This is a genomic window from Butyrivibrio sp. CB08, from assembly GCF_003625485.1.
Taxonomy (GTDB): domain Bacteria; phylum Bacillota; class Clostridia; order Lachnospirales; family Lachnospiraceae; genus Butyrivibrio.
Genome location: NZ_RAIR01000005.1, coordinates 1 through 113,725 on the forward strand (window position 1 = coordinate 1; position 113,725 = coordinate 113,725).

128 protein-coding genes (1 of these 128 cut by a window edge) are annotated in these 113,725 nt (G+C 43.1%); 24 read left to right on the plus strand and 104 right to left on the minus strand.

Annotation, left to right across the window (positions count from 1 at the left end):
* Positions 1–179: 179 nt before the first annotated feature.
* Positions 180–338, minus strand: coding sequence for a hypothetical protein (locus D6855_RS16700; protein ID WP_158589503.1), 159 nt, complete (start codon positions 336–338; stop codon positions 180–182).
* A gap of 164 nt (positions 339–502) precedes the next feature.
* Between D6855_RS16700 and D6855_RS09545 the strand changes: the two genes are divergently transcribed.
* Positions 503–1,855, plus strand: a complete 1,353-nt coding sequence (locus tag D6855_RS09545) for a lectin like domain-containing protein (protein ID WP_120740421.1) — start codon at positions 503–505, stop codon at positions 1,853–1,855.
* 17 nt (positions 1,856–1,872) lie between these two features.
* Here the strand turns inward: D6855_RS09545 and D6855_RS09550 are convergent, their stop codons facing one another.
* The 24 genes from D6855_RS09550 to D6855_RS09665 all read right to left on the minus strand — a co-directional run bounded on the left by D6855_RS09550 (position 1,873) and on the right by D6855_RS09665 (position 19,774).
* Positions 1,873–2,262, minus strand: coding sequence for a cupin domain-containing protein (locus tag D6855_RS09550; RefSeq protein WP_199712432.1), 390 nt, complete (start codon positions 2,260–2,262; stop codon positions 1,873–1,875).
* A 47-nt stretch (positions 2,263–2,309) separates the two neighbouring features.
* Positions 2,310–2,918, minus strand: coding sequence for an AraC family transcriptional regulator (locus D6855_RS09555; RefSeq protein ID WP_120740426.1), 609 nt, complete (start codon positions 2,916–2,918; stop codon positions 2,310–2,312).
* Complete coding sequence (locus D6855_RS09560) at positions 2,918–4,003, minus strand: Acg family FMN-binding oxidoreductase (RefSeq protein ID WP_120740428.1); 1,086 nt, start codon at positions 4,001–4,003, stop codon at positions 2,918–2,920. The genes D6855_RS09555 and D6855_RS09560 overlap by 1 nt, the downstream gene beginning before the upstream one ends.
* A gap of 190 nt (positions 4,004–4,193) precedes the next feature.
* Positions 4,194–4,565 carry a YccF domain-containing protein gene (locus tag D6855_RS09565; protein ID WP_120740430.1) on the minus strand — a complete coding sequence of 124 codons (372 nt, stop codon included), beginning with the start codon at positions 4,563–4,565 and terminating at the stop codon, positions 4,194–4,196.
* Positions 4,566–4,576: 11 nt separating this feature from the next.
* Complete coding sequence (locus D6855_RS09570) at positions 4,577–4,762, minus strand: hypothetical protein (protein WP_120740432.1); 186 nt, start codon at positions 4,760–4,762, stop codon at positions 4,577–4,579.
* A 170-nt stretch (positions 4,763–4,932) separates the two neighbouring features.
* The gene (locus D6855_RS09575; RefSeq protein WP_158589504.1) at positions 4,933–5,529 is read right to left on the minus strand and encodes a hypothetical protein; all 597 of its coding nucleotides are present in this window, start codon (positions 5,527–5,529) and stop codon (positions 4,933–4,935) included.
* Positions 5,530–5,588: 59 nt separating this feature from the next.
* A complete protein-coding gene (locus D6855_RS09580) occupies positions 5,589–6,935 on the minus strand; it encodes a serine hydrolase domain-containing protein (protein WP_120740435.1) in 1,347 nt (448 codons plus the stop codon).
* Between the two features lie 24 nt (positions 6,936–6,959).
* On the minus strand, positions 6,960–7,730 hold the full coding sequence (locus D6855_RS09585) for a CPBP family intramembrane glutamic endopeptidase (protein WP_120740437.1): 771 nt from the start codon (positions 7,728–7,730) through the stop codon (positions 6,960–6,962).
* Between the two features lie 120 nt (positions 7,731–7,850).
* A complete protein-coding gene (locus tag D6855_RS09590; protein ID WP_120740439.1) occupies positions 7,851–8,399 on the minus strand; it encodes a hypothetical protein in 549 nt (182 codons plus the stop codon).
* A complete protein-coding gene (locus D6855_RS09595; RefSeq protein WP_026512230.1) occupies positions 8,392–9,135 on the minus strand; it encodes an AAC(3) family N-acetyltransferase in 744 nt (247 codons plus the stop codon). The genes D6855_RS09590 and D6855_RS09595 overlap by 8 nt, the downstream gene beginning before the upstream one ends.
* Positions 9,136–9,228: 93 nt before the next feature.
* Positions 9,229–10,557 (minus strand): sensor histidine kinase, encoded by a 1,329-nt coding sequence (locus tag D6855_RS09600; RefSeq protein ID WP_120740441.1) that lies wholly within the window; start codon positions 10,555–10,557, stop codon positions 9,229–9,231.
* 336 nt (positions 10,558–10,893) lie between these two features.
* Positions 10,894–11,142 (minus strand): DUF6796 family protein, encoded by a 249-nt coding sequence (locus D6855_RS17170; RefSeq protein ID WP_120740443.1) that lies wholly within the window; start codon positions 11,140–11,142, stop codon positions 10,894–10,896.
* 7 nt (positions 11,143–11,149) lie between these two features.
* Positions 11,150–11,401 (minus strand): hypothetical protein, encoded by a 252-nt coding sequence (locus D6855_RS09610; RefSeq protein WP_243111855.1) that lies wholly within the window; start codon positions 11,399–11,401, stop codon positions 11,150–11,152.
* A complete protein-coding gene (locus D6855_RS09615) occupies positions 11,367–12,116 on the minus strand; it encodes a LytR/AlgR family response regulator transcription factor (protein ID WP_120740447.1) in 750 nt (249 codons plus the stop codon). Before D6855_RS09615 ends, D6855_RS09610 begins: the two co-directional genes overlap by 35 nt.
* Positions 12,117–12,223: 107 nt before the next feature.
* Entirely contained in the window at positions 12,224–12,559 is a 336-nt protein-coding gene (locus D6855_RS09620; RefSeq protein WP_120740449.1) for a DUF3795 domain-containing protein, read from the minus strand.
* A 101-nt stretch (positions 12,560–12,660) separates the two neighbouring features.
* Positions 12,661–13,698, minus strand: a complete 1,038-nt coding sequence (locus tag D6855_RS09625; protein WP_120740451.1) for a phosphotransferase enzyme family protein — start codon at positions 13,696–13,698, stop codon at positions 12,661–12,663.
* A 12-nt stretch (positions 13,699–13,710) separates the two neighbouring features.
* Complete coding sequence (locus D6855_RS09630) at positions 13,711–14,529, minus strand: 4Fe-4S binding protein (RefSeq protein ID WP_120740453.1); 819 nt, start codon at positions 14,527–14,529, stop codon at positions 13,711–13,713.
* 177 nt (positions 14,530–14,706) lie between these two features.
* On the minus strand, positions 14,707–15,060 hold the full coding sequence (locus D6855_RS09635) for a RidA family protein (protein WP_120740455.1): 354 nt from the start codon (positions 15,058–15,060) through the stop codon (positions 14,707–14,709).
* 130 nt (positions 15,061–15,190) lie between these two features.
* On the minus strand, positions 15,191–15,784 hold the full coding sequence (locus D6855_RS09640; protein WP_120740457.1) for an ATP-dependent Clp protease proteolytic subunit: 594 nt from the start codon (positions 15,782–15,784) through the stop codon (positions 15,191–15,193).
* Between the two features lie 110 nt (positions 15,785–15,894).
* A complete protein-coding gene (locus D6855_RS09645) occupies positions 15,895–16,581 on the minus strand; it encodes a DUF2461 domain-containing protein (RefSeq protein ID WP_120740459.1) in 687 nt (228 codons plus the stop codon).
* Positions 16,582–16,616: 35 nt separating this feature from the next.
* Positions 16,617–17,402, minus strand: coding sequence for a class I SAM-dependent methyltransferase (locus D6855_RS09650; RefSeq protein WP_120740461.1), 786 nt, complete (start codon positions 17,400–17,402; stop codon positions 16,617–16,619).
* Complete coding sequence (locus D6855_RS09655) at positions 17,395–18,177, minus strand: nitroreductase family protein (RefSeq protein WP_243111856.1); 783 nt, start codon at positions 18,175–18,177, stop codon at positions 17,395–17,397. The genes D6855_RS09650 and D6855_RS09655 overlap by 8 nt, the downstream gene beginning before the upstream one ends.
* Before the next feature lie 239 nt (positions 18,178–18,416).
* Complete coding sequence (locus D6855_RS09660; protein WP_199712433.1) at positions 18,417–18,890, minus strand: hypothetical protein; 474 nt, start codon at positions 18,888–18,890, stop codon at positions 18,417–18,419.
* Positions 18,878–19,774: a class I SAM-dependent methyltransferase gene (locus tag D6855_RS09665; protein ID WP_120740463.1), complete on the minus strand. Its 897-nt coding sequence runs from the start codon at positions 19,772–19,774 to the stop codon at positions 18,878–18,880. Before D6855_RS09665 ends, D6855_RS09660 begins: the two co-directional genes overlap by 13 nt.
* Before the next feature lie 876 nt (positions 19,775–20,650).
* On the opposite strand from D6855_RS09665, the gene D6855_RS09675 reads away from it, so the two are divergent.
* The 3 genes from D6855_RS09675 (at position 20,651) to D6855_RS09685 (ending at position 21,832) form a co-directional block, all read left to right on the plus strand.
* Entirely contained in the window at positions 20,651–21,106 is a 456-nt protein-coding gene (locus D6855_RS09675) for a pyridoxamine 5'-phosphate oxidase family protein (RefSeq protein ID WP_120740467.1), read from the plus strand.
* Complete coding sequence (locus D6855_RS09680; RefSeq protein ID WP_120740469.1) at positions 21,099–21,539, plus strand: MarR family winged helix-turn-helix transcriptional regulator; 441 nt, start codon at positions 21,099–21,101, stop codon at positions 21,537–21,539. Before D6855_RS09675 ends, D6855_RS09680 begins: the two co-directional genes overlap by 8 nt.
* A 92-nt stretch (positions 21,540–21,631) precedes the next feature.
* Positions 21,632–21,832: a hypothetical protein gene (locus tag D6855_RS09685; RefSeq protein ID WP_120740471.1), complete on the plus strand. Its 201-nt coding sequence runs from the start codon at positions 21,632–21,634 to the stop codon at positions 21,830–21,832.
* Between the two features lie 183 nt (positions 21,833–22,015).
* Here the strand turns inward: D6855_RS09685 and D6855_RS09690 are convergent, their stop codons facing one another.
* The 20 genes from D6855_RS09690 to D6855_RS09795 form a co-directional block, all read right to left on the minus strand.
* Positions 22,016–22,579 carry a GNAT family N-acetyltransferase gene (locus D6855_RS09690; RefSeq protein ID WP_120741035.1) on the minus strand — a complete coding sequence of 188 codons (564 nt, stop codon included), beginning with the start codon at positions 22,577–22,579 and terminating at the stop codon, positions 22,016–22,018.
* Between the two features lie 13 nt (positions 22,580–22,592).
* Positions 22,593–23,069, minus strand: a complete 477-nt coding sequence (locus D6855_RS09695) for a TrmO family methyltransferase domain-containing protein (RefSeq protein WP_120740473.1) — start codon at positions 23,067–23,069, stop codon at positions 22,593–22,595.
* 233 nt (positions 23,070–23,302) lie between these two features.
* A complete protein-coding gene (locus D6855_RS09700) occupies positions 23,303–23,605 on the minus strand; it encodes a hypothetical protein (protein ID WP_120740475.1) in 303 nt (100 codons plus the stop codon).
* 479 nt (positions 23,606–24,084) lie between these two features.
* Positions 24,085–24,549, minus strand: a complete 465-nt coding sequence (locus D6855_RS09710) for an Hsp20/alpha crystallin family protein (protein ID WP_120740479.1) — start codon at positions 24,547–24,549, stop codon at positions 24,085–24,087.
* A gap of 395 nt (positions 24,550–24,944) precedes the next feature.
* The gene (locus D6855_RS09715) at positions 24,945–25,679 is read right to left on the minus strand and encodes a GH25 family lysozyme (protein ID WP_120740481.1); all 735 of its coding nucleotides are present in this window, start codon (positions 25,677–25,679) and stop codon (positions 24,945–24,947) included.
* Positions 25,680–25,789: 110 nt separating this feature from the next.
* Positions 25,790–26,401 (minus strand): hypothetical protein, encoded by a 612-nt coding sequence (locus D6855_RS09720; protein ID WP_120740483.1) that lies wholly within the window; start codon positions 26,399–26,401, stop codon positions 25,790–25,792.
* A gap of 110 nt (positions 26,402–26,511) precedes the next feature.
* A complete protein-coding gene (locus tag D6855_RS09725) occupies positions 26,512–27,225 on the minus strand; it encodes a hypothetical protein (RefSeq protein ID WP_120740485.1) in 714 nt (237 codons plus the stop codon).
* Positions 27,226–27,345: 120 nt separating this feature from the next.
* Positions 27,346–27,789: a MarR family winged helix-turn-helix transcriptional regulator gene (locus D6855_RS09730; RefSeq protein WP_120740487.1), complete on the minus strand. Its 444-nt coding sequence runs from the start codon at positions 27,787–27,789 to the stop codon at positions 27,346–27,348.
* Between the two features lie 99 nt (positions 27,790–27,888).
* On the minus strand, positions 27,889–28,467 hold the full coding sequence (locus tag D6855_RS09735; RefSeq protein ID WP_120740489.1) for a xanthine phosphoribosyltransferase: 579 nt from the start codon (positions 28,465–28,467) through the stop codon (positions 27,889–27,891).
* A 24-nt stretch (positions 28,468–28,491) separates the two neighbouring features.
* On the minus strand, positions 28,492–29,130 hold the full coding sequence (locus D6855_RS09740; RefSeq protein ID WP_120740491.1) for an SGNH/GDSL hydrolase family protein: 639 nt from the start codon (positions 29,128–29,130) through the stop codon (positions 28,492–28,494).
* A gap of 11 nt (positions 29,131–29,141) precedes the next feature.
* Positions 29,142–30,050, minus strand: coding sequence for a fructosamine kinase family protein (locus D6855_RS09745; RefSeq protein ID WP_120740493.1), 909 nt, complete (start codon positions 30,048–30,050; stop codon positions 29,142–29,144).
* Positions 30,051–30,080: 30 nt separating this feature from the next.
* Positions 30,081–30,392 carry a hypothetical protein gene (locus D6855_RS09750; protein WP_120740495.1) on the minus strand — a complete coding sequence of 104 codons (312 nt, stop codon included), beginning with the start codon at positions 30,390–30,392 and terminating at the stop codon, positions 30,081–30,083.
* On the minus strand, positions 30,389–30,622 hold the full coding sequence (locus tag D6855_RS09755; RefSeq protein WP_120740497.1) for a purine biosynthesis protein PurH: 234 nt from the start codon (positions 30,620–30,622) through the stop codon (positions 30,389–30,391). The genes D6855_RS09750 and D6855_RS09755 overlap by 4 nt, the downstream gene beginning before the upstream one ends.
* A 3-nt stretch (positions 30,623–30,625) precedes the next feature.
* Positions 30,626–30,967: an arsenate reductase family protein gene (locus D6855_RS09760; protein ID WP_120740499.1), complete on the minus strand. Its 342-nt coding sequence runs from the start codon at positions 30,965–30,967 to the stop codon at positions 30,626–30,628.
* Between the two features lie 102 nt (positions 30,968–31,069).
* On the minus strand, positions 31,070–31,507 hold the full coding sequence (locus D6855_RS09765; protein WP_120740501.1) for a flavodoxin: 438 nt from the start codon (positions 31,505–31,507) through the stop codon (positions 31,070–31,072).
* Between the two features lie 9 nt (positions 31,508–31,516).
* The gene (locus D6855_RS09770) at positions 31,517–32,044 is read right to left on the minus strand and encodes a nitroreductase (RefSeq protein ID WP_120740503.1); all 528 of its coding nucleotides are present in this window, start codon (positions 32,042–32,044) and stop codon (positions 31,517–31,519) included.
* Positions 32,045–32,123: 79 nt separating this feature from the next.
* On the minus strand, positions 32,124–32,534 hold the full coding sequence (locus tag D6855_RS09775) for a peptide deformylase (RefSeq protein WP_120740505.1): 411 nt from the start codon (positions 32,532–32,534) through the stop codon (positions 32,124–32,126).
* 17 nt (positions 32,535–32,551) lie between these two features.
* Positions 32,552–33,163, minus strand: coding sequence for a DUF4298 domain-containing protein (locus D6855_RS17090; RefSeq protein ID WP_330546920.1), 612 nt, complete (start codon positions 33,161–33,163; stop codon positions 32,552–32,554).
* Positions 33,164–33,185: 22 nt separating this feature from the next.
* Positions 33,186–33,383 carry a hypothetical protein gene (locus D6855_RS09790; protein ID WP_120740507.1) on the minus strand — a complete coding sequence of 66 codons (198 nt, stop codon included), beginning with the start codon at positions 33,381–33,383 and terminating at the stop codon, positions 33,186–33,188.
* 21 nt (positions 33,384–33,404) lie between these two features.
* Complete coding sequence (locus D6855_RS09795; RefSeq protein ID WP_243111857.1) at positions 33,405–33,863, minus strand: rhodanese-like domain-containing protein; 459 nt, start codon at positions 33,861–33,863, stop codon at positions 33,405–33,407.
* A gap of 143 nt (positions 33,864–34,006) precedes the next feature.
* On the opposite strand from D6855_RS09795, the gene D6855_RS09800 reads away from it, so the two are divergent.
* Positions 34,007–34,696, plus strand: coding sequence for a hypothetical protein (locus D6855_RS09800; RefSeq protein WP_120740509.1), 690 nt, complete (start codon positions 34,007–34,009; stop codon positions 34,694–34,696).
* An 86-nt stretch (positions 34,697–34,782) separates the two neighbouring features.
* Here D6855_RS09800 and D6855_RS09805 read toward each other — a convergent pair whose 3' ends face one another.
* The 16 genes from D6855_RS09805 to D6855_RS09880 all read right to left on the minus strand — a co-directional run bounded on the left by D6855_RS09805 (position 34,783) and on the right by D6855_RS09880 (position 46,041).
* A complete protein-coding gene (locus D6855_RS09805; RefSeq protein WP_120740511.1) occupies positions 34,783–35,475 on the minus strand; it encodes an AlkZ-related protein in 693 nt (230 codons plus the stop codon).
* A gap of 13 nt (positions 35,476–35,488) precedes the next feature.
* Positions 35,489–35,956 carry a GNAT family N-acetyltransferase gene (locus tag D6855_RS09810; RefSeq protein WP_120740513.1) on the minus strand — a complete coding sequence of 156 codons (468 nt, stop codon included), beginning with the start codon at positions 35,954–35,956 and terminating at the stop codon, positions 35,489–35,491.
* 18 nt (positions 35,957–35,974) lie between these two features.
* Entirely contained in the window at positions 35,975–37,474 is a 1,500-nt protein-coding gene (locus D6855_RS09815; protein WP_120740515.1) for a GGDEF domain-containing protein, read from the minus strand.
* A gap of 15 nt (positions 37,475–37,489) precedes the next feature.
* Positions 37,490–38,050, minus strand: coding sequence for an NAD(P)H-dependent oxidoreductase (locus D6855_RS09820; RefSeq protein WP_120740517.1), 561 nt, complete (start codon positions 38,048–38,050; stop codon positions 37,490–37,492).
* A 36-nt stretch (positions 38,051–38,086) separates the two neighbouring features.
* Positions 38,087–38,938, minus strand: a complete 852-nt coding sequence (locus D6855_RS09825) for an SseB family protein (protein ID WP_120740519.1) — start codon at positions 38,936–38,938, stop codon at positions 38,087–38,089.
* Positions 38,907–39,365 carry a GtrA family protein gene (locus D6855_RS09830; protein ID WP_120740521.1) on the minus strand — a complete coding sequence of 153 codons (459 nt, stop codon included), beginning with the start codon at positions 39,363–39,365 and terminating at the stop codon, positions 38,907–38,909. Before D6855_RS09830 ends, D6855_RS09825 begins: the two co-directional genes overlap by 32 nt.
* 22 nt (positions 39,366–39,387) lie before the next feature.
* Positions 39,388–40,056, minus strand: a complete 669-nt coding sequence (locus tag D6855_RS09835) for a zinc dependent phospholipase C family protein (RefSeq protein WP_120740523.1) — start codon at positions 40,054–40,056, stop codon at positions 39,388–39,390.
* Between the two features lie 108 nt (positions 40,057–40,164).
* On the minus strand, positions 40,165–40,368 hold the full coding sequence (locus D6855_RS09840; protein WP_120740525.1) for a hypothetical protein: 204 nt from the start codon (positions 40,366–40,368) through the stop codon (positions 40,165–40,167).
* The gene (locus tag D6855_RS09845) at positions 40,361–41,107 is read right to left on the minus strand and encodes a hypothetical protein (RefSeq protein ID WP_120740527.1); all 747 of its coding nucleotides are present in this window, start codon (positions 41,105–41,107) and stop codon (positions 40,361–40,363) included. Before D6855_RS09845 ends, D6855_RS09840 begins: the two co-directional genes overlap by 8 nt.
* A 120-nt stretch (positions 41,108–41,227) precedes the next feature.
* Complete coding sequence (locus D6855_RS09850; protein WP_120740529.1) at positions 41,228–42,001, minus strand: class I SAM-dependent methyltransferase; 774 nt, start codon at positions 41,999–42,001, stop codon at positions 41,228–41,230.
* Complete coding sequence (locus D6855_RS09855) at positions 42,001–42,276, minus strand: AAA family ATPase (RefSeq protein WP_243111858.1); 276 nt, start codon at positions 42,274–42,276, stop codon at positions 42,001–42,003. Before D6855_RS09855 ends, D6855_RS09850 begins: the two co-directional genes overlap by 1 nt.
* 138 nt (positions 42,277–42,414) lie before the next feature.
* Positions 42,415–43,047, minus strand: a complete 633-nt coding sequence (locus D6855_RS09860; RefSeq protein WP_120740533.1) for a hypothetical protein — start codon at positions 43,045–43,047, stop codon at positions 42,415–42,417.
* Entirely contained in the window at positions 43,044–43,889 is an 846-nt protein-coding gene (locus tag D6855_RS09865; protein WP_120740535.1) for a metal ABC transporter permease, read from the minus strand. Before D6855_RS09865 ends, D6855_RS09860 begins: the two co-directional genes overlap by 4 nt.
* On the minus strand, positions 43,882–44,604 hold the full coding sequence (locus D6855_RS09870) for a metal ABC transporter ATP-binding protein (RefSeq protein WP_120740537.1): 723 nt from the start codon (positions 44,602–44,604) through the stop codon (positions 43,882–43,884). Before D6855_RS09870 ends, D6855_RS09865 begins: the two co-directional genes overlap by 8 nt.
* Positions 44,605–44,618: 14 nt before the next feature.
* Positions 44,619–45,644: a metal ABC transporter substrate-binding protein gene (locus tag D6855_RS09875; protein ID WP_120740539.1), complete on the minus strand. Its 1,026-nt coding sequence runs from the start codon at positions 45,642–45,644 to the stop codon at positions 44,619–44,621.
* An 85-nt stretch (positions 45,645–45,729) separates the two neighbouring features.
* Positions 45,730–46,041, minus strand: coding sequence for an AraC family transcriptional regulator (locus D6855_RS09880; protein WP_120740541.1), 312 nt, complete (start codon positions 46,039–46,041; stop codon positions 45,730–45,732).
* A 155-nt stretch (positions 46,042–46,196) separates the two neighbouring features.
* On the opposite strand from D6855_RS09880, the gene D6855_RS16705 reads away from it, so the two are divergent.
* A complete protein-coding gene (locus tag D6855_RS16705) occupies positions 46,197–46,373 on the plus strand; it encodes a hypothetical protein (protein WP_158589505.1) in 177 nt (58 codons plus the stop codon).
* 86 nt (positions 46,374–46,459) lie between these two features.
* Here D6855_RS16705 and D6855_RS09885 read toward each other — a convergent pair whose 3' ends face one another.
* The 9 genes from D6855_RS09885 to D6855_RS09925 form a co-directional block, all read right to left on the minus strand.
* Positions 46,460–47,377 (minus strand): DUF7916 family protein, encoded by a 918-nt coding sequence (locus D6855_RS09885; RefSeq protein ID WP_120740543.1) that lies wholly within the window; start codon positions 47,375–47,377, stop codon positions 46,460–46,462.
* 19 nt (positions 47,378–47,396) lie between these two features.
* Positions 47,397–49,469: an HD-GYP domain-containing protein gene (locus tag D6855_RS09890; protein WP_120740545.1), complete on the minus strand. Its 2,073-nt coding sequence runs from the start codon at positions 49,467–49,469 to the stop codon at positions 47,397–47,399.
* Positions 49,470–49,497: 28 nt separating this feature from the next.
* Positions 49,498–50,094, minus strand: a complete 597-nt coding sequence (locus D6855_RS09895) for a 5' nucleotidase, NT5C type (protein WP_120740547.1) — start codon at positions 50,092–50,094, stop codon at positions 49,498–49,500.
* Positions 50,095–50,119: 25 nt separating this feature from the next.
* Positions 50,120–50,872 carry an alpha/beta hydrolase family protein gene (locus tag D6855_RS09900; RefSeq protein WP_120740549.1) on the minus strand — a complete coding sequence of 251 codons (753 nt, stop codon included), beginning with the start codon at positions 50,870–50,872 and terminating at the stop codon, positions 50,120–50,122.
* 48 nt (positions 50,873–50,920) lie between these two features.
* Positions 50,921–52,519, minus strand: a complete 1,599-nt coding sequence (locus tag D6855_RS09905) for a hypothetical protein (protein WP_120740551.1) — start codon at positions 52,517–52,519, stop codon at positions 50,921–50,923.
* Entirely contained in the window at positions 52,520–52,915 is a 396-nt protein-coding gene (locus D6855_RS09910) for a PaaI family thioesterase (protein ID WP_120740553.1), read from the minus strand.
* Between the two features lie 15 nt (positions 52,916–52,930).
* The gene (locus tag D6855_RS09915; RefSeq protein WP_120740554.1) at positions 52,931–55,384 is read right to left on the minus strand and encodes a carbohydrate binding domain-containing protein; all 2,454 of its coding nucleotides are present in this window, start codon (positions 55,382–55,384) and stop codon (positions 52,931–52,933) included.
* Between the two features lie 84 nt (positions 55,385–55,468).
* Positions 55,469–56,674, minus strand: a complete 1,206-nt coding sequence (locus D6855_RS09920) for a BMP family ABC transporter substrate-binding protein (RefSeq protein ID WP_120740556.1) — start codon at positions 56,672–56,674, stop codon at positions 55,469–55,471.
* Positions 56,671–60,375 carry an HD domain-containing phosphohydrolase gene (locus tag D6855_RS09925; RefSeq protein WP_158589506.1) on the minus strand — a complete coding sequence of 1,235 codons (3,705 nt, stop codon included), beginning with the start codon at positions 60,373–60,375 and terminating at the stop codon, positions 56,671–56,673. The genes D6855_RS09920 and D6855_RS09925 overlap by 4 nt, the downstream gene beginning before the upstream one ends.
* A gap of 201 nt (positions 60,376–60,576) precedes the next feature.
* Between D6855_RS09925 and D6855_RS09930 the strand changes: the two genes are divergently transcribed.
* Entirely contained in the window at positions 60,577–61,221 is a 645-nt protein-coding gene (locus D6855_RS09930) for a DUF4867 family protein (RefSeq protein WP_120740560.1), read from the plus strand.
* A 135-nt stretch (positions 61,222–61,356) separates the two neighbouring features.
* Here the strand turns inward: D6855_RS09930 and D6855_RS09935 are convergent, their stop codons facing one another.
* From D6855_RS09935 to D6855_RS09995, 12 genes are all read right to left on the minus strand, one after another.
* A complete protein-coding gene (locus tag D6855_RS09935; RefSeq protein ID WP_147368135.1) occupies positions 61,357–61,686 on the minus strand; it encodes a hypothetical protein in 330 nt (109 codons plus the stop codon).
* Positions 61,687–61,804: 118 nt separating this feature from the next.
* The gene (locus D6855_RS09940; RefSeq protein WP_199712434.1) at positions 61,805–62,266 is read right to left on the minus strand and encodes a GNAT family N-acetyltransferase; all 462 of its coding nucleotides are present in this window, start codon (positions 62,264–62,266) and stop codon (positions 61,805–61,807) included.
* 24 nt (positions 62,267–62,290) lie between these two features.
* Positions 62,291–64,033, minus strand: a complete 1,743-nt coding sequence (ilvD, locus tag D6855_RS09945; RefSeq protein WP_120740564.1) for a dihydroxy-acid dehydratase — start codon at positions 64,031–64,033, stop codon at positions 62,291–62,293.
* Between the two features lie 45 nt (positions 64,034–64,078).
* Positions 64,079–65,839, minus strand: a complete 1,761-nt coding sequence (locus tag D6855_RS09950; protein ID WP_120740566.1) for a sensor domain-containing diguanylate cyclase — start codon at positions 65,837–65,839, stop codon at positions 64,079–64,081.
* 21 nt (positions 65,840–65,860) lie between these two features.
* Positions 65,861–66,814 carry a GTP-binding protein gene (locus tag D6855_RS09955; RefSeq protein WP_120740568.1) on the minus strand — a complete coding sequence of 318 codons (954 nt, stop codon included), beginning with the start codon at positions 66,812–66,814 and terminating at the stop codon, positions 65,861–65,863.
* Positions 66,815–66,881: 67 nt separating this feature from the next.
* Complete coding sequence (locus D6855_RS09960; RefSeq protein ID WP_120740570.1) at positions 66,882–68,171, minus strand: GNAT family N-acetyltransferase; 1,290 nt, start codon at positions 68,169–68,171, stop codon at positions 66,882–66,884.
* Between the two features lie 74 nt (positions 68,172–68,245).
* The gene (locus D6855_RS09965) at positions 68,246–68,530 is read right to left on the minus strand and encodes a hypothetical protein (protein WP_120740572.1); all 285 of its coding nucleotides are present in this window, start codon (positions 68,528–68,530) and stop codon (positions 68,246–68,248) included.
* Positions 68,523–68,864, minus strand: coding sequence for a hypothetical protein (locus D6855_RS09970; RefSeq protein WP_120740574.1), 342 nt, complete (start codon positions 68,862–68,864; stop codon positions 68,523–68,525). Before D6855_RS09970 ends, D6855_RS09965 begins: the two co-directional genes overlap by 8 nt.
* Before the next feature lie 366 nt (positions 68,865–69,230).
* Positions 69,231–69,965, minus strand: a complete 735-nt coding sequence (locus D6855_RS09980; protein ID WP_120740578.1) for a nucleoside/nucleotide kinase family protein — start codon at positions 69,963–69,965, stop codon at positions 69,231–69,233.
* 4 nt (positions 69,966–69,969) lie between these two features.
* Positions 69,970–70,413, minus strand: a complete 444-nt coding sequence (locus tag D6855_RS09985) for an aconitase X swivel domain-containing protein (protein ID WP_120740580.1) — start codon at positions 70,411–70,413, stop codon at positions 69,970–69,972.
* Positions 70,414–70,415: 2 nt separating this feature from the next.
* The gene (locus D6855_RS09990; RefSeq protein ID WP_120740582.1) at positions 70,416–71,693 is read right to left on the minus strand and encodes an aconitase X; all 1,278 of its coding nucleotides are present in this window, start codon (positions 71,691–71,693) and stop codon (positions 70,416–70,418) included.
* Positions 71,694–71,714: 21 nt separating this feature from the next.
* Positions 71,715–72,542 carry a putative ABC transporter permease gene (locus tag D6855_RS09995; protein WP_120740584.1) on the minus strand — a complete coding sequence of 276 codons (828 nt, stop codon included), beginning with the start codon at positions 72,540–72,542 and terminating at the stop codon, positions 71,715–71,717.
* Positions 72,543–72,665: 123 nt separating this feature from the next.
* Here D6855_RS09995 and D6855_RS10000 point away from each other — a divergent pair, with 123 nt between their 5' ends.
* The gene (locus D6855_RS10000) at positions 72,666–74,150 is read left to right on the plus strand and encodes a carboxypeptidase M32 (RefSeq protein WP_120740586.1); all 1,485 of its coding nucleotides are present in this window, start codon (positions 72,666–72,668) and stop codon (positions 74,148–74,150) included.
* Between the two features lie 33 nt (positions 74,151–74,183).
* Here the strand turns inward: D6855_RS10000 and D6855_RS10005 are convergent, their stop codons facing one another.
* The 3 genes from D6855_RS10005 to D6855_RS10015 are packed head-to-tail and all read right to left on the minus strand — an operon-like array spanning position 74,184 to position 77,027.
* Positions 74,184–75,791 carry a TolB family protein gene (locus D6855_RS10005; protein WP_120740588.1) on the minus strand — a complete coding sequence of 536 codons (1,608 nt, stop codon included), beginning with the start codon at positions 75,789–75,791 and terminating at the stop codon, positions 74,184–74,186.
* Between the two features lie 21 nt (positions 75,792–75,812).
* Complete coding sequence (locus D6855_RS10010) at positions 75,813–76,472, minus strand: hypothetical protein (RefSeq protein ID WP_120740590.1); 660 nt, start codon at positions 76,470–76,472, stop codon at positions 75,813–75,815.
* A gap of 12 nt (positions 76,473–76,484) precedes the next feature.
* On the minus strand, positions 76,485–77,027 hold the full coding sequence (locus tag D6855_RS10015; RefSeq protein WP_243111859.1) for a biotin transporter BioY: 543 nt from the start codon (positions 77,025–77,027) through the stop codon (positions 76,485–76,487).
* A 138-nt stretch (positions 77,028–77,165) separates the two neighbouring features.
* On the opposite strand from D6855_RS10015, the gene D6855_RS10020 reads away from it, so the two are divergent.
* Positions 77,166–79,085: an RsiV family protein gene (locus D6855_RS10020; protein ID WP_120740594.1), complete on the plus strand. Its 1,920-nt coding sequence runs from the start codon at positions 77,166–77,168 to the stop codon at positions 79,083–79,085.
* Positions 79,086–79,087: 2 nt separating this feature from the next.
* Here the strand turns inward: D6855_RS10020 and D6855_RS10025 are convergent, their stop codons facing one another.
* Genes D6855_RS10025 through D6855_RS10035 form a run of 3 tightly spaced genes read right to left on the minus strand, consistent with a single transcriptional unit; the run spans position 79,088 to position 81,567 of the window.
* A complete protein-coding gene (locus D6855_RS10025) occupies positions 79,088–80,791 on the minus strand; it encodes a putative bifunctional diguanylate cyclase/phosphodiesterase (RefSeq protein ID WP_120740596.1) in 1,704 nt (567 codons plus the stop codon).
* 13 nt (positions 80,792–80,804) lie between these two features.
* The gene (locus D6855_RS10030; RefSeq protein ID WP_120740598.1) at positions 80,805–81,206 is read right to left on the minus strand and encodes a hypothetical protein; all 402 of its coding nucleotides are present in this window, start codon (positions 81,204–81,206) and stop codon (positions 80,805–80,807) included.
* A 55-nt stretch (positions 81,207–81,261) separates the two neighbouring features.
* Positions 81,262–81,567, minus strand: a complete 306-nt coding sequence (locus D6855_RS10035; protein ID WP_120740600.1) for a hypothetical protein — start codon at positions 81,565–81,567, stop codon at positions 81,262–81,264.
* Positions 81,568–81,967: 400 nt separating this feature from the next.
* Between D6855_RS10035 and feoB the strand changes: the two genes are divergently transcribed.
* On the plus strand, positions 81,968–84,310 hold the full coding sequence (gene feoB / locus D6855_RS10040; protein ID WP_120740602.1) for a ferrous iron transport protein B: 2,343 nt from the start codon (positions 81,968–81,970) through the stop codon (positions 84,308–84,310).
* A 72-nt stretch (positions 84,311–84,382) separates the two neighbouring features.
* Here feoB and D6855_RS10045 read toward each other — a convergent pair whose 3' ends face one another.
* Positions 84,383–84,880: a hypothetical protein gene (locus D6855_RS10045; protein WP_120740604.1), complete on the minus strand. Its 498-nt coding sequence runs from the start codon at positions 84,878–84,880 to the stop codon at positions 84,383–84,385.
* Positions 84,881–84,946: 66 nt separating this feature from the next.
* Between D6855_RS10045 and D6855_RS10050 the strand changes: the two genes are divergently transcribed.
* Positions 84,947–86,365, plus strand: a complete 1,419-nt coding sequence (locus D6855_RS10050) for an MATE family efflux transporter (protein ID WP_120740606.1) — start codon at positions 84,947–84,949, stop codon at positions 86,363–86,365.
* Here D6855_RS10050 and D6855_RS10055 read toward each other — a convergent pair.
* The 4 genes from D6855_RS10055 to D6855_RS10070 all read right to left on the minus strand — a co-directional run bounded on the left by D6855_RS10055 (position 86,360) and on the right by D6855_RS10070 (position 88,638).
* The gene (locus tag D6855_RS10055) at positions 86,360–86,827 is read right to left on the minus strand and encodes a GNAT family N-acetyltransferase (protein WP_120740608.1); all 468 of its coding nucleotides are present in this window, start codon (positions 86,825–86,827) and stop codon (positions 86,360–86,362) included. The two genes, D6855_RS10050 and D6855_RS10055, sit on opposite strands and share 6 nt — an antisense overlap.
* A 31-nt stretch (positions 86,828–86,858) precedes the next feature.
* Positions 86,859–87,845, minus strand: coding sequence for a helix-turn-helix transcriptional regulator (locus tag D6855_RS10060; protein ID WP_120740610.1), 987 nt, complete (start codon positions 87,843–87,845; stop codon positions 86,859–86,861).
* A gap of 21 nt (positions 87,846–87,866) precedes the next feature.
* A complete protein-coding gene (locus tag D6855_RS10065; RefSeq protein ID WP_120740612.1) occupies positions 87,867–88,274 on the minus strand; it encodes an ATP-binding protein in 408 nt (135 codons plus the stop codon).
* A 67-nt stretch (positions 88,275–88,341) separates the two neighbouring features.
* Complete coding sequence (locus D6855_RS10070) at positions 88,342–88,638, minus strand: STAS domain-containing protein (protein WP_120740614.1); 297 nt, start codon at positions 88,636–88,638, stop codon at positions 88,342–88,344.
* A 143-nt stretch (positions 88,639–88,781) separates the two neighbouring features.
* On the opposite strand from D6855_RS10070, the gene D6855_RS10075 reads away from it, so the two are divergent.
* Positions 88,782–89,567, plus strand: a complete 786-nt coding sequence (locus tag D6855_RS10075) for a class B sortase (RefSeq protein ID WP_120740616.1) — start codon at positions 88,782–88,784, stop codon at positions 89,565–89,567.
* A gap of 85 nt (positions 89,568–89,652) precedes the next feature.
* Here the strand turns inward: D6855_RS10075 and D6855_RS10080 are convergent, their stop codons facing one another.
* Positions 89,653–90,057 (minus strand): amino acid-binding protein, encoded by a 405-nt coding sequence (locus D6855_RS10080; RefSeq protein ID WP_120740619.1) that lies wholly within the window; start codon positions 90,055–90,057, stop codon positions 89,653–89,655.
* Between the two features lie 21 nt (positions 90,058–90,078).
* The gene (locus D6855_RS10085; protein ID WP_120740621.1) at positions 90,079–90,441 is read right to left on the minus strand and encodes a response regulator; all 363 of its coding nucleotides are present in this window, start codon (positions 90,439–90,441) and stop codon (positions 90,079–90,081) included.
* A gap of 386 nt (positions 90,442–90,827) precedes the next feature.
* Here D6855_RS10085 and D6855_RS10090 point away from each other — a divergent pair, with 386 nt between their 5' ends.
* Both D6855_RS10090 and D6855_RS10095 read left to right on the plus strand, forming a co-directional pair.
* Positions 90,828–92,177, plus strand: a complete 1,350-nt coding sequence (locus D6855_RS10090) for an MATE family efflux transporter (protein WP_243111861.1) — start codon at positions 90,828–90,830, stop codon at positions 92,175–92,177.
* 176 nt (positions 92,178–92,353) lie between these two features.
* Positions 92,354–92,638, plus strand: a complete 285-nt coding sequence (locus D6855_RS10095; protein ID WP_022766405.1) for an HU family DNA-binding protein — start codon at positions 92,354–92,356, stop codon at positions 92,636–92,638.
* A 115-nt stretch (positions 92,639–92,753) separates the two neighbouring features.
* On the opposite strand, the gene D6855_RS10100 is transcribed toward D6855_RS10095, so the two are convergent.
* A complete protein-coding gene (locus D6855_RS10100; protein WP_120740623.1) occupies positions 92,754–93,302 on the minus strand; it encodes a hypothetical protein in 549 nt (182 codons plus the stop codon).
* Complete coding sequence (locus D6855_RS10105; protein WP_120740624.1) at positions 93,302–94,129, minus strand: ParA family protein; 828 nt, start codon at positions 94,127–94,129, stop codon at positions 93,302–93,304. The genes D6855_RS10100 and D6855_RS10105 overlap by 1 nt, the downstream gene beginning before the upstream one ends.
* Before the next feature lie 2,930 nt (positions 94,130–97,059).
* On the opposite strand from D6855_RS10105, the gene D6855_RS10110 reads away from it, so the two are divergent.
* Positions 97,060–98,235 (plus strand): replication initiation protein, encoded by a 1,176-nt coding sequence (locus tag D6855_RS10110; RefSeq protein ID WP_120740626.1) that lies wholly within the window; start codon positions 97,060–97,062, stop codon positions 98,233–98,235.
* Positions 98,236–98,269: 34 nt separating this feature from the next.
* Entirely contained in the window at positions 98,270–99,580 is a 1,311-nt protein-coding gene (locus tag D6855_RS10115) for an ATP-binding protein (RefSeq protein ID WP_120740628.1), read from the plus strand.
* Positions 99,581–99,627: 47 nt separating this feature from the next.
* Here the strand turns inward: D6855_RS10115 and D6855_RS10120 are convergent, their stop codons facing one another.
* A complete protein-coding gene (locus tag D6855_RS10120) occupies positions 99,628–99,843 on the minus strand; it encodes a hypothetical protein (RefSeq protein WP_120740630.1) in 216 nt (71 codons plus the stop codon).
* Between the two features lie 114 nt (positions 99,844–99,957).
* Between D6855_RS10120 and D6855_RS10125 the strand changes: the two genes are divergently transcribed.
* Together D6855_RS10125 and larC are read left to right on the plus strand one after the other, a co-directional pair.
* Positions 99,958–100,296 (plus strand): hydrogenase maturation nickel metallochaperone HypA/HybF, encoded by a 339-nt coding sequence (locus D6855_RS10125; RefSeq protein ID WP_120740632.1) that lies wholly within the window; start codon positions 99,958–99,960, stop codon positions 100,294–100,296.
* Between the two features lie 14 nt (positions 100,297–100,310).
* Positions 100,311–101,564 carry a nickel pincer cofactor biosynthesis protein LarC gene (larC, locus tag D6855_RS10130; protein ID WP_120740634.1) on the plus strand — a complete coding sequence of 418 codons (1,254 nt, stop codon included), beginning with the start codon at positions 100,311–100,313 and terminating at the stop codon, positions 101,562–101,564.
* A 50-nt stretch (positions 101,565–101,614) separates the two neighbouring features.
* On the opposite strand, the gene D6855_RS10135 is transcribed toward larC, so the two are convergent.
* Positions 101,615–102,850, minus strand: coding sequence for an extracellular solute-binding protein (locus tag D6855_RS10135; protein WP_120740636.1), 1,236 nt, complete (start codon positions 102,848–102,850; stop codon positions 101,615–101,617).
* Between the two features lie 149 nt (positions 102,851–102,999).
* Between D6855_RS10135 and D6855_RS10140 the strand changes: the two genes are divergently transcribed.
* Entirely contained in the window at positions 103,000–104,403 is a 1,404-nt protein-coding gene (locus D6855_RS10140; protein ID WP_120740638.1) for a sensor domain-containing diguanylate cyclase, read from the plus strand.
* A 78-nt stretch (positions 104,404–104,481) separates the two neighbouring features.
* On the opposite strand, the gene pta is transcribed toward D6855_RS10140, so the two are convergent.
* Positions 104,482–105,465, minus strand: a complete 984-nt coding sequence (gene pta, locus D6855_RS10145; RefSeq protein ID WP_120740640.1) for a phosphate acetyltransferase — start codon at positions 105,463–105,465, stop codon at positions 104,482–104,484.
* Positions 105,466–105,631: 166 nt separating this feature from the next.
* On the opposite strand from pta, the gene D6855_RS10150 reads away from it, so the two are divergent.
* Positions 105,632–105,871, plus strand: a complete 240-nt coding sequence (locus tag D6855_RS10150) for a hypothetical protein (RefSeq protein WP_120740642.1) — start codon at positions 105,632–105,634, stop codon at positions 105,869–105,871.
* Here the strand turns inward: D6855_RS10150 and D6855_RS10155 are convergent, their stop codons facing one another.
* The gene (locus D6855_RS10155) at positions 105,872–106,489 is read right to left on the minus strand and encodes a YgjV family protein (RefSeq protein WP_243111864.1); all 618 of its coding nucleotides are present in this window, start codon (positions 106,487–106,489) and stop codon (positions 105,872–105,874) included.
* 132 nt (positions 106,490–106,621) lie between these two features.
* Between D6855_RS10155 and D6855_RS10160 the strand changes: the two genes are divergently transcribed.
* A complete protein-coding gene (locus D6855_RS10160; RefSeq protein WP_120740646.1) occupies positions 106,622–106,855 on the plus strand; it encodes a hypothetical protein in 234 nt (77 codons plus the stop codon).
* A gap of 66 nt (positions 106,856–106,921) precedes the next feature.
* On the opposite strand, the gene D6855_RS10165 is transcribed toward D6855_RS10160, so the two are convergent.
* Positions 106,922–107,104, minus strand: coding sequence for a hypothetical protein (locus D6855_RS10165; RefSeq protein ID WP_120740648.1), 183 nt, complete (start codon positions 107,102–107,104; stop codon positions 106,922–106,924).
* A gap of 244 nt (positions 107,105–107,348) precedes the next feature.
* Here D6855_RS10165 and D6855_RS16940 point away from each other — a divergent pair, with 244 nt between their 5' ends.
* Together D6855_RS16940 and D6855_RS10175 are read left to right on the plus strand one after the other, a co-directional pair.
* Entirely contained in the window at positions 107,349–108,002 is a 654-nt protein-coding gene (locus tag D6855_RS16940; protein WP_120740650.1) for a hypothetical protein, read from the plus strand.
* Positions 107,999–109,732, plus strand: coding sequence for an ABC transporter ATP-binding protein (locus D6855_RS10175; protein WP_120740652.1), 1,734 nt, complete (start codon positions 107,999–108,001; stop codon positions 109,730–109,732). The genes D6855_RS16940 and D6855_RS10175 overlap by 4 nt, the downstream gene beginning before the upstream one ends.
* 28 nt (positions 109,733–109,760) lie before the next feature.
* Here D6855_RS10175 and D6855_RS10180 read toward each other — a convergent pair whose 3' ends face one another.
* Entirely contained in the window at positions 109,761–112,955 is a 3,195-nt protein-coding gene (locus tag D6855_RS10180; RefSeq protein ID WP_199712435.1) for a cellulase family glycosylhydrolase, read from the minus strand.
* 68 nt (positions 112,956–113,023) lie between these two features.
* Between D6855_RS10180 and D6855_RS17015 the strand changes: the two genes are divergently transcribed.
* Entirely contained in the window at positions 113,024–113,152 is a 129-nt protein-coding gene (locus D6855_RS17015; protein ID WP_256372308.1) for a hypothetical protein, read from the plus strand.
* A gap of 12 nt (positions 113,153–113,164) precedes the next feature.
* Here D6855_RS17015 and D6855_RS10185 read toward each other — a convergent pair whose 3' ends face one another.
* Positions 113,165–113,725, minus strand: the 3' portion of a protein-coding gene (locus D6855_RS10185) for an HAD family hydrolase (protein WP_120740654.1). 216 nt of this gene lie beyond the right edge of the window; the window shows 561 of its 777 coding nt (coding positions 217–777); its start codon lies beyond the right edge, outside the window; it ends in the stop codon at positions 113,165–113,167.

Here is a 113,725-nt window from a genome sequence, read left to right on the forward strand (position 1 = left end):
TAGACACTGACTTTCGTTGCATTTAGTTTAAGAAAAATTTTAATTGAAATATGTTGCGTTTACTTTGATTATTTACCAATTTAAAAAACCCTCATTAATCATACCATGAATAATGTACTCAAACGAAATACAAAAAAGGACAGGCACAAACTTGTACCTGTCCAAAACATTAACCTATATCACTCTTCTTCATCTCTGGCAGCCTTAAACGCAACAGCCATAACAAATCCAAGGCTAACGCCGATCGCTACGCTTTTAAGTGCTATTCCGTAAGTAATTCCCCAAATTACCCACATTGCTAATGGGAAGAGCCAGTTTTTAATTCTATTCATCTTCATATCTTCTTCCTCCTTTTTATTCCCGCGTTCTATACTTAGGTACTTTACTGCAAAAATAAAAACAGGCCTCCAATTACACGGATTAAGGTCTGTTTTACACTTCATTTTGTCATTTTTTCGCTTATAATCTATAATTTTCTATAGAATCTCGTGGAGGAAATGGTATGAATAGAACTCGTGCCCTGGCCAAATACATGGCCTTGTTATCAATAACATCTGTTATTCTTTCTGCATGCGGAAACTCTGCGCCCAATACGCCTGCTCCAGCATCACCTGAAGCAGCACCCGTGGCTTCAACCGAGCAACCCGCCGACGCATCCACCTCTTCCTCAACCCAGGAACTCTCCACCAAGAACAACAGTCTCATCAAGCACCATTACACTGAGCATGAATACAACCATGGCTCCGAAGGCTACTATAACCTTGCTGACGACGTGGACTTTGAGCTCACTGCTCAGCTTAGCGGAACCTGCTGGATCTGCGCTTCAGCCAATGCCATGATGACCGCATACCAGCTGGATCACGACGACAAGATCGAGCTGGACCAGCTGGACCTTCTAAACATACTCTACAACGACGATAAGGAAGAAGGCATCTTCCTCACTGAGGGAACAGATAAAGAAAAATACGGCGGTTCAGGCCATTTTGTAGCCTGCGAGCTCTCCAACGGATTTGACGATTACCTTGTGCTGGACCACGCCATATCTGCCAAAAACTGGACCATGGATGAGTATAAAGACGGAATCCGCAAATGCGGCGGTCTCTATATCGGAATCCCAGATCCAGCCAGCAAAAAAGGGACTTACGACGGTTACTTTACAATGAACTGTCCAGCCCCTAGTGATGGTGATTTTGACCATTCCATCGTTGTGCTTGGATGGGATGACTCTTTTCCCAAAGATTACTTCCATGAGAAGGCTACGCAGGACGGCGCCTGGATCACCTTCAACAGCAATTACCCCTTAGGATTTTTCTATATTTCATACGATACGCCCTTCGACCAGGTCTACGATACACCGCTGTTCCTGTCAGTGACCGATGAATATTCGAAGGTTTTGTCCCATGACTGCGGTCCTTATTTTACAGAGCCGGTAAAGACAGGCGATACAACCACCGCCGCCAATGTTTTCAAGGGGAAAGGCTCTCTCTCAGCCGTTGGAACCTTTGTAACCTCTGATGACATTGACCTGACTGTACAGATCCTAACACCAGACTTTTCAAAGTGCCTCTATACTCAAGATGTCCACGCAGACCTTGCAGGCTACCACGTATTCGATCTGGATGAGCCTGTAGATGTTGATGAATACGCCGTTGCTATCACTTACCCCGATGGCGTTCCTGTTGAAGGACAGGACTTCGAGCTTGATACAGCGCTCTACACCCACTTTACAAGTAAGCCCGGCGAATCCTTTATTCAGCTTGGCGATGAGTGGCTCGACCTTAGCGATGAAGCCACCTGGAAACAACTTGGATGCGAGACCAATAATGCCTGCATCAGAGCTCTATACAAAGACTAATCCAGCCCCAAAGTCCATCAGCACAGCGCTGGCATGAACTTAGCAAACAGATACAATCCTTCATCCCCTGCGTGCACCTCGTGATGCACCTTGGTTGGCATGATTGAGATAACTCCAGGCACATACTCGATTTCCTGGCCATCATTGATGCAAACACCCTTACCGGCGATGACTTCGTGAGTCTCAAGCTGTGGATCGTGGATGTGGTCAAGGATACTCTTTCCAGGAGCGATCCTTACCAGGTGGAAGCTATATGCGCCCGCTGTCTCTTTTCCCGTAACGATGTGCTTGAGTTCCACGCCTTCAAAGGTTGGATGCTTGGACCATGGAATCTGGGCAAAAGAGCTTTTGGCTCCGGGAATCTCGAATCTACCATTGTTAAATGCTTCAAATACTGTGTTTTTCATAACGATTGTCCTCTCTTTCTTGTTTATAGGACAACCTTATCAAAATCTCACTGTCCGGCATTGGACAAAATTGCGGAGTTTGCATACTGCTCCGGAGAAATCCCCACCTGCTTCTTAAATACGCGGTCCAAGTGGCTCTGATCGCAAAATCCCACCATCAGCGCAACATCAACGACCTTGTATCCCATCTGCAAAAGCTGCTGGGCCTTGCGGACGCGGCACTGCATCTGAAACTTATGGGGCGTAAGCCCGTTTTCATCAGAAAATTTACGGATCATGTGATAGGAGCTGATGTTGACCTTCTGAGACATCTGATCGATGCTGAGCTCCAGCTCTGGATTACCAATGATCTCTCTTTTTATAACGTCAAGATCTCTTTCCGCCCTGCCGCCTTTTGGTATACAGGTGGTGATCATGGAATATTGCTTCGTTACCGGTGCAATTGAATGCTTAACATCCGGAAGCACGGTAAAATACTGCCCTTCCGCACACTCAAGCTCCTCACCGTCTATCCGAATCACGATCTTACCTCCTGTCACGATCCCGAACACATAGTGCTCCACATGAGTATGTGGCGGATACGTGATCCGCACATCCTCAAGGCTCACAACCTCTATGCCTGTTGATCTGTCCGAAATAAACTTAAGTTTCTCCATTATTTCACCCTGATATAATCTTTCAAATCCCTGCGAATACCGGCATTTGCGCCGTAGTTCTTAACATATCCGACTCTCAGAAGCATCTGAGGGTACTGGGATAAATTTATGGCCTTTGTCAGATGCGCTCTAGTTTCTCTATCTTCAAGCACATAGCTCATAGGCTGCACAGATACTCCCCTTGCAGTCATCTGAAGCCAAAACCTGACAGTCTCTTTTCCGCAATCAATAAGCGCTTCCTCGTCATCTCCAGCTGATACCGTCACGAAACAGTTGCAGCCCTCAAGCTGCCTGTCTGTATTATCAATGCCCTGTTTGGCAAAAGAGTCCCCTTTGGCCGATTCGTGATCGGTAAACAGGTAATATATCGCCTTCTTAATTCCCTTGAGCCCCAGCTGCTCTGCTGGAAGACCATCCTTGTAGTCTATGGCCTCATCTTCAGACAAACGAAGCCACTCCGACAATTCCGAAGCCACCTTCTCGTCATATGCCTGTTTCTCATAGGCCTCTGCAGTGGCTTCCTTGATAGTATCATACTCCTCAGACCCAGCTCTATAATAACAGATATCAGCATCGTCTATGGCAGCCAGCAGGAAATCATCAGGAATAAGCAACGTTCTGTCGAAAGGTGCTTTCTCTGTATGTCTCTTCTTTATCAGCTCAATCTCGTACTCATCCACGGTTTCACTGCTTTTCTTATATGTAACTACCATCTTTTTGTCAAAAGAGTCGTACTCGGTCTTGCACTGATATCCATAAGCCCCAAAAGCCCTGGTCAGTGTCTCTGTATAGCATCCAAGGGATATGTACATCTCTCTGCCCTCAGGATCAACCACCGAAAGCTTGCGCTCAGGATCCACCTGGATCTCCACAATCTCTTTTTCCGGATCAACATCAATGACCCAGCTCTGAATATTGTGAGAGCTTGGCGCCAAAGCCGCCAGGTAAAACACCTCCTGAAGCTCCTCAGAGAGCCCCTCTACAGTTTTATCAGTATTAACGTCTACTTTCCTGCTCCCAAGCCATAATGCGGTAGCAACCGTAGATATGAACAATGCAAGCAATATAATAATTCTTATTTTCATTTCTACATCCTCCGAAGTCTACATTACACCACAATAAAAAAACAGACCTTTCCGTACACGGATAAAGGTCTGTTTTGCACTGTATTTATGAAACGCTATTTATTCATGGTGATACTTTTAAACAGCAAATCTTTACCTTAAAGTTGTCGCCAAAAAAGCGACAATGTGTCGATATATTTTTTCTGGCTCCTTAGAAATGTACTCTCACAACCTTTGTTCCAAAAGGGAAAAGAGCTACTCTAGCTATCTTAAAGAACTGCTTTCCAAATGGTATTCCAACTATGGTAATGCACAGAAAACATCCAATTAGTGCGTTTGCAAGAGCAAGTTCAATTCCGGAAAAGCAGATCCAAAGTATGTTGAGGAGCAAAGATACCGCTCCACCTTCGTCTACAACCTCTTTTCCGAAAGGGTTCAACGAAATGGATGACAGCTTAAAGCACTGGAGCCCTACTGGAATTCCTACAACCGTGCAGCACCAGAGAAGTCCTACAATCCACCATCCGATTGCGCTAAGCAACCCTCCACATATTATCCAAATTATATTTCCTAAAAATCTCATTTTTTATCTCCTTAAAACTCATCATCAAAGTCGTCCGTAATAATATCGTCCTCGTCATTATCAACCCCTGTAGACAGACCATTGTTATCCTCAAAAAATGTGTCGTTTATAAACGCCCACTCCGCGCCACTGATCTTGCCATCTCTATTAAGGTCAAATGCAGAATGTCCAAATAATCTATCCATAGGTCCTTCCATGCCTCAATCCTCCTTAATCATAAATCCTCTCTTTGGGTGAGTTGTGTCGATCTTATATTAATGATAAATCCGGACCCCTTTTGAGAAAATGATAGAAATAGTAAAATAACCGGCTTATTTCGCCATTAGTAAAACCTACTACAAAAGCTCTATTTCTTGCTTCTCTTTAGTTACGTGGAAGCTTTTTTATTTGCACTTGCAGTAAAGATGATTCTTCCTACACACATAGATATAACAGTTATCACATTCCATATCACAAGATACAGCCTAAACTCGTGCGGCGCAGAAATCAAAAGAACTACATATATGATTGTAGTTATTGCACCCACTAACATATTAGGCAAACGAAGCTTTGGCATCCACTCGTTTACTAATTGCATGTCACTTACAAGATATATACTGCCAAAGAATAGATAAGAAACAATCTCGCCAATATGCAATGTCATAAACAGCCAAAATGCCATACTCACATATCCTTTGTCTGCTTTTAAGAGAGTAAGGACTATTCCTGATATTACAGCACATATAGCATTCATCATAATTCCACCATATGAACCCAATACATGCTGTATAGGTTTTTGCTTCTCCCACTTCTCGGCATCTACTGGACCAGGTGTTGAAAAAAAGATATACGGTTTAACCTGAACCTTCCACCAGTTGTTTCTTAATCCAAAACGATAATGCCAAATGGCATGTCCAACTTCATGTAGCCATACTACTGAAAACAAAACCACATATCCCAAAACATATAACAAAACGTATTTCATACTTTCCTCCCCAAATGTCTCTAATAAATAACTAATATCGTCCATAAAACCGAAAGTTATTATATTTTCATCAGACTCCATAGGCTACAACACCAATAAGAGCAGATAGCAAATGCTAATATACTAATGATCATCACTCCAAAGCTATAAGGCATCCAAACAAACATGAACCTGTAGCTGATATGCGAGATTATAGGAATCATGATCAGCACAATCAAAATCAATATCACTCCGCACAGGCATAGCTTCTTTCTTCTGTATTTCAACAGCAACGCGATATACAGGATAAAAAGTATGCCCATGACAAGAAGAAAATCTTGAAATTCATGGTTAGACACACAAAGCCCGATTCTTGCATTCACCCCCATATGCATCCCATATATACCGTCGGCTATTCGTGTGGCGATATCCCCGGCAGAAGCAGATAAAACAAAAACCCCAAGATCACGTTCTCTCGAAATAATGACCTGTGTACTGTAATTAGGGTTGTTTCCTCCATGGTGTACAGTTCCCGGATATATATTCCAGCCTGCATAGTATTTGTTCCTGCGTGGTATCGAAAAAGAGTCAAAATCAATATTACACTTGACATATCTCATCCATTTGACCAGATCAACAGTATCCGACGCAAGGTAACCTGCTGCAGTATTTCCATAATAGGTTGGAGCATCATATTGCCACGTTGCAAAAAAACCGGCTTTGCGCCCCGGAAAGATGCGCTGCCTGTCAGAGTCTGCAATTCTAAAAAATGACTCATTCATTCCTGCATCTTTTAGAACGGTTTCAGTAATATAATCCTCATATTTTTGCCCTGTAACCTTTTCAATAACAAGTGCAAGAACATCATAATTGATTGTTGCATACTCATGAACTTCGCCTGGGGTGTGAGCAAGCTTAACATCAGCAATCTTTCTGACAGTCCCTTCTAAGGTTGTCTCCCCTTCGCTTCCCTCTGGGATAAGTGATATTGTCCACACCGGAATACCACTTGAATGATTCATAAGATGCCTGACTGTGACCAGAGCATCGGAGTCTTTATACTGTGGTCTGAACCAGTCTATATAGTATGTGACAGGCGAATCCAAATCAATCAAACCTTCTTTCTCGAGATTAAGGATTCCGAGCCCTGTAAATGCTTTAGTCGTCGACCCAAGTTCAAACAGCGTATGCTCATTCACAGTTTTCCCATCGATGTCACAGTATTCTAGAAATATGTCTTCATCGCCATCAATTATTCCTACAGCAACAGCCCTGTTATGTGTCATTCTGCAGATTCTGTTTATATATTCCTGTTCATTTTGCAGGGAATATTCTTTTGAATCATAATGCAAAGCAAAGAAGACAGCCGCTGTAATTATCATAATTATTAGGAGTATTCTTCTGAAAATTATTTTGCTAAGTTTCACGACAATGATCCTTTTTTCATAATTCTATTTCACACCCCTTGCTTTACAAATGCCTGCAATTATCACGATGTATACCACTGATAAAATAACATAGAACCATATATCAACTTGCAGGAAGCAGTACAGAAAATTGAAGCAAAAATGTATTACTATGCCATAAATCAGGTTGTCATGCTTTTCCATAAAAAAGTTCATAATAAAGCAAAGTCCTGTCATTACAACAACGTTGGAAATGATGTATGGGATCATTTGAATTCCCATGTAATCTGAATCGACAAACCATAATACAGTATGCCAGAACGCCCAAATTACACCCTGTACAACTGACGATTTAAAAAAACTATATTTCCCGTTTAAATATGGTCTAATATACCCTCGCCATCCTGATTCTTCTCCGGTAGGACCGGTTGTAACAGAGAATAAAAAAGATGCCCAAAATGGATATACTCCAAGACTCCAATATGTTCCAAAGGCTCTGCCCTGGATCAGGGACAGCACAAAAACAGTGATCACAGTTGCTGCTATGGTAATAACCGCAGATGCAAATAACGACAGCAATGACATTCTCACGCCAAAAGCCTTTTTATAGAACCCTGTAATGGTCACTCCGGGACAAAAATACCTAAATCCCTTAAGGAGCACTATGGTCGGTGACCAGGCACATACATTAGACAATATACGCATTACTACGGGCGGACAGTGAAATACCATACTTGCTGTTCCACATATTCCGAGAACCATGCACCAAAACACAAGATAGCTTAAAACTACGTACTTTTTAATTTTCTTTTCCATTTTTTCCTCTCTATCTACCACATATCAAATACGAAATCCAACAATAATTTACAGCAAAATAAAACAGACTCTCCCAGTTACACTGATTTGAGTCTGTTTTTCACTGCATATTACTCCCCATTATACTGTATCTTCCTTAAGAGCTTCTGTGATATTATCATCCTTGATCTTGCTGATACTGAAAGCCATTCTATAACATGGTAGTACTTTTTTCCAGAAAACTAAGCCGTTTATAATAAATAACACCCCAATCATCACTCGGGCTGCCACTTCAGGGCATATGAGCCTGATGCCGTTCATATCCCCGCCTCCTACAAAGCCACATATCACGCTGAGGTAGAGCGGATCCAGGAATAGAAGCGCTATTGTTATGTAGTACATGCATGCAAGTATCAATTTATTTTTTGACCTGCAGATTCTCTTTGCCAAAAGAACCCAAACATATCCCACAAGCAAAGTAGCTATCGCACCTACCAGGCAGAAAATGCCAAGTTCATTATCTGTCATCTTTTCACGATAGACATCTATCTGCATGCCTATCCCTGAAAAGATGATCTGCTTAAATACGCCAAAAGAAGCGGCGCAGATAAGGTGAGCACCCTCATGAACCACATAGTACGTAACTATTGCAACTACTATGCCTATATATTGTCTGAACCGTTTATTCATTTTTCATACCCCATAGACCGTAAGGATCTTGTCTTAATTCATTTTCATATAAAGAAACTACAGACCATATATCAAAAAACATTGCCTTGCAGTCGCCGATAAAGCTTTCTCTGATAAGTCCATTTTCATAAGCCATATCCTGTATTTTGTACCATGCCTTTACAGGTGGATGCCCTGCTTCCATAAACCACTCCCCCGGGGGATATATTCGATTTATCTCCTCATTGGGTTCAAACCTCTTATTGATATCCTCCGGTGTGATACTTTCCACGTAATGCATCGCTGTCAATTTATATATATCAACTCCCAGCAAAAGAGCCTTTCCTCCATTGTGGATTGGATAATCGAGGCCGCTTTCCACCGCCTTTTTTCCGTGCTTTCCCCAACCGGAAGTGCTGATCGTATCTGTTCCCGTATAGGTGTCTGGCATTTTCCTGAATGTATCAGCAATTATTCCCATGGCTGTCCTGTCTGCATCAGCTGGAAGTACTTTTATTTTCACCGTAACACCAAGCTTTTTATCTTCCTCAGATAGCGGCAATTCTGGGCTTAGGCGTAGTGCAGGCATGAAAATACTGCCCTCTGTTGTAACAAGCTCTTTTAACGTATCTATCACTGTTTCTGCACCACCCTCTAGTTCGCCGAAACTGCTTAGGGAAGAATGTACCTCCAAGGTCATCCCATTTTCTATCCCAAGTGCTTTTAGTGATTCTTTTAGTTCCTTCTTCGTAACCATAATCAGTTTCTCCCCTTCACAATACTATTATCCCCCAAAAATAAAACAGACCACCCCAGTTTCACTGATATAGGTCTGTTTTACACTTATTCTTTAATTTATCAGCATCCTGACCTTAAAAGTCTTCTCTTCTGCTATATATCTAATCTCGCTATCCGTCTGATTTATAAAGTTAAGAACACTTCTAGTTCCTATTCCATGCTCTTCCTCAGTATTAAACGGATGTCCTTCCTCATCCAGCTTTACTTCCTCAGCGCATGAGTTCGTGATCTCAAACAGAAGCTGACTTTTATACCTTGCCGTGATGTCAATCCGTCTCTCACTCTCAGGAACTTTTTCGCAAGCATGGATAGCATTCTCTATAAGGTTACTGATCACTATGGCAAGCTGCATCTCATCCACATTCAGATTTGCAGGGATATTAGCAGATATATTTACCTTTATATTCTCTTTTTCGGCCATAGACAGGTAATGTGTGATTGCCGCATTAAGTGTAGTATTCTCGCAATATCTTTTTACAGAGTGGGGTTCCTGTTTGAGCCTCTCATTAAGACAATTCAGGGCTTCCTGCGTCTTGCCATCCTGTAAAAGAGTTTGAAGAAGAGCCTCAAAATGTCTTCTGTCATGACGCATGGCTCTGTCCTGCTGCATGATGCTCTCAGAAATAGCAAGTCGTTCCCTCATGGCTTTGGTTGCAATCTCCATAATAACCGCATCTGATTGAAGCTTTGACTCATTTTGCCTTGCTTCCATCTCCATTTTCATGAGTCTTGTGTGTTTTTCAAGAAATCCAAAGACAAGTATGTTAATAGCTACAAGAACCACCATAAGTTCAGTATATTGGGAAAGGTTATATTCCTCTCCTCTAAGATATCTGTTGCCATCAAGAAACAAAATAATGATAGTAGCGATTGGCAGTACAACATATGGAAGTATTTCCTTATCAAGCCTCTTGTCCTTATCCGTATTTCCGAAAAGACAGATGACTCTGACCACAATAATCTGCAAAGACAAGATAATTCCATAGCTCTGAGGAGTCATAAAGTCATAGTTTATCCTAACCACATCCATACTCTGAACGCCTTGAACATAAATCGTGATGAATACTTCAATTACGCTCTGGGCAGCAATATAGAAAATGAAATATATTATGCCTCGAATATTAATAACTTTATAGCAAATGAATAATGGAATGAGGAATGCCAGGTATGATGCTATCAGATTTATATAAATCACTCCCAGCGTATTGGCGTAAAAGAAAGACAGCACAGTTAATGCATATATCATAAATACGAGAATCCTATGCTTCTTAAAGAATTCTCGCATCACGTAAAAACTCAAATGCATGGTATAGTACAGAAAAAGAGCTACTATATCCCCTAATAGCAGCAATGTATATGGATTGGACAAAAGGTCAGCCATAACTAATCCCCCCTTGATACTATGTATTTCTAAATTATTATAGCATCGTTAATTTCTCCGGTCTTTCAAAATACCATTTCAAGTTCCAGGCAGTCCACTTGTTAAATGCTGTTTATTCGAAGTCCTCTCCGAATTTACCAAGAAGTAAATAAGTGCACTTTTATAGAATTTCCCATTTCCAAAAAATCAGATTCTTTTCCCTCATTTCCTAAACCTCTTCTATCATCTATTACCACTTCGAGTTTCCTGATTATGAATATTGCACCCAATAAAAAACAGACCCTTTATTACACTTATAAGGGTCTGTTTTCACTTATTTTCATTCTTCAATAATCCTCATAAACAAATGAGTGTCAACAGCCCATATGCCGCAAGCCCCAGACTCGCAGCACAGCAGCTTGGTGCATCAATGAAGATCTCAAGCTTCGTTGCTCTAAAACAAAATCCAACAAGTTGAAAGACAAAGGGATTAAGAATCACACACCACAGCGGAGCATGAATATATCCAATAATAATCAGCACTATGACTGCAATCGCAGGTATAATGACAAGCATTGAATACAGTGTAAAAAAATCATTTTTCATTCCCCTCTTAATCAATAATTTTTTTTGGCCATTTGCAGATGCCTACCTCAAGTGCCCTTTCTTCTTTAAGATGAAAATCTGCATATTTACAATACCAGCAGCCTTTTATACTTGGAATAGCATCCTCTCTTGGTGTATATACCGGGCAGATATCCTCCGGCCATACACTGCCATCCGTTTTAGGGATATCATACTTGTTCGCTTTGTTATCCATTTTCAACTCCTCATAGCCTATAATCCATGTACCTGTCCCAAACATCTGAATATCTACTCTTTGTTACAGGTATCTGTTCTCCACCACGAAGCGTTATATCAGTTTTTGTCAGCTTATCAATTGCTGCTATGCTGACAGCTATTGATTCATGGCATCTTATAAAATCTTTACCAGGATGATTCTCAGCAAGATATTCAGCAAAGCCTATCCTTAATGATGGCGTTGATATGACTTCACCTCTATCCATGTGATATGAGATCACATGGTTGCGATATTCAATGTAAAGTATCTCGTCCAGGCGCAGTGTCTGTATGCCACCTTTTATCTTTATGCAAACGGTTTTATCACCCTCAGATTCCACGCGAGAAATAGCCAGGTCCAGCGTTGAAAAAAACTTCTCTTTTTCTATTGGTTTCAATAAATAATTGATAGGATTTACATCAAAAGACTCCAGTGCATAAGAGCTCTCAGAAGTAGCAAATATAATCTGGGCATCCGGCTGATTCCACCTTAGTTCTCTTGCTGCCTGTATTCCGGTAACCATTGGCATAACTATATCCAGAATATAAATGTGAGGTCTATAATGTTCGCACTCTTCTAAGAGTGTATCCGGGTGATCTAATATTTTAACCAGCGCTTTAATGGATTTTCCCTCTAAATACTCCTGAAGAAGTGCATTAACCTTTTCACGATCAGACTTGTCATCATCACATATCGCTATACGTAAACCAAAATCCCCTATCAAGTCCTTATTATCCATAAACCCCCATGTCTTAGCTATATTTCATGATACAAAGTAATTATATCACTCACTATCAGAGTTCTTTTTTCCCATTCCAATGGCCATGCCAAGAAGTATGCCTAACATCATCTTTTCTCAAGTCTACGCTTTGCATCAGGGTTATTACTAATGATTTTAGATACCTTTGAACAATCTTTTATTTCGATACAGTCCCCACAAGTCTCAATATTCTTCCGCAAAGCGCATTGTCTGATCTGACACATTGACTGACAATATGGAGACTTCACCCCAGTGAGCCTGCAACCCACACAATTAATCATGTCAGGAGTTATCTCTGCCCCATAAAACTTTGACCACTCTTCTGCCACCTTTTCTCTCAATTTGTTATCATCAGTAATTGTAGCGATACGAGCCTCACATTGTTCACAATCAAGTCCGCAAAAAGCAATATAATCTGTCATGGTATATCTCCTTTTTCATTTATCAACATTTTTCTTTATTCTATCATTCCGATAATAAAACAAAACCAAATTCACTTATTTGAGTCTGTTTTTCACGTATTCTAATTCTTTACCTCAAAAGGTGATTCGACATCAAAAATATCACTGTAAAAGCCAAACCAGCTAAGACCCTCCACAAGGCACTTCACATTGTAGCTTTCTTCCGTATCGAAATCGAATTCCTTACCGGCAGCCTTCATTATCTCAAAGACGTCAATGATATTTTCCATCAATACTGCATTGACCATCAGATCCAGATGCTTAAGTTCTTCATCGGTTATGGTACACTCGGTCCGGTATCCATTAATAACTGTCTGCATATATTTTTCCATATATGCCCGTCTTTCATTTACGTCATTATTCCAGGCAATCCACCCAAGACCATGAGACCATAAATTGGCGATATCATACAAATACCAGCAAGTACGGCAGTTATCAAAATCAAATACATTGATTCTCCCTGTATCATACTCAATGTTATAGTTTCCATCGCTATAGTCAAAGTGGACCATTCCATAGTTTTCGGAGTTCTGCGGAAGTTTGCGCAGTTCCTCCAGGATTTCATGCAGCCTGTCTTTTACCCGACGCCCCATCTTCATATGTAAACAAAAGAAATCATCAGGTATAAGGCTCTCGAAATATTTTTCATTGTACTTCTCGAAGAAATCAAACCGTTTATGAATCGGTCTGTAGCCCTTTGAAAGAGCGTGTATTTTCCCCAAAGCCTTGCCTGTAAGATAGAAGTACTCATCTATCGGAACTCCATCAATATACTGGTAACCATGATCAGCTATCTGATCACCTTTTGCAGCCTCAAACATGGTCACTGCCATCCCATCGATAATTTCAATGCGATTTTCCTTTTCTGAAGGAATGGAATCTGCCACGCTGGCTCCACCTTCAGAAAGATAATGCACATACTCGATTTCTGCCTCATAATCCTCAATACTTCTATCTGAAAGAGTAGCCACTCTGAGTACAGAATCAGTTCCAATCATAAATACCAGATTCCTGCCTCCTTTATGCCCGGGGACTTCCTTGACAGAAGCAGTATCGAAACCGTAAAGCTGTGCTGCTTTGATTAAAAGATCTTTTCTCATCTTTAAATATCCCTACAATGCTCCTTTGGGACAATTCTTTACGCATTCAAAGCATAAAATGCATTCTGTAGCATTTTTTCTTTTTCTCGAATTATCCGTGATATCTACATCCATTGGGCATACTTTTTTACATCTGCCACAATCAATACACTTGGTCTTATCGCACTTAATTCTAAGAAGTGAAAAGTAGCTCATTGGCTTTAAAAAAACTGTAACCGGACAGATATACTTACAGAAGGCCCTATTATCCTTAAATACATATGCCAGAATAATTCCTACAAGATAATAGGCAATATTACCTATAAGAAAAGCCCAAAACATAATCCTTTCCATGTTTGTTGCTCCCACAAGAAATAGCAACACTACAAATATTAATGAGGCTGCAAAAGTAATATATCTTATCCACCCTATCCTTTTTCTTGGCTGTTGCGTTGTTTTATATGGTAGAAAATCTAAAATCATTGCAGTCCAACATGCAAAACCACACCAGCCTCTGCCAAAAATAAGAGGCCCAAATATTTTCGCCACTGCATAATGAATGGTCGCTGCATCAAATACACCTATAAATAGGTAGTACCAAAAGCCTTCTATCTGCATATTTTCATTGCCAATAAAGCCTATATATATCAGCATATATAGTCCGACCAACAGCTGAGCAACCCTCCTGGCATTTTTATAGTTCTTAATATATAGAAATACTCCTATCGCAACTGAACAGCCAATATAACTAAAATTGAATAGATAAAATATATTATCCATTGCCAGCCAGCACGATATTGCAACAGATTCAAAAACAAACAACAAAAGAGCTGGCAACCAGTACTTTTTCATTCTCTTAAATCTCCTCTTGTCTCCTCAAACTTCGAAATGATGCTTTCCAAAATCATACCAGCCCTCGATCTTGGTTGATGTGAACTTTAGCAGAGTGTAATCAGGATCCGTCTTCCCTAAAGGATAATAAAGCAAGTCCCTTTTTACACATGTGTTTCTATATGTACAAATTTGAATTTATCCTTTATAAGCAATTGCATCAATCTGAAAACGAATTCCTTCACGAATGAAATCGGATGTAAATGCTTTTCTCACAGGATAATTACCCGCAAATCTATCTTTTAGTACTTCCGGTAAATAATTTAAATCATTGATATCTTTAAAAAGGCAATCCATTTTTATAACCGATTCTAAGGTTAAGTCTGCCATCTGTAATCTTTTCTCTAATGTATCAATTGCCCCGTGAATTTGCTCTTCAATTGTTTTACCTTCGTTTCCCATACAATAGCCAATAAATACATAATCCCCAGCTTCAATTATAGTCGAATCTGCCCAAAACTCGTCGGTCTCAATTCTATTAATCGCTGACATTTTCCTCTCCTTTACAAATCGAAATTTGAATTATTCTATCAAGAGCAACACAAATGTAAAAAGGGAGTAAATCAATCACCTTTTTCATAATAATCCCTCCATTTGTATCACACATTAGCAATAAAGCTTCTTAAATACGATGTTCAATAATTTTGTCTATCAATCCAAATTCAAGAGCATCTTCCGATGACATATAGTTGTCGCGCTCTGTTGCATCCACAATTTCTTCAATACTCTTTCCAGTATTTTCAGCTAAAATAGCATTTAGTCTTTTCTTTGTCTTCTGTAATTGTTCTGACACAATCAAAACATCTGTTGCCTGTCCCTGGACTCCATTTCCATGAATCGCCGGCTGATGTATCATTATCTCTGCGTTTTTGAGTGCAATTCTCTTCCCCTTAGTTCCACCAGCTAATAAAAAAGCCCCAAAGCTTGCAGCAAGGCCCACACAGATAGTAGATACATCACATTTTAAATATTTCATGGTGTCATATATTGCAAACCCAGCCGTTATAGAACCTCCAGGACTATTTATATATAACTGAATATCCTTACATGGATCCTGTGATTCTAAAAACAGCATTTGAGCAACGACTAAATTCGCTGTTACATCGTTTACTTCTTCGCCTAAAAAAATAATTCTATCGGACAGCAGCCTTGAATAAATATCGTAGCTACGTTCGCCTCTTCCGGTTTGTTCAATCACGTATGGTATAGTACTCATTCCAATACTCCTCTTATAAGTTCCATGGTCTCTTGTCTGTCAGCATAGAGTGACATCATATCAGTTAGGCAGCTACACCATTGAATGTATGAAACGCTGCAGATCTGCTTCTATTTATGTTTGGGCATTGCAAATCCGTATAGTGCCCTATTCAAGTAATCATTAAACGGCTTCATCTCCATAAATATTCTTACCGCTTCATCAATGAATTCATCAGCATCCAGTACCAATTCATCAAATACCGGGTATTCCAAATACCAGCTTTTATTTTTTAGATACTTGGCACAAGGATGATTTATGTCATATCCCAGTGGAACCTTTTTTAACGCAGTCCCCTTAACAGAAAATAACGAGCAAAAAGTATCTTTTTGTAGTATTTCATTCCACTCTTCTGGATTTGCAGTAATATAATCCCGTATCATTTTCGTTGCATCCTTAAAAATATCTGCAAACAGTCCACCACCAAAAAAGGATTTATTTCCAGGACTTACATACACATAATATCCTACTGGAATAGGCTGTTTTCCACCCGCACTTATATGTGCGCGAAAAGCAGGATTATATGGTGATTTATCATGACTGTACCTTGTATCTCTCACAAGCTTAAAAGTTAAATCCTTTGCCTCATTATGAATAATGCTTGCATCTGCTTTTCCAATTTCATAAATCAATGCTTGAATTACATTTTCAAATTGCTCTGTGGCTGAATGCAGCATATCTTTGTGAGCATGATACCAAGATCTGTCATTGTTCTTCTCAAGTTCAGATAGATACTGCAATATAATCGAATTATTCATCATGTTTTTTCCTTTAGTACCCTTATAATGAGAATTTATGCCTTGAGCTCGTACAGGCGATATATCTTTTTGTAAAGCTTGCCTGTAAACAGTAATTTGAAGACTAACTTTTCAATTGGCGTAAGCTCTTTGACCAGCGCGGCAGGGGTGAAGCTGTGCTCTTTTACAAATCTGATCCGAAGGCCATTAGTCATGCTCTCGATATCATTTATTCCATACAGCTTTGTAACACCAACATCATTTACCGGGTTTTTATATTTTGATGCTTTGGCTCCGAATTCAGTATAGGCATCCATCAGGATATGAAGTTCCCGATACTTTTCGGCAAACGCTTTTAATAAACCACGCATCTGGCTGTTGGTAAGATACATACTAATTCCCTCAAGGACAATAATGGCCATATCGCAATCTGATAGCGTTCCTATCTGCTCAGGTCTTGAAGCATCCAGAGACATCATATGATACGTTGCATTTTCCTGAAAATACTTCTTGCGAATCTCAATAACATCTGGAAGATCGCAATCCACCCATTCTGAGCAGGGAGTTTTTACTCTCATATGCCTGCTGTCAAGTCCACACCCAATATGAATCACTAACGCATCTTTGTTCTGTTTCAGCATGCAGGCTGTCCAGTCGTCAAATACACGGGCTCTCATAGCCATATTGTAAGCCAGCCATTTTGACCTGGACTTTCCACGAATTGGGAAAGCTTCTTCTTTCCATATTTTCTCAGCGAAGGGATCATTCAGAATAATACCTTGTTGACTCACCTTTGATTTTCCATACAGCGGGATATATAATGTTTTATTCACTTCATTCATGCAATTTTTCTCCCTGTAAACTACAAAGTCTGTACTTGGCATTCAGCACCAATTCTTTATCACCACCCGCATCTGAATAAAGTGTTTTCTCAAATTCAACACCGTTATACTCAAGGCAAATATCCATAAAGCAGATGAAAATCCCTATATCGATTCGGTTGTAAAATGAAACCTTATCGGCAGGCATAATCCCTCTTTTTCCGGGTTTCATGTATCTGTAAACCGAAAGCTCACCGTTGTTCTTTACAAGCCACGGTTGAGAATTGCAGGCACTCGGCGCAAACCTGACAATATCACTCACACCCGGAATCTGTTCGCCTTCCCATATTTCCTCAGCGCTCTTTCTTTTGCTCTTAAACATATCCTTACGATATTTAGAGCCATCACTGATTTTACGGACAGAAAACATTATGACGAATTCCATATCCTCAAAGGGTTTTTCTTGTGTTTTGCCTATTCCGAACCAAAGCGCTCCGATATTTCTGGATACCAGATAAAGATCGAGTTGCTCCCCGAGATAACCAATGTTTTGCAGATAGCCGTCTTTCTTTTCACTATAAAGCAAAACGCAGTATTCTCCACCTCGTTTGCAATTAGTCTGCTCTTCAGGAACAATACGAATGGCGGTTTTGATTCCGGGATTCAGAGGAATAAATGCTGTATATGCATTTTGTATATCATCAAGTTCAGCTCCACTGATTGATTCGTTCCCGACATTTCTGAAAATATGAAATGACTTTCTTTTATAGATCATTTCATAAAGTGTTTTGTCCAATAATAATCACCTCCACAAATTCCGGTTTTACTAGACCTCCGTAAATTGGATTTTTGCTTTATAGGAATGCTAAATGATATTGGGCTCATGATTTCTTTTTTGGTAAAATACGAATCCATCCTCAATTTTTATGATACGATAACCTAATCTTTTGTAAAAAGCATTTGTCCGCTCATTCCAGCATGGGGTATCCAGATTAAACTCAGTATCACATGGGAAATCCTTTTCTATGCATTCCATCAAACGAATTCCGTAACCTTTTCTATCTGATTTGCCTCTGCTTTGACAATATACATTAATGGTTTTTGACTAAGCACACGTTCAAGAGGCACCCAGCCCAGGTATTCTGGATGATCTCCAGTCAGAGCTGTCAACTTTTCGATTTCCAGATAGTCATCGATTCGGACTACGTCCCACGCATGAATCACACGGCCGTCCCCTAAACTTATGCCACAATGTCCCCAGTTGACCGGGCCGTTTTCGCCCTGACACAGGCAGTTATAGAAAACAAACGCGCCTCGCTGTGGCACTCCGTCCCGCAACGCGTCCTTGTACAGTTCGCAGGATTCCTTCGCAGAATCTCCTCCGAATATTTCGATATTATTGCTGATTTCAAGTGCGTCCTCGATAAACGCAAGACACCAGCCTGCATACTTTGTGCTGCCAAGTTTGCTTTCAGCCCAATGAATCATATTCTCTGTCAGTTTCTCCATCTAATATTCTCCCCTTGCACAGCAAACACATACTCCACTCCAACAGGTGCAGCCATCGGATGTTCAGACGAGTTTCTGTTATAATCCGCAAAGTACTGCTCTGTCATATCTTCACTTCCAAGATGCTCCGCCACCTTAAATCCGCATTCAGATAAAAGAGCTTCCATTTCCGCAAACGAATACTGTGCTTTCATCTGCTCTCCTGCTCCACTGGCCAAAGTTTTATTCACCTTTGTTTCCTTGCTCTCATCGGTAGATGGGAAATCAAAACATATCGCAGAGTCTGCCGGCATAATACCTGAAACAAGCCGGATCAGCTTTTTCCACTCATCCTTTTCCAGATAATAGCTGATTCCCAAGAGGCTTCCGTATGATTGTTCAGAAGTATTAAAGCCCTTTTCAAGCAGTTTTTCTACCCAGCTTTTATCAGCAAGGTCACATGGTACATACTTCGCTGCCGTCTTTAATCCAGCATTGTCAAGTCGCTTTTTCTTATCATCTAATATGTCTGGCAGATCCAGCTCATATACCTGAACAGCCGCATTTTCATTTCTGAGTGAAAAAGTATCATAGCCCGAGGCAAAGATAATATACTGGCCACATCCTGTTGTAATCTCATCCAAAAGCTTTCTCTCACAATATGCGCTTCTTCCAAGCACGGATGAAGATAATTGCTTATCGACAATAAGCCTAAGCCCTTCTTCTTTCGTTCCTTCAAATCCCGGAAGAAAAAAACTAATTCCCTTCATCATGCTTTCCGCAATCTGATCGAAATCATCTCCCAGAATCGTTTTCGCCATACTATCAGCAAAAATGTGTGTTTTATTGTTCTCAAAGTGGTATGCCCTTGCGAAGCAGCTCACTTTAGCCGTTGTATTGTCCATAACCGACTATCTCCTATATGTAAAACGCCCTCTAACAGCTTTTTCTTCCAGCTCACGCTGAGTCATTTTGTTCTTTCCCCGCAGTTCCTTAATAACCGCGCCTGTTACATATTGGTTTATATTCGTTCTTGACCTCCTGAAACCGATCAAAAGAATCCATGGAAAAATCGGTGAAATTACTTCTGTCTGCCAGTTTGATTTCAATATTGACTTCCAAGTATTGCTTTTCTCCTTTCAGTTTTTCACGAAATAATAAATTAGTAACTTCATGCATTTTATCGCAGAATAAAAAAGCAGCCCCAAATTCACTTATTTGAGCCTGTTTTTCACTTACATTTTCATAATGTTCAAAATTACTGTTTTGGTATTTGTACCACTCTTCATCTATTTTTTGAATCCAACCACTTCAAACATTCGCCTACTCTTCTCATTAAAGGAATAGATATTTGCCTTTACAGTGTCCATTCCTTTTTCTTTCGCAAGTTTAAACATATCTTCAACGAATCGTCTTCAAATATGCTTGTTCTGATACTCTTTACATACCACAATGGCAACTTCGACATTATCCCTAAGTGAAACATCTCCGTGGGGGTCACCGGCACCTTTAAGCCGAGAATTTATGATCGGGTAGAATTTATTGAGCAAAGACTATTCCCGGCGATTTTAAGCTGATGGGTTATCTATACCAAGGTTTTCCTTTTCATAAACAACTATTGCGGCATAATGTTTTACCGCAGACTTATCCGGACATAGTATTTTCGCATAAATGAAGGGGGTCATCATCCCGGAAGCAATTATTTTGTGAATAGCTTGACATGGCAATATTTTTACACTATATTAGTTTGCATACAAACTATATATGAGGAGAAAGAATATATGAATGATGTAATATCAATTATTGAAAAATCGAAAGCGGCATATTTGGCAAGTGTTGATGCAGAAGGAAAGCCGGAAATAAGAGCTCTACTTAATCTGTGCAATCCCCAAAAATACAAGGCTCTTATCGGAAAATCATTGATTCAGGATGGAGAGAAAGTAGAGTTGTATTTTACTACGAATACGTCATCAAATAAGATAACAAGAATTCGCAATAATCCTAATGTTGCAGTGTATTTTGCTGAACCTGAAAAATTCCGTGGGATATGTGTTTCCGGAAAAGCAGAAGAAATTGCTGATCAGAAATTGAAGGAAAGCTTTTGGCAAAGATCCTGGACAATGTATTATCCTCTTGGGAAAAGTGACCCGGATTATGCATTAATAAAAGTGACGTCTACCAAAATTGAGGGCTGGTATAATCTGGAAAAGCATTTATTTGGAGAACAAAATGATTAAGAAAACACGGGGTGGAACACTACTTTCACAGGTTCATCAGGTATGTGGCAGAGTGTGGAATAGATTACTTAGAGATCATGATATGTCAGACTTGGAAGGTGCGAGAGGAAGAGTTATATTTGCACTATGGGAAAATGATAGTGTCCCGATTAAAACCTTGTGTGAAAAGACTTGTCTTGATAAATCAACACTTACCGGAATCCTCAGTCGTCTTTTGAGAGATGGATATATCAACCGTGAAAGTGATGAGACAGATAGAAGGAGTGTTCGCATTTCTCTGACAGGAAAAGAACAGGGTCTTCTGGACAAGATTGAGCTTGTATCCAACGAGATGAACAAGGTCTTTTATAATGGATTTTCTGATGAGGAGATACTACAGTTTGATTCTTTTCTTGAACGAATCCTTATTAATTGCAAAAATGAAGAAAAATAGATACTGTTATACAAATAAGCTCCACCACTTCTATGCATAGAAGTGGTGGAGCTTATTTCTGGCAATGCTGTTTGAATAGGAGGCAGTCGGTTATGGACAATACAACCGCTAAAGTGAGCTGCTTTGTGAGGGCATATCACTATGAGAACAATGAAACACACATTTTTTCTGATAGTATGGCGGCAAGACTTCTGGGAGATGATTTCTATCAGATTGCAGAAAGCATGATACAAGGAATCGGTTTTTTCCTCCGTTTTGATTTTGAGACCATAACAAAAAGGACACTTCCTTAAGATTTCTCTTTAGAAAGTGTCCCTATTTTGCAAAATATTTGATTGACTGCCCTATAGCGAAAATGCATTATCATGCACTATTCTGTACCTGGCATTTGAAAAAGTGTGGTACTTTTGTGGTACCTAAGTCTCTTTACCCTCTCGGAAACCCGTCAACCACGGGCTTCTTTCATTCCGAGGACTTCAGTGTCGGGATTCACAGTGATTATAATCTGAACTAAGAATGCCGTAGATATAATAGTCACACCAGGTATTTACCATTCTGCCTTGTCTGATCATGCCTTCTTTTACATAACCGCATTTTTCCAGAATCCTGCATGAAGCAGAATTCCTTACATCAACTTCAGTCCACAATCGTTTTAGTTCTGTATTTTCAAAGCAAAATCTTGTAATGGCAGATAGGCTCTCCGTCCCATATCCTTGCCCATGAACAAATTTGGATAATCTTACAGCTACCTGAGCCATTCTGTCATGTTCAATCAGATAAATCCAAATATCACCTATTACCTTGTTGTTCCCTTTTTCTGCAATTCCCAGATGAAAGCTCTTTGTTGGTTTTGATTCCTTCTCAAACATGAGTTCCGGATTTTTTTCGGACTTACTGGGGCCTTTACCCCAATATGTATAAATTGATTTATCCGGCATCCATTCATTCAGAGCAGGAACATCACTTGAGGTCATAGGTCGCAAAATCAATCGCTCAGTTTCAATAATCGGCTTATTGTATATATAATCTGCTAGTGTCATACTGTCCCCTTTATCAAAAATTGAATTCTGATTCCCAATCAAAGTCGCCGCTCTCTTCATAAGACTTTGGCCAATGGCTACACCAATTAGGAACCTTCGCATTTTTAACTCTATCAACGCTTGGAACATATGGCTTTAGATCCAATACATTTGTTCCATCAAAAGCATCAATGTAATATAAACCTACAATGCCATTTTTTTCATCTACATAAGATATATTTACATTAGATACCGCTATTGGATTAGGCCTTTCAGGAGAATGTAATGCAAATACGCCCAATTTATCAGGCCCTTTCTTATACGGCTTATCTTCAATCAGAATACTTCTATCTGACTCGTTATCACAGCCATCTGCCCACCAAAGCACCTGTACATGACTATATTCGCTCAGACCTTTCAATCCCTCTGAATATTTTGCATCCAGCTTTATACATACCATTTCATCATTGTTACTTATCTTTCCGATGGAAAAGATTTTAATATCGTTCATCTTCTGAACCTCCATTTTCTTTTTCACCGGGCGCCCGATACGTATTATTCTACAAAGTGTTTTTTATACTTCAACCCCTATTTCCATCGATTGTGAATAGTAACAGTTCGCCCCGCCCTCCGCCTTGTTTTATTTGCTGCTCTTATGATAGCGTTAAGAGCAATAAAAAAGGTCGTATGGCGTGCGACCCTAGAAATAGTGTGTTACATCTTATTATCCATAGCTTTCTTCAGTTAATCCCAATCATATTTGAAATCGAAGCCATCTTCTGGCTCCCCAATCTCATATCCAAGAGACTCTGTCAGTTTTCTCTTTAAACCAAAGTACCAGCTTTCCCATATATTATCTGGCATTTCACCAGCAATTTGAATTCCACTTGGTTCTACAGACGCCCAGAGATCAATGTTATTACCTTTCCAGCATGGGCCATTTTCAGTGCCAGCCCAGTATGGCATTGATTCATATACTTTCCCGACCTTATCCCATACCTGATCCGGTGCTGTGTAGTGGATATTGAGATTTACATCAACATTCATTCTCCTTGTCTCCTTTGGCCTTATAATTCAAAAAGGTATTGTTCACCTCGCCTACTTCTTCAATATTCGCATCTAGTATTCTTCAAATACCTTAGTAATCAATGCATATGTAATAAGTACAGACTGAGGAACATTATTAAATCCTAGGTACTCCAATTCAAATGTTCACTCTTCCATGTCCAAGACAAATTGTATTGTAGCCGTCACTTGAGTATCATGATACATGCAATCTCCTTCAAATTGCACGACATCTTTTCCAGTGTCGCTCACAAAATAGGACCAACTCCTATTTGAAAAGAAACTGCTAAAGGCCTCGTCGTACGTAATGTCAGGATACAGCTCAGGCGTTCCATAAACGATCTCCATTTCCACTTATCATTCTACGCTTATCTGTCCTTCATAGAAACTCGGATCCAAAGAATTAAAAAGGCCCTCCGCTACTATATGAGCAGCGGAGGGCGAAGGAGTGATACTATGTATTAGCCTTCAATGGCTATCAGATTCTTTTCAGGGATCTTATTCTCCATGGCCTTTTTAGGAATCGTCAGATTAAGAACACCGTGTCTGTAGCTGGCATCGACATCTTCTTTTTCGACATTTTCGCCAACATAGAAGCTTCTTGTCATAGATCCTGCATAGCGCTCCTGCCTAAGAAGTTTACCCTTTTTGTTATTGTCATCCTTATCAAGATTCTTAGAAGCATTGATGGTGATGTAGCCGTTATCAAGTTCTACTGTGATGTCCTCTTTCCTGAATCCGGGAAGGTCTACTGAAATCTCGTAGTTATCATCTTTTTCCCGGATATCGGTCTTCATCATCCTTGATGCTTTCCTGCCATAAAGCTTGCGCTCCATGTCATGTTCCATGTTGTCGAATTCCTTCATGTAAGGGAATCCAAACAGATCATCAATGAAATTCTCTTCAAAAATACTAGGTGCTAACATAATGCTTACCTCCTTTGCACAAAAACAATTTGTTAACTGTTATTGAGCATTGGGACGGAGGGTTTGGATCATTGGAACCTCTAAGTCCTAACGGTCTTCTCTGTTCCTTTGTTCTACTTATGGTATAACACCATAATTAGCACTCGTCAACAGAGAGTGCTAATTTGGATAAAAAGATATTGTACTATTCAATACAAAATTAATATAAAAAATGGTCCGGAAATTATAACTAAAAATTTAAGTACAAAACATAAAAACACGTAAGATGTAGATGTATTATGAGTTTATTAGGTTATGTATGTTACTAGAAAATATGCTGGCAGATTAACAGATTAAAAAATAAAACCTCTATCTTATAAGGGATAGAGGTTATTTGCGATTAATTTAGAGCGGCATCAATCATTTAGTCGAATGTTTTTATATTCTGAATCCTTCATAACATCGCGGTCAATGTATATTTCATCACCACAGTATCCATCTATAACGGCTCGGTCTGTGTACTGCCAAATTGCCCATTCTTGGAAAGGACTAAAATAGACGTTTCTAATCCAAATCGGAAAATCCAGTTTTTCGCCATAAAAATATTTAAGATAATAGCTCTGAGTAGTGTACACAACAGGTTTCTGGCCGTATTCTTTTTCGAAGAGCGAGACCATTTGAAAAAGGCTGTTTAATACTTCTTCTTTTTCTGGTGGATTATGTCTCTCGTCACCATACCATTCAATATCTATGGCGGGAATCAAATCCATATGATACTCGCCTGTAGCGGCTTTAAAGTTTTCAAGTTGCGCTTCAGGCGTACTTTCCAAACTCAGGAAATGGTAAAAACCATATTCAAGCCCGGTATTCTGTATACCTTGGTAGTTTTGATTAAGACAAGAATCCACAGAACTACTTCCTTCTGTTGCTTTAATATAAGCAAAAGATATTCCCTGTTTTTCTAACACATTCCAGTCTATATCTCCTTGGAAATGCGAAACATCTACTCCCTGTATAGCGTACTTAAATCCTATGCTAGTTGCTATTTTCTGCGTAAATAATAGTGTAGCTATGATAATTGTCAATAGAGCAATAAACACTATTACAGTTATTCGCCTCTTTATTTTCTTCTCTAATTTAGAATATTTCATATCTTTATTCTCTACAAATTTCAATTATCTTACATGCATTGGGTAATAAATTGGATACAAAAAAGCCGCTTAAATTAACGGGTTTGAGACACTAGGCGGAGGCAACCAATTCACATCTCATAAATCAATAATTCTGCCATTCTACGTCTTGTAAGCCCCTCCTTTTCCCACGATTCAACGAGCTTCTTGTCAGAAGCGGAAAGGTTCTTAGGATCAAGTACCTCTTCTATTTCCTTTTCAGATAATACATATTGGTCTTTGTTGGATGCCTTAATATCTTTATACCCATTTATTTCGTTTAGCTGAGAATACGGATATATTATTGCGCCGTCTATAACTGCTTCCTCATCTTCCACACCCACAACGATGTTAACAGAGAAAAACTCATTATTGTTCGAATCATTAATAGTAACTACGCCCGGTTTCTTATAGCCATCTTTCTTGGAATAAAGGCCTGATCCAATAAGTAGTTTCTCAATATCTTCAACAGTATAATCTTCAATCCCAATAGTAGATATATAGAATGTGATCATGGTAACATGATTTCCTGACCAGCATTCCAGGAAGTATGGGCGACGTCCTAATGAGCCACAATCCCAACCAATGTTTATATCCCCAAGTTGCTCCGTAACTTTTGGCCAGTACTTCCTCTCATGATCTATCATTGGCAGATAAAACTTTATATTGTTTCTATAATGCTCTAAGAATTCGATGGGTTTCACACTACCATCCCCCTTTCAATAACAGCATACCGGTGACATTGAATATGTTCTAGCAAGAGGGGGTTTATATTATGAGATTATTTTCAAGTCACACTTGAGTAATAATAGGGTTAAGCCGCTTTTTCTCTGTGTTTATAACTCTTCCTAGCAAGGAATAATATGATTACCAACTGGATAATAAGCGTAATCGCAGAAATATAAACCATCTCAACCGGAAAACTCATCCCACTTGAAAGAGTGGACGCACTACAGCCGATTGCCCAGTAAATAGGCCAAAGCGTAAATATGTTTTCGCTGATTGCATAAAACACCCCGCAGATAGCCACTGTAAGGCAAAGTTTGCCTATCTCAAGCATGCCAAGTGTACCAATATGATAAATACCGACGCTTAATGCTGTAAGAAGAACCGCAGCAACTTTGCCAAACGCCCTCTTGTATCTTGTAAACAGCCAGCCAAAGATAAACATCACTTCCCAGATTGAAAAGGCATTAAAGAGTATAGTGTTGATCACATCTGGACCATTTAGATATTCTCTAATCCCTATAAAACGCCAGGCTCCAAGTACTACAGAAAACAGCAATGCAAGCCCCAACTTCTTAGTTGTAACGCCAAGGCCCTGCAGACCTTCTTTTGTAACTCTTGTAACCCATATCACTGGAAGAAGAGTACACAGTCCAATGATGATCATAAGCAACGAAACAAGCAGAGTATAAATCATATTGTCTTTAAACAGGTTATTATCTCCATAATACCCAATCCACATCAGAAGCAGCGACGCCACAGCTGCTACTATTTCCTTATTATTTTTACCATTAGTATTCATAGTTCAGACTCCTTTCATTTAGTCCATGTATTGATTTGTTTGCTTTCCATACTGTTTGGTCTCCATACTCTTTTCCCAAAAAGAAGGCCATGCCCAAGGCATAGCTCTTTTCCCTGATAATCAATCTAAAGATTCTTCAAGTTTCTCAATGATCTTCACAAAATCCTCAACCGATTGTTTCGGCAACTTAGACATATATTGATAAAGTGGCTGTACTTTCTGTTTATGATATTCATCATGAAGCCTGTTTGCTTCCTGTCCTGCCTTAGTAAGAAAAATACTGATCTGAGCATCTGAATGCGGAGAGACCTTCTTTTCTATAAGTCCTTTATCAACCAGCTTATACAACATCTGAGATGCAGTACCCTTCGTGATTCCTCTTCTTTTTGCTATTTCAGTAACGCTGATCCCAGGGTATTCTCCAATCAGCATGATAGTTTGAATCTCAGGCTGTGATAGTGAAATACCATTTCCGTAGTCAACTACCAGCTTTTCCATATGTATATATTTGTGGATGACACGCTCTAATAATGTTGATATTTCCTTAAATTCATCTACCTTCATAGTATGTTCCTCAAACAGTTTGGTGACCAAACAGTATGATAAACTTCCTCACATATAATGTCAATACCTACTTTTAATTTATAAAACCCCAATACTACATTACTGTTCACGAAATGTAATAGTCCCATCGTCAGACATGCTATCTATTATCGCAAGTGACATAACATCGTAGCCCATCTTTCGAAGATCATCTCCACCAGGCTGAAATCCCTTTTCTATGCAGATTCCTATGCCCGCAACGCCTGCCCCCGCCTGATCACAGATCTCAAGAAGCCCTTTCATGGCATTTCCGATTGCCAGGAAGTCGTCTATTAGAAGGACTGTATCTGAACCATCCAGGTGATCTCTGGATACGATCACATCATATTCTTCTTTATGGGTAAAAGAGCTAACTCTGGACGCATACACGTCCTCTCCGAGATTAAGGCTCCTGGATTTTTTTGCAAACACTAACGGAACGTCAAAAAGCCTTGCCACGGAACAGCCAACAGCAATTCCAGACGCTTCGATGGTCAGCACTTTTGTTATTCCGCTATACCGAAATCTCTGATAGAACTCCTCCGCCATCTGGTCCATAAGAGTTACATCTACCTTATGATTCAAGAATCCATCAACTTTAAGGATATTCCCTGGATATACCCTGCCTTCACTTGTAATTCTATCTTCTAAAAGCTTCATTGGTCCTCCTCTCTTGAACTCTCTTTATTCAAGTCCTTTGACAACCTTCGCAAGCTCCTCAGCCAGCGTAATATGCCCTTCCGGCGTCAAATGTAGTGAATCAACGTCCGATGGGTAGATATACTTTGCTGCGTCAAAGAAGATACAGCCCTTCTCATCAGCTACCTTCCTGTAAGCCTGCGGAAATCTCTTGGATTCCTCGATAGAGCCCTCGTCAAATGCGCCATAAAACGCTGATGTCTTGATGTCCTTGCCAATCTCAGGCGGTGAAACCAGGATTATCTTTGGCACAAACTCCTGCTTTTCAGCGGTAAAAGACTTAATGACATCCACCAATTTACCGGCGCTTTCTGCTATCTTCTCCGCGTTCAGATGAAATGTGAGTTTAAGGTCATTACTACCAAGCATCAGGATCACGATGTCTATTGGCCTGTGGGAATAGATGCAGGGCATCAGGTAGTCCATTCCATTCTTCCAGCCATCAACTGGGTCGTCGTAAAGCGTAGTCCTGCCGCTGCAACCCTCCTCAATAACGTTGTACTCATCCCCAAGGAGCATCTGAAGACGCCCAGGGTAGCGGATCTCCCTAGGATAGCGCATGCCATAACCAGGCATGTAACCGTATGTATTGGAATCGCCGTAGCAAAGGATGTTTTTGACCATCGTGCTTCTCCTTATTGATATCTCTCTATAGTCCTGATTACAGCTCCCAGGTACGCACTTCCAAACAGGTTCAGATGGTTCGTAAGATGGTAGAGGTTATACAGATCCCTCCTGTCTTCGTATCCCGGAACCTGTCCCATCTCGTCAAAATATGCCTCGTAAAATCTTCTGTCGAACCCGCCAAACAGCTCAGTCATGGCGATATCAGCCTCGTTGCAGCCAACATAAACTGCAGGATCTATAAGCATTGGCCTTCCATTTTCATCCGATATGAAATTCCCGGACCAGAGGTCCCCATGTAAAAGAGCTGGTCGCTCCGGTTCAAATAAGAACCTGTCCAGGTTATCAAGTAGCCTGTTGGCCTGCCTTATTATGCCCTCGTCAAAATAGCCCGCTGCAAGCTCAAACTGCGGCCTTAATCTGCACTCAGCAAAAAACTCGATCCAGCTATTTTTCGCCGCGTTCTTTTGCTTACCGGCTCCGATATAATTATCACTGTTAAATCCATACTTTCCATCCGCCACAAAAGCCGATGTATCTGCCCTGTGCATGGCAGCCAGGCCAGTACCGAGCTGCTCCCAGAACTCTTTTACCGCACCAGCCCTTTCAATGAACTCCATCAAAAGAAAAGAGTAACCATCATCAGTACCAATGGCGTAAATATCTGGAACCCTGATGGTTCCGGTAGTCTTGATGGCAGCCACGCCTTCCGCCTCAGCCCTGAAGAAATCGGCATTTTCAATGCTATTTGCCTTCAGGAAGAGAGATCCGCCATCTGACAAAACCAGCCTGTAGGCCTCATTAGCGTCTCCGCCGTGGATTGTCTGATGTTTCAAGACGGTCACGCCTTTCCCTCTGGCCAGCTGAACAGCCTCTTTTAGCGAGCCAAGCACAGGCGTTTTCTCAGTGATAATCCCCATTTTATCCCCCACATATATCGAACAAAAAACTCAGCCCCAATCCTCGTCGTCCGTACCAAGTCCGTAGTTTAGCAGATCATTGTACTTGGCGTTGGCTTCTTCGGCGGCTTTCTTGTTGTGCCAGGTATCTATATCGCTGCAGATGGCAAGCATCTCGTCAACGATAAGTTCTGCTGTCTGCGGCTTAACGTTGTAAAGATATGCCAGCATTCTGTCCATGGCCTTAGGGCTTCCAAGCTGTTTAGCTATCTGCTCACCAAGCTCTTTTGGAAATCCAAGCCTCTTAATTGCAGATACCAATTCGTCGCGCTTTCTGGCCCATTCTATCTGATTACCCGTCATAGCTTATACCCGCAATCTGCCTTCTGTGGTCCATCAATGCCAGACTCATAGTGGGCTCTGAATTCCATGTTGATCTCGCGGATCTCTTTTTTACCATCGATATAATCCTGGTACATCTCAGCAAGACCGGACATGCATCCATCACATGCACCGCTGATGTTTCCTATGGACTCCGCTACTATCTGTTCTCTCTGCTCTCTTGTTGTATCTTTAATCAGTATTGATCCCATATTTTACTCCCACTTTTTCCAGACATCAGGCTGATAGCCAAGGGTGGACTGCTTTCCATTTCTTACAACCGGAGTCTTGATGATATGCTGACTCTCAAGGAGCTTTTCCAGCTTATCCTCGTCAGCTATGTACTGAAGAAGCGCCACTGCGTCTTTATCCTTGGCATTTGGGTCAACCATGTTCATGATCCCGCCATTTGCGCTGGCAACAGAAGTAAGCTCTCCCTTACTCATGCCTTTTTCTTTCATATCAATGAACTGAAACTTGATGCCACGTTCCTTGAAAAATCGCTCCGCCTTCTTTGTATCATTACATTTCTTAGTGCCAAAAATCTGAATATTCATCGAAATCTCTTTTCCCTAAAATATATTGTTCTGCTAAATATTATACACAAAAAAGCCGCTCAGTTGTTGAACTGAGCAGCCTTAAATTGCCTTACTGTAATATCAGATCTCTGAAGCTGAATGCACGAGCCTGGCATCAACAGATGCTGCGCCTGGAACGTATTCTCCAAGCTTCTCTGCAGTCTTGCCAATACCGCTTCCGCCGGAAGTAGCAAAAGCATGGATGGTCTTGCCACTCCAGTCATAGCCCTTGCAGAAGGTGTAAACGACTCTTGGAGCCTGTCCGTACCAGATTGGAAATCCGATGTAAACGGTGTCGTACTGGTCGAAATTCTCGATGGTGCCAGTTACTGGAACGTCCTTCTTGCCCATCTGCTCTCTGTTGCATCTGGCAAGTGGATTAGTCCACTTGATATCTGCTGCGGTGTATGGCTCCTCTGGAACTATCTCAAAAAGCTCAGCACCGATCTTCTCAGCGAATTCCTTAGCCACCTTGGCTGTAGTGCCTTCAGCGCTAAAATATGTCACTAAAGTACTCATATATTCTCCTTAATCTGCGTAGTAAACGTAATTAGCCTTTCTTGGTGCAGGATTAGCTGCAGCGTCAGCTGCATATCCAAGTGCGCAGTGGCCAATTCCCTCGAAGTCGCCTTCAATTCCAAGGTTCTTCAAGATCTCTTTTCCAAAGTCAGATTCAAACTCTTCCTTGGCTCTATGGATCCAGATGCTGCCAACGCCAAGGCTCTCAGCGGCATTCATGAGGTTGCCCATTACAAGAGAACCGTCATATACATAGGTTGGTACGTTCTTGTCAGCAAGTACGATGAGAACCACAGGAGCGCCATAGAAAGGATCAAAGCCCTCGTTCCAGCCTCCGATCTTCCTGTTCTCCTCTGCAAGTTTATCTCTAAGGTCCTTGTTAGTAACTGCAACGATGATAGGGCTCTGCTTGCCCATGCCTGTAGCAGCATATGTGCCTGCCTTGATGATGGCATCCAGGTCTTCTTTCTTGACCATATCAGGCTTGAAGTTTCTGCAGCTTCTTCTAGATTCCAATACCTTTAATGTTTCGTTCATTGCTAAGTTTCCCCTTTCTTTTTTGATAGGGTCACTATAACATATTTATGCATTTACCGCAATCGTATTGTGTGCAATTTTAAATTAAAATGCCAGAAAAATGATCGATCTCATGCTGGATGATCTGAGCCGTGAAACCGCTGTATTTTCCGTGCTTTGGCTTAAAGTCCTGGTCCAGGTAATCAACCTCTATTTCGTTATATCTGGTGCAGGGCCTTACGCCGTCCAGGGACAGGCAGCTCTCCTCCGTCTGATATTCTCCGGACTTTTTGGTGATAACCGGATTGATCATAGGGAATATGAAGGGCCCCATAGCTACGACAATGATCCGCTTTTTCACTCCGATCATATTTGCCGCCATGCCAACGCATCTGTCCTGATTTGCTCTTAATGTATCCAGAAGATCTTCCACAACCTGTCTGTCAGCCTCAGTTGCAGGCTCTGACTTTTGTTGTAAAAAGAACTGGTCTCTAACTATACTCTTTACCATATATTTAATATCGCTCGTTATTTTAACAACTTTGAGAATTCAAGCGCCTTTCCTATGTCTCCATCAACCTTAAGCTTCCCGATAGTAAAAGCAGCTACAGGGTCAAGCTTGCCACTGATGAGCTTGATGAAGTCATCAGACTTGATGGAAATAGCGCAGTTCCTGTCGTGATAATCGTAGGGCTCAACATTTATCTTGTGATCCTTGACCTCGACGTAAAAAACGCCAGGATCCTGGTCTGTCAGGTTAACCTGAACCGCAAGAAAATCAACGTTTGAAACATCAGCCTTTTCAGCCAGTTTTCTAACCTTAGTAACTACTGCATCTCGCTTCATAGTCTTCCTCCTATCGGCAATCAGTTCCTTGTTGCGCTCAAGCACATCGTAGATTCCATCTTCAGACAGCACTCCGCGCTTAAGATCTTTAGGTAACAGCCCCTCTTCGTCCAGGGCAAAATCTTTCTTCCAGTTACTGCTGGCGTAGTACTTCGCAAGCTTCTTGATCTCTGGTTGATACTCTAAAAGAGCTTCTGGGCGCTCCCCTGCCTGGTCCATTCTCCTTATGGCTTCATCCAGGATGGACTCCATTTCAGTTATTCGGTTTATGGATTGTTGTAACTTGTTCATCATATTGTTTCTTATGTTCTATATGCTAAATATTTCTTCCCATAGCGTTTGACGGGTCTAAGATCCTGTCAGTAAAGAAACTTTTAGGTATTGATCTTCCTCCAGCTATCTCCTTAAGTTCCTCGTCAGACAGCTCCATTCCAGCCTGTTCTATGACGCGTTTTACCTCTTCCAGACTCTGTGCCTGTTCTACTGCTTCTTTTAATGCTCCGATTAGCTTCATAGTGATTCCTCCTATGTATTCTTAATCAGTAACTACTTCGCCTGTCCAGTCGGTGATTCCACCCATCTCATATACATTAGTATAGCCTATATCTGCCAGCTTTTGCGCCGCTTCTTTGCTGCGTCTTCCAGTCCTGCAGTAGATCAGGATGACCTGATCAAGGTCAGGAAGCTCTGGCACCATGGTGTCTGTAATGTTCTCGTTTGGGATGCATATCGCCCCCGGAATGTGACCAGCATCAAATTCGTCCTGCCTTCTGGTGTCCACCAGCACATGCCCATCATCAAGCTCCATCATCTGTTTGGCTGTCTCCTGGTCTATCTGGGTATAAGTCCCAGAATCAACCTTTCCTGCAAGGAAAATGGATGTGGGGCCATCTGCTCCACCTATTATCGTTATATCTTTTGCATCACTTGATCCGCAGCCAGAAGCCATCACCATTACAAGTAATAATGCGGCTGCGATAGTTCTTTTTCTCATAAATAAATCCTCACAAAATTCAATTCAGTTATACATAATAGTTTACTGCATTTTTATAAATAATTCATTGTCATCCCTCCAGCTCCCTCGTATCAATAGACAAGAAAATACTTTATCTCAATAACGCAAAAGGAGATGATACTATGAGAAAGATGAATATGATCGTAGCAGGCCTTGCCTGCGTAGCATTTTTAGGACTTGTATTATCAGGATGTAAGGCAGAAGCAGCAGCGCCGGCAGAGAACAAACCAGTTCTTGGCGGATGGTCCATTGCATCAGGCAATAATCCATCAATGATGAATGAAGCAGACAGCACCCGCATCAAAGAGGCTCTCAAGGACGAAGGCGGCAAGTTCGACGCCCTCAGCCTCGTGGCAACTCAGGTAGTATCAGGTGCCAACTATATGTATCTCGTTTACGGAACAGACAAGAACAGCACAGTTCCTGGCTACTACTTCGTAACAGTTTACGAGGATACCAAGGGCAACGACTCCATCATTGGCATGACCGCCATTGACGTAACCGCCATCCAGACTGGAACGCCTTTGGGAAAAGGAGCTACTGGCGCATGGACAGTTCATGGTACAGGTAAACCTGGAATGCTCCCCGATCAGGATGCGCAGGCTTCCTTCGATGCTATGAATAAGGGCGATGTAATGTACAATCCCGTTGCTCTTCTTGCAACCCAGGTGGTATCTGGAACCAACTATAAGGCTCTTTGCCAGGGCAACGACCATAACCTCTACGTAGTAACCTGGTACAAGGATCTTCAGGGCAATTCAAGCTTTACATCAGCAGAATGCGTTGATATCGGCGCATATTCAGGACTTTAAACACTAACCCTCCTATACACATACACACACAAAAGGATGCCTCTTAGTACGCTAAGGGGCATCTTTTCTGTTGCAACGCTATTAACTTATTTTCCTGGAAACATCTTTTTTATACGCTTTTCAATAGCCTTTCCCGACTCTTCCGGAGTCTCGCTATATCTGGAAGTCACAAAATCGTATCCCCACAGCGCTTCAGGCTTGGCATAAACAGCAACTGGCCAGCCGTAAGCCTGGCCCTTCTTATTCTTGCGCTGCCTGAAATCCTTGACGCAAAGATAGGTCTTCATCTGAAGGTCTGTAAGAGTCCCTTCAAAGCCCTTCTCTCCGCCTTTTCCAAAGCCAGCCTTCTGTTTTAGCACGTTGGAATACAGCTCATCCTCTGTCTCAAAGCAGTCCATTATCTTTTTCTGGCGCCTGGAAGCTTTCTCGTCGTCCCAGAGGGCATCGAAATCATAGCCGTCTCTTCTAAAGTTGGCAAACACAGGAATCCACTCTTTTGCTATGAATCCAGCCTTCTTATCAAAGAACTTGCCATAAGCTATCTCGCCGCTTCTTGCAATGAGTTCGCGCCACTCCCATGGGTCAACCTTCGGATCTCCGCACCACCAGTACTCAGGCGCAGTGTGCTCCTCAAGGGAAAATCCCGGAACATCGTTCTGAAATAATGGGAGAAATCCCACTTTGTTTATTAACTTTATCGCATCCTGAACTGTGTGAAGGCACGTAGGGTCGTCCCAGTCAACACCAGACATGATCCAGGTTCCGTTTTCAGTAACCATGTTTAGGTTCCCCTTACAGCATTATCTCCATATATCTTCTATAGGTCTCAAACCCTACACTCTCATAGAATTCCAGCGCAGACTCATTGAATTCCCACATATTGAGCTCTAGTCTGCCATAACCTTTCTCTTTGGCGTATTTCTTAATGAAATCAATCAGCTTCGTTGCCACGCCCTTCCTTCTGTGTTTCTCATCAACGCAGAATTCGTCTATATCAAGGAAATCTCTCTCCCACATGAAGGGATTTTCTGGCTTGTTGATGTGATGAAGGATGGCAAAGCCGCAGATATCGTCGTCTTCAACCGCTACAACTATCTCCTGCTCTGGATCATCCCAGATTACCTTTATAAAATCCTGAAGCTCTTTACTAAATCCGGGCTTAAAGACCTCTGGCTTACCGGTAACGTGAACATCATTAACCTGCTTGCGGATCTCATTTACGCGGTCAAGCTCAGTTTCTTTTGCAAAACGAATTTCCATACTCTCCCTAATTCTCCCTTAGTTAACCCTTCTATCTATGCCGCTTTCCTCGTAGTACCTGGCCTTGGCCTTGTACATCTCCTCGTCGGCCTTCTTCTCAAGGCCGTGGATCGTAAGATGCTCATTGTCCGCAAGGGAAGCATAGCCAATGGAGATGGACATCTTGTCTGAGTACTTACCGTGCCATTTTGCCACAAAGCCTTCAATATCGCGGCATACAGCGGCAGGATCGTCTGTGTGGAGTATGGCAACAAACTCGTCGCCGCCTGTTCGGTAAACCTTTCCTCGCTCTCCAATTCCAAGAAGCAGGCAGTCTGCAGCGCCCTTGATAAGCTCATCTCCGCCCGCATGTCCCTTGGTGTCGTTAACTTTTTTAAGGCCGTTAACATCAGCAGAGAGCATCACAAAGTCTTTTCCCATGCCCTGTTCACGGAATACATCCAGATCTTCCTCGTAGCTACGACGGTTAAAGAGTCTTGTCAGCTCGTCGGTCATAGCGATTCGGTAAAGCCTCTCCTCGCGCCTCTTCTCGGCCTCTACGTTTCGGGTCGTGAACACAACTCTTATAGGAACACCATTTTCATCAAGATCAACCGGAATGTACTGAGCGCGGAACCAGCCATCAACTACATCAATAAAGTCATTACTGAGCAGCTTTTTACCGATCAGCCTGTTCCTTACGGTGGTGATGTCGGTGTATTCTATGAAGTTCTCCAGCTGATCAGGCATGATGCTCTTTCGCATTCCCTGAGTCATCTGGGTGTGGGTCTGATTTTCTCTGTCTATTCCATATTTGATCTGGTCCTTGTCTCGGACAGACATCTCGGTGAAATCGGTAAAATCAATCAGGTTAACCCTGTCGTAAATATCAGCGATAGACTGAAGGACGTTCATCTTGTCTTTTATCTCAGAGTCCTTGGCCTTCTGGAGATGGATCGTTGCGGTGGAGGCCCTGCGTAGTCCATGGTAGCGCACAGTCATTCCAATGGCACAAACAACGGCAAGAAGGATATAGTTGATGAGATACGCCCCCTTAGCCTCATCTATCCTGTACAGCATGGTATACAGCGCCGCATAGGTGCAGAAGGTGATCAAGATACTAAACCAAGGCTTAAGCGCAATGAAACACACCAGCATGATCTCAACCGCATAGAAGGTCAGAATCTGCTCACCCTGGATGTACCTGTTTTCCGAATTCCACATGGCCCAAAACGACATAACAAGATAATAAGACGTATTCAGAATCGCCACAGGAAAATGCTCAATAACAGTCGATTTAAGAAGAGTCTTTGCGACAACAAAGACCATAAGACACGTGATTATACAGAACATCACGCTAAAAAAGCTGTACCACTCCGCACGCCCAAAACTCTTTCTGGTCAACATGAAAAGTGCCAGCGAAACAGACTCAAATATAGCCACAACCAGTGAAATAGTCTCAACACTCTTGGTGCTGGTCCTATCCATCAGCTGCTGCACATCTTTATCAATTTCAGGGAAAAAATAACTCTTTATCATTCTCTCACCTATTCCTTACTCAATTGAATCTATCTGCTTAAGTGCCTCTCTCATTATGGCTTCCACGTCTGCCCCGTAAATATCAAGCCCAACCGCCTTGATGAGCCGTACGTCCTTGATGCCATAAAAGCTCTCCGCCAACGTCTTGACGTATCCATATCCGAATTCCTCAGGCACAAAGCCGCCTCCCGCCGTCATGACGTAGTAGAGCCGCTCAGCCTTGCAAAGTCCCTTTGGAAATCCTTCCGGAGTGTACTCGAACGTAATCCCCAGTACATTTATCGCCTCAATATAGCGCTTTAGCGCTGCGGGAAAAGAGAGATCCCAGTAGGGAGCTGCGATAACCACCCGGTCAGCCTTTGCAAACTGCCTGGCCAGTGCAAACATCTCGTGGTCAAAAGAGCCTTTTGCGATAAGCTCATCTCTCGTTTTGAGATATTCTGCACTCGTCACACCAAAGTCGATATCCTCAAGTCTCACCTCGCAGATCTCATCATCAAATTTGGACAAAAGAGCTTTCGTAAGCCTCTTGGTTCTTGAATCTTCCCGAACACATGCATCAACAACAAGGATCATGGTTTTGGGCTACCTCCTGTCGATAAATAACAGTTGTTACGCTTCCATTCCTTCGATCATATCCATCATGTTTCTGTCGATGATGTACTGATTAGAGAAGGCATTTATCACGATTCCAGTGATTTCTCTCTGGTTGTTTCTGGCAAGCTTGATGGTATCCATGAAGTTTCTCTCGATCTTGGTAAAATGATCGCCATACTCTCCCATCTCCGCCTGAGTTGAGAAAACTGGGAAGTAGAATTTCTCATCCTCTTCAAGGATGTCTGGAACAAGATTAATCTTCTCCTGTCCAAATTCATCAGGGAGAGCTACGCATGGAACCCAGACATTGCTGTGGCGCAGGATCTTCATAAGCTTAAGAGCATTGAGCTCAGTATCGTTTCTGTTGCAGATCTCTACCGCTCTTGTAAGGAAAGATCCGTCAGCCAGTAGCTCTTTTGTCAAAGGATCCTCTGGAACTGAGTATTCAACGCCTCCGTCGGCGTCAAGGATCATCTGAATAAGCTCCTTGGAGAGCATGAATGCGTCGTCGCTCCATGGATTTACGATAAAGCCCATGGCATCAGCTTCTGCGCAGGCTTTGAGCGCAGCGTCGATAAAGTGTGATATTACCTGGCTTGGCTGGCCCTTCTCAAACTCCTCGCGGGAAGTAAAGACCACGTTCCAGGTGTTGCCATCGTTGGTGTTAAGGCCCCTGAAGGAGTAGGTCATCTCGTCTTCCTTGATAACTACAGGGATCACAAAATGGCCGTCTGCGTGCATCCTGGTCCTTATGCCCTCAAGAACAGCGATGAGGTTTTCCTTGCTCTGGTCCTTGTGGAACCTGGCGATGGCCTCTTCGATTATCTCGTTGCCTTCAAGAAACGGATCTCTGACTTCCTGACTCATGGTAGTTCTCCTTTCCTACTGTCGCAGTGTCTAAGCTGTCTCTAAATACGAAAAACCTGTCATACAGGTACTCAGTGCTAAGGTTGAGGATCATGTTGATGCCTGTAACCAGGTACTCGTTCCAGTTAAGGTTCTCAACAAGGTAGTTACCTCCGATTGTGGTAACCGGCGTAAATACGGCGTAGAACAATGCCACTTTAAGCATCGCAACCGGAACGTTATTGGCGCTCTGGAAGGTAAATTTGCGGTTTAAGGTAAAGTTCCACAGAACAGATAAAACCAGCGCCGTAAGGTAACATGGCCAGTATGGCAGCGGTGTGAGCTCCGTAAGAAGCGTAAAGCTCACGATCTCAATTACCCCCGCAGATATGGAAAACAGGACAAACTTGACCATCCTGCCAATTTCTTTTTTCTTCTCCCCACTCATGGTGTTAAACTCCCGTCGTTAGTTACTTTTTTAATACTTCTAATATGAGGCTTGCTGTTTCAGTTACAAACCTGTCGGATCTCTCTTTTGTAAGGTACTTGTAGTCCCTGTGAAGATCCCCGTGGTTGTCGCTTCTATAATATCCGCAGATATACTCTCGCCTGTTCTCAAAGGCATCCGGCGCAAACTCGCTCATAAAGACATTTGTGATATCCTCAGCGCTTTCGTAGAGATGAAATGCCCTAAAATCAGGGTGCTGCTCCAGATAAAGGAAATCCAGGTCGTACCAGTCCTCTTTGTTCTTCCAGATAAAGTCTGATAGCGACATGTTCTCTTTTCTTGCGTTCTCCTCAGTAACGCCCTCGGAATGAGTCATCTTGGCCCACTCAACGTCTGTTAGAAGGTGCGTATAATATCCAAGGAAAAAAGAGTATTCTCTCTTGCTATAGCCCGCGATCTTATCCTTGGTGAAATACTCGTTTACGTACTTTTCAATGTCTATAAAGGTCTTATCCTCTGGATCTGTCCTGTAATGGGTCACATTTCCAGGCGGGGTAAAGGTCGACCAGTCCTTATTGGGAACTCCGCTATCAGGGGCGATATTGCCCAGCACAAAAGCGGATTCATCCAGTCCCTCTATATTATCCAGTAATATGTCTGCAATCCTAAGATGCACCATCCATGAAGCCATTTTGCAGTTCCTTTCACAATTTGTTCGTAATCTTTTAAGTTTCGTTTAAGGTTGGTCTTGTAAGATACAACTATCAGGTAACAACCTGAAACCCCACTCACATTATTTTCATAACACAACAGCGGCTGCAGGGTTCACCGCCTGCAGTCCTCCTCCCGAAAATTCTGGGGCTGCGAAAGCGGCCCTTTTATATATTATTTCAGGTACATAATTCATATACCTAATTTTAATATCTGAATAAAAGAAAAGGAAGTCTGCAATTACTGCAAACTTCCAATTTATCGCATATTTTTTGCCGAAATTCTTATGCATCCTTCTCAAGCAGCTCTTCTCTTTCCTCAAAGAGCATGTCTATGCGCTTTTCAAGCGCTTCCTCTTCTTGCTTTTCTTTCTTCTCATCGAGAGCCTCCTGAACCTGCTCCTGAGCTTCGTCTATGCCCTCGATTAGCTTATCCCACTCCTTCTCGCTAAACTCCTGGTTTCCGATCCGGATCTTAACCTCTGTCTCGTTGTGGATCAGCTTGTAGTACAGCTCACTCCGATACGCATTTATCTCTTGGTCAAAAGAGCTTTCTTCTACCGCAAGCTCTTTTCCCCCATCTGCAGTCTCTGCCTCCGAAGCAGCTTCTTCTGCGGTCTCCGCCTTCTCTTCCTCGATCTCAAGGCGCTTTCTGGTGCAGTGGTTGTACTCGTGGATCGCCCGCATTATGGCGTTTAAGTCCTCTGGAGTGAACATTCCAACAGCCTTTGAGAGCTGGCCTATATTGTCCACGTTCACATGAAGGCTCCCGCCGCTTGGCAGCGCAATCTTAAGGACTTTCTCTTTTTCATACATGTTTCCAAGGGTTATGGCGTTCTGCTTGTAGTCGCACTCGAAGACTACGCCGTTATATTGAATGATGCCGTCCTTTGCAAGAAAGCTATATGGACATTTCTTATCGCTCTCCGTGCTAAGCGCCTTATCAAAGCCGCCTTCGGCCTTAGTGGAGCGCATTGTCCCCTCTGCGCCTGTGTAAGAGTAGTTGTCATGTGTAAGTGCTGTAATTTCCATAGTCGCCCCCTAAAAAAACGTGCCTTTCCTTGGATGTTCATTCCATTGAAAAGACACGCAATTCCATTGCTATCTAATATATCGGCATTTTAATTTAATTGTTTACACTTACTGGCTTGATTATTTGCGGATATACCAGCTGTATCCGTAGAATATGAGGGTCTTCTCTCCCTCGCCAAAGATGGGCTCAAGAGACTTTCTCATCCATTCTCTTGCATCAGCTTCTGAGACTTCTCCAGCCTCGATCTTGGAATTAACATTGGACTGGATCAGCATGAAATCAACAAAATCATCAAGAGCGAATCGATATTCCATCTCATATTCTGTCTGTTTCTCCATGGTAAAGCCATCAATGAGGTCCTGCTGTGTCCACTTGTTCTCTTTCCTTGGTGGCTTTGGAAAGCGCTTTAAGTACTTGTTCTGGTACCAGGCAGTGTAATCGCTATTTCCTGCCATCTTGTCAGTGATCCCAAAGTCGTAGATAACGATCACTGCGCCATCAGCGGCCACTTCCTTCATATTCTCCATGAAGCGCTTCTCATCAACCCAGTTGATGCAGCCTGCAGCTGTGACAATGTCGTACTTTTCATCTGGAACCTGCGTCTCTTCTGCCTTTGCTACGTAGAAGCTGTACGCGTCATCCTCAGAGTACACTTCCCTGCAGGTCTCAACCATGGCCTCCGCAATGTCCGTACCCGTTACCTTCTCGCAGATAAGCCTAAGCGCCTTGGTTGACAGCCCAGCTCCGCAGCCCACATCCAGACCATTTCGGAATTTGTATTCTTGCGTAAGCGCCAGGTCCTTTTTCAGGGCATCCATCACGCTCTTATGAAGCCATGGCCTCTTAAGGTATCCTTCCGCTATTCTCTTTGAATCAAATGATTTGTTGTTCATTACGTTAATCCTTCAAACATCCTATAGGAACTATTTTCACTCCGCTTTCTGTTGTGTAAGACATAGGCGCTGTCCCATAATGTCATGGGGTACATTTCAAGCTCTGTAATTCTTCCTGAACCTGTATGCGGAGTATCAATCTTCTTGGAAGAAGAACCAGTCAAATAGAAACTACCCACCTGCTCTGGATTGTCATCACATTCCTTCCTGATAGTTCCCCATATCTTAACAGCATCCTGCCATTCATCAAATAATATTGGTCTCTCACTTTTCAAAAGTAGCATTATTCCTGGATTCTTGCAATTCTATTTTGGTTTTTTCGAGCGTTTTATTTTAGTTTTTTCGAATGTTTTATTTTAGATTTTTCGAGTAATTTGTTTTAGGTATTTCGAATAACGCCTGTCAACAAATTACTATAGCACCAATCTGGCATTCCTCAACGTGCAATACAAGCCGCCGTCCTCGATGTAGGTGTCGAAGGTCCCCTCAACACAGATGGTATCCCCTTCTTCAGGATAGTCATCGGGAAAAGAGTAGTCCTCCGTCAGGCAAAATTCGATCCCCTGGGAACAGCACGCCGTGGCATCGGAGATAAAGCAGGCAAAATAGCGGTTTCCGGTAGCCTCGTCAAGATAAGGCACATACTGCCCCTTCATCTTGATGACCTTACCCTTGTAGTCGTCAGGCTTCATCATCATGTTGTAGACCTCGGAATAGACCATGGTGCTGGACAGAACTGTCAGGTCGACATCAACGCCCTCGGCCTTCGCAGACCCTGAAGCAGGCTCTGATGCAGGTTCCGCCGCGGGCTCCAACGCCTCTGAGGCAGGCTCCTCCAGGATGATAGAGACTTCTTCAGCAGCCTCTTCAACCGGCTCCGAATCCTCCAGCGTCGCCTCGCTCTCCTCTATCTTCTGGAAAAGAACTTCATCCACGCTACTACTATTCTGGATATCCCTGGACGCCTCATCATCACTGCTACCACAACCTGCCACTCCCAGCGTCACGCAAACCGCAAGTACAGCTCCAATCCATCTCTTCCTCATGCCCTGACACCTCCAAGCACTCCGCCCATTACCCAGCAGATTCCGAAGGCAGCGACATCCACCGCCACGATCGTTGATCCCACCGGGGTTCCGGCCAGTATCGATATCACAATCCCAAGAAACGCGCACAGCACGGACAAGAGTGCCGAGCACACAGTAACCATCTTGAAATTGCTAAAGAGCCTCATGGCCGAAAGCGCTGGGAATATCACAAGGGCAGAGATTAAGAGCGACCCAACAAGGTTCATGGCAAGGACGATGATAACCGCGATGACCACAGCCACCAGCAGGTTGTAGGAATCCGCCCTGGTCCCCACAGCTCTCGCAAAGTCCTCATCAAAGGTCACAGCAAAGATCTTGTTATAAAACAGCACAAATATCACCACCACAGCCACAGACAGCACCGCGCACAGCCACACTTCCCCACTGGTAAGGGTCAGGATCGAAGTAGACCCAAACAGCGTGCTGCACACATCCCCTGTCAGATTCGCAGAGGTGGAAAAGACATTCATCAGAAGATAACCAAAAGCCAGCGCCCCGACAGATATCATGGCAATGGCCGCATCTCCATTGATCTTGGCGCCCTGCCCCGTCCTAAGGAGCAGCACAGCGCACACCACCGTTACCGGCAGGATAATCCACATCTTATTGGTAAGCCCCACAACCGTAGCGATTGCCATTGCCCCAAAAGCCACGTGGGACAGTCCGTCTCCGATATAAGAGAACCTCTTAAGCACCAGTGTAACTCCAAGAAGTGAAGAGCACAGCGCGATCAGCACTCCCACGATAAGCGCGTACCGAACAAACGGGTACTCCATATACATAGTCAGCTTCTCAAGCATAGTCCCTCACCCCCTCATTCATATACTGGAAAAGAAATCCTCTCCCCGCATCACTTTTCAGATACCCGTCCTTGCTTCCAAAGTACATCTTATCTCCGATGTGCAGGATGCTACTTGCGTACCTGACCGCAGCTGCGATGTCATGGGAGATCATGATGATGGTGATCCCATCTCTATTCAAACTTTCAATAAGCTCATACATTGACGCAGTAACCGCAGGGTCAAGGCCCGCAACAGGCTCGTCCAACAAAAGCACCTTTTGTGTGGCACACAGAGCCCTTGCAAGGAGCACCCTTTGCTGCTGTCCCCCGGAGAGCTCTCTGTATGGGCGATTCTTTAGGTCCAAAATCCCCATCCTCTCCATGTTACTTACGGCCAGAGACTTCTCTTTTCCGTTATAAAACGGCCGAAGGCCGCATCGCCCCTGGCATCCTGAGAGCACTATCTCTCCCACGGATGCAGGAAAATCCTTCTGAATAGCGGTCTGCTGCGGAAGATACCCGATCTCACTGGCTTTGAGGCCGTCACCAAATTGGATGCATCCGCTGATTGGCGCCTTAAGCCCCAGGAGAGTCTTCATAAGGGTTGTCTTTCCAGACCCGTTTTCTCCCACAATGCACAGGTAATCCCCAGTATTTACGCTGAAATTAAGATCTTTTACTATCACGTTTGTGTCATAGCCAAGCGACACATCCGATGCGGTGATCAAAGCCATTGCTTTCCTCCTTCTTAGTTAAGAGCCTCGGTAAGAGTGCCAAGGTTTGCTTCCATGATTCCAAGATATGTAGTGCCACCCTGCACGTCCTTGGCAGTTGTGGACTGCATTGAGTCCATAGTGAGGATCTTCTGATCCTTGCTCTGTGTGTTCTGAACGATGGTCTCAGCGATCCTGTGGTCAGGTCCTTCGATGGTCAATACAGTGCCAAGTCCCAGCTCATCTACCTTTCCTGAGAGAAAAGAGATTGTCTCGAAGCTGGCTTCTGTCTCAGCAGAGCAGCCTACGAAAGCCGCATAGTATGAAAGGCCATAATCATCTGTCATGTATCTGAATGGGAATCTGTCTCCGAAAAGAACTGTATCCTTGGCAGAAGCTTTAACCGCCTCCTGATACTTTTTATCCAGCTCTTCAAGCTTTTGTACGTAAGCCGCAGCATTGGCATCATAAACAGAAGCGTTGTCCTGATCTAGGCTCTGGAGTGCCTTTGAAATGCTCTTGGTAAGAGTAGCTGCGCTTCTAAGAGAGAGCCATACGTGCTCATCGTACTCTACTTCCTCTTCCTCTTCTTCGCCCTCTTCATGCTCATGCTCGTGCTCTTCTTCCTCGGCCTCCATGCCTTCTACAACTTCCTCTTCCTTGACGCTGTCCCCAAGCTCGTCCAAAAGGTCGATAACAACCATATCCTTGTTGGTAGCTTCTTTCAGGGCATCTTCAACCCACTCGTCTGACTCGCCGCCAACATAGATAAAGAGGTCACACTTTGCGATCTTCATGATGTCCTCAGCTGTAGGCTGATAGCTGTGAAGATCAACGCCGTTATCAAGGAGCATTGTTACTTCAGCATCCTGCGCCTTATCACCAAGTACATTCATAACCCAGTCATACTCTGGGAAAATAGTTGTCACAATCTGAAGTTTTTCTGAAGGTTCAGCAACATCTGATGCTGCCTCCGCTGTAGAAACATGTTTTGATGCGCACGCACAAAGACAGCTGACCATCATCATGGCAGCCACAAGAACTGATATATATTTTTTCATAACCTTAATTCCTCCGTAATGTGTTTTTTCCACGACAAAAAGATCCGCGCCAAATAAGCGGACCACTCCTACTACGAAGGATTGATCAATTATTCATTCTTACCTTGGTTGAAACTGGTGTGCCAAGAATAACGGCACAAAATGAAATGATAACAGAACCAATAACAAGAACAACTGGCAAAACACCAGCTGCTATATGAAGGAAGCTTCCTCCAGCACCATTTAAAAGATTCTCGCACTGATGGATAGTCGCACAAACAGGACAGTCCTCTCCGGAACAGTCGTGGTGCGTATGAGAAACAACAAAGAACGATGCAAACAGCACAACAAACAGCACCATGATAGCCATGATGCCCGCAAGAAGCCTGTTTAGTTTATTCTCTGCGTTATGTCCCATGAATTTGCGCTCCCAAGTCAGATTCTATTCACAAACCCCTGTTGTGTCAATAAAAACTTCCCAAAGGCTTAATACACTTTTTAGAATATATAGTGTATGATTAATCCATAAGGTACAAGATGTTGTGTTTGTTGTTAGAAACGGAGGAAAAAAGTATGGAAAAATCCGTAGCAAAAACAATGAGCGGGAAGCATGTTCCAGCAACTATTACAGCCGTAAAGATAGGCGAACGTTACCTTGATCCCATGTATGTTAAGCTCAAGATCTTTGACTATGCAGCTATGGGCATTGGCATCTTCGTAATGGGAATCCTGTTTACCCATCTACTCTGATCTTACCAAGAACCCCTTGAACAAGCTTTTTCATCCAAATCCTACAAATAATGTTAAAAATGGGGCTGCCCAGGCAGCCCCATTTATTATCTCCTTACACTGGCAGCCATCCTGTGATAGGTATGGCGAATGCCGCGAATACTGATGCTGTATGCCATTATGTTCTTAGGAACAGCAATTCCCGGATGTCCGCTGTCTCCGATGTGATGGATGTCGGTTCCAGTCTGCTTGCACATAATAGCTATCTGTTTGATGGTCTCCTCATCTGTGCCCTCCTGGCTGGTGCCAATGGCGGTCATGGAGAGCTTGCCCTTCTTGTGGATGTAGCTAACCCTCTCTCTTGCCCATTCCATGGTGATTCCTGGAACGGTACCAGGTGCTGGAAGAAGGATTATATCTGCCCCTGCATTTGCAAAGGCGTCGATGTCTTCCATAGTGAGAATTGCATCTGCTCCCTCAGTGATGACGCCAGCAGCGTGCATCTTGCCTGATGCGATGATCACGTCGTCGCCAACGGCCTTCTTTATCTCTTTGATGGCATCGAGGATGCCCTCATTTGTTACTCCAATACCGGGATTTCCGGTAATCAGGATCATGTTTACGCCCATGTCTCTGGCGCGGATAGCGTTCTCTGCGTTAGCTACTCTTCCCTTTGTAAGAGCCCAGGGATTATCAGATCCTTCAACGATCTTGCCTGGTTCAAGGTTTATGGCAAGGGGAAGGCCTGTGAGTTTCTTCATAAGCCATACAGTATCTTCCGGCTCATGGGCTGGAAGTCCCTTAACATCAGGATTCCATACGTCAAAGATATTGCACAGGATAAAGTCAGAGCCAAAAGCAGCGCAGAGTTCAGCATTTGAAACATCCTCGCACTGGGGAGGAAACATTCCTATGCACTCTGTCACAATGGTTCTTCCTTCGCTCTCAGCGATAGCGCTAAGGAGCTCGTCTTTCCCCATCTTTTCAAAATCACTGGCAAAACTGTTTAAGACTCTTTTTCCCATGGTGCCTATACCTCTATTCTCAATAGATAGTTGCTATGTTAGTCAGGGCGCACTGGTCTCCTGTGATATATACGTACAGATTCTTGGTGCCATCAGTGATAGTGGTGATATTCTTGATGGCTACGCCGTGGTTCTTGGTCTTGGTAACTATGACGTCGCCCTCTCTCTTAAAGGATACGTTGGCATCGTAGCCCTTCTTGTTCGCCATTTTCCAGGCTTCCCAGCCCTCAAAGTCATCGTTGAAGTTTACGATGAGCCTGTTCTCTGATATTCCAAGGGAATCCCAGTTCTCGCCGTCAAACCTGATAAGAGCGTATTCCCTGTAATTCTTGCCATCCTTCTTGCCGTCATCTGATGAATAAATTACAAGGTAAGGACAGTGCCAGATGAGCCTTGCTGTAGGAAGTGACATGGTGTGGAACTTAAACCTCAGGGCCTCTCTAAGAGGAACTCCCTCAGTTGAAGCACTCCTGAAGCCGTCGATCTGAAGGTTTGGAAGGTCTCCAACTGGTCCGTCAATATATGTGATCTCTTCAGCAATTCTCTTTATATAATCCTCTGAAACAGGCTTCGCGTCTGTGCTTATGGATACGTTTGTCACATGGCAGAAGTCTCCTGTAAGAGAGATGTACGCATACCTTGATGTATCTGGCATTGCGATGACAGTCTTCCTGCTACCTGTCCTTGTTGTTACTGTTATCTGGGTGTGATCCTTGACCTTAACGGCCTCGATATCGAACTCTACAGCGCCCTCTGGATCCTCTGCTGCGGATAAAGAACCTTCGCTGGAATTAAAGGTAGTCTCGATGTTTCTTGCACCCTTATTAACTACATCGCCCTCAAGCCAGATTTCTGTGTACTCAAGGAAGCACAGTCTCCTGGCGGTCTCTTCGTCGGTGTGAACTCTGCCATCCAAGGAATCAAACAGGATAAGAGATGGGCCTTTAGCGTGAGGTCCACCGGATTTTAGCTTGCTTGACTTAAGATGGATCCTGGTTATGTGATCAGAAAGGAGCACTCCGTCGGAGATGTCATCTCTGTATTCATCAAATATGATCTCGTTTCTGCCAGCCAACTCTTTTACAGGAGCCTTCTCTCTCATGTCGTAGTTAACATCAGCATCGATGAGGTACTGCATGAGTTTGGTGATCTTCGGATCAAACTGGGTTCCTGCGCCCTTTACGATCTCTTCTCGTATGAGCTGCTGTGGAATAGCCTGTCTGTAGCTTCGGTTAGAAGACATAGCGTCGTAGGCATCTGCCACAGATATGATCCTTGCTATCTCTGGGATATCATCGCCCTTAAGGCCATCCGGATAGCCCTTTCCATCGTATCTCTCGTGATGGTAGTGGGCACCAATGCTAAGGAATGGGTACTCTCCGATACTGTTGAGGATCTGATTACCCTGTCCGGGATGATCCTTGATAATATCATACTCATCTGTGGTGAGCTTGCCTGGTTTATTGATGATAGCGTCTGGAACGCCAATCTTACCTACGTCGTGGAGAAGACCAGCGTAGTATATCTTCTTGCACTCGTCCTCATCCTTGCCAAGCTTTCTAGCAAGCATCTCTGAATACTCCGCAACCCTGATGGAATGGCCATGGGAGTACTTGTCCTTAGCGTCGATTGAATTAACAAGTGCTGTAGCTGTCTGATCAAAGAGACGACTGATCTCGTTCTTCTGCTCAGTGAGGATCTTCACCTGATTCTCCTGATACCTGTCTACACGCTTGTAGATTATATAAATGATAGTAATAGCGATTATGGCAAAAAGATTCGTGAAAATGCCTGGAATACTTGCAGCACTGTAGCCGCTCAAAAAACTCCTGAGCTGCATTGGAAACTGAAGTACCAAAAATACCAATGAAGTGATATATCCGGTCTTTTTATACAGGATTACCAGAAAGATCACTATGAGATTGGTAAGTGAAGATAAAACTCCCGTAAAGGAAGCTATAGGAATCTCGCCTCCGGGCACAACGATAACGCCTTCCGCCCTGGACAACATTGGAAGAAAAACAGAAGCCACAAGATAGAGAGCTATAAGAATAAAATATAAGAAATTTATCTTTGTCTTTTCGTTCCTCATACTACCTAGTATAGCATATATGCGCCGTTTATATTACATGCTCTTTTATAAATTTCCAATCAGGGGAGCGGGTAAAATTGTCCCCTGGTAGTTCACAGTCTCTGTTCCATGGCCTGTCAAAGAGCATAACCTTAAGATCTGGCAGGTGTTCAAAGAACTTGAAAGCCTTTGGAGAATCCTCGATAGCGTAGTCAAAGTGCATCTTGTAGTAGTCTTCTAGCTCCAAGTTGTACTCGCTATCCTCGTAGAAGAAGTCCCTTCCGTACTTGTTAAGGAAGTATAGTGGAACCCGGTCAAGGCCGTGCTCATCAAGCCATCTTCTTGAAGGCTCGTAGGTGTTGTAGGGACGACCTGTGATGATGCTGACTTCATGCCCCTGATCGAGCCATCCGTTTACTGTCTCGGATGCTCCAGGTGCCTCATCATAGGACAAAAGAACTTCTGGCCTATGAACTTCGTGCATGAGCCTGTCGTAGTCCTCAGGACTTAGGTTAAAGGTCTTAGCTATATCAAAAAAGTAAAACTCGTTGTATGTTACCGTGCTTCCAAACATCTTGTGGGCACAGTCAACGATGGTCTTGGCGGTTTCGCTAAGACAGTCGTCAAAATCAATGTATATCTTCATGTTATCCTCCAAAGGATTATAGTCTTTATCTTTCAGCTAAGAAGGCCTTGATGGCATCTACCACCTGATCAAGGTGCTTGTTGTAGCAGTGGTCATCTCCGTGAATAGTCACGAGCTTAGCGTCATTGTATAGCTCTGAAGCCTTAACGCCGTAGGAATAAGGAACTGCCTCGTCCTCATCTCCGTGAATAATGAGAACCGGTCCCTTGTAGCGCTCTATCTCATCCTCTACATGGATAGTCTGGGCAACTCTTACATAGTCGCCGGATATCTCCCAGCCACCATCTGCTGATGGAATAGAATCAGGTATGTGCTGCGGATCAAAGGATGAACCAAGAATGCTGCCAGCTCTTGCGATCTCTGGGATCATCCAGGCTGGTGAAAGCGGAATAATGGCCTTGAAATCATCAGGGAACATTCCGGCTACGAGCATTGTAAGTAGTCCTCCCTGAGAATGTCCGCAGATATATAGGTCTGTTACAAAATCAAGAGTCTTAACATAATTCATAACGGAAATGGCGTTGTTGACCCACTTGTACAGGTTATGCTCCCTGAAAATGCCATCGCTCTTTCCGTGTCCGTACATCTCTACTCTAAGTACAGAAATACCGCACTCCTCAATAGCCTTCTGGGCTGCGATTATATGGTCTTCCTCCATGTGTCCGGTAAATCCGTGGATCAGAATGCAAAGTGGTCCTTTATCTGCTCCCTCCGGGCGGTCAAGCTTGGCATGAAGCCTTGTTCCGTCGCTGTTGATATAAAACTCCCTTTCCAACATCTCTTTTGCTCCCCTTTTATACCTTGTCCGGCCGAAGGCCGGCGATTTTTAGTAGTGATATGGATAAGCCTCTCCGCCAATTACCATATATGTATTGCTCTCCATGTCATAGACATTTACAAGCTTAAGCTCCCCTGATGCATATGCAAAGAACCTTGCATTCTCCATTACAGCCTTGCTGTCCTGGCTCTTTCCTACTGAATACAGGATGTTATCAACGATATAATAACACCTGTTTTCTAATGGATCCCAGTCCAGATCGTATGTTGAGAGCTCACTTCCCTCAGGCATCTCGAATACCCGTACAGGTTCTTTTCCGTAAGGAATATAGTAGATGTCCTTCCTGTCGCGAACCCATACTTCTGTAAGGTCCTCACTGCTCACAAACTCTGAAACATGGCTCTGGCACTGATAGATCGGAACCTGGCGGACACTTTTGCCGTCGTAGATCGCCTTGTAGACCACTCCGTCTTTCATAAACATGCATGCCGGGCCCTCGCTGGTAACGCAGGCCTCCTGAATATATGTCTTGTCAAACTCCTTAGTCATCTCTACAGCTGTAGGTTTCTTGCCAGTAAGGGCGTAGCACTTCTGGTTATCAGTGATCATCATGACATCAGAGAAACAATCCGTATCAACCACGTAGTCGTCCATGTAAAGATCCTGCTCCTGGATCGCCACGTTGTTAAGAATAAGCTTTGGGCTATCTCCCTTTACCAGGGTCGTTGGCTTTTTATCCCCAGCCCTGTAGTACTTGATGTTGTCCTTATCGTCCTCGTAGATGATCTGCTTGCAGTCTCTGTCAAGGTAATCGTGATCATAGCTCTTTTTACCAAGCTTGGTTACCTTGCCCTTGTGAAGGCAGTAATACTCGGTAGCCTTGTCGTAGGAAGAAAAGAAAATGGTCTCCCTGTCGTTGGATATGGTGATGATGCTCTTACAATTTTCTGTCTCGTGGATCTCTTCAGGAGTGGTGATTCCCTTTACGTGGATCTGAGTCCTGTCCTTGTTAAAGCTGTACACAAGGGTCTGTCCGTCAGGAGATATGCACACGCTCCAAAATGAGTTGCCCTCTGCGATCATGTGCTCTTTCTCATTTTCGATGTCGTAGATGTACGCTCTCTCCATATCCCCTTCTCTGCGCAGGTAAAAGAGATATCCACCGTCGAAGCACATTCCGGTGAGCATGCAGTTGTCCGTTATCGTTTTTGCATTAAGCTCAGCATCGATAAGGATAAGATTGGTGTCCTCATCAATGAATACAGCCTGTGAGCTGTCTATGTTCTTGGTCATTCGAAGGTTTGAGCCCTTCTCGTTTCTATAGTCCGTTACGACCTTGCCATCGGAGTTATAGAGATATCCGTGGGCCTGATAGATCTTGGGGCCATCGTAAGCTCTTTTCTGTGGGCCCTTAAAAGCGTAGTACTCGGGGTCCTTGGCCTGCTCCTCTTCCTTCTCCTGTTCCTTTTTGGCTTTGGCCTGTTCACGCTCCTTCTGAAGCTGCTCGGTTATAGGATTTGTGTATACGTCAAATTCCTTTTTAACCTCAGGGCTTATGTGAGTTATGAACTTATAACCTGCAAAGAGGGAAAGAGTCATAACCATGGCTGTTGCTATTATGATTAGTACTTTGGTGCTGTTTTTCATTTATACATGGGCTCCTGTGAATGATACTATGGCAATGAGCTTATCAAGGTCATCGGTCACTGACACCTCAAAAAAGCTGTTCCTCCTGCCATCTTTAAGAAGATGCGCCTCTGCAAAGAGCTTGCTGCCTTTGGACGCAGCAAGAAAGCTTGCCTGTCCCACAAGGCTAACTGTGGCGCACTCCTTATCATAATTGGACGCTACGGCAAAAGCGAAGTCAGCCAGGGTGTAGATGGCTCCTCCCATAATTCCGCCGTAAGCGTTTTTATGCTTGTCTGTAAGGACCATGCTGCACTTAGCGTAGTCCTGTCCTATCTCGTCGATCTCTATGCCAGAAAGCTCTGTGGCATAAAGGTCTTTGGAAAAAATCTCTCTAGCCTCTTCAAGTGATGCCATTTTTTATCTCCCCAATCAGTTAATCTCTTCCAGAGTTATATCATCAATAAACACGTCGTGCTTATCTGTGATCCTATCTCCCCCTACAGATCCAAGAGTTATGTTGAATCTTGCGTTTGTATCTGTTGGATACTCCATCTTAAACTCAGTAGATATTGTCTTCCAGTCCTTGCCAATTGCAACTGGCTCCTCAGTGTGGCTATAGTTGGTCCACTCGCCCTCATACTCCTGAAGTGAGTATGCGATCTTCCTGTCGATGGTGGACTTAGCCTTAAAGGTAAGCTTATAGGTCTTACCCTCAGTAAGTGTAACGCCGTCCTGGTTGAGCTGAACGTACCATGCATTGCCCTCATCAGTAGCCATTGTATCATCAATTGTGATGGCAAAGGCATTTTCATTGCCGTTCATGCTGTCGATCACATAGTTGGCTGTTACAGAATCGTAAACATATGGAGTAAAGCCTGAAAGGCCTGCGTTAAAAGAGCCGTTCTTAATTAGCGCAGACTCTCCAAGGAAGGTGTTGTCTACATAGTAGGTTCCCTTCTTGGTAAAGTGGATCTCAAAGTTTGAAGCTTCCTCTGCTACGTCGCTGTCAAAGGTGAGCTTTTCAGTGTATTCTTTGCTGGATGATTCAAGGGCAGGTGTTATCTCTTTTCCCGCAACGGTAAATGTAACGCCGTCAGTAGCGCCGCCTTCCTGCCTTGCGCTAAAGCTAAACTCATAGTCGCCCTTTGCGATTGGTGATAGGCCCTTCTGCTCAACGACAACTTCGCAGCTGTCTTCTGGAACAACAACTTTGAGCTCTCTTACGTTGTGGTCGTTGGTTACAGATACGTTCTCAGGATCCTCAATCTCCCAGTAACCAAGCCTCTTGTCGCCCTGGTCAAAGCTTCCATTGTAGATATAGTTGCCATCAGGCCTTATGGTCTTGGTCTCAGTTGTGATCTCTTCGCCTGATATGTGAGTCAGCTTAACGTTATTTATGGTTACAGGCGCCAGAGTGCCCATGTGGCCAAGGTTAAACTCTAGGGAGCCGTTGGCGTCGGTTTTCTCGTTCATGGTAAAGGTAAGGGTATAGGTCTTTTTCTCAGGGCCTATGGTAACAGGAGTGTCCTCAAAGTATCTGATCCAGCCTCTGTCCGGACCCTCCACGTCAACTGTGATCTCCCTTTCCTCTGTAGAGTATGCGTCAAAAGAGATCTCGTACTCCCATCCCTTGTACATAGGAATGTTCTCTTGCTTTAACTGAACTGCGTAGAATACAGAGCCTGCGGTCTTTGGAAGAAGGGTTATTCCTTCGTCTGAAAGCTCGTAGGTTGAACCGAAGGCGTCGGATTCAAAGTGGAACTTCCAGTTGTTTGGGTCAGCCTTCTCGGAGCGGTCAAGACCGATCTCCTCAGTAAATGTAGGGTTGTTTACAAAGTTGCCCTCAGCATCTGGCTCTCTGAATGTCACGTCCTCAACAGGGCGCTCAGCCACGTCCTCAGCTGCCTTATAAACTTCTGTATCCTTCTGATAAACCTTTACGTAGTCGACCTCGAATACCTTGTCGTTCATCTGCTCTTTTTCAGCATCTGAAGGGTATCCAACCCAGTTTCCGCCTACTGCAAGGTTAAGGATGATATAGAAATCCTGGTCAAATGGCGCAGGATATGTGATCTGATTGTCGTCATCTGTACCTGTGAACCAGTCTGATGTGGTGTAGATCTCCTCATCATCAACAAACCATGTGAGTTTGCCCGGTTCCCAGTCCACTCTGAACAGGTGGAAGTCGTCTGAGAAGCCGTTTGGCTCCACAGTCTTGATGCCCTGGTTCTCTCTGTGGCCGTCTCCTGAGCTGTAACCGTAGTGGATGGTGTGATAGCTCTTGGATGTATCCTGGCCCATGATCTCCATGATATCTACCTCTCCGCACTTAGGCCACTGACCGTACAGACCCTCGTCTGTTGCCATAAGCCAGAATGCAGGAAGATAGCCTTTTCCTGTAGGTACCTTGGCCCTTGCTTCAAAGCGGCCATAGGTGAAATCGTGCTTGTTCTGTGTAGTGATACGGCCTGATGTGATCTCCTCTTTTTCTCCATCATCTGTGGTGATCTTCTCGATGTGAGGCTTGATCTTCAGGGTTCCGTCTGAAACTTCGATGTTTCCTTCATCGATAGCTGTATATCTCTGAAGCTCTGCGTTTACCCAGCCAGGCTCATGGGTCTCCACGTTCCAGTCGCTGGTGTTTAGCTCATTTCCGTCAAACTCATCTTCCCATACAAGGGTGTATCCGTCCGCTTCTGATGATGCGTCTGTGGCAGGAGCTGCATCTGTGCTCTGATCTGCCGCGGGCTCCTGTGCCTGCTCTTCTGTAGCTGGCTCGCTTACAGTTTCACTTCCTGTACTTCCACAGCCTGTTACAAAGCCGCATACCAGGATAACAGACATGGTCATAGCTGCTACTTTCTTAAATGCGCGATTTTTCATAATTCTCCCTCTTATTGCAAAAAAATATACCTACAATTAAACATTGTAGGTATATTATAGCGTAATTTGTTGATTACTCCACTATTATCCTTCAATAACCGTAATGATATCCGGAATAATGTAATGGAACAGCGGATATGAGGTGTTTTCGTTCTCTACATAGCCGTTTCTAAGATCATAGGTATCTGATGCGTCGTCAGGATTAACGCCCGTAAAATCGCCTTTAAATACGAAATCCACCTTACCCTTATGGCGCTTGAACTTCTCAATGGCACTATTCACTGCTTCCTGTGTTCCAGGAGCGGCGTTCTGTAGGTTAAGATCGTCCATTTCAACCCATCCGTCTGCGTAGCCAGCGGAAACGTCTGATCCGTGAATATTTCCGGATACCTTTGATTCAATCTTCTTGTTCTCCATAACTGCGTCAACAGCAGGTACTACGTACTTTTCCCAACAGATCCTTGAGGAGACAAGCGCTGAAGCTGGTGCAACCTCAGACATACTCTGGTTGTAACTTACAAAGTAGACAGGTGTTCCATTTGCGGTCTCTTCTTCGCAGGCGATAGCAGGACCGATTGTATCAGTGTGCTGTGAAACCACAACGCAGCCATCACCTATGAGGGTCTGAGCTGCACTCTTTTCCAGAGCGTAGCTGCTCCAGGTGTGGGTGTAACAAACTTCCATCTTAGCATTAGGAACAACGCTCCTTATGCCAAGAATAAAGGCTGTATAGCCGGAGATTACTTCTGAGCTTGGATTAGCTGCAACAAAGCCCACAAGAGCCTGGTCAGGAGTAATGATTCCCTCATCTATCATCTGCTGGATCTTCATACCGGCCACGATTCCGCTTATGTACCTTGCCTGATATGCCTCACCCTTGAAGGTGTGGTAATTGGCAGGAACACTAACGCCGTTCATGTCCATATATGAGGTCTGGCAGAACTGTGTGTTTGGATATTCCGGAGCAAGCTTCATAACAAGCTCACTGTATCCGTTAAAGAAGATAATATCGCATCCTTTGGAAGCAAGGTCCCTAAGGGGCTCTTCCATATCCTCTTCAAGCACATTACTACAGGTAAGGATATCTACCTTCTCGCCATATTTCTTTTCAACTGCGTCTTTTGCAAGAGAGAAGTTGTAGGTGTAGGCTGTACTCTCGTCGTTGTCATAAATGAATCCCACCGTCAGATGCTCTTTTCCCCCAGAGAAATGGAAAACTCTGAAGAATACGATAAAGAAAGCCAGGATAGCCAGACAGGTTGCAACAGTTGTTATGTATAATCGCTTCATGCCTCTGTCCCTCCTTCCTCTTTCTTAGGTTCATCAGGTTTGGCGGATTCAGCCTTTGGCTCTTCGGCAGGCTTTGCCGATTCTGCCTTCATTTCTGCCTCCTGGATCTTCCTGTCTTCTTCCACTCGGCGCTTAAGCTCTTCGCTCTGTTCCTGGTCAGCCTGATCGATCTCAGCCCTCTTCTGAGCGTAGATCTCATCAAGGTTGATAACCTTTTTATCAAGGAGTCTGAAGAATGCATCCAGGGCATCAGGATCAAACTGGGTTCCACGGCCCCTTAGCATCTCATTCATAACATAGCCTGTATCCATGTGATTTCGATATACACGGTTTGAGGTCATGGCGTCAAAGGCATCTGCGACACCGATGATACGTCCAAACAGAGGGATCTCTTCGCCCTTAAGTCCGTCCGGATATCCCTTACCATCGTATCTCTCGTGATGGTATCTGGTTCCTTCCTCAACGTGTTCAACCAGTGTGAAGTCCTTGAGGATCTCGGCGCCTCTTATTACGTGGGACTTCATCTTGGCGTATTCATCATCCGTAAGCCTTCCAACCTTGTTAAGAACGCTGTCAGGTACGGCGATCTTACCGATATCATGCATCTGGGCAGCTTTACGAAGGTTGGACAGCATCCTGTTCTTCTGCCACCACTTAAAGCAGTTCATCTCCTCTGCGATAAGCACTGAGTATTCAGCAACTCTAAGAGAGTGCTGGTGCGTACGCAGGTCCTTGGCATCGACCGCGTTCGCTATAGCCATGACTGTCTCATTGGCCATATTGATCTTGATCTGCTGCTGGTTGAGCTGTCTCTGAACGATGAGCCATGTGAACCAGATCATTATCATGGACAGGATCAGCAGTATGTAGAAGGTGAAGAAAGGCTGTTCGTGGAACTCGCCCTCTTTTACCATCGGGAACTTACGCTCCTCAAGAACACGCTCTCCCGAGCTGTCAAAGATAGCCAGGCGGAAGGTGTAGTTTCCTGCTGGGAGATTCACGTAGTTAATGCTGTTTAAGCTGTTCTGTGGAACTATTGTCCACTGGGTATCGTAGCCATCAAGAAGATAACCAACGTTAGGCTCCTGGATGGTGTAGTTTAATATCTCAGGACCAAGCTCTACGCGGTTTACGCCCTGTCTTACAGTGATTGTTCCTCTGTTATCTATTGGCTGTGGTACGCCGTCAAGATTTACAGATGCCAGCTGCATCCTGTAGGAACGAACATCGCTGTTGTATTTTTCAACGTCGATCTTGTAAACACCGGTATCGCAAGGAAGGAGAAGCTCTCCGTTGTCGTTGTAGTAGTTCCAGGAGTTAGCTGTAAGGGAGGTTCCAAGTCCTCTTCTTGCATCCAGAAGCTCCCATGCGATCTGACCGCCCTCAACGAGCTCATCACGCTCTACTACGTAAATACCTGCACTGGACATAACGAAGAGAGTATCCTCATCCTTAACCCAGATATCGTAGTTGTTGAAATATGGGAATTTATCCAGCACTCTTATAGATCCATCAGTATCCAGATAGCAAAGGCTGTTACTTGTTACTACAAATACTCCGTCTGTCTTAGGATCTTTTATTGTTCTAAGGATAACGCCGCTGCTAAGGCCGTCATCGCGGGTTATCATCTTTTCAACCTTGCCATCTCTAAGAACCGCGATTCCATCGCCGTCAGTACCCGCAAGGATCGTTCCATCACTTCTCTCAGTAACTGTAAGGATCATGGAGTTTATAAGTCCGTCCTCATGGCCAATGGTCCTTGTTACCTGATGGTTCTTGATAAAGCTTATGCCGGTATCGCCAGCTGCCATCATGGTTCCGTCAGAAAGCTGTGTAACGATACGTGCACGGTTACCAAAGCTTCCCTTCTCAGCGCTGTACTCCCAGCTCTCTCCGCTCTTGGAATACTCCCAGAGTCCGCTTCCGTAGGTACATACCCACAGATGATCCTGATCATCTACATACATACAGCGGATACGCTTGCCCTGAAGTTCTGAAGTAAGGGTGTTGTGTATCTGGTCGTGACAGGCCTTATCAACAACATCGAGGCCGGCGTCAGTACCAATATAGTAGCATCCCTGCCATGCAACGATGGCATTTACGACCTGACGCTCCATACCGATGGATCCGTAGATATCCTTGAATGGAGACTTCGCAAGGCGAAGCAGGCCAAGTCTTGAAGATGTAAACCACAGATTCCCCTGATAATCGCAGAGCATGTGGTCTATGGAATTATCAAAGTCATTGGTGTTGATCCTGTGATAGCCGTTATCATCCACGTAGGATACGCCACTATCAGTTGAGATGAACATAGTGCCATCCTCAAGGAAGTTCAGGTTGTTGATGCTGGCAACGCCGTCGCAGGTCAGCATACTTACGTAGTTGAACTTATCTCCAAATACGTCGTAGGTGTATATGTGATTGGTTGAAGATCCAACCTTAAGCTTTCCATCTGGAGCAAAACAGCAGCTCTTAAATACTTCTGCATCCCCAGGAAGCTTTAAAGAAGCAATGACTGCTCCGCCCTTCATAAGAAAGAGTGTACCGTCCGATGATACAGCAACCACATGGGCATATTTATCAGAAGTGATGCTCTCTGCGTAGTTTACTTCAGTAAGTGTATTGGCTGGTTTAAGGCCGTTGTTCATCATGAGAACCTGCATGCTACTGCTGGTTCCGATGTAGTAGTATCCATCTGTAGCTCGAACTATGCTTCGTACAGAGTTGGAAGGAAGGCCACTGGACTGGTCAATGACATTTACAAGTTTTTCCCTGATAACGATAGAAAGACCATTGTCGTTGGTTCCAATCCACAGACGTCCCTCTTCATCAACGTAGAGGCAGTTTACGTTTTTAACTGATTCATATTCATCTACCCAGCGGAATTCTCTGCCGTTGTAGCGATAAAGGCCCGCGTAGGTTCCAATCCACAGAACACCATCATTGGTCTGGGCAATATCATTAGCTTCGCCACATGGAAGACCATTGTTACTGCTATAGATGCTCTGAACATAGTCGTTATAATCGGATGTGCCAGTCTTGGATCCCGATGCAGCCTGTACATTTAATGGAGCGAGCATGCTCATTCCAAGCACGATGCAAAGTGCAACGGCGGTATGTGCTGTTGTACCCTGGAGCTTTTTCTTTTCCTCGTTCTCATTGTGATTCCAGCGTCTTAACCTGATAAGCACATATGCAACAAATACTGTCAGGAGCTTATCTGCAAACTCAAGTGACAACTGTCCCAGAACTTTGCACACAAATGGAGGCCAATCCCTCTCAAGCAGATATTCGATAACGCCATTTCCCCATTTGTTACCTGTATAGCCATTGTCAAATATAAAATTGATAGGAACTGACACGATCAGAGATCCCAGCATTGCATATGAAGCGGTCTTCATAAAGCCGTAGAAACGGTCAAACCACTTCTGGTGCGCTGCTATGCCTATGATCACGCCCAGGATTATACTTGTCAGTGAATATGCCGCCGAAAGGCGATTGACTACGCAATATGCGAGATTTCCCGTGGCACCAACTAAAGCGCCTACAACTGGTCCCCCGTAAAAGGCTGCCAGCGCTGTGCCAAAAGAGTCCAGCCATAGAGGCAGTTCCAGCCATGTAGCAAAGAGCTTGCCCACTATATTCAAACTAACGCACATTGCAATAAACAGAATAATTTGCCAGGTTTTTCTTTCTTTCATACGTCTCATCCCCTCATGAACCAAGCAGAAAAAATAACTAGCTAAAACGTTAATTTGTTTATCGATAATCATATTGTAGTATTTTTATTTGACAAATCCAAGCAACATTTGAAAAGAAATTGCAAGCAAATGGTTGGCAACTCCCGGCCGATAGCACTAATATAGTATTTGACAATATATTTTTGTAGAAGGGAGAAGGATATGAAAATATATAATGTGACAGATCCTGAGTTTACCAACTATGGCAGGATCATCGAGGGGTACGAAGAAGAAAAGAAGGCAATCGTAGAGGCGCTTAAGTCAAGCACTCCAGTCCCAGAGGGAACAGATTATGTAGCTGAGGAACCAGCTCTTCAGTCTCTTGCAGCTGCTGATTCTATCACAAACAGCCTCTTTGGCGGCTCACCAATGCAGTTTGGATGGTGCAACGGACACAACACCAAGCTCAACTGCCTTGAGTATCACCGTTCATCAGAGATCAACCTTGGCTCTACAGACTTCATCCTCTTACTTGCTAAGAGAGAAGAGATCGTAGATCACAAGATCGATTCCAGCAAGGTTAAGGCTTTCCTTTGCCCAGCAGGCACAATGATCGAGGTTTATGCTACAGCTCTTCATTATGCTCCATGCCAGGCAAGCAAGGATTCCGGATTCCAGGTACTTGTAGGACTTCCTAAGGGAACTAACGTAGGTAAGCCTGATTTCGAGCCAAAGAATCAGGAAGATCGCCTTATCACAGCAACCAACAAGTGGCTTCTTGCTCACGCTGAGTCAAGCGAAGCTAAGGACGGCGCTTGGGTAGGCATAACCGGCGTAAACATTGATATTGCTGGGGATCTTGCATAATTCAACATCTATTGTTATTTAATAAGACAACAAAAAAGTTGGGGCAGATATCTGTCCCAACTCTTTTTATGTGGAGTTTTATGTTTAGGCTTATTAGGTGTTTTGAGGTGCCAAGATGGCATCTCAAAACATATATCAAGCTGCTGGAGTCGTAGACCCATGCGTTGATTTCTTTTTCTTGCTCTCCTTCTCTTCTTCCTTCTTTTTGTTCATGATGGAAGTGTATCCATAGTGAAATACAACTATTGATAGCATTATTCCAAAAATCGCAGCCATGAAAGCATTGGCTGTGAGTACATCTGCCAATGTCAGTACCAGCCCCAGGAATATTAAGAATACTCCAAACGGGCCGTGTGACTTCTGCCTGTCATTACCATCTCTGTGGAAATATGCGAATCCTACGCATATGCCTCCCAGGAAAATAAAGATGACCCCCAGACATAAAAGTCCGAAAAATATCTTCATATCCACACTCATTATCCAGTTTCTCCCCCGTGCTAATGCACACCCCAATTTTGTTATTAGTATAACATTTTAGCCCGGTAAAAATGTGAACATTCTCTGATTTTTCTTTGATTCCGCCTTAGTTTTTGGGCCTTTCGAGGACCATGCATTCTGTAGAAGCAGTAAAGCCAAGGGATTCATACAAAGGTCTTCCCAGAGTTGTGGCATCCAGGCTGATTTCTGTGGCGCCTCTTTTCCAGGTATCCTCAATCAGCATATTAACCATTTTCCTGGCAATACCCTGTCTTCTGTAGTCATCAGCTGTATATACGTTCATCAGATGGGCTCTGTTTCCAGATGGGTGTGAAAAGGTTGGCATGATCCTGATAAAGCTCATGGATGCGCATCCTATAGCCCTGTCTCCGTCTATGGCAAGAACTGTGACCTGATCTCCATTCAGGAAATAGTCCCTGCTGTAATCTACAATCTCCCTGGAAAACTCGTAAGTTTCATCCAGATTGTTAACTACTTTCAGCATTTCAAGTCTGCTGCTCATAAGAAGTTCAATATCCTTAGCTGTTGCAATCTTGTACTCTATCATATCTCCCTGCCTTTTTTCATACTTTTACCCTATATATGCCCCTTTCATCGGGCTTACTGCATGCTCCGCAAAGAGCTTTAACACTCCCTTTGTGTACTTGCTCTTTTTAGGCACCCATTTCCCAGCTCTTGCCTTTAGGATTTCGTCTATCTCTTCGGGAGTCTTCCTCTCTCCCTTAACTCCAACGATATCGAGTTTCCTCTCAAATACGTCAAGCTCTATGAGGTCCCCTTCTTCCACCAGGGCTATTGGTCCTCCTGATGCTGCTTCCGGAGAACAGTGCCCAATAACAGGGCCTGTGGATGCTCCTGAGAACCTTCCGTCAGTAATAAGGGCTATGGATCTTCCAAGCTCTTTATCAGAGCTTATGGCCTCAGAAGTGTAGAACATTTCAGGCATTCCGCTGCCCTTAGGTCCTTCATATCTGATAAATACAGCATCGCCCTTTTGAACCTTGTGGTGAAGCACCGCATCAAGACACTCCTCTTCAGAATCAAAGGGCCTTGCGTTAAGAACAGCCTTCATCATCTCCTTAGGGCATGCTGTGTGCTTTATTACAGCTCCCTCTGGGGCAAGATTGCCCTTTAGGATAGCGATACTGCCATCTGTGCCAATAGCATTGTCATAGGGCCTTATAACGTCGTTTTTTGAGACGTTTACGCTATAGCGCCTGTTAAAGTCATCAAGGCCCTCTTTGCATCTTTCATAGAACCCGTTTTCTTTAAGATCCTTAAGGTTCTCTCCAAGGGTTTTACCTGTAACAGTCATTACATCAAGGTGAAGGTGATCTTTTATCTCCTCCATAATCTGCGGAACCCCGCCAGCGTAGTAAAAGCACTCAGCAGGCCACTTACCAGCAGGACGGATATCCAGAAGGTAGTGTGCTCCGCGATGGAGCTTATCAAATGTATCACCGTCAATCTCTATTCCAACTTCGTGGGCTATGGCAGGCAGATGCATAAGCGCATTGGTAGATCCTGAAATAGCTGCGTGTACAAGGATCGCGTTCTCAAAACTTTTCTTTGTAAGGATGTTAGAGGGCTTTAGCTTGTCGTTTCCTGCAATTGTCGCTGCATGTTTGCCGGATCTGTAGGCGATATCCAGTAGCTCTTTTCCCTCCGCAGAAAGTAGGGCGCTTCCAGGAAGTGCAAGGCCCAGAGCCTCAGCCATTATCTGCATGGTGGATGCGGTTCCGATAAAAGAGCATGCTCCGCAACCGGGGCAGGCATTTGCTTTTGCCCAGTTTAACTTATCCTCGCCGATCTCGCCCCTTTCAAACCTTGCGCTGTACATTCCAAGCTGCTCAAGGGTCAACATTTCAGGACCGGCTTTCATGACGCCTCCCGGGATGAACACAGAAGGGATATCCACTCTCAGCATGCCCATGAGGTTTCCAGGTACGGATTTATCGCAGCTTGCAAGGTAAACACCCGCATCAAAAGGCGTTGCAAAGGCCTGTATCTCGATCATGTTGGCCATCATCTCGCGGCTTGCAAGGCTGTAGTTTATGCCGTCTGTGCCCTGGCTCTCGCCGTCGCACATATCTGTGCAGTAATACCTTGCTCCGTGGCCGCCAGCGTCGTTTATGCCCCTTATGGCCTCATCTGCAAGGTGCTTTAAGTGCACGCTTCCAGGGTGGCTGTCTCCAAAAGAGCTCTCCACATAGACCTGGGGCTTACCCAGATCCTCACTTTTCCATCCGGTTCCAAGGCGCAGCGGATCAAGCTCCGGCGCAAGCTTTCTCATTTCCTGACTTTGTAGCTCCATATTTATGTCCTTATCTGCTCTGGTCTTAGCTTCGCCAGATCATTGTCACTTGGCGACCACGCGGTTTCTGCCGCCTTCCTTAGCTGCGTAGAGGTTCTCGTCAGCTCTTTTTATAAATGATTCCATGTCGTCACCAGCTCTTGCCTCTGTGACGCCAAAGCTCATGGTGATGTGCCCTACAGTGGCATATTTGTTGTCTTCTATCTGGGTCCTTAAAACTTCTGCGTGCTGCCTTGCACTCTCAAGGTCAGTATCCGGAAGGGCGTATATGAACTCCTCACCGCCCCAGCGGCCAAACACATGCATCGGGCCAAGGTTCTCTTTTACAATGTCCACGGACTCCCTAAGGACCATATCTCCCACGTCGTGACCATAGGTGTCGTTGACGTGCTTGAAGTGGTCGATGTCCATAAATATAAGGGAAACTGGGGACTTGCCTGGCTCGCTCATCTCTAAGATATCGCCAAGCTTATGCTCAAGCTCCCACCTGTTGTAGATCTTGGTCAGACGGTCTGTATAGGCGATCTTGCCAAGCTCCTTGTTTATGGAATCAAGCTCTATGGAAGTTCTCTCAAGAAAATGAAGAATCCTGTCCACAAACGGGATAAACTCGCGCTCATCCTCTGCGGTCTTGGTATCTTTGAGGAAATTTATGCATGGCCTTACTTCGTCGGCAACATTTTTCTCCTCCGACAGTCCAACAGCTACCAGTGAGCTGTTTAAAGCTCCTCCGCCGCCTTCAGCAGGGAAAAAGAGCTCTGCATATCCGAAAGCCACTGAAGCCTGCGGCGCAAACTCTAAGAATCTTTCAACCTCTTTATACGCCTGATCCTTAAGGAACCTGACTCTGTTGCCACATTCAAAGATATACAGAGCCTCTGGCTTAAAGTCCTGAAGGCCCTTTATGGACCTTCCTATGATGTGGAAGAGATTTTCAGGAACTCCGTAAGAGAGCCTGAAGGTCTCACCCTTTATAATATCCGCCGTAAAGCGGATTGAGCCATCTTCTCCATAGCCTGAAGGAACTCGTGCAACCAGGCAGTCTTTTCTGTGAAATACAAATGGGAATTCGCAGGTGTTCTCTACGAAATACTTGTTAGGTTTTACATTCAGATACTTGGAATAGACCTCCACTGCGGGCTTGTGGTCTATGGTTGCTATGACGTTGTCGCCATCTGTCTTGGTGACCAGCATCTCCACTCCGATTTCCTTAAACCCGAGGCAGTTATCCATGTACAGATGGAGGTTGTCACTTGCAAATATCACGGTTACAATGCCGTTTTTGCTGGCTCTTTTGCCATAAACCTTAAAGTCATTGAGGGCTCTGATGCTTCGTCCGGCCTTGGCACCAAATATCGGAATCTGGTGGTGGCTAAACTCATTGGTAAAAGAGTGAATAGTGGCACTGCTACATGAATAGCAGACCTGCATGCACTTTGCATCCGGGAAGTACTCAAGCTGCTCGTTGACCATTCGGCCTGCAACGAAGCCTGTGGCATACTGAAGATCAAAATCCAGCTCGATCAGCTTGGTGTCTTTAAAGAACGTGGCGTTAAGCTCGATGGGACAATCCTTGATATCGTACTCCTCATCGGCGATATTGGCACATGTAAAGCCTATCAGACAGGCGTTGCTGCAATTGGCATTGATATAATCAACCATGGCGTCGTCATCTGCGTCAATCTTGGGATTATTCATCTGAAGCAGAACTCCGCTGGCATTTTTGTAGTCTTCGCTCTCTGTGATCTGCGATACTACGTCTTTTAACTCATCAAGGGTGTGAAACGTGTATTTCTTCTGGATCATAGCTGTGGCCCTCCCACAAAGTCAAAGTGAAACTACTGAACAATAATCACGCCATATCTCGTTGATGTATTCCTTGTTTAAATTCTCTCCAATTATTATGATAACGTTTCTGCTACTGACCACTGGACTTGTCTTTATCTCTTCCTCTGTGGCGTTTATCTGAAGCTGGGTGTCTTCTGCAGTTTTGACAAAGCCCTTTACTCTTATGACCTTTCCGGCATTTTCGTCGGTGAAAAGAGCTTGTACCGTGCTCTTTAGTTTATCCTCCGGCATTTCCACATCAAAATAGAAAAGCGGAAGGTACTGTTTTTCCTCTATCTGGAGCTTTTTGTATGAGGATTTGCGGTATCCAGCGTTTTGGATCGAAGTAAAGTCATGTTCTGTCAGGGCATCAAATGGCTTGGCAATAATGTCCCTGGCCTCGTCAAACCTGGCGCTGCAGCCATAGTCCTCCATGGTCTTATTGATGAAGGCGGAGATTGCTGCTACGTCTGTATCTGCCGTCATCTTGCTAAAAATAAGCTTTCCTGCCCAGGCTATCTCTGACATAAAGAGGTACCTTGCGGTATCCTCAAGCATCATGGTGGTTCCAGCATCCACGATAGCTATAACGCTTCCAATCTCGTACCACCGATCCAGTGGTTCATCGTACAGAACATCAAAGAATTCATCAGCGTCGTAGATCCCAGAGGGCTCAATGATAACTCTTGTGTAGTCACTCATGCCCATAGAGATCAGCTTGGTCCTGAACCTTCGCCTGTGGGCTTCCTTGCCATCGCCGCCAACTATCATCTCCAGGTTGCAGTTTTCCCCAAGAAGATCCTGAAGTAGCACCATATCGATGTTTACAGCGCCGTAGTCATTCTCAATAATGGCAATCTTCTCGCCCCTGCCAAGCAGGTATTTTACATATTCTCTTATGAATGTGGTCTTTCCGGAACCCAGAAAACCTGTAATAAGATCAATCTTTACCATGGTTTAATTGTAATATTATGCATAAATAAAAAAAAGCCCACAATTTTGTGGGCTTTTGAAAGTCTATTCACTTTTTCCTGCAGATGTATAAAAGATGGTTGGTATTGCCTAAAAGCTCCCTCTTTTCTGATACAGAAAGATACCACTTAGCCATCTTCTCAAACTGCTCATCTGTAAACGAAAAGTCCGGTCTGTGCTCGATCGGCTCTATGAGGCCATCAACTCCTGTGGTTGTAACATACTCTACAGGCTTGTCAGCAAACAGCTCCTCGAATTCTGCAACATCATAGCCAGTAAACAGCTGCTCTTTGAAATGCTTTACCTTGTAGTCCTCAGTAAAGTTCTCTTCCTCTCCTACAGACCAGTTGCCATAAAAGTAGTTTGAATACATTATCGCATAAACAGAGATAAACGCAAAGAAAATTACCCCTCCTGGCCTTGTAACCCTGATGGCTTCATCGATTGCCTTGCCTACCTCTTCCGGCTCGTAGAGGTGGTATAAAGGTCCAAATACAAGAGTTACATCAAATGTATCATCAGAAAGGCTATCAAGGTTTGTAGCGTCCCCCTTAAGAGCCTTAAGGTTATCTAATCCCTTGCTGTTTTCACGCAAAATCTCCAGGTTCTTGTCAACCAGCTCAACTGCTGTGACATCCATGCCCTCTTTGGCAAGCGCTATGGAATATCTGCCTGTTCCTGCACCAACCTCAAGGACTTTGGCGCCCTTACTTGCGTATCTGTGGATATAGTTCATGGTTGTGGCATACTCAAGTCTTCCGTGTACGCTCCTCTCAAGGCGTCCATCCTCCTCATACTGGGTATAGAACTTGCTGACGATCTCCTGCCTTGAATCCTCACCACTTATGGCGTTTATCCTGGTAAAATACTCTGTTTCATTCTCATGGTGGATATACGCGCCGTTCTTTTGCTGAACGCGAAGGCTGGCTGGGTTATCCTTGTTAACACTCATGTACACCTCGTGAATGCACATCTGTCTTGCCTTATCAAGTGCCATAGAAAGCGCCTTGGTAGCATATCCCTTACCTCTGTACTTCTTGGATACGCAGTAGCCTATATGTCCCGGTCCCTCTCTTAAGAAGTCATTTAAGCAGTGACGAAGGTTCACTACTCCCACATATGTATCTCCATCAACTATTACAAAGGTTGTATCAGGTACAAAGCCCTCTGGGAGCTCTTTGCCCAAGGTCCAGTTGCGTTTTTTCTCGATCCAACCTAAAAATTCATCGTAGCTGTAGCCGTATACGTTGTTGATATAACCGTTCTCATTCTGAGGGAAGGACATATACAGCTCATAAGTCTTCTTGTAATCTGAATCCTGCACTCTAATCAGTTCCATAATCTCTCCCCACTTTCTGAAAATAATTAGAAGCAAGTATAATTGACAGACAACTTGCTGTCAACAACTTTATGTCAAATAGCAATTCTCCAGGAACATCTGTCGGAATTAAAGTACAGACGAACTGTTCTGTACATCTCAAGGATAAGTACCCTGCATTCAAAAACCATATCTCTGCTACATACTGTTACGCCATCAGGCGTCGTATAGCAGTCCTTGCGCATGATCTGCCGATAGCCCTTGATGGTGTATGCCTCATACACACCATCCTCATTCATGAGCCTGAAGCGCATGGGGATCACGCTCCCATCCGCCTTGTGCTCACATATAACATCAACCTTATCAACAACCTTACTCATGGCACCACATCCTGTCCATATCCTGATAGTAGGTACCTGCGTTGACTGCCCTGTCATCTATGTAGACGTCACAGGTGATCTTGCGACTGTTGTTACCATATTTCTCAGTGATCTCTGGCAGGTTGTCGTTTATGGCGTCAAATTCAAGACCATTACCTGTGCACCACTCAACAGCATTATCCAGAGCCTCTCCTGCCCTGCAGGTCCACAGTATCAGCTTGTCTCCCAATAGCCGTCTGTTTTTGAGGTAATCTATAAGATTGTAATTGGCAGGCCCCACTTCTGGCCACTCACCATAGCTAAGCGTTCCATCAAAATCAACCGCAAATATCATATGCAAGCCCTCTCTTTCATCCCAGTCCTTAGAAGCTTCCGCGGCAAAAACCAAACGTTTGTTTGTCTTTATTATACGAACGTCTGTTCTAATTTTCAACTACAAGATATGGGCACAAAAAAATAATCCGGACACATTTTATTGTGCCCGGAAGCCTGTTAAGAACAATGTTCGAAATTGTGATAAAATATATGTGATGAGAACCGAAGCAGAGATCAGAGAGAAACTAAATAGCGAGATTAGGGCCTTTCTAACCTGCCCAAAATTCGCCGTAGATGAGCACGCCCACAACATCTATGCCCTGGCCTGGGCCCTTGGCATGTCTGATGATGAGGTGAGCCGGCTCATGCAGGAAGCTGAAAAGAATTAGACATGATACTGATCGTCGTCCTCTAAAACCAGCGTAAGATCTGCCTTCTTGGACTTTTCAAGGCACAGTTTAACGTTGGCCATATCGCTGTAATCAACAAATCTGGTGGCAACTTCTAAGGAGTTGCCACTTTTTTCTTTTCTGTCTATGAGACGGGTCCTGAGCTTATCCTCATCTGCCTTAATAAAGATAGTGTAATCCGCAAGCCTTGATAAATCTCTCCAACCATCCTCATCAAGAAGAAGGTAGTTGCCTTCAAGGAGCACAATATCCTTATTTACAGTCACTGCATCCTCTACCGGATTGTGTAGATGCCTGTCGTATCCTGGCCACCCCACCTGAGTTTTTTCAAGAACATCTGTTATTCTATTCCTTAAAAGCTCAAGGTCAAAGGTCACGGGAGCGCCTTTAATTTCAACCATCAGGATCTCTTTTCCATCCCTTATTGTGGTGTGGCTTGTGAGGTACTCCTGCCTTCTGTGGAATCCGTCCATTCCGATAGCCTGGACATCAGCAAATTCCTCATGTTCCTCGGAGAGCTTTTGAAGGAAACTGCAAAGAGTGCTCTTTCCAGCCCCTGGAGGCGCAGCAAGAAACACAAGGAGCCGGCCTTTCTTTTCCCGCTGCATGCGGGTGAGCCTTTCAAGTAGCGGCAAAAACAGCTCTTTTACCGAATCCTCGCTATATCTGGCATTTACATCAATGCCGTTCATGTTTACTTGATATTCCATAGGCTTAATCTTCGATTTCTACGATGCCGTCGTCCTTGACGTTGATCTTCATGCCTGTCTTGACGTACTCAAGGAACTCTTCCCCAAGGCTGTCAATTGTTGGCATCTTGGCGTCTGTCCATATATCTGACAAAAGAACTCCTGCAGCCCCGATAGAATCAATAGGATTGGCAAATAACATGCACGCAGGCTGTCTTCCGTAGTCCGCAGCTGTAAACAGGATCATTCCGCCAGTTGTGGAGCCGATGGTCTGTGGAAGGCAAAGAGCCACTCCAGCCATGGGCTTTTTGTAGATATCCGGATTGTTCTGGTCTGAGCAGGTAGCTTTTTTGTCCCCTGTCAGAAAGCTTGTCTGATAACTTGCAAGTGTATTAAAACCGCCGTGGGAAACCAGTGCTGTAGCGCTGCACTGTCCGGGAATAACGACTCTTCCTTTAAACTCTTTCATGTTCAATTCCTCCCCTGTCCTGTGATCATGGATAAGATCTTGTCGTCCTCATAGAAGCGGCAAGATGTGTAAGTCCTTAGCTTGTTGGAGTTGGTAATTATTGGAACCGAGTGTACCAGCGGATTGTCGCAGTACATAAGTGGGCAGATGTAGCTAAGTGTCAGCTTGATCTCTTCTGCCATGCTCTCTTCTCTTGTTCCCTTAATTGCCTCAAGCACTCCAGGTGCTGCTGTAAGGACAGTGGGCACTGTGGTTGTCTTTCTGCCTGCAGCCTTAACGCCTTCATAGATGTCATCGATCCATCCGATAAGCTCGTTCTTGGACAGATGTGGGCATCCGATAAAGCACATCTTTGGCTTGGCATCAGCGTTTTTCCAGATGATCGGATAGCTGTCTATTACACGCTGGATCTCAGCGTCGTCGATAACATAGGTCCTGGCGTTATCTGCGATAAGGCTCTCTCCAAGCTCAGCAGCTTCAGGTGTCAGCTTATCGATATGATAAAGGCCTACAGCACCGTTTGATGCTGTGGCAGCGCCAAAGTTCTTAAGGTAGTCGCATACGCTTGGTGTAAGCTCTGTTCCAAGGTACTCTGAAAGGCCGTATACGTATGGAACATCCTCCATTACCTTCATTCCAATAGCGGAGCCCAGAACCTGTGCTGGAGGGAGCTTAGTTGTCTTAACTTCTACCTTCCATGTAGCCTTTCTTCCCTCGTCAGTAAGAAGGCCAAACTTTGGAACACATCCAAGGATGGATCCAAAGAGCTCGATGATTCCTGAGTTTCTGTTGCACCTTGCGCCAAGAACTGAGTTGGCGTAAACAACAGCAGATGACTCTGCCCAGCTTAAGATATCGCCCTTCTTTGGTCTGTTTCCCTGCTCGTCAAAGTAGCAGGCGCAGGAGAACCCGTCCTTGCTCTTTAATCCAAGCTTTGAAAGCTGTTTCTCGTATCTTCCCTGCTCTGAATACATGAACTTGTAAAATACAAGGTCCTGTATAGGGCCTGAAGGCACGTTTTTATCCAGTGGCCTTGGATCCATGGTGAACTTCTGCTTAGAGACTACTCCCGCCTCAATAAGCTCGTCCATAAGCTTGTACACGGGATCGATAACCTTAAGTCCAAAGCTGGTTACCAGATGTCCGTACTCCCCAGTGACTTCTGCCATTTCCTCGGCGCCAAAGAGCTCGCCATAGCGAACCAGCGTCTCCATGATCTTGGCATAGGTCTTCCCCTTTTTTCCGTCAAGAATTTCCTGTTGCTCTGTTGTAAGCCTCATCCTGTCTTCTCCTCCTAAACATTACTTCTTGTTGTTTCTTAGCTCCCTTACCTTATCTTTTAGTGAACTTACTAAAATATTTTTATTCTTAAACTCTGCTGGAAGCTCTGCCTTTGGCATGAACTTCTCAATTCCAAGCAGGATTCTCTTCTGGTTAAGTGAAAGCCTCTCAGCATAGGCCTTTGCCAGCTGTTCATGGCGTTCCTCAGCAAGCTCTTTTCCCTCAGCGATCTTCTGTTCAATAACCATAGGCGCTGAAGCAACCTTCTCGTATCTTGCCTGTGCCTTCTGGTTGAACTCCTCGTGCATCTGCTTAACGTCCTTAAGAAGTGCAGAGAGACTTGCCTCTGTAAGGGCGTAATCAGCACCAAATATAGCCGCAAGGACGATTGCCAGAATCTCGTAAACTGTTGGGCTGACAATTGTGTGAACGTTCTCTACAGCCGGGATAAGGAACTTAACTACCGCTACTCCCGCAAGGCCAAAGGCGATGCTGACCGGGACACAGATCCTTCCCTGAATGTTTAGTGGCATCTCGCTGTAATCCCACCATCTTGCATTAAAGCGCTTCTCAAGTATCCATGAGGTTCCAAATTCCGCGATGGCACTTCCTATGTAGGACAGAATAAATATTCCCCAGATAGGGAAATCTGGTGACTTCAGGACATCAACTGATGAGAATACCGCGGAAGCCACAACCACGCAGGAGCCATAAATTGGGCAAATAGGGCCAAAAAGAAATCCTCTGTCCGCCCACTTTTTCTCCTTGGCTGAGCAGTATATTGACTCCCATACCCATCCTAAAAAGCTGTAAAAGATGAACTCTACAAAGTACTGTGCAACGACCATCTTAAATAGTCTCCTTAATCTCTTTTCTGTTTTTCGAACCTTTCCATCCATTATAACAGAAATCCGCATATTTAGGCGCATTCATGTTATACTTATGCAAGATTAACTGACAGGAGAGCCAAAATGACATTATTAGAACAATACAAAGATAAACAGAAAAAGATCAGCTACCTTGGCCACGCAGCATCACTGATGAACTGGGACAAGGAGACAACAACCCCTGAGGGCGGCATGGAGAAGCTTGCTGAAGCCCTCAACTACTTCCAGACTGAGATCTTCAAGCTTTCAACCAGCGACGAGGCCTTTGACCTTGTTTGCAAGCTGGCTGAACCAGAAGAGTTCGACAAGCTGGACGATGTAATGAAATTCGACATTACCCGCAACAAGAGGGATCTTGAGAAGATGAGAAGACTTCCTCAGGAAGTTTTTGAGGAGTACGTCAAGGCCGTTACCAAATCCAGCATCGTATGGCCTTCAGCCAAGAGAGCGAGCGACTTTTCCAAGTTTGAAAAAGAGCTCGGCGCAACAATCGAGGCTGTTAAGAAGTATCAGAGCTACGTAAACCCTGACAAAAAGCCTTATGACGCCCTTATCGACCAGTTCGAAGAGGGAATGACTCAGGAGACAATTGACCGCGTATTTGGCGATCTGAGAAAAGAGCTTGTTCCTCTGGTTGAAGAGGTTACAAGCCGCCCAGAGCCTGACCACAGCAAGTTTGCCTTCAAGGTTCCAGCACACGTTCAGGACAAGGTCTGCAGATTCCTTGTTGAATACATGGGCATGGACATGACAAGGATCGCTTTTGGCGAGACTGAGCATCCTTTCACAACCAGCATGAATCTGGATGATGTGAGGATCACCAACCACTACAAAGAAGATAACTTCATAGAGCCTATTTTCTCCGCAATCCACGAGGGAGGCCACGCTATCTTTTGCCAGAACGTAGACCACAAGTACGAGGGAACTGAAGGCGGAGTCATTAACTACATGGGCCTTCACGAGAGCCAGTCAAGGTTCTTTGAGAACATCCTTGGCCGCAACATCAACTTCTGGAAGCCCATCTGGCCTAAGATGGTTGAGATGATCCCAGAGCTTGCCAACGTAACTTTAGAGGACTTCTACAAAGAGATCAACTTCGTGCAAAAGAGCTATATCAGAACTGAAGCGGACGAGCTGACATATTGTCTTCACGTTATCTTAAGATATGAGATCGAGCGTGAGATCTTCAAGGGAAATGTAGAGGTTAAGGACCTTCCTGCTGTTTGGAACAAGAAGATGGAAGAGCTTCTTGGCATCACTCCAAGAAATGACTCTGAGGGCGTCCTTCAGGATATGCACTGGTCTGACGGAAGCTTTGGCTACTTCCCTTCATACCTTCTTGGCAGCATCTACGACGGAATGCTCCTTGAGGCTGTTGAAAGAGATCTTGGTAGCGTAGATGATATCCTTGCTGCCGGTGATATCAGGAAGATCACCAAGTGGCTTAACGAAAACATCCACCAGTATGGCTCCACAAGAATCTCCAGCGAAGTTCTTAAAGAAGTTTGCGGCAAGGAACTTACCGCCGAGCCACTTATCAAGTACTTCAAGAAAAAATATTCTGCATAAAACAAGCGCCTCGCGAAGCGAGGCGCTTTAATTTTATTCAAGATCCAGTATCATATCATTTATCAAAACATGCAATTTACCATCAGTATCAGCAAAAACCATAGCCTGATCGCCGTAGTTCCTGAAATCAAAGTGATCACAGCTGTCACAGACAACGGTTTTCTCCTTAAAGCGCCTGTCTGCGCAGTATAGGGTGTTCTGGCTGATGTAATACCATTTTTCAGTGCACTGGTCCCATTTGACCATCGTGTTGGCACTATAAGTGGTTTCTGCTATGAAAACCGGCTTCTTGCCTTCATGGTAGTAATACAGGTTGTAAATGTCATCATTCTTCTCGTTCTTTTCCATGGCGATAAAGACGCATTCTGAGAAGTCATCGCTTGTAAATATCTGCTTGATCTTGCCATTTTCCCAGGTGAAAAAGTCTTCTCTTACGGCTTTGCCGTCCAGGATCCTAACCTTTTTAGCCTCGCCCTCTGTGAGATAAACGCTTACCGGACCATCTGAAGTGAAGGTCTCATGGGAATTAGCACCCTCGTTTCTAAGAAGTACCTCGGAAGGGATAGCATCTCCCTGAAGGCAGTAGGTCTTTTCCCCGGTGGTGACCATGCTGACGTCTGAAAAGCAGTCCGTATCGAGGATATATATAGGCTCAAAGACCATCTGTCTGTTAACACCTGCGCTTACGCCAAAGAACTCTAAATCTCGTAGCATCCCAAAAATAGACAGATTCTCGGCCTTTGCCATGCCAGGCCTGAAATAGCTGATATTCTTGGAGGTCGAAACAAAGGCCTGCTTGCAATCCCTTGTAAACTGCGCTCCCCTTAAGTAGCCGGAAGCAATCTTTTTCTCAACACCGTCATCGCTGCAGTAGAATCCGTCTCTGGTCTTGTCGTTGGAAAGCTCGTAGTAAACCACTTTTCCGTCATCGGAAACAGCTGTTGGTGTGTAGTATCCGCTGCTACTTGAGCTTACAGCATGGGTCTTCACATTAATTCCCCCGACGTAAACCAGTGCGTTCGTGCCGGAAAAAGAGTAGTAGCTCACTGTCTGTCCATTTGGAGAAATGCAGGGGTTAAAGCCCGACCTTGCCAGAACTGTCTCTTCTCCGGTTTTGACCTCATAGAGCCTGAGCTCTGCGCCGCTGTTGTAGGCGATATATCCGCCTTCGTAGTTTATGCAGGAATCGCTGCACTCATCAGAAACCAGCGTGTATTCAAGGTCTCCGTTGATGCAGTAGCACTTTCCGTTTATGTTAAATACAGCTTCGCTTCTGTCTGCGTTAAAAGAGATATACAGACCGTAGCCGTCTTTCTCGTAAAAGTCAGTCAGCACCTTCCCCTGGTCGTTATAGATATAGCCATAGGACTCATAGATTCTTGGCCCGTCGTAGTTTCTGGTTCCCTGCTTTTTGTAAACATATGGAGGACCCTCAAAGGTTTCCTTAACCTTGGATAAGTCTATTCCGCAGTAGTCTTTTGCCTTATCCTCTACAAGCTGCCCTACTTCCCTGAACTGGTCATCTACGTCCTTGTTAAAGTAAGTCACCATCTTGTATCCAGCGTAGATAGAGCCGGTGAAAAGAGCTGCCAGCGCAACCACTAGAACTATCCCTACGCCCAGATTTCTTTTATTCTTCATATCAATTTCCTATTACAATCTTTACCAGTCTGAATCCCAGTCTGTGTAGCCGGAATCCCAGTTGTCAGAACTCCATCCAGAATCGTAGTTATAGTCGTAGCTACTGCTATAGCCCGAATGGCGGTCATAGCTGCTGTAGCTTCCACCACCGCCGCCTCCTGCAAATCCAAATAGGAGGGATAAGATGATGGCGATGATTCCAATTAAAACTCCGAGAGGACTCTTTTCCCCGGAATCTCCGCTTCCACCTGAGTATCCAGAAGAATCGGAGATGCTGTCAAAGCCAGATCTTACCGGATAATCATTGATGTTGAAGCTCTTGATGCTGCTGTAAGCATCGTTCTGCTCATACTTGTTCCTCTCACGCTCTGCCATATCTGCAGCATAGCTGAGTTTCTGGTTGGCAATCTCTGCCTGAAGGCGGTCGTAGAGCTCAACTACTGCGAACTCCTCGTCCTTACCCCTGTAGCGGACAGCTCTTGTGCCGTCTGCCTTGTTCTTGTAAACTACGAACTCACCCGTAGCCTCATCTTTGTAGATTCCAAAGGCCTTGGGCCCCTTGTAGTCAAATCCAACAAAAAACCTGGTTTTGCTGGAAGTAAAGCCATTCCTCTCGCAGTAGTCCTGGAGCTCTGCAATGGTCTTTGGAATTCCACCCTCTGAGTAGTCATGTACACTCATGGTTTTACCCCCTTAGTTCTCGATTCTAATAACCCTTCTAAGCCTTGATCCAAGCACCACAGCAAGGGCAAGCTTGGCAAGGTCTGGAACGATAAATGGGAATACGCACCAGCCAAGGGCTGTCATAAGGCTGATTGGGCCTGACTGCCTTGTGTAAACCACCATAAACCAGCCTGTTCCAAAGGCGTAGCAGACAAGAAGTCCCGCGATAAGAGTGATGATCCTTATAGGAAGCATATTTCCGATAAGAGCCTCGCTCATCCAGTAAAGAAGGCCAATAAAGATAAAGCCTAAGATATATCCACCAGTAAGACCAAGGACGCTTCCAAGTCCGCCGGAAAATCCTGCAAGAACTGGAACTCCAACTGATGCAAGTAAAATGTATGTAAGTATAGCTAAAGTGCCGCGTCTTCCGCCCACCAGCTCAAGAACGATAAATACTGCAAAAGTCTGAAGTGTAAATGGCACCACAGTTGGAATACTGATCCATGAGCAGATGGCCATAAGTGCTGTGCAGATCGCAATATATGCCAGATCAACTGTTTTAAATTTCATTTGTCCCCTTGTTTTCATATCCTTTTCTCCCCGTCTATAAATAAAGCCTTTTGCATTATAGCACCTATCGTTTGAAAAATCCCCATTCAAAACTTATAATTCTTCTATCACTTATGAGTGGAAAAAAAGGAGATTATTATGAAAAAGAAACTAGTATGTCTGACACTGTCAGCTGTCATGGCACTTTCCATGGCTGGCTGCGGTCTTTTCGGGGTAAAGAATGAACTTCCCCCTGACATGAACGAGCCTAAACAGGAAGAACCTGCAGCATCTGCAGAAGATAGCATAGAAGAAATAAAAGAGGAAGCTACAAGTGAGCTCGCTCCATTTACCAACGAGGGGCTTATTCTCGTAACCCCTGAAAGATACAGCACAGAGTCTTTATACGTCTTTAAAGCAGACGGCTCTTTAGTGGATCAGTTCGATATTGAGGCTATAACAAAAGAGCTTATGGAGAACGGAGATGCCCAGAGCTACACCTATCAGGCTTACGGCGATGGCATACTCTTTTTCACAGGCTACAAATACGAAGATGGCGAAAACTACTATGATCTCGTGGCTTACGACACCTCCAGCAAAGAGATAACAGATGTTATTTATTGGGGAACAGACAATTTCTACGACATAGAAGTATACGATGGCAAGCTGAACCTGTCTGTTTATCACGAATTCAACAACTGGTCTGTGAAGTGCTTTGAGAAGGACGAGAACGCCCTCGCTTTCAAGGAAGCTACCCCAAAATACTCAGATATCTACCAGCAGATCGGCAATTACAACATCAGCTACATCGAGAGAAACTGCTGCTTGGACCACTACCTTGATAAGAACGGAGCTATAGTTGCCCGCCTCGATGACTCTTTTTACCTGATAAAGACAGACGGTTCTATCAAGGAAAACACCTTCGTTAAGACCAACATGTCCAGCATGTATGGCGACGACAAATACGCTTTATTTCACGAATTTGATGACAGCTACGAAACTATAGGCCTTTTTGCCATGAACCTGGAAAACGGCGAAAAAACTCAGATCGCAGGAAAAGATGCTACCGTGATTGCCTTCGAGGATGGAGTTTTATACTACATCGACAGAGAGAAGCTTGAGTTTGAGGTATATAACGACAAGATCACCAGCTACAACGCTGCTACCGGAGAGACAACAGTTCTTTTTGAGAAAAAGACAATTCCAGGTACGGAAATGTACTCAGCAATAGCTACAGGCTTTACCCTTGGCGAGGGAAAAGCTTTTTATACCGACTTTAAGGACGGCAAAGTGGAAATCCTTTATGCTGATGTTGTAGATGGAAAGTTTGAAAACGAGCAGGAAACAGGCTTATTTGTTCAGACGTTCTCAGCCTACGAGTATGGAACAGCGGAATACAAGACAATCGCTTCCTACTGCGAAAACTGCGGAATCCCGCTTACAGAGGCTTATGCTGAGATCTTTACACTTGATCCAAAGTACTCAGATAAGGCAGCTGAGATAAATAGCGCTATCAGGGAAGCATCAGAAGCGTTCCTTAGTAACTACGCAGAACAGCCTGAGAGCTGGCTTGGAGATTATGGTGGTGACTGCGAGGATCATAAGGCTTACCCTCAGCAGTACGATATGACCGACTCAAGTATGATAGACGAAGTGGGAATCATTGAAGACCGCTATCTCTTTATCAACAAGAGCGGATACTGGTATGGCGGAGGCGCCCACGGAATGCCTTCAAGAGACCAGATGCTCTTTGACCTTACAACCGGTCAGGAGCTTAAGCTTTCTGACTTCTACAAGGGATCAGAGGAAGATTATAAGACTCTTGTAGCAACCAAGACCAGGGAAGACTACGAGAGTTATGGCACAGAAAAGGGCGCTTCTCCGTATTTCGCGGATAACGCCCAGGATGTATATGATCAGGCCTATGAAACAGTACATCTCGACATGAATATGTACTTTGAACAAGATGGTATCATCTACTACTTCTACCCATATGATATGGGCTCCTACGCAGACGGCTTCAGAGATATCTTTATCTCTTACAAGGATCTGCTTGGAAGAGATACACTTTCTGAGTAAGCTTACTCAGTTATAGGCTTAAATGGGTTTGTCTTGATAATGTCGGTTGCTGCCTTATAATCTACAGGCCTGCTGTAATAGTAGCCTTGCGCATAGTTGCAGCCCATATCAACAAGTGCTTTACCCTGTTCTTTAGTTTCAACACCTTCAGCTATAGTCTGCATGTCCAACTTCTGAGCGATGGTTATAACGCTCTCAATGAGGACTGCAGACTTTTTATCTTCTGTGATCATGTCTACAAAGGACTTGTCCAGCTTGATCACATCTGCATCTATGTTGTGAAGGAGCGACAACGACGAATAGCCTGTTCCAAAATCGTCGATGGAGATGAAAAGGCCATGCTCCTTGAGGTTTTTAACAAACTGTATCAGTCTGTCATACTCAATATCCTTGGTACTTTCTGTGATCTCTATCTCAACATCATCAGCACCAAGTCCGTTATCCTCTAAAATCTTGAGGATCTTGTTCTCAATCTTTGGCACAAAAAGGTTCTTTCTTGAGAAGTTACTGGAAATTCTTGGGGGATTATACCCCATGTCTTTCCATCTTCTGATAGCTCTGCAGGTCTCATCAAAGATTGTAAGATCCAGGTCAGGAATAAGACCTTCTCTGTCCAGAATAGGGATGAACTGGTCAGGGAAAATAAAATGCCCGTCGTGGAACCATCTACAAAGTGCCTCGAATCCCACAAGCTTACCTGTGGTCATATCAACCTTAGGCTGGAAGAATGGCTCAAACTCGTGGTTCTTAACAGCTGCAGGAAAAGCAGCTATGATGTCTCTTCCCTGCATTATCATCTTTTTAAGGTCGTCGCCGTAAAAAACAACGTCCTGCTTAAGCCTGCTTCTTCCTATACCGCAGGCCACATTGGCATCGTTAAGTCTCTCCTGGAAGTTTTTATTCTCATCATCAGCAAGGCTTGAAACACCGATCCAGGTGGTGATATCAAACTGGTTGTTAGGTGCAGTCTTAAGCTTTGAAATAGTTACAGAAGACACCTTTTTAAGGAACTTCTTAAGGTTTTCTTTGTGGACATATACGATGAAATTGTCGCCTCCTAGACGGCATACACATTCATCATCTTCCACCATCTGTAAAAGCTTCCTGGAATACTGGATTATAGCTTCATCTCCACTGTTTCCACCTGCCACCTCATTGACATACTTAAAGTTCCTCAGATTCATCCTGAGAAGGATAAGATCCTGCGGGCGGTAGGTCTGCAACATTTTGTGGTATTTCTTTTTAAAATAAACTATGTTGGGAATTCCAGTAAGAACGTCAGATGATTCTGCGTGGTCCAGCATCCTTCGCATATTCTGCCTGCTGGCAAGGATATAGACCATATCTGCGCAGAAATCGTAAATAGAGATATCAAGATCTTCCTCCTTGATACCCTCTTCAAACTCTATATAGGCATGAACATACTCATAGCCATCGAAATAATACTTGTACTGCTTAGTCAGACCGCCTTTTTTGCCGGAATCGTACAGGATAAGCTGTTTGTCGACTTCCTTTGTTCCAAGCACAAGCTCACCAGTCCTGTGGTTGCGATACCTGTCTTCGCCGCCCAGGTCCATGTCGTAATACATTTTTACAACATGAAGCTTATCACAGATGGATTTATAAAGATCCTCGGTGATATTATCCATTGCCGCAGCGCGGAAAATTGCCTTTATATCTTCGGTAAGCTGCTTGTTTAAATCCATAAGAAATCCTTCTTTACTGTATGGGCCTGCTCAGCTGGGTATAACCCTGTAGTAAACCCATGGCCCTGTTATAGGATTCAAGCATATCCTTGGGGTTCTGAACCTTGAAAGCAGGCGCTTCCTCTCCCTCTTTAAGGCTTCCGATAAATAAAACCGCTGTCTCGTCGTGACCATAGGTCTTACAGCAATCCTTTACCAGATTCCCTGTAGTCCTGCCTTCTCTGGATATCACATCCTCGAAAAGCCCCGGAACATGCTCATTGAACCACTTCCTTGCGTTAGCTATGGAATACATGTCTTCCACAATTGCTATGATCCTGCCCTTGTGTCTTTCTTTCAGCATCCGTAGCTGCTTAACGAGAATTTCCCCCGGCTTCTCATCAAAGTTCACAATGATCGTTTCATATCTGGCCATATAGCACCCCCAATGCATTAACCAAACGATAAACTTTTTATTCTTTTGTATGAGATTACTTGCTGCGATCCTCTTTCATAGTTTCCTGACCGCTGTTGCGGATCATCTTGATCCCCTCTATGGCAACCTGATAGATCATCGCCATCTCTCTGGACGCAGGGTCTGTGTAGCTGCACTTGGTCTTAAGACCCTTAAAATACTGCTCAGCCTTCTCGATTACAGGCTTGGTGATCATGATTCCATCACAATAAAGGGTTCCAGTCTGTGAATCATATCTGGAATCTGTGTACTTAGTCTGGGCAAAATCTCCAGCACCCATCTTGGCTGCGAGCTGATTGATAAGTTCTTCTCTTCCTGCCATGTTTCACTCCTTGTGTTGTAATCTGTAATGTATCAAAAAACGTCCATTCCTTTATAATATAATATCACGTTATCTAAAATATCATGCGTTATTTATGATTTAAAAACTCTTAATCTTTCATAAAATTTTATACTTATTTAATACCATTTTATGAACATGTAGTATATAATCCATGTATAAAGCACAAGATGTTGTATTTTGTGAATCAGGAGGGGTGTATGGAATTAGCAATAATCTCCATAAGGAAGGTTAACCTGCGTCACTGCAGCTAACCTCCAAAGCGTAGAAAGATTTCTACCGAATGGAAGCCCTGATCGGGCATGGAAAGAGCCGGACCCATCGCCGGCTCTTTTATTGTGCTTAAAAATGTGTTATTTTTTAGTCTGAGAGGATTAAAAAAATGAACTTAGATGCTTTAAAGCCGGGTCAGTCAGCCCGGATTCTTACTGTTGGGGGCCAGGGAGCCCTCCGTCAACACTTTCTTGATATGGGTGTTATCCCAGGCGCAGAGGTCACAACCATAAAGCTCGCACCTATGGGAGATCCCATGGAGCTTCGGATCCATGGCTACGAACTCACCCTTCGTCTTGCTGATGCACAGCAGATCGAGATTGAGCCAATAGAAAAAGTTGAAGCCAAAGAGGAAAAGAAGGATGCTGTCAGGCACACTGAGCACCCTGGTCTTGGTGAGGAAGGCAGATTCCACCCAAAGGGAAGCGGCGATCCACTTCCAGAGGGCACCACACTTACCTTTGCCCTTGTTGGCAATCAGAACAGTGGCAAGACTTCTCTTTTCAACCAATTAACAGGCTCCAATCAGCACGTAGGTAATTTCCCCGGAGTAACTGTAGACAGGAAAGACGGCGTTATAAGAGACCACGCAGACACTTTGATAACAGACCTTCCCGGTATCTACTCCATGTCTCCATATTCAAGCGAGGAGCGTGTATCCAGGGATTTTGTCCTTAAAGAAAAACCAAAGGGCATCATTAACATCGTCGATGCCACAAATATAGAACGTAACCTCTATCTGACCATGCAGCTCCTTAGAATGAACATTCCAATGGTAGTTGCCCTTAACATGATGGATGAGATGCGCGGAAATGGCGGAACTGTAGATGTTAACACCATGGAAGCCATGCTTGGCGTACCTGTTGTACCTATCTCAGCTGCCAAGAACGAAGGCGTAGACGAGCTTGTCCGTCACGCAATCCATGTTGCCAAGAACCAGGAGCGCCCTATTCCACAGGATTTCTGTAGCCCGGACGATCGCGGCGGCGCTGTACATAGGGCTTTCCACGCTGTCTGCCACCTTATAGAGGACCACGCCAAAGCAGCGGATATCCCCTGCGAATTTGCAGCCAGCAAGCTCCTTGAGGGCGAGCAGGAAATGGCTGACCAGCTTCAGCTTGATACCAATGAAAAAGAGCTTTTGGAGCACATCATACTTCAGATGGAAAAAGAGTGCGGCCTGGACCACAGCGCTGCTGTAGCCAACATGCGCTTTGACTACATCAAGAGAGTATGCGACAGCTGTGTCATTAAGCCCCACGAGAGCAAAGAACATATAAGAAGCCAGAAGATAGATAAGATCCTTACAGGCCGCTACACCGCAATCCCTATGTTTGTGGGAATTATGGCCCTTGTCTTCTATCTCACATTCTTCCTCATTGGCCCATTTTTCCAGGGCCTTCTGGAAACAGCCATAGATTCACTAAAAGGGCTGGTTGACTTTACAATGGATAAAACCGGCGTTACTCAGGCTATTCAGAGCCTGGTTTTAGACGGCATCTTTGAAGGAGTTGGCACGGTTGTCAGTTTCCTTCCTATCATCGTCATTTTGTTCTTCTTCCTGTCAATGCTGGAAGATAGCGGATATATCGCAAGAGTTGCCTTTGTTATGGACAAGCTCCTGCGTCACATGGGCCTTTCTGGAAGAAGCATCGTACCAATGCTCCTTGGCTTTGGCTGCACCGTTCCTGCAGTTATGTCCACAAGGACTCTTCCAAGTGAGAGAGACCGTAAGATGACGATACTTCTAACACCATTTATGTCCTGCACCGCAAAGCTCCCAATTTACGGCTTCTTTGTGGCTGCTTTCTTCCCAAAGCAGAGCTGGATCATCATTACAGGTCTGTACCTTCTTGGAATACTGACAGGAATCATCATGGCTTACCTCTTAAAGTTCACACTCTTTAAGGGCGAAGCGGTTCCTTTTGTTATGGAGCTCCCTAACTACCGCGTTCCCACTCCAAGAAACGTCATTCAGCTTCTGTGGGAAAAGGCAAAGGACTTCCTGCACCGCGCATTTTCAATCATCCTTATCGCAACCATCGTTGTATGGTTCCTTAAGAGCTTTGATTTTGGCCTGAACCTTGTTTCAGACTCACATACCAGCATGCTTGCCACAATTTCAGGCATATTCGCTCCTATCATGAAACCAATAGGCCTTGGTGACTGGAGAATCGTCACATCCCTTATAAGCGGATTTATGGCAAAAGAGAGCGTCGTTTCCGTTATGGAAACCCTCTTTAGCGACGGTCTTGCATCCCTTGGTGCTCTTTCAGCAGCATCAATGCTGACCTTCAGCCTTCTCTACACCCCTTGTGTTGCGGCTGTTGCTGCAATTTCAAGAGAACTTGGTAAAAAATGGGCTATCTGCGTTGTACTTTGGCAGTGCTGCATTGCATGGCTTGGTGCACTGGCAGTAAGACTTATTGGTCTTGCAATAGGAATGCAGTAAATATCAGCAATTCAAATTCATGACATTTAAAAAAAGGGCTTTAGCCCTCTTTTTTAACGCGATTTTTTGTGGTCAAAACAATATATCATCTTCTCCCAGGGCGTTTTTTTCCCCAGCTGGAAGGCTTATCCCTGACTCTGTAGCGGATTTAAGCCTCTTATACATCCCGGATTTGTTCATGCCTATCATCTCTGCAGCCTTCATGGCGCCGTAGTCCTTAATTAGCTTTCTTACCCTGTTTACCGTAGCTCTGTAGGTCACACCTTCCTCTTCGTAGGAGATATAGTTTTTTCGTCTTCCAGCATCTCTTTTGGTCCTGTATTTAACCTGCTCTGGCCTGTAGGACACAACCAGCGTATCGCTGGAAAACCCTTCAGGGCTCTCATTGTGGACGATCTTAAACTCGGCCCCGGTAGGTCCAAGCACTCTGTTTAGCTTATCAACCATCTCATGGGAGCTGTCATCTACGCTTTTAAGCGTGAAAAAGCATTTGTCAAAAGAGCTGTTTTCAACCCTCTGACGCCTCTCCTGAGATAGCTTTTGTTTGATTTTCTTGTCCATATCGCTCATTTGTCTTTATTTCCTATGCGCTTGTGTTATACTAGTCTCACTGATTTCTAAAGGATTTTGATTTAAATGAAGATTGATTATTTTGAGAAAATTCGAAACGGCGAGGAAATGTCTTTTACTGAGCAGGTCATCATGATCACAATGCTCAGCATTCCTGCTATCTTCTCACAAATTTCCACTGTGATAATGGAATATGTTGACCAATCCATGGTTGGAAGACTTGGTGCCAACCCTTCAGCAGCTATTGGCCTTATCTCCTCAACCACCTGGCTTATTGGCGGTATCTGCAACGCTGTCAGCACCGGCTTTACCGTTCAGGTTGCCCACAGCATCGGCGCCAAAAATGATGCAAAGGCAAGAGCCATCGTTAAGCACGGCCTTATTGCTGTTCTTTGCTTTAGCGCAGCTATTTCCATGCTGTGCCTTCTTGTCAGCAGCCGTCTTCCTTACTGGCTTGGCGGAAGTGATTCTATCGCAGCTGGATCCACCACCTATTTTCGCATATTTGGCGCTGCTCTTCCACTTATCCACCTGTGCGGTGTATCTTCAGGAATGCTTCAGTGCAGCGGAAATATCAGAACTCCAAGCATCTTAAACGTAGTTGGATGCTTTATGAACATTATCTTCAACTTCCTTTTGATCTTCCCCACAAGAACTGCCCTTATTCTGGGAAAAGAGCTGATGATCCCCGGTGCAGGCCTTGGTATAGCCGGAGCTGCTCTTGGAACAGCCTTGGCTGAAGGAATGATAGCGGTTGTTATGTTATATTTCCTGCTTCTACGCTCTCCTCTTCTGCATCTTAGGAAAGAAGCAAGGATTCCTTTTACTCTGGAGGAACTTAGGACAGCTGTGAAAATTGCTGTTCCTGTAGGTGTTGAACAGGGAATCATGGGTCTTGGCTATGTTATGGCAACAAGGATTGTTTCTCCTCTTGGAAACATCGCCCTTGCAGCTAACTCTTTTTCCGTGACCGCAGAAGGACTGTGCTATATGCCTGGCTTTGGTATCGCCAACGCAGCAACTGCCATTATCGGTCAGACTCTCGGCGCAGGAAGAAAAAAGCTGGCAAACCGCCTTGGGTGGCTTGCAACAGCTCTTGGAATGCTTGTTATGACTGGAACCGGAATTCTTATGTATATCTTCGCCCCTCAGCTTCTTGGACTTATGACAACTGATCCGGAGATCCAGGCTCTTGGCGTTAAGGTCCTGAGGATTGAGGCCTTTGCTGAGCCTATGTTTGCCGCTTCTATCGTCGGTACCGGCGTATTCAGGGGCGCTGGAGACACTCTTGGCCCTTCAGTCATCAATTTTATCAGTATGTGGGCTGTGCGCCTTACTCTGGGTTCTATTCTGGCACCAAGAATTGGTCTTCCTGGTGTGTGGACAGCCATGTGTATCGATATCTGTGTCCGCGGTGCTCTGTTCCTGCTTCGTCTGTACTTTAAGCCTGTTGGATCTTCCAAGATCATCAAGGCTTCTTCATAATATCTTTTCCATGCCGGTTTTCTGGACGCCCATGCCCATGGCCTCGTAAAAGGCCCTGGCGCCTGGATTACACTCCCAGACGTTTAGTGTGATGTTGTGGCACTTTTCCTTTTTGGCGAAGTTCTCAACGAACTGGTATAGCTCTTTTCCCACATGCAGGCCCCTGCTGTTCTCATCAACGCAGATATCGTCGATATAGAGGGTCTTGCAGTCCTCAAGGAGCCTCTCGCCCTTATGCTCCTGAAATACGCAAAATGCATGTCCAAGAACTTTTTCTCCATCGACAGCCACAAATACCGGCTTGGTATCGTCTAAAAGAAGGAGTTTAAGCTCTTCTTCTGAATATTTTGTAGTTGGTCCTTTAAACAGATCAGGTCTTCCGATGTGATGAACCATGTTTACCTGAACAAGTAGCTCTAAAATGCCTTTTATGTCCCCATTTTGGGCTCTTCTAATTTCCATGATGATTTTCCCCAACCTTTAACTCTTTTTCCTAATATAGGCCTTTAATCGCCTTAATATCCCTGGTAAATCTATCTACCACTTCCTGCGGGCCAATAATCTTAATATTGGTTCCAAGAGAGAAAATCCAGCCAAGGAACTGCTCACTTAATGCAACGTCCACATTGGCTACTGACCATCCCTCTTCATCTGATGGCCTTATGGAAATACCTTTCCCAAATCTGTCCAGCAAAACTCCCACGATCTCGTTCTTAAACTTAAGTTTTACCGTTACCTCTTTTCCCCCAAACATTCCAAAATTCATTCTGGCATAAGCTGCCATATCGAAGTTCTTAAAATGCTCTTTTCCCTGGCGCTTCTTGTCCAGGATTTCCACATTTCGGATCTTATCAACCCTGTAATGCTTGATCTTTTCAGCCTCGTCATCGTAAGCGATAAGGTAATAGTTCTCGTCGTCCCAGCTAAGGGCCCAGGGACTTACCTCGTACTTTTCATCTTTTCTTGGGACCATCTCTTTTTTGAGATTCCACGTTAGATAATCGAATTTTATCATCTGATTGTTGCTGATGGCACTATGAATCTCATCTACGATGTAGTAGATGCTTTCGTTCATAGTCTTAATACGCCCCTGGACTACAACCTGTCGTTTTAGTCCGGAGGCTTCATAATCGCTGACAAAGCCAGTCAGCTTTTTTATCAGCTCACTTGATTTCTTTTCTGTGATGAATTTTGACGACTGAATAGCGTCAACAAGAAGTTTGAGCTCAGCAATTTCAAGCTCTTTACTGCCCATGTGATAGTTGAAGTTTCTGCCATCTTTTTCTCCGATGACATCAAACCCCAGGTCTCTGAGGGCGTTTATATCGTCGTATAAGCTCTTTCTATCCGCAGTTATATCATATCCTTCAAGATATTCCCGGATTTCTGGCATCGTAAGCGAATGGTTATCATCAGTCTTGTCGTGAAGAATTTTGTAAACGTAGTAGAGTTTTAGCTTCTGATTGGATCCCTTTGGCATGACAACGCCTCCAGCTTATTTTCAAATATTCTTTTCGATAGTCAGGACATTCTTATTATCTTTATGCTCATAATAGATATTGTCCATGCTCTGTTTGACCATATAAATACCAAGCCCGCCGATCTGTCTTTCTTCTGCGGACAAAGTAATATCAGGATCCTCTTTCTGAAGTGGATCGTATGGAACACCTTCATCGATAAAGGTGACCTGAACCCTCTTCGGAGCATCCAGTTCTTTTATCTGTATCAGTGCATATCCTGTTCCAGGCTCGTATGCATAGCTTGCGATGTTGACAAATATCTCCTCGACAGCAACGTCAAGCTGCATTTGTTCCTTCATAGGGCAATCCATGCCCTCGAGTTCGCCGTCAAGAAAAGCAAGCACTTCATCCAGATTCTGGACTGTAGCGTCGATCTTTAGCTCTTTCATATTCACGTTCCTTTAGGCTGCTACAAAAAAGCCTTTCTTGTTTGATGAAGAAAGGCTTTTATCATCATCACTCGATTGTAAGGATATCAACAAATCCAGTTACTTCGAAGATCTCGCTAATCTCCTCACTTACATTCTTAACGATCATGCTGCCCTGCTTGTTCATAACCTTCTGAGCAGATAAGAGAACTCTGAGTCCTGCTGAAGAGATATATTCAAGCCCTGAAAAATCGAAGCTCAGCTTTTGTACACCATCCAGCGCTGTCTTGAGTTCGTCATCCAGCTGTGGAGCAGTAGTTGTGTCAAGCCTTCCAGTAAGAGAGATTACCAGCTCGTTTCCGTTTTGTGTTTTGTTAATTGTCATGAATTTCTCCTCCATAGTCGAATTATCATAATTCCAATTATAATTATATTGCATAAATGGAAAAAACCGTAAATTAATTATATACTTTTTTATTGAGAATATTACTAAATTTTTTCTAATTTCTGTTGGAGAGGGGTTACACAATGAAAATACTGCAGAGTAAAGTCTTTAGAATCATCGTATTTATCATATGTTTGGGGGTTATTGTCTATGAATCCATAGGGCTTTATAGAGACAATAAAGAATATAATGTGGCTGACACTGAGTACGAAGTACTTACAGATGATGCTGTGTCCACCGCAAAAGCTGACGAATTACCAGAGGGCGCAACTTATCCTCCTCTTCGTATCAACTATTCACAGCTTGAGTCAATAAATCCTGACTTTGTGGGATGGCTCTATTTCCCATATTTTGATATCAGCTATCCTGTTGTTCACGAAAATGAGATCGATCAGTACCTCAGGACCACCTTTGATGGAACTCCTAACAAGGCAGGATGTCTTTTCACAGACGTACTTAGCACTGAGACCTTCACAGGCTATCACGATATAATTTTTGGACACAATATGAGAAACGGATCCATGTTTGGTAAGCTCAAAAAGCTCAATCAGACCGAGGACCAGGAGGGTATCAAACAAAATCCTTACATCTATGTATATACAGAAAACGCTGTTTATCAGTACCAGATATTTGCTTTCTACATCACCAGCGTTGGAAGCGATGCTTATAAAGTAGTTACAAATGACGAGGAATACGAGGACTTCCTGCATTTCATTTACAGCCACTCAGCATTTAAAAAGCCAGATTCTCTCGATCTTAGTAATCACCCTTGTCTCCTGACACTCTCCACATGTAGCGGAAGCTCAGGAAGCGGCAGACGTTTCGTAATCCATGCAGCAAAGGTTGGAGCTTGGGCAAACGAGAACTAATTATATATGTATTAAATATGTTATATAACATTTATATCGTAAATAATAAGGGCTCTGTCGATGGCAGAGCCCTGTTTTTATGGGATTACATGCAATTATAACCTTTATTGATCAGGATATTCTCAACCTGGGTAGCATCCTCTGTGTGCATAACCATGATAGGAAGACCTGAATCTCTGTTAAAGGAAAGATATATATAATTGACATTGATATTGCTTGCATAAAGAGTTTTAAGGATCTTATCAAGAGCTCCGACCTCGTCTGGACACTCTACAGCAAGAACTGGAGTAGTCTTGCAGATAAATCCGTTGTTTCTAAGCACATCAACGCATTTGTCAGGGTCTGAAACGACCATCCTGATAATACCGTACTCCGCAGAGTCATTGGTTACAGATCCAAGAATATTGATGCCATTGTCATTGAGAAGTCCAGTAATACTCTGGAAACAGCCTTTTTTGTTCTCCGCGTAAATTGATACCTGTTTTAACATATCTTTCCACCTTCTGTCATTTTATTCAAAGAGCTTCTTTACCGCCAAAAGTATATCATAAGAAGTAAATGGCTTGATAACAAAGTCCTTAGCTCCCTTTTTAAGGGCCATCATGATCATTGACTCATATTTCTGGTCAGAGCACATGATAACCTTAGCATTAGGATCAATCTTCATGATCTCTCCCAGTGCATCAATACCATTCATCTTAGGCATATTGATGTCAAGGATCATAACATCTGGCTGGGTTTCCTTGTATTTCTCTACAGCCTGATCCCCTGAAGTAGCCTCTCCAACTATCTGATATTCCTCAGCTGGAAGAGCTCCTCTGATCATCTCTCGCATCAATGCAGTATCGTCGGCAATAAGCACTTTCCTCTTCATTTAGCCTCCTTCTCGGAAACGCCCGATAAAAAGTCTTCTTAGCTTATATTATCATTTATATTCTGAGAAAAAAAGACGAAACGCACCAACTTCTCAGATAATAACGAAAAATTAGTGCGTTTGAAAGCCAATCTATCTACATTCTAAGACGTAAAATGTGTGGGGAACTAATAGATGGAAGACGTGCCCAGATGTGAGCATGTGTAATTTAGCATTATATTATGCGGAGCGCAATTAAATTTAACGCGATACTGTGAATTATTTGTGATTTATGAAACTGATTTTTATATTTTATTGCTTACAATGAAATTTCTTTTACCTGAATCTATTTTTTATGCTATACTAGCTATCCGTAACAAGTTTCATTACATTTTGAAGGAATAATTATGGCAAAAGAAAACAGAATGGGCACACAGCCCGTAAAGCAACTTATAATTTCAATGTCACTTCCTATGATGATATCAATGCTGGTTCAGGCATTATATAACGTCGTAGACAGTATATTTGTAGCAAGAGTAGGTGAAGGGGCTCTGACTGCAGTTACCCTTGCATTTCCCATGCAGAACCTCATGATTGCTGTTGGTTCCGGTACCGGAGTTGGTATTAACGCTCTCCTTTCCCGTTCTCTTGGAGAAAAGAGATTTGACAGATCCGATTCTGCAGCTAACAACGGTATCTTTTTGACATTTTTAAGCTTTATACTATTCCTTATTATAGGATTGTTCTTTTCTGAGCCTTTTATCAGATCACAGATATCTGACCCTCAGATCATTGCTTATGGCGCTACTTACCTGAGAATTGTATCCTGCCTTTCATTTGGTATATTCTTTCAGATGACCTTTGAAAGACTTCTTCAGTCTACTGGTAAGACCATCTACAGCATGATCTCTCAGGGCACTGGTGCCATCATCAATATCATATTTGACCCGCTTCTTATCTTTGGTATTGGTCCGTTTCCTGAACTTGGCGTAGCAGGAGCTGCTTATGCTACAGTTCTCGGACAGCTTGTTGGTTCATCCATAGGTCTCTTCTGCAATTTGAAGTTCAATAACGAAATTAACATTTCTATCAAGAAGATCTTAAAGCCAGAAGCATCTACTATCGGAGAGATTTATTTTGTAGGTGTTCCTTCCATGCTTATGATGTCCATAGGTTCAGCCATGACATACCTCATGAACCTTATTCTTGGAACATTTTCAGCTACTGCTACCGCAGTATTTGGCGTTTACTTCAAACTTCAGAGCTTCTTCTTTATGCCAGTATTTGGCCTTAATAACGGCCTTATTCCTGTTTTGGCATATAACTACGGAGCAAAGCGCAAAGACCGCATTAAAGAGGCTTTAAAGTTCGCTATTGTACTGGCTGTTTCAATCATGGTTATTGGCTGTGTGACATTCCTTGCGATTCCAGAACTTCTATTGTCATTCTTCAAAGCATCAGATGACATGCTGGCAATTGGTGTTCCTGCACTCAGGACTATCTGCCTGTCATTCCCATTAGCAGGTGTCTGTATTGCCATGGGATCTATTTTCCAGGCCTTTTCAAAGAGCTTTTACTCACTGATAGTGTCTATTGGAAGACAGCTTGTTGTACTTATCCCAGTAGCATGGCTTTTCTCAAAGACAGGTAATGTCAACATGGTATGGTGGGCGTTTCCTATAGCTGAGCTCATGTCTTTAGCACTCTCCTCCTACTTCTTTAGGAAGTTATATAGGGAAAAAGTAGCAACAATGTGAGTTTTAGAACACTCTTTTGCAAAAAGTCAATACTTTAGCGCTTTTTCAGAATTGTGCACTAAAAAACATTCTTAATTTTGGCATTTTTTCGTCTTTAGCCTATTGTATTAGGTACAAAAGTGCAGTAGAATTTTGTTTGTAGTAAAAATACTCACATTTTGAGGGAGGTATAATCCATGAATAAGACAGAACTTGTTGATGCTATCGCAAAGGAAACTGGTCTTTCTAAGAAGGATTCAGAGAAGGCTGTTAAGGCTTTCACAGACGCTGTATCTAAAGAGCTCAAGAAAAAGGGCAAAGTTCAGCTTGTAGGCTTCGGTACATTCGAGACTGCTAAGAGAGCAGCTAGAACTGGTAAGAATCCTCAGACTGGCGCAGCTATCAAGATTCCTGCAGCTACAGTTCCTAAGTTCAAAGCTGGTAAGGCTCTCAAGGACGCTGTTAACGGCAAGAAGAAATAATTCAGAGCATATTAAAACCCTTGGATCTTTGATCCAAGGGTTTTTTATTGCGTTTTTGTGAGCCAAAAGGCTCAATATATCACTTGCGTAAGCCAATCTTTTAACACAGAGGCTTTTAGTTGCCTGTTCTACCTCTAAGCTTCTCTTCCAATGCCTTGTGAGCCTCGTAAATATCCATATTCTTATCCATATCAAGCTGAATAAGATTTCTGATATACTTTGTAGCTGACATGTTGGCTGCCTTAGCCATATGCTCTACATAATCTCTGTATCCCCTGACATCAAGAAGAAGGAATTTCTCTTTTTCGTATCTGCTATTTGCTTTCTCCTTCTGAGATTTAACAGGTTCTTCTGGTTTATTAATTTCTACATTAATTTCTTCTTTATCTTTTGGTTCTTCAACCACTACGGTTTTTACAGGAGCTACAGGCTCTACTTTAGGCTCTTCTACAACTTCTACTACTTCTGGCTTTTTAATTTCTGGCTCAACAGGTCTTCTGGCTGCTTTTTCGGTGACCTGTCCGGTCAATTTTTCAGTATCGCTTGTTACTTCATTTTCTGTCTGAGGCGCATCATCTCTGGTTTCCAGCTTGGTCATTCCTGCAAATAATCCCTTACCAGTCTTATTCGCACCCTGCTTTAACATACTCGCTTTGCTTGCCATCACTCATCCTCCTCCAGAAATTCATCAATAAAGTCATCGTAATCTCTTGCAGCTGCAGATCCCCCTGCATATTCGAAGATATCCATCTTCATTGTCTGCGCTTCTTCTACTGATACGTTAAGCCTTATCTTGGACTTAAATACCTTGGTTCCTAAAAGCTCAGCCTTTTCCTCAATATCGTTAATCCAAATCTTAGAATTGGCTGTATTTCTAACCTTTGTAACAAGAATTCCGTCTACCTTAAGCTTATCATTAGTAAAATCGTGGATCTGATCAATGAACTTATATAATCTTGATAATCCCTGAAGTGAATATGCTCCTGGCTCCAGTGGGATGATTACCTCATCTGCTACTGTCAGGATATTCATAAGAACTACGCCAAGAGCTGGGCTACAATCAAAAATGCAGAAATCATAGTTCTTTTTTAGCTTGCTAAAAGCTTCCTTAATAAGTCTCTCTCTTCCAAGTGCTCCAAAGGTCATATCTGCGGAAGCAAGATCAATTCCACCAACAATGAGGTCCAGGTTCTCAGCAATAGGAATTATTGCTTTATTTATATCCTTTTCCCCTTTCATAACCTCAAAGAGCTTGGCTGGTACATTCTTATAGAAGTATTCCTGCTGTTCTGCTGTAAGCTGCTCAATATCTTCTGGATCAGGATCAATCTCATTTAAATCGATTCCAGCTGTCATAGACAGGTTCTCCTGTGGATCAGCATCTACCACCAGGACTTTATTGCCCCTTTTGGCAAGGCCAACAGCCATTGCGTAACTTGAAGTGGTCTTGGCCACTCCTCCCTTTTGATTACTAAATGCAATTATTCGCATACTACTACCCCTTACTATTTCTTTTTTCCAAAAACTATTATAAGGGTTGGTATATTTATTTTCAATATATAATATGTAAAATATATCCAATATATTATCTATGTCGTATATATGTTATATATCATTACATACTAATATATTTTCCGCTCGCCATACTAATGATATATATCATATACATAATATCTATTCGATATATATTATTTAGTTTATATTATCTTTGTGATTTTTATTTGCTTTATCCAAAATCTAGATTTTTAACATTATTTAAATATGTTATATAACTTATATTACATATTATATCTTCGCTTTTTTATGTAATTCTTTTGTCATTGGATCATTTTCATTTTCTTCAAGGGTCAATTTTTTCCTTCCAGAAGTCCTGGCACAAGAAGAAAGATCTAAAATATTTCCATTGTTTTTATATATGTTATATATCATTAATGAGGTTTATTGTTCTTTCTAAAGCGTTCTACCCCCTGTGTTTATGCTGTTTTCAGCAAAAAGCATATATCTTGGTATCATTACGCCTTCTCAGGAAGCTTCTCTTATAGTTTCTTTGATCTGTGGTCTGCGCAGAAGCCAATGTTATATAACATATACATCTTATTAATTTATACATTGTTATATAACACATATAGTTTATTAATCAGAATTTTGTTATATAACATATCTATCATACTAATATCTCTATAAATATAGATGTTATATATCATCTATATTTTCAATATTTTCAATATTTCAAATATAATATATTTCATATATCTATAATATATTCTTAATATAATGCATATAATATATGTTTTCTATGTAATATGTATATTTTATATTTACCATATATATTATGTATCTTATATATTTTTAACAATACATGTATGTTAAATATAATATTTATAGAATAGAACAAATATATATTAATTAATAAATATATTGAATATATGATTTATACCATAAATATGTTGTATTTGTTAGATAAATATAGTATCATATATAAGAGAGATAATTTATATGTTATACATGTAGATGATCCATTTTTACCTTCCTGGATGAAGATCAGGTGGCCAGGATGCTTATTGATAAGAAAATCGGTTAAAAGCATTAATTATGATCAATAATGTAGCGTTTTTAATCATAATTCTCTCAAAAAGCTTTTAGGATCATTCAGGAATAAATAGTCCATAAATAATGTCTAAAAAATGAATTTTATAAAATATAAATAAACAAAATAACGTGTATCGCATTGGTGCAAGAGGTAAACAGACCCCAAAACCGCGCCAACCCGCATGAATACAGGGCTTTTTCAGTCAGTAGAAGTGTATGGAATATAAAGATTTAATTGTTTGCAAGATTACTTGCGTCATAAAATTACAAAAATAATGATTTTTATACAATAGCGCATGTTACTGATTTAGTATTTATAGGATATAAGATATATAATTAATACTAGATTCAAGAAATTAAAGTCATATATAATTATTTTGACTTGAATCAATATTGAATTTATCAAAATAGTCAATTGCATTTTTGATGTTTTTTATGGAACAGATTAAATGTTATCAACAACTATCTAAATATTATGAAGTAGTAATACTATAACAATAGACAAATTAGAATACTATTATTTAGTTACACATGTTATTGAAATAGAAAATATCGTACTGACATCATATAATTAATTTTGATAATAATTTTAGAATTTATGCTACATTCCTGATAAATTAAAATCAATTTTATTTATATAGAATACATATAATTTGTTAGATTTTAGAGATATAATTCAATTTATATCTCTTTTTTGTTGCAAGAATATTGCAAGTTGGTTGCAAGATATAAAGTAAATCCAGTATTTATCTACACTGATCAGAAGTTGTTTTTTTATATTTTTTAACAGACAATTGTTTATTAATTAATAGCCCTGAAAACATTGATAAATACTGGATTCCTGGATTTTGAAGTGACTTAAATAGGGATGTAGAGTGAGTAGAAAGGGATTCAAATGTGACAACAATGGGAATCTAAAGTGAACAAATAGGGGATGAGTAGAACCTGGTGTAAGTGATGTCTTTAGGGATATAGAGGCACCAAAAAAGGGAACAATGGTGACTAAAAAGGGAAGATTGTAAATAAAGAACAGTACATATTTGAAACGCGCATAAATAGTGGCTTTCAGAAGGATTTTGGTTTAAGGGTGACTAAAAGGGGAATATAAAGGTGACTAAAAAGGGAACGAATAAAAACACCTTTTTCAGCTATTTCGGGTAATTAACAGTAAAGGAAGAATAAGGTATTAGATCCTGATGTAAACCAAAATCAAATTAAACCAGGCATATCTACGAATGGTATCATGAACTAAAACTTGGTGTAAGCCGCATAAATACAGGAAATTTTATTAAAGGTGACTAAAAAGGGAATGAAATAGATTATAAAGCTTTTCCATATAAGGACCATTTATATAAAGAGCTGCAATTGAGGTATAAAACTAAATATTAGGACGTAAAAGAGAAAATAAAGGTCAAAAATCGTCTATAAAAGGCCGTATCGATCTGGTATGGCATCCCAGGATGTAAATCTTTATAAGAAATAAAGTTTATGGCGACTTATTTGGTTAGAAATGGTGACAGAAAAGGGAATAAAATTGACTAATAAGATTAATACAATCAGGTCAAAAGTGATGTAAAGGGGCGCATATTTTTATAAAGGTGCATAAAAAGGGAAGAAAAAAGATTGACCGGATAGGACAACTGAAAATAGTGGTTTTAAGCTGATTTAGCCACAAAATATTGTGAAAAATTGCTTGAAAGTGACAAAAAAGGGAATATAATAGAATTAAGGTTGATAAAAAGGGAATGTTATTTATTCCATAGAAACTAAAGGTGAATAAAAAAGGAACATCTTTATTATACCAATAGGTGTACAAAAAAGGAACAATACCTATGCAGAATGAAAAGAGAGATCAGCTTGTAGTAAGTAAGAAGACTTACAAGAAATCCAACGAACTCATCAACGCCATGGGAAAGGGAACGGCCCTGAGCCAGAAGCTTTTTGCTATCGGAATGCAGAATATTAAGGTTGATGAGACCAATAATGTAGTTGCTACTATATATGGAACGGAGCTTCGTAAGATGTTTAAATCAAGCTCTGGGTCTTTGTATGAGCATATTGAAGCTCTTTGCGACAGACAGATCAAGGGAGCTACAATTTTCGATTGGAATCTTCTTATGAAGGACAAGGAAAACGGTAAGATTGAGGCTCACCAGGTTGTAACTGATGCTTCTTTCAAGAATGGAACCCTTACACTTCGTTATAACAACTCTTTGACGGATAAAATCGTCAATCTGCAGAAGGATTACACCGTTCTTAGTTTGGCAGACACCTTGAGTTTAAAGAGTGTATATTCCTTAAGACTTTATGAGATGCTCAAGTCTGCATATGATTACCAGAGGGCTGTAACCAAGATGCAGGGAGAGATGGTATTTGAATACAAGCTTACTGAGCTTAAGCTTGAGCTGGGCATAATTAACTCTGGCGGTAGCAAGGAGATCAAGACTGAGCTTGAAAAAGAGTTCCCAGATTACGATAGAATTGACGAACTGGCTGAGAAAACAGGCCAGACCAAGTATAAAGAGTACAAGATATTCAACAGAAACGTATTATCCAAGGCTAAAGAGGAACTCAATAAAAAGACAAGCCTTCAGGTAGACTATGAGCCCATAAAGAACGGCCGTAAAACTGAAGGAATCAGATTCTTTGTAACCAAGAAAGATGCTGAAGCTGTTGAGAAAACAGCAGAAGTAGCTGTCAATAAGGACGAGATCTTAGACGATCTTATTGATCTTATGCATGACGACTTTAAGCTCAGGGAGATCAGGGAGCTGGCTGAACTTGCAGAATATGACTATGACAAGATCAAGAAGTCTTATGATTACATGAACAGTTACAGTTCACCAGTAGATGTTCCCATAGCTTTTATGAAGGATTGCATCAAGAACGAGTATTATAACAATAAGACCACTAAATTCAGGCCAAAAAGCAGCAATTCCTTCAATAATTTTGAGCAGCGAAATGACTATGATTTTGAGGAATTGGAAAAGAAATTACTAGACAACTAATATATATGTTATATAACAAATATAAAGGGGCTTTATGGAAAAAATCGTAGCAAAACTGCTTATTTTCGGGGATTTACCAGAAGATTCAATTCTTATTCAGCTATCTAAGGTATACAGAGATTTCCACAGCGGAGATTATTCAAAAGATGATCTTATAGCAAGATGCTACAAGCAGATCAAGTGTCTTTTGGAGCTTGGTACTGCCTGTGCTTTTGACAAGAATCTCTGGCACAATTATCTGACCTATATCCTTATCATGAGTGAGAATCCATTTACCTTAACCTGTGAAAAAGTGGGCTATAAGGATGGAAGTGTCAATCATTTCGCAAAAAGCGATTTTAAGGCCTTTAAAGAGCTTTTTGACTATGACTTTACTGAGCTTGAAAAAGAGCTGGATATAGACTGTTTTAGCTGCATAACTAACTATAAAGCTATAGATAAGCCTCAGCTGATGTATAACAAGAATGTCAGCGAAAAAGTCAGGGGACTTAGTGAGAAATTAGAGCAGACAAAAGATGTAGAAGAGTTTTTTGAGGCTGTAACAGGCTTTTACAAGGCTATTGGCGTGGGAGCATTTGGACTTAACAAGGCCTTCAGGTTTAGAGAATTGCCTACAGGATCCGTGGAATTTATGGCAATAAATAATATGGACACTGTAGTTTTAAGTGACCTGGTGGGCTATGAGCTTCAAAAAGAAAAGCTCGTTGCCAATACAAGAGCTTTCGTTAAGGGGCAGAGAGCTAACAATGTGCTTCTTTTTGGCGACAGTGGAACTGGAAAATCCACCAGTATCAAGGCTATAGTCAATGAATTCTATTCAGAAGGCCTTAGGATGATAGAGATATACAAGCATCAGTTCAAGTATCTGTCGCAGGTTATTGCCCAGATAAAGAACAGGAACTACAAGTTTATCATCTACATGGATGACCTGTCTTTTGAAGAGGATGAGTCTGATTACAAGTTCTTAAAGGCACTTATAGAGGGCGGTGTAGAGACAAGGCCTGACAACATTCTTATCTACGCCACTTCAAACAGAAGGCATCTTATCAAGGAAACCTGGAGAGACAGGACAGATGTGGAGCAGGATGGTGATATCCACAGGTCCGACACCATGGAAGAGAAGCTTTCCCTGGCAAACAGATTTGGCGTTACTATCGGTTATTACAAGCCTTCAAGGCAGGAGTTCTATGAGATCGTAAGAGAACTGGCCGAGAGAAATGGTCTGGATATTGCCCAGGATGAGCTTAAGCTTGAAGCGGACAGATGGGAAATGAGCCATGGAGGCATATCTGGAAGAACTGCCCAGCAGTTTATCGACCATCTCCTTGGAAAGAATGTTATATAACAAATATAAAGCATATAACCAATATAAGTTATATGCTTTATTTATTATCATGGATTCCATTTTAAGTTAGGACAATTAGGAGCGCAGCCTGCCAGTGCGTTATTTCTGACCTCACAGGAAGCATTACGGCAGTCACTGCACTTAAATGTATAGTGATATGAATATCTTATCTTGCATGTTCTGCAGCAAAATGGATTGGCGCTGTTTCTCGCGGTGAAAGATCGTCCGCATCCCACACAAGTAATGACAACATTATGAGCCATACTCCACCTCCTAACAGTATTATTACAAGAAAATCGGTGACATTCAATTAAATTGTAGTAAAATGGACATAAAAAATAAATAGTTTCTGAAGTTAGGGATAAGAAATGCATGAAATGAGCTATATTGCAAGAATGGTTTCTCTTGCAGTAGAGGTGGCAAATGATAATAATGCCAAGAAAGTTAAGAGCATAGAAGTTAGTATAGGTAAAACAAGTGGTGTAATGCCATATTATATGCATAAATACTATCCAGATGCCTCCAGAGGAACGATTCTGGAAGGAGCTGAGCTTATATGCAATGAAGTACCTGTAACAGCATTATGCGAGGAGTGTGACAGGAAATATGAGCCATCAAGGGAAAATAACTACCTTTGTCCTCACTGCGGCGGACGTAAGGCTCACATAATTGCTGGAAAAGACGTAGTACTTACAAATGTTGTCATTGAAGACTAAAGAAAGGCGGATTTATGAAGATACTTTACCTGGAGTGTAAGATGGGCATTGCTGGCGATATGCTGGCTTCAGCTTTACTTAGCCTTTTTGATGACAAAGAAAAGGTGATTGCAGAGCTTAATGCCATGGGAATCCCCAAGGTTAAATATCAGTTCGGTAAAACGGAAAAATGCGGAATTGTTGGAGATCATATCTCTGTCCTTATTGATGGAGTAGAGGAAGAGAGTGTAGATGCAGATCATCATGACCATGACAACGATCACCACCATCATGAACATGATCATCACGAGCATAATGATCACCATGAGCACAGACACAATTCACTGTATCAGATAGAAGAAATTATAGAAGGACTTAACATTTCAAAAGAGATTCGCAGCGACATTAGAGAGGTTTATCAGTTACTTGCTGAAGCTGAGAGTGAAGTACATGGAGTGAGCGTATCAGAGATCCACTTCCATGAGGTGGGCAATCTGGACGCCATAGCAGATATATCTGCTGTATGTTACCTGATGCATGAGCTCGATCCGGACAAGGTTATTGTATCCCCCATAAATGTCGGAAATGGCCAGGTTAAGACCTCGCACGGTATTCTGCCAGTACCAGCTCCCGCAACAGCGAACCTTTTAAAGGGAATACCAAGCTATTCCTCTGACAGGATAAATGGAGAGCTATGTACTCCTACAGGAGCAGCTCTTGTTAAATATTTTGCCTTTGATTTTGGTCCTCAGCCTGTTATGTCAGTAGAGCAGATTGGCTATGGTATGGGCAAAAAAGATTTTCCTCAGGCTAACTGCGTAAGGGCGCTTTGGGGCGACGCCAAGGACGAGGCAGATGTGGTAGTAGAGCTGTCCTGCAATGTAGATGATATGACTCCAGAAGAGATTGGATTTGCTACAGAGATGCTCTTTGAAGCAGGTGCACTGGAGGTTTATACAATATCAATTGATATGAAAAAGAACAGACCAGGCTTCCTTTTGACCTGCATGTGCAGAGAGGATAAAAAGGAAACAATAGTAAAAACTATCTTCAAGCACACGACAACGATAGGGATCAGAGAGAATATAAGCAGCAGATATGTGCTAAATAGAGAGATCAGAAGGATAGAGACGCCCTATGGAGAGGTAAGAATCAAAACTTCTTCTGGATATGACGTAAAACGTAGCAAGTTTGAATACGATGATCTTGCTGGAATCTCCAGAAGGACAGGAAAATCTGTTTTAGAGCTCAAAAACGAGCTTAAAGATCTGCTACCGTATGAAGAGTAAAAATAAGAGCTTTAAAGGCTAAAATCGCCTTTAAAGCTCATTTTTATGTGTTATTCGTTTGCAAGTTCCTGTATGGCGTTATGTGAGTTTGTAATAGCTTCATCTACGCTTATTTCGCCGTCAATACACTTTACCAGCTCTTCGCCAAATACTTCCTCTATTCTTGCCCATTTTGTTGTTCTTGGACGAACTCTTGAGTTGTTGGTTCCGCTATAGAGCTGCTCAAAGAATGGGTATTTGCTAAGGACCTCAGGATCTCTGAAAATGCTCTTTCTGGTGGGGACACCACCATATTCAAGGGCCTGTCTTTGTACATCTTCGCTGGTAAGATATGCAGCAAGCTTAAGAGCCAGTTGTGGGTCTTTTGAATTGCTTGTAACTCCGAGAAGCCAGTTGCCAATCTCTCCGGTAGCAAGAACCTGGGAAGATGAAGTCTTTTTTCCAGGTATCTGAGCAATCGCTGCGCTCGAACCGCTTCCAGAAATAAACCATGATGGCCACCCCAGTGCTATTCCAGCTTCGCCTGTGGTGATGGCTTCTATAAGCTCATCTTTACTGTAATTGCCACCAGTCTGGTAGAGCTTGCAGTAGAACTCCAAAGCCTCGCGGCTTTGTCTTGAATCCAGGACAACTTTTCCGTCTTCGTCAAACAGATCCCCGCCAAAAGCCCATAAAATTGGGAGGAAATCCGATACAATGGGGTTTCCTGACTGGCCGCGGATGGCATAGCCTTTCTTTCCACTAAGTTTTAGCTCTTCGCATTTTCCATAGATGCCGCTCCAGCTACTAAGAATTGATGGATCTGATATCAGATTTTCATTGTAGAATATCAGCTGGACATTGCCTGAAAATGGCAGGGCATAAGTAGCCCCAAGTGGATAGGGGTCTTTCCCGAGAAGCTTAGATTTTTCAACGAAATCCTCATCATCAGAATAACCAAGCTGAGTGAGGTTTTGTATTATCTTTTTCTCGATGTATTCAGGCATAAGAGGGTCATCTATCATGATGACATCATATATACCTTCAGGATTTGACGCGTCATCGAGAGCATTTTTATGAATGTCGTCCGCACTCAGTGGAACAACATTTACTACACAGTTATTCTCTGCCTCAAAGGCACCTTTAACTGCGTTTATAACATCAGTGTGAGATCCGTCTCTGGCGGCGATAGTAATAGTAGTCTGCGGGCCTTTGGAAGCTTCATTTTTGCCTTCGCATCCAAAGCATGTTACCAGGAGAACAGATATTAAAAAAACGACAACGGTTTTTTTAAGTATTTGTCTCATTTTATTCCCCTCCGAATAAGAATAATTTTATCATGTTTTCGATGTGAAATATATGAAAAATTAATAATATATTGATAAAAGTTTGCGCGTTACTGTTGTATAATTATAATTGGAAACTTGTAACCTACACAAACTTTAAGGAAACTGCGATGCAAGAAAAAGACATAGAGGGAAAAATTGGATATTTGGCAGATGCAGATCTTTCGCCCAGTGACATTCTTTTCATGTTAAAAGAGCTGCCAGACGCCTGCTGTATATTCAAGGTCCTTACGGATCCCTTTGGAACAGTAAAAGACATGCTGTTTCTTTTTGCCAATGAAAAATATGCACAGCTTACCGGTTATTCTACTGCAGAGCTTGTCGGAAATACATTTTATAAAACTGTGAATAATCAGGATGAAGACTGGATAAAATTCAGCTATCAGGCTGCGATCCTGCGCCAGTCATCTATCAACAGATCTTACAACAGCCAGCATGATATGTGGCTGGAGTTTTGGGTTGTTCCTGTATATCAGAAGGGCTTCTGTGCCTACATTATCCATGACGTAACGGCTACTAAAAAAGAAGAGGACACAAGGGCGTTTCAGACCAAGACCAGCAACCTTGTTATTGAGTGTGCAAAGGCAGCTTCAACCTCTGATTTTGCCAAAGGAACGAAGAGAGTTCTAAGGATACTTGGTCAGACCCTTGAGGCTGACAGGGTATATGTGGTAAGAACTGAAGGAAATAAGCTTATTGACAGGTATGAGTGGATAAGTAAGAGCGGTTCCTCAGATCTTCCCTCCAAAAAGGTGTTTGAAAAGTACGACCTCGTAGATAAGTGGAACAGGCAGCTTAAGGGCAAGGATTTCTCCTGCGTGAATGACACTTCTCTTTTAGCGGATCTCGTTCCTGATATATACAATGAGTATTTGGCTGGTAGATGCGCCAGATTTGCAATTTCTGTCCTGAGGAATAAGGATGAGAGGTTAGGATTTCTTGTAGCGGACAATTACGCCTTGGATTTACAGGTAGATATCTCTGAAGTTATGGAGACCGTAAGTATTTTCTTATCCTCACAGATCACTAACCACGAGCTCAATCAGGAGCTGAGGTTCCTTGGTGGTCACGATGCGCTTACAGGCCTTGGAAACAGGTACTCTTTAAGTCAGGAGCTTGGCCTTCTTAGAGAGATGTCAGTATCAGTGGGAGTGTGTTATACCGACATTAATGGTCTTAAGGCTATTAACGATGAAAAGGGACATGAAGCCGGAGATAAGCTTATCACGGACACTGCAGCGCTCTTCGGAGCGATCTTCAAGAAAAAGTTCTGCTACAGATTTGGCGGAGATGAGTTTATAGCAGTGGTGCCTGAAATTGACAGGGAGAAATTCTCTGAACTGGTAGAAAAGTTCAGGACCAAGGCAAAAGGTGTTGCCATAGCTGTTGGATGGGAGTGGTCGGACAATTCCAGCGATGTAAATAAACTCATCAAAAAAGCTGACGACGAAATGTACAAGGACAAGGCCAGATATTATAAGAGCCATGAAAGACGTCATGCCAATAATACATAATAAAAAAGAGCAGCTCCCATGCGGAAGCTGCTCTATATTTTAAACCAAAATGTTATATAACATATATGCTACATATAATTAAGCAAGAGATGCTGTAATGATAGCCATTGAGTAAACCTCGATAGCGTTGCATCCACGAGAAAGGTCATTGATTGGTGCGTTAAGACCAAGAAGGATAGGGCCATAAGCCTCGAAGTTACCCATTCTCTGAGCGATCTTGTAACCAATGTTACCTGCGTTGATGTCAGGGAAGATGAAGGTGTTAGCGTGACCAGCTACTTTTGAGCCAGGAGCCTTCTGCTTAGCAACACGAGGTGCAACAGCAGCGTCAAACTGAAGCTCTCCATCAATAGGGATCTCAGGGTATTTCTCCTGAGCCTTCTTAGTAGCGTTCTGCATCTTAGTTACTGTGTCGTCCTTAGCTGATCCCATAGTTGAGAATGAAAGGAAAGCAACCTTAGGCTCGATACCAAATCTCTGAGCGCAGTTTACTGTCTCGCCGCAGATCTCAACAAGCTCATCCTCGTTAGGATTGATGTTGATTCCGCAGTCAGCCATAGCGATAACTTCGTTGTCACCTGTTGCTGAAGGGCGAACAAGGATGAAACAAGAAGAAACGATTGTGTTCTCAGGCTTGGTCTTGATGATCTGAAGAGCTGGACGAACTGTATCAGCTGTTGAATATGTAGCACCACCTAAAAGACAGTCACCAATGCCCATCTTTACGAGCATTGTTCCGAAGTAGTTGGTCTGCTTGAGCATTGGGATAGCCTTCTCAGGTGTCATTCCCTTGCTCTTTCTAAGTTCGCAGAACTGCTCAACCATTTCGTCAAATCTGTCATAATTCTCAGGATCGATGATCTGTGCGCCGCGGATGTTATAACCAGCATCCTCAGCAACCTTGATGATCTCTTCCTCATTACCTAAAAGAATAGGTCTGATAAAGTTACTTGCAAGAAGACGAGAAGCAGCTTCAAGAATTCTAGGATCGTTACCCTCTGGGAATACGATTGATTTAGGATCTTTCTTGAGCTTGTCTATCATATCTCCAAATCCGTACATTACATTTTCCTCCTTAATTTGTGCGAATTTTAGTATTTTATGAAAGCGCATACATCAAGCGCAAGCGTATTATAGAACAATGAAATCAAAAAAAGTTTGATTTCGCTCAAGTTTTCTATTAAAATTCAATTGTTAATTAATAAACTATTGAGTGAGGATAAATACTATGAATATGAACCCTATGATGCTGATGAAATTGCAGCAGAGAATACAGACTTTCCAGCAGGATCATCCAAAGGTAATGCCATTTTTTATGGCTGTAAAAGATACCGCTATGGTAGAGGGGACAGTTCTGGCCATGAAGGTCACAACTCCAGATGGTAAAACATTAGAATCCAACATCAAGCTTACCGCCAACGATATCGAGACGATAAAGATGATGTCGGATCCGAATTTGCAGGGCTGATCAGAGAACTTTCAGATAGCGATCGCCGCTCTTTGTAAAGTTGTTCTTGCTAAGATATTCCTGATGATAGGTATCAGGGCCGCTAAAGGTAACTGAACTGATTCCTTCAGCCTGAAGATTGGCATAGAGGAACTTACCAATTGAGAAATCTCTGTACTCAGGAACACAGTAGTCGATAAGGATGTCAACACAGCCGTTCTCATCCTTGGTTCCGGCAAAAACGCCTACTGGAGCGCCCTTATAGCACACTATAAAGGCAGTGTTGGTATCAGAGACCATATCTGTAGTTCCTGGGAAGTATTTTTCTACGTCGTCTTTTTGTCTTTCAATTGTATATTGGAGCATAGAATCGTCAGGGGATACCTTAACAAGGTCGTATTCCCTGGCGTTTTGACTTGTATTGCTCATTTTAACCAGGTAATAGATATTGATCATTACCAGGCACAGATTCATGATAGCTGTTGGATAGGAGTGAATGATAAAGGCGTAGATCGTAAAGATCACGCTACCAATAGTGTTCACGATACGCAGCTTAACTACTGACACCATTAAGAATGATACCAGTACAAGTGCAGATCCTGTGTATCCGATTGCTTCTATCAGTACTTTTGTGTTCATAAAAACCTCTTTCCTTAATGTGATGGTTTTTTGATATAATAAAATTGCCATCAGGTAAATAACTTCGTATAAATAATTATAAAGCGATTGAAATATTTATCCAAGAGATAATCACATAAGGAGGATACTACAATGGGAACAAATGAGAGATTAACAGATGATGAACTTATGAAGGTTTCAGGCGGAGCTGGAAGAGGCATAAATCCGGATTTAGTAGACAAGAGACTGGAGTTTGATAAAGCCTGGGCGGCTAAGGAATATGATAAGAATAAAGATATTACCGGAATGAAGAGAGCCGAAATCTATGATAAATGGACTGAATCAGGACAAAGTGCTGAAGCGTTCCTTGGTAGTTATAAGATCTGATTAATACAACAAAAAGGCAAGGAGGCCACAAGCGGGTCTCCCTGCCTTATTTTAATTAATCAAAAGTCACATAAAAAGCAGCGCTACAAAGGTAGCAAATGCAGCCAGAAATGCAGATGATGCTGCTATGGTCACGATTCTTGACTTAAATGCAGTTGAATCTACATACTTGCCATTAACGTTAATTGTATCTATGGTCTTAGGCTCAGATACCTTGTTGTATTCGCTGTATGATGTATTGATGTCCATCGGTCTGTCCTCCAAAAAACTTTTTTTATCAAAAAATACCAAATATCCAAATTAACCACTTTAGTAAATCATAAACCATAAATGTGTATTTTTGCTTATCATGACCTTAAGATTTTATTAAAAAATTATTAAGTGCAAAAAATGTGCATATTTATGGAAAATTATTACTTTTTTTCGAACATTATCCGAAATATGCTATATAATATAAACAGGGAAACTATGTAATCAAAGGAGGTGAGTGCAGATGAGAAGAAATAGTATTGTTGGATTACTTCTTGCGACGACTCTCTTATTAACAACAGGATGTAGCGGATATGCAGCTGAGCACCGCGTTGCAAGTCAGAACAAGGACTTAAAGCCTGTCATATATCTTTATCCTCAGGAGGATGGACAGGAGATCTCTGTCAGCCTCGATTACAATGGAGATATCACGGATCTCATACCGGAGTTTAATGCTGAAAACACATGGAATGTAACAGCTACTACGGATGGAAAGATAACCTTTGAAGGAACTGAGTACGATTACCTCTTCTGGGAGGGAGTTCCAAAGTTCGAATATGATTTCTTCACAGGCTACTGTGTAAAGGGATCAGAAACAGAAGCTTTCCTGAGGGATATGCTTCCAAAGCTTGGACTTAATGATTCAGAAATGGAAGAATTTTTAAAATTCTGGCTTCCAGACCTTGAAGGAAACCCCTATAACATGATAAGCTTCCAGGATAGAACTTATCGTAACGGGGCGAAACTCTCCGTAACACCACAGCCAGATACCGTGATCCGCGTGTTCATGGCATGGTATCCATCTGATGTATACGTAAAGATCTGCCCTCAGATTATTGAGACCCCAGAGAGAAACGGCTTTACAGTTGTAGAGTGGGGCGGAAACAAGGTTAAATGAAGCTCATTAAAAAATTTATTCCCTACTACAAGCCTTACATAGGCGTATTTTTACTAGATTTATTTTGTGCCACGATCATGTCGGGTATTGATCTGGCATTTCCACAATTCTTGAGGTTCCTTAGGGCGACCCTTTATCTGGAAGCCCCGGAAGTGATCCTTAAGAGAATAGGAATTCTTGCAGCGCTTCTGGTCGCAATGTATCTGATCAGAAGCCTTTGCAGATATTATGTAACTTATCAGGGGCACATGATGGGTGCCAGGATGGAGTCTGAGATGAGAAGGGAGCTCTTCGAGAGGTTCGAAGCGTTTTCCTTCTCTTATTATGATACTCACAACACAGGTGAGATGATGTCAAAGCTTGTATCTGACCTGTTTGATGTATCAGAGCTTGCCCACCACGGCCCTGAGAATATCTTTATTTCTGTGGTAAAGATAATAGGCTCATTTATCCTTCTTATGAGGATCAATGTTCCAATGACCCTTTGCCTGTCCTTTGTCGTTATCCTGATGGCACTCTTTTCCGTAAGCAAAAACAAGAAAATGAGAAGTACCTTCTCTGATAACAGGAAAAAGATCGCAGGAATTAACTCATCCCTGCAGGATACCCTTGGGGGAATCCGCGTGGTTAAGTCCTTTACCGGAGAGGATATCGAGCAGGCCAAATTCGACAGATCCAATCAGGCTTTCCTTGATTCTAAGCAGGCCAACTACAGACAGATGGCTCTTTTCTTTTCAGGAAACAACTTCTTTGAGGGTCTTATGTATGTGGCAGTTCTTGTTGCAGGTGCTATCTTTATTGCAACAGGGCAGCTTACAGGCGAAGATATCGCTATCTATGCGCTTTACATCAACATCTTTATTAATCCTGTGAATGTCCTTGTTGAGTTTACTGAGCAGCTCCAGAAGGGAATGGCAGGATTTGAGAGATTCTCAGATGTCATGGATACAATGCCTGAGATTGTTGATAAAGAAGGTGCAGGAGAGCTTAAGGACGTAAAGGGAGTTATTGATTACAAGAACGTATCCTTCTCATACGGCGACGAAGAGGAGGTTCTAAACGATATTAACCTTCATGTGGAGGCTGGCAAGTCTATCGCCATTGTAGGGCCCTCTGGAGGCGGTAAAACCACCCTTTGCTCTCTTCTTCCAAGGTTCTATGATGTTACAGGGGGAGCGGTCCTTATCGATGGAACAGACATAAGAGATGTGACCCAGAAGTCACTCAGGTCCTTCATCGGAATTGTTCAGCAGGACGTATACCTGTTTAATGGCACGGTAAAAGAGAATATCGCCTACGGAAAACCTGATGCCACCATGGAAGAAATAGTGGAAGCTGCCAAAAATGCAGATCTGCTTGGCTTTATAGAGACTCTCCCTAAGGGCTTTGATACAGAAGTGGGAGAGAGGGGAGCAAGGCTCTCTGGAGGTCAGAAACAGAGAATCGCCATTGCAAGAGTATTCCTTAAGAATCCGCCGATCCTTATCCTGGATGAGGCTACAAGCGCCCTTGATAATGAGAGCGAGAGATACATCCAGGAAAGTCTTGATAAGTTGGCGGTTGGAAGAACAACCATCACCATTGCCCACAGGCTTTCAACAATCCTTGGGGCAGACGAGATCATCGTTCTTGATGGCGACGGCATAAAAGAGCGTGGTAAACACAAAGAACTGATCCAGAAGGGCGGTCTGTACGAGAAGTACTACCGCATGCAGCTTGGAAAAGTCTAATAATTCAACGAAAAATTTATGGTATTGCTCACCGCAGTATGCGGTGAGCAATATTTTTAAACAGATGATTAAAGATACCATAATCCCTTGACAGTGACTGAGGAAGTGTCGGAACTCTGTCAAAGAGGATCTGCTGATATTCATTCTCATTTCCCTTAGTATCCAGTATCTCAACTGAATAAACTGCTGAAACACCTGATCTTGAAGGTGTTATTCCTGTAACGACGCAGCCAAGATCTGCGCTGGCAGTCATGGTTTCAACGTTTACATCAAGCATGTCACCAATGACGATGCCCCCTGCTTCATCCAGGAATATCTTAAGGCTGTGCTCAGTAAGGAAGGTGGTGATGCCCTCGAACTTACTGCCATCAGCTCTTTTTGTCATGACAACTGGCTCAGCGTCAATTACGTGGACTTCATCAGCTTCGCTGTCTCTTCCATCCTCAAGGAACATAGACATTGCAAGGAAGTACATGTTTCTGATGATCCAGAAGATCAGGATGACAACAGAAAGTGACTGAAGACCCTTGGCAATTGCAATACACCTTATTATTCCCACGATTGAAAGGGAAATAAGCAGTATATAAGGCCACATGGACTTAAGGTCAGAGCCTCTCTTAACCTTCTTGGCGGACTTGTCAGTAACTGCGAATTTCTTGGTGGTTATTCCAAAGAACTCCTTGGTTATTGGAACCAGAAGATGAGGCATTACGCTGGTCTCATAGATTCCGCTCCACTTAAGGGATACAGCGTTTTTACTGTAGGCCCTAAGGCACAGATCCTGCATGATGAACATAGGCGCCCAGAACATCAAAAGATCCATCCAGGAACACTTAAATACAGGAATCGCAAATACAGCAAAAACAAGGGGTGAGATCATGTAGATAAGGTTCTTGACAGGGGAGTACCAATATACAACGGAGCTCCAGTAGGACATACGCTGAGCAAAGGTAAGGCCCTTTCTCCTAAAGAGATGGAGCTGCCTCGCAGTACTGATAACGCCTCGGCCCCAGCGGATACGCTGTTTGATGTGCTCCTTGAAGGTGTCTGGAGTCTTGCCGCTGGCCAGTGGCTCAGGAAGGGCAAGGCTTACAAAGCCATTGGACTCTATAAGAAGACCAGTTGCAAAGTCCTCAGTAATGGTCTCTGTGTAGAAGCCGCCTATTGCTTCCAGCGCTTCTCTTGCGATAACGGTGTTGGAACCGCCGTAGATTACGCTGTTTGTGGAAGTCTTGGCAACTTCAATAGTCCTGTAAAAGAAATCCTGCTCGTTTGGAGCACTTGTCTCTGAATAAAGAGCAAACTGGAAGATATCAGGCTCATAGAAGCACTGAGGAGTCTGAAGAAGTCCAAGTTTGATCTTTTTATTTTCTGGAAGGCTTTCACTTCTCTTTTTGGCGTCAACAAAGTAAGGAATGGTCTTAAGGAGGAAATCGCTCTTTACAAGCATATCCGCATCGAGAGTTACAACGTAAGGAGCGCTGGTCTTACCAAGAGCGTTGTTTAAGTTTCCTGCCTTGGCACCCTTGTTATCCGGGCGGTCAAAATAGCCTATTCCCATGGACTCTGCAAGTGCACGCATCTCGCTTCTTCTGTTATCGTCGCAGAGCCATACATGGACCTTAGACTTATCAGGGTAGCTTAAGTGGTTGCAGGCATTTATGGTCTTGCTTAAAAGATCTGACGGCTCGTTGTAGGTAGCTATGAAAATATCTACATCCGGGAACTCCTCATCGGAGATCTTTGGAAGAGGATGGTCTTTTAATGCAAGCAGGTGAACATAGAGGATCAGGGACTCAATAAATCCAAAGACCTCTACTATAAGCAGCATTATATTGGCAGTTACTGCGATTGGTCCCTTATCCACTGGAAGTGAGTAAGACATACGCCAGCACAGGTACATCAGAGTAAAGAACACGCTAAGAAGAAGGACTATCCTTCTTAGGAACCCCCAGAGAGCCTCTTTTGCCTTGTTCTTGTCTGTAGATTCGATGGCGTCGAGAGTTTCATAGGTCTTGTTCTTTTTACTGGTAATGGCCCTGTGAAGGGTCACAATGAGAAAGGCTATAGCCTCAAAAATGAGGATGCAAAGGGCCATAACAGGCCAGTTTTTGGCAATCATGATATCCCTTTGTGACAGGGACTGCTCAAGTGCTGGGGGCAGGATGGATATCTTTTCCTCAGAAGAAGGAATCGGTATCTGGTCAGGCGCCTGACCCTGTACAAGGGCTTTAACCCAGGTTCCTGAAGGCGAAAGGTCAGCATCAGTCATAGGGTTCTTGGGATCGTATTCAGGTTTTAGCATGGCAGAGGACTCATCCTTGTTGGAGAGAGACCAGATTGCGTAGCTTATGCCATGTTCATGGAGGATGTCAAACCACTTTGCCGCTGAAGCGTAGTCAACAGCGCCGTCGCCACTGGCTTCGCAGATACCGCACTCTGAGATAAACACAGGAAGACCTCTGTCCAGGGCTTCAAGAAGCTCGCCCTGCAGATCACTTCTGTGAGTTGCTGTATAGAAATGAAGAACGTACATAACGTTGTCAAAGCTAAGAGGGTTTCTGGATGCTATGATAAGGTCTCTGTCATAGGTTGTGGTACCCACCAGAACTACAGCATCCGGGCTGTTTTCGCGGATAACTGGAATGACCTTGTTAGAATACTCATAGACATCAGACCATGAACAGGAGCCATTTGGCTCATTACAGATCTCATAGATGATATTTGGAACACCGGCGTAATCAGATGAAATCCGGCTAAAGAAGTCCATAGCCTCGTCGATGTTCATGTTGGGGTCATAGTCATTAAGGATATGCCAGTCAACCATGACATACATATCGTTCTTAATAGCCAGATCAACGCCTTTTCTCAGCATCTCTTCACTAAGGCGTTCTTCGCCGTCGCAGTAGATTTCAGAATACATGGGAAGTCTTATGAGATTGCAGTCCCACTCAGTAGCAAGCTGCCTGAAGATATCTTCGTCAATAAAATCAGGAAACCACGTAAGACCGTGGGTACTGATGCCTTTAAGGAGTACAGGAGATCCGTTTTTATCCACAAGCTGTGTGCCTTCAACAGAAAGCTGTCCATTGACTGAAGGCCTTGCGTGAATAAACTTATCCTCATTGGCGTAAGAGGTACTTTTAATGGCAAGGAGCCCCAAAAGCATTGAAAATACAGAGAGAATTGATAGAAGTCGGATTATTCTTTTCATTTTTGCCATTTGCCTTTCTGCTTCGTATAAACACTTGTAAGAGCAATACAAATTAAAAAGAAAAGAGGTACAAAAATATGTCAAAAATAAAAGATTTCATTATAGATAGTCAGATAAATGTTGTTTTCGCCGTTACTCTTGCCAAGGATGTGGCAAAATATCTCAGGGAAGAAAGCAGGAGCGAGAAGCTCTGCCTCCACCTGTGATCTGACCTTAAATCATAACAATTGATATTTTTCGAGGGCCTTCCAAATACCGTCATCTTCCAGATTGGCAGTGACGTAATCTGCGAGGGCTTTTGTTTCGTCTGTAGATCTGCCCATGGCAACTGCGATGCCAGCGGTCTGAAGCATCTCTTTATCGTTGATACTGTCCCCAAAAGCCATGGTGTTCTTTGGGTCCTCATTAAGGAGTTCGCACACCTTTAAGACGCCAGTTCCCTTGTTAAAGCCCCTTGGAACCATCTCAACTATGGTGTCCGTGTGGAGCATGAAGTCGTAGAGGTCAGAGAGTTCATCAAAGCACTGATCTCTTGTAGGGCTGTCGCAGATGCAGGAGAGCTTGTTGATCTCCCAGTTTCCCCAGTTTTCAGTTATACCAAGAAGGCCGTTGCCCATCTCGTCTATGACTTTTTCACCGAACATATCGCCTTTAAAGTCAGGCTTATCCATGTAAAGGTACCTTGGGCCCTCCAAAATGGTCTTAAATCCATGTTTGTTTACAGTTTCAACGGTACGGATAGTATCTTCTTTACTGATTATCCTGTTAAAAAGAGTCTC

Bases quoted from the DNA above. Each gene is read 5' to 3' on its own strand.
- D6855_RS16700 (WP_158589503.1), bottom strand. From the start codon at position 338: ATGAAGATGAATAGAATTAAAAACTGGCTCTTCCCATTAGCAATGTGG.
- D6855_RS09545 (WP_120740421.1), top strand. From the start codon at position 503: ATGAATAGAACTCGTGCCCTGGCCAAATACATGGCCTTGTTATCAATA.
- D6855_RS09550 (WP_199712432.1), bottom strand. From the start codon at position 2,262: ATGAAAAACACAGTATTTGAAGCATTTAACAATGGTAGATTCGAGATT.
- D6855_RS09555 (WP_120740426.1), bottom strand. From the start codon at position 2,918: ATGGAGAAACTTAAGTTTATTTCGGACAGATCAACAGGCATAGAGGTT.
- D6855_RS09560 (WP_120740428.1), bottom strand. From the start codon at position 4,003: ATGAAAATAAGAATTATTATATTGCTTGCATTGTTCATATCTACGGTT.
- D6855_RS09565 (WP_120740430.1), bottom strand. From the start codon at position 4,565: ATGAGATTTTTAGGAAATATAATTTGGATAATATGTGGAGGGTTGCTT.
- D6855_RS09570 (WP_120740432.1), bottom strand. From the start codon at position 4,762: ATGGAAGGACCTATGGATAGATTATTTGGACATTCTGCATTTGACCTT.
- D6855_RS09575 (WP_158589504.1), bottom strand. From the start codon at position 5,529: ATGAAATACGTTTTGTTATATGTTTTGGGATATGTGGTTTTGTTTTCA.
- D6855_RS09585 (WP_120740437.1), bottom strand. From the start codon at position 7,730: ATGGAAAAGAAAATTAAAAAGTACGTAGTTTTAAGCTATCTTGTGTTT.
- D6855_RS09590 (WP_120740439.1), bottom strand. From the start codon at position 8,399: ATGAATAAACGGTTCAGACAATATATAGGCATAGTAGTTGCAATAGTT.
- D6855_RS09595 (WP_026512230.1), bottom strand. From the start codon at position 9,135: ATGGTTACGAAGAAGGAACTAAAAGAATCACTAAAAGCACTTGGGATA.
- D6855_RS09600 (WP_120740441.1), bottom strand. From the start codon at position 10,557: ATGGCTGACCTTTTGTCCAATCCATATACATTGCTGCTATTAGGGGAT.
- D6855_RS17170 (WP_120740443.1), bottom strand. From the start codon at position 11,142: ATGAAAAATGATTTTTTTACACTGTATTCAATGCTTGTCATTATACCT.
- D6855_RS09610 (WP_243111855.1), bottom strand. From the start codon at position 11,401: ATGTTTGGGACAGGTACATGGATTATAGGCTATGAGGAGTTGAAAATG.
- D6855_RS09615 (WP_120740447.1), bottom strand. From the start codon at position 12,116: ATGGATAATAAGGACTTGATAGGGGATTTTGGTTTACGTATAGCGATA.
- D6855_RS09620 (WP_120740449.1), bottom strand. From the start codon at position 12,559: ATGACAGATTATATTGCTTTTTGCGGACTTGATTGTGAACAATGTGAG.
- D6855_RS09625 (WP_120740451.1), bottom strand. From the start codon at position 13,698: ATGAGAAAAGATCTTTTAATCAAAGCAGCACAGCTTTACGGTTTCGAT.
- D6855_RS09630 (WP_120740453.1), bottom strand. From the start codon at position 14,529: ATGAAAAAGTACTGGTTGCCAGCTCTTTTGTTGTTTGTTTTTGAATCT.
- D6855_RS09635 (WP_120740455.1), bottom strand. From the start codon at position 15,060: ATGTCAGCGATTAATAGAATTGAGACCGACGAGTTTTGGGCAGATTCG.
- D6855_RS09640 (WP_120740457.1), bottom strand. From the start codon at position 15,784: ATGAGTACTATACCATACGTGATTGAACAAACCGGAAGAGGCGAACGT.
- D6855_RS09645 (WP_120740459.1), bottom strand. From the start codon at position 16,581: ATGAATAATTCGATTATATTGCAGTATCTATCTGAACTTGAGAAGAAC.
- D6855_RS09650 (WP_120740461.1), bottom strand. From the start codon at position 17,402: ATGAATGAAGTGAATAAAACATTATATATCCCGCTGTATGGAAAATCA.
- D6855_RS09660 (WP_199712433.1), bottom strand. From the start codon at position 18,890: ATGGAGAAACTGACAGAGAATATGATTCATTGGGCTGAAAGCAAACTT.
- D6855_RS09665 (WP_120740463.1), bottom strand. From the start codon at position 19,774: ATGGACAATACAACGGCTAAAGTGAGCTGCTTCGCAAGGGCATACCAC.
- D6855_RS09675 (WP_120740467.1), top strand. From the start codon at position 20,651: ATGAATGATGTAATATCAATTATTGAAAAATCGAAAGCGGCATATTTG.
- D6855_RS09680 (WP_120740469.1), top strand. From the start codon at position 21,099: ATGATTAAGAAAACACGGGGTGGAACACTACTTTCACAGGTTCATCAG.
- D6855_RS09685 (WP_120740471.1), top strand. From the start codon at position 21,632: ATGGACAATACAACCGCTAAAGTGAGCTGCTTTGTGAGGGCATATCAC.
- D6855_RS09690 (WP_120741035.1), bottom strand. From the start codon at position 22,579: ATGACACTAGCAGATTATATATACAATAAGCCGATTATTGAAACTGAG.
- D6855_RS09695 (WP_120740473.1), bottom strand. From the start codon at position 23,069: ATGAACGATATTAAAATCTTTTCCATCGGAAAGATAAGTAACAATGAT.
- D6855_RS09700 (WP_120740475.1), bottom strand. From the start codon at position 23,605: ATGAATGTTGATGTAAATCTCAATATCCACTACACAGCACCGGATCAG.
- D6855_RS09710 (WP_120740479.1), bottom strand. From the start codon at position 24,549: ATGTTAGCACCTAGTATTTTTGAAGAGAATTTCATTGATGATCTGTTT.
- D6855_RS09715 (WP_120740481.1), bottom strand. From the start codon at position 25,679: ATGAAATATTCTAAATTAGAGAAGAAAATAAAGAGGCGAATAACTGTA.
- D6855_RS09725 (WP_120740485.1), bottom strand. From the start codon at position 27,225: ATGAATACTAATGGTAAAAATAATAAGGAAATAGTAGCAGCTGTGGCG.
- D6855_RS09730 (WP_120740487.1), bottom strand. From the start codon at position 27,789: ATGAAGGTAGATGAATTTAAGGAAATATCAACATTATTAGAGCGTGTC.
- D6855_RS09735 (WP_120740489.1), bottom strand. From the start codon at position 28,467: ATGAAGCTTTTAGAAGATAGAATTACAAGTGAAGGCAGGGTATATCCA.
- D6855_RS09740 (WP_120740491.1), bottom strand. From the start codon at position 29,130: ATGGTCAAAAACATCCTTTGCTACGGCGATTCCAATACATACGGTTAC.
- D6855_RS09745 (WP_120740493.1), bottom strand. From the start codon at position 30,050: ATGGGGATTATCACTGAGAAAACGCCTGTGCTTGGCTCGCTAAAAGAG.
- D6855_RS09750 (WP_120740495.1), bottom strand. From the start codon at position 30,392: ATGACGGGTAATCAGATAGAATGGGCCAGAAAGCGCGACGAATTGGTA.
- D6855_RS09755 (WP_120740497.1), bottom strand. From the start codon at position 30,622: ATGGGATCAATACTGATTAAAGATACAACAAGAGAGCAGAGAGAACAG.
- D6855_RS09760 (WP_120740499.1), bottom strand. From the start codon at position 30,967: ATGAATATTCAGATTTTTGGCACTAAGAAATGTAATGATACAAAGAAG.
- D6855_RS09765 (WP_120740501.1), bottom strand. From the start codon at position 31,507: ATGAGTACTTTAGTGACATATTTTAGCGCTGAAGGCACTACAGCCAAG.
- D6855_RS09770 (WP_120740503.1), bottom strand. From the start codon at position 32,044: ATGAACGAAACATTAAAGGTATTGGAATCTAGAAGAAGCTGCAGAAAC.
- D6855_RS09775 (WP_120740505.1), bottom strand. From the start codon at position 32,534: ATGGTAAAGAGTATAGTTAGAGACCAGTTCTTTTTACAACAAAAGTCA.
- D6855_RS17090 (WP_330546920.1), bottom strand. From the start codon at position 33,163: ATGATGAACAAGTTACAACAATCCATAAACCGAATAACTGAAATGGAG.
- D6855_RS09790 (WP_120740507.1), bottom strand. From the start codon at position 33,383: ATGAAGCTAATCGGAGCATTAAAAGAAGCAGTAGAACAGGCACAGAGT.
- D6855_RS09795 (WP_243111857.1), bottom strand. From the start codon at position 33,863: ATGAGAAAAAGAACTATCGCAGCCGCATTATTACTTGTAATGGTGATG.
- D6855_RS09800 (WP_120740509.1), top strand. From the start codon at position 34,007: ATGAGAAAGATGAATATGATCGTAGCAGGCCTTGCCTGCGTAGCATTT.
- D6855_RS09805 (WP_120740511.1), bottom strand. From the start codon at position 35,475: ATGGTTACTGAAAACGGAACCTGGATCATGTCTGGTGTTGACTGGGAC.
- D6855_RS09810 (WP_120740513.1), bottom strand. From the start codon at position 35,956: ATGGAAATTCGTTTTGCAAAAGAAACTGAGCTTGACCGCGTAAATGAG.
- D6855_RS09815 (WP_120740515.1), bottom strand. From the start codon at position 37,474: ATGATAAAGAGTTATTTTTTCCCTGAAATTGATAAAGATGTGCAGCAG.
- D6855_RS09820 (WP_120740517.1), bottom strand. From the start codon at position 38,050: ATGATCCTTGTTGTTGATGCATGTGTTCGGGAAGATTCAAGAACCAAG.
- D6855_RS09825 (WP_120740519.1), bottom strand. From the start codon at position 38,938: ATGAGTCAGGAAGTCAGAGATCCGTTTCTTGAAGGCAACGAGATAATC.
- D6855_RS09830 (WP_120740521.1), bottom strand. From the start codon at position 39,365: ATGAGTGGGGAGAAGAAAAAAGAAATTGGCAGGATGGTCAAGTTTGTC.
- D6855_RS09835 (WP_120740523.1), bottom strand. From the start codon at position 40,056: ATGGCTTCATGGATGGTGCATCTTAGGATTGCAGACATATTACTGGAT.
- D6855_RS09840 (WP_120740525.1), bottom strand. From the start codon at position 40,368: ATGCATAAGAATTTCGGCAAAAAATATGCGATAAATTGGAAGTTTGCA.
- D6855_RS09845 (WP_120740527.1), bottom strand. From the start codon at position 41,107: ATGGAAATTACAGCACTTACACATGACAACTACTCTTACACAGGCGCA.
- D6855_RS09850 (WP_120740529.1), bottom strand. From the start codon at position 42,001: ATGAACAACAAATCATTTGATTCAAAGAGAATAGCGGAAGGATACCTT.
- D6855_RS09860 (WP_120740533.1), bottom strand. From the start codon at position 43,047: ATGAGGAAGAGATGGATTGGAGCTGTACTTGCGGTTTGCGTGACGCTG.
- D6855_RS09865 (WP_120740535.1), bottom strand. From the start codon at position 43,889: ATGCTTGAGAAGCTGACTATGTATATGGAGTACCCGTTTGTTCGGTAC.
- D6855_RS09870 (WP_120740537.1), bottom strand. From the start codon at position 44,604: ATGGCTTTGATCACCGCATCGGATGTGTCGCTTGGCTATGACACAAAC.
- D6855_RS09875 (WP_120740539.1), bottom strand. From the start codon at position 45,644: ATGAAAAAATATATATCAGTTCTTGTGGCTGCCATGATGATGGTCAGC.
- D6855_RS09880 (WP_120740541.1), bottom strand. From the start codon at position 46,041: ATGGGACATAACGCAGAGAATAAACTAAACAGGCTTCTTGCGGGCATC.
- D6855_RS16705 (WP_158589505.1), top strand. From the start codon at position 46,197: ATGGAAAAATCCGTAGCAAAAACAATGAGCGGGAAGCATGTTCCAGCA.
- D6855_RS09885 (WP_120740543.1), bottom strand. From the start codon at position 47,377: ATGGGAAAAAGAGTCTTAAACAGTTTTGCCAGTGATTTTGAAAAGATG.
- D6855_RS09890 (WP_120740545.1), bottom strand. From the start codon at position 49,469: ATGAGGAACGAAAAGACAAAGATAAATTTCTTATATTTTATTCTTATA.
- D6855_RS09895 (WP_120740547.1), bottom strand. From the start codon at position 50,094: ATGAAGATATACATTGATTTTGACGACTGTCTTAGCGAAACCGCCAAG.
- D6855_RS09900 (WP_120740549.1), bottom strand. From the start codon at position 50,872: ATGTTGGAAAGGGAGTTTTATATCAACAGCGACGGAACAAGGCTTCAT.
- D6855_RS09905 (WP_120740551.1), bottom strand. From the start codon at position 52,519: ATGAAAAACAGCACCAAAGTACTAATCATAATAGCAACAGCCATGGTT.
- D6855_RS09910 (WP_120740553.1), bottom strand. From the start codon at position 52,915: ATGGCATCACTTGAAGAGGCTAGAGAGATTTTTTCCAAAGACCTTTAT.
- D6855_RS09915 (WP_120740554.1), bottom strand. From the start codon at position 55,384: ATGAAAAATCGCGCATTTAAGAAAGTAGCAGCTATGACCATGTCTGTT.
- D6855_RS09920 (WP_120740556.1), bottom strand. From the start codon at position 56,674: ATGAAGCGATTATACATAACAACTGTTGCAACCTGTCTGGCTATCCTG.
- D6855_RS09925 (WP_158589506.1), bottom strand. From the start codon at position 60,375: ATGAAAGAAAGAAAAACCTGGCAAATTATTCTGTTTATTGCAATGTGC.
- D6855_RS09930 (WP_120740560.1), top strand. From the start codon at position 60,577: ATGAAAATATATAATGTGACAGATCCTGAGTTTACCAACTATGGCAGG.
- D6855_RS09935 (WP_147368135.1), bottom strand. From the start codon at position 61,686: ATGAAGATATTTTTCGGACTTTTATGTCTGGGGGTCATCTTTATTTTC.
- D6855_RS09940 (WP_199712434.1), bottom strand. From the start codon at position 62,266: ATGATAGAGTACAAGATTGCAACAGCTAAGGATATTGAACTTCTTATG.
- ilvD (WP_120740564.1), bottom strand. From the start codon at position 64,033: ATGGAGCTACAAAGTCAGGAAATGAGAAAGCTTGCGCCGGAGCTTGAT.
- D6855_RS09950 (WP_120740566.1), bottom strand. From the start codon at position 65,839: ATGATCCAGAAGAAATACACGTTTCACACCCTTGATGAGTTAAAAGAC.
- D6855_RS09955 (WP_120740568.1), bottom strand. From the start codon at position 66,814: ATGGTAAAGATTGATCTTATTACAGGTTTTCTGGGTTCCGGAAAGACC.
- D6855_RS09960 (WP_120740570.1), bottom strand. From the start codon at position 68,171: ATGGAACTGATTAGAGTGCAGGATTCAGATTACAAGAAGACTTATGAG.
- D6855_RS09965 (WP_120740572.1), bottom strand. From the start codon at position 68,530: ATGAGTAAGGTTGTTGATAAGGTTGATGTTATATGTGAGCACAAGGCG.
- D6855_RS09970 (WP_120740574.1), bottom strand. From the start codon at position 68,864: ATGATATTTGCGGTTGATTTTGATGGAACGCTTAGCTATGGTGAGTGG.
- D6855_RS09980 (WP_120740578.1), bottom strand. From the start codon at position 69,965: ATGGAATATCAAGTAAACATGAACGGCATTGATGTAAATGCCAGATAT.
- D6855_RS09985 (WP_120740580.1), bottom strand. From the start codon at position 70,413: ATGAAAGAGTTTAAAGGAAGAGTCGTTATTCCCGGACAGTGCAGCGCT.
- D6855_RS09990 (WP_120740582.1), bottom strand. From the start codon at position 71,693: ATGAGGCTTACAACAGAGCAACAGGAAATTCTTGACGGAAAAAAGGGG.
- D6855_RS09995 (WP_120740584.1), bottom strand. From the start codon at position 72,542: ATGGTCGTTGCACAGTACTTTGTAGAGTTCATCTTTTACAGCTTTTTA.
- D6855_RS10000 (WP_120740586.1), top strand. From the start codon at position 72,666: ATGACATTATTAGAACAATACAAAGATAAACAGAAAAAGATCAGCTAC.
- D6855_RS10005 (WP_120740588.1), bottom strand. From the start codon at position 75,791: ATGAAGAATAAAAGAAATCTGGGCGTAGGGATAGTTCTAGTGGTTGCG.
- D6855_RS10010 (WP_120740590.1), bottom strand. From the start codon at position 76,472: ATGAGTGTACATGACTACTCAGAGGGTGGAATTCCAAAGACCATTGCA.
- D6855_RS10015 (WP_243111859.1), bottom strand. From the start codon at position 77,027: ATGAAATTTAAAACAGTTGATCTGGCATATATTGCGATCTGCACAGCA.
- D6855_RS10020 (WP_120740594.1), top strand. From the start codon at position 77,166: ATGAAAAAGAAACTAGTATGTCTGACACTGTCAGCTGTCATGGCACTT.
- D6855_RS10025 (WP_120740596.1), bottom strand. From the start codon at position 80,791: ATGGATTTAAACAAGCAGCTTACCGAAGATATAAAGGCAATTTTCCGC.
- D6855_RS10030 (WP_120740598.1), bottom strand. From the start codon at position 81,206: ATGGCCAGATATGAAACGATCATTGTGAACTTTGATGAGAAGCCGGGG.
- D6855_RS10035 (WP_120740600.1), bottom strand. From the start codon at position 81,567: ATGGCAGGAAGAGAAGAACTTATCAATCAGCTCGCAGCCAAGATGGGT.
- feoB (WP_120740602.1), top strand. From the start codon at position 81,968: ATGAACTTAGATGCTTTAAAGCCGGGTCAGTCAGCCCGGATTCTTACT.
- D6855_RS10045 (WP_120740604.1), bottom strand. From the start codon at position 84,880: ATGAGCGATATGGACAAGAAAATCAAACAAAAGCTATCTCAGGAGAGG.
- D6855_RS10050 (WP_120740606.1), top strand. From the start codon at position 84,947: ATGAAGATTGATTATTTTGAGAAAATTCGAAACGGCGAGGAAATGTCT.
- D6855_RS10055 (WP_120740608.1), bottom strand. From the start codon at position 86,827: ATGGAAATTAGAAGAGCCCAAAATGGGGACATAAAAGGCATTTTAGAG.
- D6855_RS10060 (WP_120740610.1), bottom strand. From the start codon at position 87,845: ATGCCAAAGGGATCCAATCAGAAGCTAAAACTCTACTACGTTTACAAA.
- D6855_RS10065 (WP_120740612.1), bottom strand. From the start codon at position 88,274: ATGAAAGAGCTAAAGATCGACGCTACAGTCCAGAATCTGGATGAAGTG.
- D6855_RS10070 (WP_120740614.1), bottom strand. From the start codon at position 88,638: ATGACAATTAACAAAACACAAAACGGAAACGAGCTGGTAATCTCTCTT.
- D6855_RS10075 (WP_120740616.1), top strand. From the start codon at position 88,782: ATGAAAATACTGCAGAGTAAAGTCTTTAGAATCATCGTATTTATCATA.
- D6855_RS10080 (WP_120740619.1), bottom strand. From the start codon at position 90,057: ATGTTAAAACAGGTATCAATTTACGCGGAGAACAAAAAAGGCTGTTTC.
- D6855_RS10085 (WP_120740621.1), bottom strand. From the start codon at position 90,441: ATGAAGAGGAAAGTGCTTATTGCCGACGATACTGCATTGATGCGAGAG.
- D6855_RS10090 (WP_243111861.1), top strand. From the start codon at position 90,828: ATGGCAAAAGAAAACAGAATGGGCACACAGCCCGTAAAGCAACTTATA.
- D6855_RS10095 (WP_022766405.1), top strand. From the start codon at position 92,354: ATGAATAAGACAGAACTTGTTGATGCTATCGCAAAGGAAACTGGTCTT.
- D6855_RS10100 (WP_120740623.1), bottom strand. From the start codon at position 93,302: ATGGCAAGCAAAGCGAGTATGTTAAAGCAGGGTGCGAATAAGACTGGT.
- D6855_RS10105 (WP_120740624.1), bottom strand. From the start codon at position 94,129: ATGCGAATAATTGCATTTAGTAATCAAAAGGGAGGAGTGGCCAAGACC.
- D6855_RS10110 (WP_120740626.1), top strand. From the start codon at position 97,060: ATGCAGAATGAAAAGAGAGATCAGCTTGTAGTAAGTAAGAAGACTTAC.
- D6855_RS10115 (WP_120740628.1), top strand. From the start codon at position 98,270: ATGGAAAAAATCGTAGCAAAACTGCTTATTTTCGGGGATTTACCAGAA.
- D6855_RS10120 (WP_120740630.1), bottom strand. From the start codon at position 99,843: ATGGCTCATAATGTTGTCATTACTTGTGTGGGATGCGGACGATCTTTC.
- D6855_RS10125 (WP_120740632.1), top strand. From the start codon at position 99,958: ATGAGCTATATTGCAAGAATGGTTTCTCTTGCAGTAGAGGTGGCAAAT.
- larC (WP_120740634.1), top strand. From the start codon at position 100,311: ATGAAGATACTTTACCTGGAGTGTAAGATGGGCATTGCTGGCGATATG.
- D6855_RS10135 (WP_120740636.1), bottom strand. From the start codon at position 102,850: ATGAGACAAATACTTAAAAAAACCGTTGTCGTTTTTTTAATATCTGTT.
- D6855_RS10140 (WP_120740638.1), top strand. From the start codon at position 103,000: ATGCAAGAAAAAGACATAGAGGGAAAAATTGGATATTTGGCAGATGCA.
- pta (WP_120740640.1), bottom strand. From the start codon at position 105,465: ATGTACGGATTTGGAGATATGATAGACAAGCTCAAGAAAGATCCTAAA.
- D6855_RS10150 (WP_120740642.1), top strand. From the start codon at position 105,632: ATGAATATGAACCCTATGATGCTGATGAAATTGCAGCAGAGAATACAG.
- D6855_RS10155 (WP_243111864.1), bottom strand. From the start codon at position 106,489: ATGAACACAAAAGTACTGATAGAAGCAATCGGATACACAGGATCTGCA.
- D6855_RS10160 (WP_120740646.1), top strand. From the start codon at position 106,622: ATGGGAACAAATGAGAGATTAACAGATGATGAACTTATGAAGGTTTCA.
- D6855_RS10165 (WP_120740648.1), bottom strand. From the start codon at position 107,104: ATGGACATCAATACATCATACAGCGAATACAACAAGGTATCTGAGCCT.
- D6855_RS16940 (WP_120740650.1), top strand. From the start codon at position 107,349: ATGAGAAGAAATAGTATTGTTGGATTACTTCTTGCGACGACTCTCTTA.
- D6855_RS10175 (WP_120740652.1), top strand. From the start codon at position 107,999: ATGAAGCTCATTAAAAAATTTATTCCCTACTACAAGCCTTACATAGGC.
- D6855_RS10180 (WP_199712435.1), bottom strand. From the start codon at position 112,955: ATGGCAAAAATGAAAAGAATAATCCGACTTCTATCAATTCTCTCTGTA.
- D6855_RS17015 (WP_256372308.1), top strand. From the start codon at position 113,024: ATGTCAAAAATAAAAGATTTCATTATAGATAGTCAGATAAATGTTGTT.